Below are 114,078 nucleotides of genomic sequence, written 5' to 3' on the forward strand. Positions count from 1 at the left end.
TTCCATGAGCTCGTACGGTCTCGGACGACGCCAGTTCCTGGCCACCGCTGTCGGTGTCGCCGCCGCCTGGACCCAGGTTTCCGGGAACGCCGTTGCCGCCCCGCAGCTGAAGCAGGCCGCACGTGGCAATTTCGTGCGTGTCTGGCTGACGGACGTGTCGGCCGACAAATGGGTTGCTGGCCAAAGCGATGTGCTGTTCCAGGCGAAGAGAACAGCCAACCCGCTGACGATCAAGATCGACGACAGCGTCAAGTACCAAAAGGTCCAAGGCTTCGGGGCGGCTATGACCGATTCCTCCGCCTGGCTCATCGACAAGCTGTCCACTGCTGAGCGGACCAAGCTGATGAACAAGCTGTTTGATCCCTCGAAGGGCATCGGCCTCAGCCTGCTCCGCTCTCCGATGGGCGCCACGGATTTCAACGCGTCCGGGAACTACTCCTACAATGACATGCCGGCGGGACAAACGGATCCGACGCTGTCCAACTTCTCCATCCAGCATGATGCGCCGTACATCATTCCGGCATTGCGGCAGGCCCTCTCGCTCAATCCGTCCATCAAAATCATGGCCAACCCGTGGAGCCCGCCAGGCTGGATGAAGACCTCCGACTCCATGATAGGAGGCACTCTCAAGAGCGAGTACACGTCAGCGCTGGCCAACTACTTCGTAAAGTTCATCCAAGCCTACGGCGAAGCCGGCGTGCCCATCGCCTACATTTCGCCGCAAAATGAGCCCATGGGAACTCCCACCTGGCCCGGCATGTTCCTGTCCGCTTACCAGGAGTCCGAGTTGATCCAGGAGATCGGCAAGGCGTTCGAGGCCAACGGAATTTCTACGAAGATTCTGGCGTGGGACCACAACTGGGATGTGCCCTCGTACCCCGAGACCATTTTCAGCGACCCCGCTGCCGCCAAGTACACCGCGGGAACCGGATGGCACATCTACAGCGGCAACCCGAACTACCAGACTCTGGTCCACAACGACTACCCGAATAAAGAAACCTACATCACGGAAGCCACCGGAGGCATTTGGCAGGACAGCAAGCAGACAGCGTTCAGCGAAGCACTCGGTACGTGGATCATCAAGGGCACGCGCAATTGGGCGAACGGGGTGATGCTGTGGAACATCGCACTCGACCCCGATATGGGTCCGCTCAACAGCGACACCGACGGTATACCCATGCTTCGGGGCTTGCTCACGATCGATCCGGCCGACGGAAGGGTTTCCTACAATGTGGACTACTACGCCCTCGCTCACGCCAGCAGGTTCGTCAAACCTGGAGCGCGTCGGATCTACTCGAACACCTTCGGGGAAGGAAGCATAGAGAACGTTGCGTTCCAGAACCCGGACGGATCGAAGGTCCTGATCGCGTACAACTCGGGAAGCGCAGCGAAAACCTTCAGCGTTGCCGACGGGACGCACTCTTTCGACTACACCCTGAACGCCGGCGACGCCGTCACCTTCACGTACTCCGGACCTGAGCAGAGCGGCCGTACCCCTGCAGCGACCAAGGTCTCGGATCCGACACACGACTTTACGTTCAAGTCGACGTCCGGTCCGGTTACTGTCACGTACGATCCGGCACTACTGCCCTATCAAAATGCAATCCGTAACGGAAACAAGCTGGTCACGTATTCCCTGCCGATCGGAGCTTCTGTAGAGGCGACAGGAAGGGCGCTGAGCCGTAGCAAGTGGACCGCCACGGCTTCGGCGCAGGCGGATTGGGGTGTGGCCGCGAACGCGATAGACGGTGACATCAATACACTGTGGAGTCTCGGGCATGGGACGACGAGTGGCGACTGGTTCCAGATCGATCTGGGAAGCCCTACGAGCTTCAATAAGATCGTCCTCGACACGGGCGTAAACAATTCGTTCGACTACGTCACTAAGTATCAGATATATGTGTCGAACGATGGTGCCGATTGGGGCAGCGCGATTGCAAACGGCAGCGGAGGCATAGGAAAGACAGCCGTCACATTGCCGACACGGACGGCCCGGTACATTCGCATCGTCAGTGCCGCGACATCCGGTTTCTGGTGGGCCATCGGTGACATCAACGTGTACGGGTCTTCGCGTGGAACCGGTTCGATCACAGCTCCGGCAGCGGTATCAAAGGGCCTCCAGGTGAAGACCTGGACCAGCAAGGAAGGGACGCAGGTTACCGTAGTATTCAACGGGACCGCTGGAAGTAAGAGTTTCAAGATATCCACCGACGGCTCGTATACTTATACGCTGCCGAGCGGGACCTCGGCGATGTTCACAACCAAGAAGTTGTCGAGCTTCCCGACGTCGGTCTTCAGCGGTTTGACGCCGAATCGAGGCATACCGCGCGCCGAGTTCACGATTCGCGGTTCTGGTTTCGGTGACGCGCAGGGATTGGGCACGGTGTATTTCGGATCAAGCTATGCCGAAATAGGTAGCTGGTCGGACACGAGCATCAGCGCTTACGTTCCCAAGGGGCTTCCGTCGGGGAAGGTTACGGTTTCTGTGAAGGGAACCAGTGGAGTGGATGCAGGTGGATCTTCGTTCGACGTCATCGATCTAGGTCCTGCGCTGCCGCGGACGGGCTGGACCGCAACGGCTTCGGACGCAAATCAGTGGGATGCGCCCGGAAGCATGCTCGATGGCGATTCTGGTACTCGGTACAGCTCCGGAACGGGGCAGTACGACGGCCTCTGGGTCCAAGTGGACATGGGGCAGACGCAGACGTTCAACAAGATTGTGCTGGACGTCGGCGGCAGTGTCAGCGACTATGCGCGGACCGCAGACGTATACGTATCCACGGAGGGAACCGACTGGACCAAGGTTTCTTCCGTAGCAGACGGCCAACGAGTCCACCTGGTCTCCTTCCCGACGCAGACAGCTCGCTACATCAAGGTCGTCAATACCGACAATGTTGCGCGTAGCTGGTGGTCAATCGCAGAATTCAACGTCTACAACTGACCTCGGGCTTTCATGTGGGGTGATCGTTGACCTTGCCCCGACACAGAGCCGGCGCCAGCGTTGCCGTAGGGCCGGATCCGACCCCGGTACCACACCCCCTGCACACAGGCACCACCCAACCCTCATCCTGCACAACACGAGGAGGCACCACTTGAGAGGCCCGCGCTCAGCCGTGGGCAAAGGACAACACCGCGCCAGGCGGGTGGGCGTTGTCCGCGATCGCTGCTGTCGGCCGACGGCAGTCGGCGGTTCAACGGCTAGCGATCAGTTCCGGAGGTCCTGATCATGACGGCGTACACCGGGGAGTCGGCGAACGGCTGCTGCTCGCCGACCTTCGTGTACCCCCATGATTCGTACAGTTCTTGCACCTTGGGCTGGGTCACGTCGACCAGGAGGACGGCGAGGTCTTCCGTGCGCTCCTTCAGCAGCGCTTCTTGGAGGCGTTCGGAGATGCCCTGTTTTGCCGGCGAGGGCGCACCTGGCGTTTTGTCGTTGCTTGACCGTAGTGGCCTGGTCAAGAGACTTCCGAAGCCAAGGCGCGGAGATTGGGGACGAGTTCGGGGTGATCACCGCGGGGACGAGGAGGGAGTACCCCAGCAGCATGGCGGCGTCGTAGCCGGCTGGTGTGCCGGGCATGTCGAGGTAGCGCGGGACGCTGCGGTCCACCCACTCCTGCCGTACGGCCACGACGCCTTCACGGAAGCGGAGGCCGAGGCGGAAGACGACGCTGACCCGCCCGCCGCCCAGGGCACATCAGTGCCCCCAGTGAAACCCCAGCTCAGGGCCACACAAGGCAATAAGGCTGATGCCCCGCCTCATGCAGCCGATGGCTGAAGTCCTGTCACTCATGCAGCGAATGGGAGCTGCAGGGGGTTGACCTGGGGTTTCTCCGTGAAGAGTGCGTTGTCGTCGTCCACGGCCGCGCCGATGAGCTCACGTGCGAGATGCCACCAACCTGCAGTCCGACTGCGGTACCTCGCTCACGGACGGATGCGTGCCACTCCCCGCCACGCCAGTGGCAGCAGTCCCGCCGCCACCGCTGTCTTGAGGGCGTCGGTGACCAGGAAGGGGGTGACGCCCTTCGCGATGGCGTCCTGGAGGCCGAGGTGCAGGTGCAGGGCCAGCCAGGTGGCTCCGGTCAGGTAGATGACGGTATTGCCGAGGGCCATCAGGCCGATGGTGCCGACGACGCTGCGGTCGTTGCCGCGGCGGGCGAGTTCGCCGACGAGCAGGGCGGCGAGGACGAAACCGACGATGTAGCCGAAGGCCGGGCCGCCTGCGCCATGGCTGTGGTCGGCGAACCAGGGGACTCCGGCGGCGCCCGCGGCGAGGTAGAGGACCATCGAAGCGGCCCCGCGTGCGGTGCCGAGTGCCGCGCCGGTGAGGAGGACGGCCAGGGTCTGGAGGGTGAAGGGGACCGGGCTGAGCGGGGTCTGGAGGGAGACCTGCGCGGCGAGGCCGGTGAGACCGGCGCCGCCGGTGACAAGGAGAGTGTCGCGGAGCAGGGCCGAACCCGGGATGCGGTCGGCGAGTACTCCCGGCCGGGTCAGAGGCTGGAGGGTGGCAGTGGCCATGGAAGTGGGTTCCGTTCTCGGGGACTTGGCGGGCTCGGGGGAGTGGAGGCAGGCGGGCTCAGGAGATCTCGGCGATCAGGGCGCCCTCTTCGAGGACGTCGCCCTCGCTGATGGCGAGCTTGGTGACGGTGCCCGCGGTGTCCGCCTCGACGGGGATCTCCATCTTCATCGATTCGAGGATCGCGAGCTGGTCGCCGACGGCGACGACGCTGCCCTCGGTGACCAGCACCTTCCATACGTTGGCGGCGAGGTCTGCGGTGATCTGCTGGGCCATCGGGGGTCTCCTAACGTTCCTGGCGGGGGGCGCGCATGCGGGTGACGAGGCCGGTGGTGTAGGTGCCGTCGGCGAAGGCGGGTTCGTCGAGGAGTTCGGTGAAGAACGGCAGGTTGTTCTTGGGCCCGCTGATGGCGAAGGACGCGAGCGCGTCACGTGCCCGGGCGAGTGCCTCCTCACGAGAGTCCGCGTGCACGATCAGCTTCGCCATGAGCGAGTCGTACGCCGGTGTCACCTTGGTGGCCTCGGCGTATCCGGAGTCGACGCGCACGCCCTCTCCGGTGGGCTCGACCCATGCGGCGACCGCGCCGGGGCCGGGCAGGAACCGGATCGGGTCCTCGGCGTTGACCCTGAACTCGACCGCGTGGCCTCGCGGTTGTACGGCCGTGAGGTCCACGGTCGGTGGCAGTCCGGACGCCACGCGCAGTTGCTCCTCGACCAGGTCGACGCCGAACACCGCCTCGGTGACGGGGTGTTCGACCTGGAGCCGGGTGTTCATCTCCAGGAAGACGAAGTCCTGGGCGCCCGTCTCGCCGTACACCAGACACTCCACGGTCCCGGCGTTGCGGTAGCCGACGGCCTTGCCGACCTCGGCGGCGGCGGTGAGCATGCGCTCGCGCAGCGAGGGGTCGAGTGCGGGTGAGGGGCTCTCCTCGACCAGTTTCTGGTTGCGGCGCTGCACGGAACAGTTGCGCTCGCCGAGGGCCACCACCGTGCCGTCGGCGAGTCCGAGGATCTGTACCTCGATGTGCCGGGCGTCGGGGTAGTAGCGCTCCAGGAGGATGCCGGGATCGCCGAACAGCCGGGCGGCGAAGCCGGACACGGCCGTGTACTGCTTGCGCAGCTCCGCCTCGTCGGTGGCGATGCCCATGCCCATGCCACCGCCACCCGCGGACGCCTTGACCATGATCGGGTAGCCGATGTCCGCCGCGGCGACCACGGCGGTGGCCTCGTCGGTCACCGGGTCGACGGTGCCGGGCGCGACGGGCATCCCGGTGGCGGCGACCGCGTTCCGGGCGTTGATCTTGTCGCCCATCAGGTCGATGACCTCGGGGTCCGGGCCGACCCAGACCAGGCCCGACTCCCGCACCCGGCGGGCGAACTCGGCGTTCTCGGAGAGGAATCCGTAGCCGGGGTGAATGGCCGCCGCGCCCGTCTTCAGGGCGGCTCGCAGGACCCGGTCGGCATTGCGATACGACTCCGCGGGCGCCGCCGGACCGATCTCCACCGCTTCGTCGGCCTCGGCCACGAACGGCAGTCCGGCGTCGACATCGCTGTGCACGGCGATCGTACGGATGCCGAGCCGGCGGGCGGTGCGGATGATGCGGCGGGCGATCTCGCCCCGGTTGGCGATCAGCAACGACTCGATCACGGCGTCACCACCAGGTCTGCCAGCGGCACTGTTTCGATGCCGTGTTCAACGAACGCCGTGTGTACGGCGGTTGCGGTCTCCACCGCGTTGGGCGCGTCCCCGTGCAGGCACAGGGAGAGGGCGTCGACATCGAGCTCCGTTCCCTCGTTCGCCTCGACCTTGCGCTCCAGCACCATGCGCACCGCACGGCGGGCGACGAGGTCCGGGTCCCAGGCGAGCTTGACCGGCTCGATGACGAGGTGTCCGGAGCCGTCGTAGTGCAGGTCGGGGAAGGCTTCCGGGACGAGCGTGATGCCCTCGGCGGCGACGGCGTCCGTGGTGCTGCGGTTGAGCAGCATCAGCGGCAGGGACGGGTCGGTCTTGGCGACGGCACGGGCGACGGCGGCGGCCAGTCGTGGGTCCTCGGAGGCCATGACGTACAGGGCGCCGTGCGGTTTCACGTGGGCGAGCCGCCCGTCCGCCGACCGTACGAAGGCGTCCAGCGCGCCGAGTTGGTAGAGGCAGTAGTCCTCCAGGTCCTCGGGCGCGACCGTCATGCGGCGTCGCCCGAAACCCATCAGGTCGGGGAAGGCCAGGTGGGCGCCGACGGCCAGGCCGTGCTCCACGGCCGCTGCGACGGTACGGCGGATGGTGGGCGGGTCGCCGGCGTGGTAGCCGGTGGCGATGTTGACCGAGGTGAGGTACGGCATCATGCCCAGGTCGTCGCCGAGGCTCCAGCGGCCGAAGCTCTCGCCCATGTCACAGTTGATGTCGATGCGGGGGGAGGTGCCGGCCATCAGAGTTCCTCGTAGTGCTGGGGGTCGGTGGTGTAGTCGGCGCGGGCGGCGAGCGAGAGTGCCTCGTCGAGGGAGACCTCGCGGAAGCGGATGGTGTCGCGGCCCGGCCGCAGCTGGCCGGTCTTCCACAGGCCGGCTTGCACGACCGTGCCGATGACGGTGAAGCCGCCGGCGGTCGGCCCGTCGGGGCCGAGGATGACGGGGACGTCGCCGTTGGTGTTGATGCCGCCGAACGGGTAGCTGCCGTCGAGCACGTTGGAGGGGTGGCCGCCGGCGACACCTCCCGACGGCCGGGCCCACTGGAAGCGGTGGGCCTGGAGGCGGGTGCCGACGCGGTTGGCGTTGAGGTCGACCTTCCACTCGCGACCCAGCAGGTCCTTCCAGTCCTGTTCAGTGAGGAAGTCGGGGTTGGCGTGCGGGCCGCGCATCACCTCGACCTCCCAGTCGTTGGCCAGAGCCGGGCGTAGGGCCGTGGGGACACGCAGCCGGGCGGGCTCGGGCGCGTGCAGGGCGTGCAGGACATCGCCCTTGGCCAGCGCGCGGCCTTCCACTCCGCCGATGCCGCCCATCGTGTAGGTGGCGCGGGAGCCGAGCACGGTGGGCACGTCGATGCCGCCGGCCACCGCCAGGTACAGGCGGAAACCCGGGCCCTTGACGATCGCGCACTTGATCTCGTCGCCCGGGACGACCCGGACGGTCTCCCACAGCGGCATCGGCTCACCGTTGAGGGTGATGCCCGAGCCCTCGGCGCCGGTGACGGCCACCGACGTCGCCGCGAGCACGTTCAGGGTCAGGCGGCCCATGGGGATCTCCAGGGCGGCGGCCCCGACGTCGTTGCCGACGAGGGAGTTGGCGACGCGGAAGGAGAGGTGGTCCATCGGCCCGGCCGGGAAGAAGCCCCTGGACTGCAGGCCCCGGCGGCCCGGGTAGTCCTGCACCAGGGTCTGCAGCCCGGGCGAGACCACGTCGAAGACGGCAGTCGACATTTACGGCACCTCCATACGGGCGGCCGCCGCCTCGCGGGCGGTGCGCAGCGTGTCGGCCTCGGCGCGCACCGCTTCGGCGCGCTCCAGGTAGTCGGCGACCGAGAACGGATCGTCCTCGATCATGTACTCGTAGCGGTTCTCCAGCACGTCCCGGCGGGCGGCGAGCAACTGGTCCTCGCTCACCCGCAGGAACCGCACGCGGTCGCCGGGGCGGATCAGCAGCGGGTCCTCGCGGAAGACGTCGTGCCGGGCGAGGATGTCGTAGACGGGCACGGTGCGGCCGAAGAGCTGGTAGCCGCCCGGGGACTCCACCGGGTAGATGGCCACGCAGGGGCCGCCGATGCCGACCGCGCCCTCGGCGGTCCAGGTGCGGGTCGGGTTGTATTTCGGCACGGTGATGGCGTTGCGGGGGTCGAGCGGGAACATGAACGGCAGGCCCGGGAAGAAGCCGGTGTAGGCGTTCCACCACTCGGTGCCGGTGACGGTCTCGTACAGCGCCTCGGGGCCGTCGAGCCCGTTGTACTCCACGATGTAGTCGATGTTGGAGTTGTCGCGAACGTTCGGGGCGTCCTGCCGGATGGTGGTGGCGTAGCGCCGTACGGCCTCCCGGCTCTCCGCGTCGGCGAAGGCGATCGGCAGCGTGATGAGCCGGCTCGGGATGGTCAGGGAGCGGACGGACTCCTGGGCGTCGTGCACCTCCTCCAGGGCTGCGATGAGATCCTTGCGGTCGATGGCAGCCGGCTCGTACTGCACGAGCAGGGAGCGGAAGCCGGGGGCGCCCTCCACCAGGCCGGGCACCGGGTGTGCGGCCAGGCGGGCGGAGACGGCGGTGACGAAGAAGTTCAGTTCCAGGTCGAGTGCCATCTCGCCGTACTCGACGAGCACGTACCGGTCGCCCGCGGCGCGGTAGGTGATGGCGGGCCGGTCGGTGTCGGCGGCCCGGCTGTGGATGATCGCGGTCACGGGTCCTCTTTCTTTCGGAGGCTGGGCGGCGGTCTCAGCGGCCGTCCGCCGCGCAGGCGGAGCAGACGACGGTGGCCTTGGCGGTCCGGTCCATCTCGACGGCGATGTAACTGCGGTCGCAGGCGTGGCAGCGCACCCGGGCCTCCCAGATGTCCTCGACCTCGTCGCGCGGGTCGTCCCCGGTGCGGCGGACGGCGTCGGGCGCGAACTTCAGGGCGAGCCAGTACAGTCCGGCGGCCAGGGCGACGGTGACCAGCGGCGCCAGCTGGGCGAGTACGGCGCTGCCCTTCTGCTCGGTGAGGACGATCCCGACGACGGAGGCGGCCACCCATGCCCCGGCCCCGGCAGTGACGGGGACGAGCCGCAGCGGGCGGAACTCGGGCAGTCCGTCGCGGTCGGCGCCGCGTACGGCGATGTGGACCAGGGCGATGGCGATCCAGGCGGTGACGAAGACGCCCTGCCAGGCCAGCGCACGCAGCAGGTAGCTGAGCACGTCGGTCAGCATCAGCAGGTAGGCGATGACCCCGGAGACCGCGACCCAGGCGGCGCGCGGCAGCCTCAGGCGCAGGACGCGGGCGGCGAAGGCTTCCAGGTTGGTGGAGGCGAGGTAGTAGTTGGCGGTGTTGATACGGGTCTGGGACACGACGATCACCAGGACCCCGGCGAACCCGAGGGTGTCGATGAAGGCGTCCACCACGCCGGTCTCGGATCCGGCGATGTTCCAGGCACGGAGCAGGTAGATGCCGATGAGCCCGTTGACGGCGAAGGTGAAGAAGTAGAACACCCAGCCGAAGGTGACCGTGCCGTGGAACTTCTGGTCCTCGGCCTTGCCGAAGCGGGCGAAGTCGATGGTGTACATCATCATGATCCACACGCCCATGTAGATCAGGTACGACGTCAGCCAGCCCGGCAGCGTTCCGGCGGAGGCCGCCGAGTGCAGCCAGTCGTGCGGGTAGCCCTGCTTGACGGTGGCCGTGACGACGACGGCGATCAGTCCGGCGACGTACAGCGGCAGCAGTACCCCGTTGAGCTTGTCCAGCCAGGTTCGCACTCCGCCGATCACCAGCGGCAGGGCGTACACCACCACGACCAGGTACCAGATCTTGATGTCGCCGCCGAAGTACTTCTGGAAGGCCACGGCGACGATCGAGCCCTCGAACACCCCGTAGTAGAGGGCGGTGGCGGCGAAGATCAGGGGCGCCAGCGCCGAGCCGAGCGTGCCGAACAGACGGCGCGAGAGCAGGGCGACGGTCAGACCGGTACGGGCCGCGTACCGCGACAGCACCAGGTTGACCATGCCGTACGTCACGACCGTCAGGGCTATGCCCGCGAGCGTGGCCGGGGTGCCGACGGCGTCCGCCGAGGCCACTGCGACGTAGAGCCAGAACATGGCCGAGAACATGGCCCACCAGGCCATCGTCAGCGACCAGCGGCCCGATCGCCAGGACAGCGGGACGACGTGGGTGGAGTAGTCCTCGGTGGCGGCCTCCTTGACGACTCTGGGGTCGTCGGTGAAGGAGACCTCCAGCACCGGGCGCTCTGAGGTCGTGGACATGAACGTCTCCTGAAGGGGGAGCGAGCGGGGAGGGGTGGGACCAAGGTGCGGTGCGGCCCCCCGGGCGCCCAATGCGCGATGTGCGTAATCGCGTATTACGTTTGCGCCATCTGCGGACTGGCCGGGGTGGGCCTTCAGCGGTCCCGCACGGTGAACGCCATCCACAGCTCCGCGCGCAGTCCGGGGTCGGAGAACCGCCGGCCCAGCAGCGTCTCGGCACGCCCGAGGCGATAGGTGAGGGTCCGGCGGTGGATGCTGAGGGCGGCCGAGGCGGCTTCGGTGTTGCCGTTGTGCGCGAGATAGGTCCGTACCGTCTGGAGAAGATCGATGCGCCGGGCGTCCTCGGACTCCAGGGGTGCGAGGGTGGCGTACGCCCATCCCTCGGCCTTCGCCGGGCTCACATGCGCCAGCAGGCCCTCGTGGGCGACGTCCTTGGTCGCCAGCAGGCGGCCGGTCGCGGAGGCGGGCAGGGTGTCGGCGAGTGCCGCGATCTTGGGCCAGACATCGGCCAGCCCGTTCAGATCGGCGGGTTCGCTGATGACGCCGAGACTCCCGCTCGTCCGGCTGAGCACGGTCTGTACGACGCCTGCGTCCCCCTCGACGGCGGGCAGCACGACCACGACGCGTCCCTGGGCGTCCCCGGCCACCAGCGCCGAGACGATCTGCAGGCTGCGTTCGTCCTCCAGCGCCTCCAGCAGATCGACCCGCCGGGCCGGGGAGGTGGTGAGGGCGGCGATCCGCACCGGCGGTTCCGGCAGCGGGATGCCCAGTGCCTCCGCGGCCTCCTCGGCCGCCGCGACACGGCCCGACATAAGCATGGACAGCACCGTGGCCCGCTCCCGGCGCTCACTGTCCATCAGCTCCGCGGCCTGGGCCACACCGAGCGACAGCAGATCCACGGCGACGTCGACCACGCCCCGCTCGTGCCCGCGCAGCGGGGCGGCCCGGCCGACGGCCAGCACTCCCGCCGGGCGGGCGCCCTGGCCCACCGGCAGCAGGGTCACCCGGGTACCGCCGTGGTCGAACGCCGCCGCGTGCCAGGACCGGGCACGGGCCACCTCCAGCCGGACCCGCTCGGCATGGCGCCGGGCGTTCTCCGGCGCCCCGGCCAGCAGATGCCCCTCCCGGGACAGCAGCAGCACCCACGCGTCGAGTTGTCCTGCCAGCCGGGTGACCACGGACCTGTGCGGCGGCGGGGTCAGTGCCGCCCGGACCAGCCCGCGGTAGCCCTCCATGGCGGCGGTCTGCTCGGCACGCTCCTCGGTCATCAGCCCGTCGGCCACCCTCCGGACCACCGCGCTGAACGGTGTCGCCTGCGGCACCTCGGCCACACTCAGCCCGCACCGGGCCGCTTCGGTGAGCAGCGCCTGCGGCACCTCGGCATGCCGCAGCCCCACCCCGAACCCGACCGCGGGCACGCCCGCCCGCACCAGCCGGTCGACGTACTCCGGCCAGCGGCGACTGGTCCGCCCCAGGCTCAGCCCGGTCGTCAGCAGCAGGCTGTCCCGGTCCAGATACGGCGTCGGATCGACGAGATCACTGACATGCGCCCACCGCACGACCACGTCGGCGCTTCCGGTGCGCAGCTTCAGGCCGAGGTCCTGGTGAGCGAGCAGACCCGCCAGAGTGAGGGGCACGCGGCCAGGCTAAGGGCTCCTTTCGGAATGCTGGGTGCTTGCGGGCGAGGGTCATGCAGTGGGCGAGCTGGAGGAAGGCGTCGTGCATGTCGTCTCGGGCTTCCCCAGCGGGTCCGTAAGCGGCGGGGACCGTGGAGCCGGGCGACGGCGGACTCGGCGACCCACCGCACCCGGCCCAGGCCATGTGGCTGACCGCGCCTGGCGATCTTCGGGACGATGCCGCGCTCGCGCAACCGGCGGCGATACAGGTCGTGGTCGTACCCGCGATCGGCATACAACGCCCGGGGCTTGCGCCGGGGCCGGTCCCGCTTGCCCCGCACCGGCGGTACGCCGTCGACCAGAGGCAGGAGCTGCGTGACGTCGTTGCGCTGTCCGCCGGTCAGCGACACTCGCAGCGGGGTGCCGTGCGCATCGGTCAGTATGTGGTGTTCCGGGCCCGGCCGCGCACGGTCAACCGGACTCGGACCGGCTTTTGGGCTGCTTCGCCCCCGCTTGGCCTGCACATGCGAGGCATCGACGGTGACGCGGTCGAAGTCCAAGCGGTCCGCCGCCCGCAACCGGTCCAGCAGCACCCGCTGGAGTTGCTCCCCCACCCCGGCCTCCTGCCATTCAGCCAGCCGCCGCCAACAGGCAGGACCGGAACCGAAGCCCAACACCCTGCAGCGTCTTGCGGTCATCGATCCGCTTACGCCCCGGGTGCCACGGGTCACCCCCACAAAGACGGAACCACTTCCATCTCCACCGTGCCACAGGAAGATCATTCTGCAAGGACCCCTAAAAAAGGCGAGGCCCGAAGACCCCGCCCGAATCCCAAGAAACCCCAGGTCAGGGCCACACAAGGCAATACGGCTGATGCCCCGCCTCATGCAACCGATGGCTGAAGTCCTGCCACTCGTGCAGCAGTTGATACACATTGAACGCATCCCGGGGCCCACCCCGGTCCGGCACAGTCGACCAGATGAACGCAGCCGCGCCCACCGCTTCCTCGCCGATCCCCCGCAGCGGGTCCACGACGGTCATGGGGAGTTTGACGACGGCGTAGTCGGGGTGGAGGACGACCAGTTCCAGGGGTGGCACCTTGTACAGGGGGACGCCCTCGATGCCCGTGAGTACCATCGCGGCCATCGTCTCGGGCTTGATCTTGGTGAACATGCCGTTCATGCCGAGCTCGTCGCCGCCGAGTTCCTCGGGGCGCATCGAGATCGGGACGCGGGCCGCGGTCGCGCCGTCAGGTGCGCCGAAGTACTTGTACGTCACCCCCACCCGACCACCATTCCTGCTCCCCGCCCGCAGCCGCTCGACCCGCTGGTCGTGCCGCTCGGGCTCCTGTCCACCCTGTGCCTGACGTGACTCAGCCGCTTCCTCCGCCTCGCGCCGGTGCCTGCCCCCTCGGGCACGTCGAGGACCCAGGTCGTCAGTCCCCTCGCCCAGTCCGCCACCGCGATGCATATCTCCACCCGACTGCTTTTCTAGGACGCGTGGCCCCCGCCGCGCAACCCGATCATCGTGTCAGTGACCTCCCCCACGGCCGCCCGCCGAAACGTGCGTTGAAACACCTGTCCGCAGGATCTTCGCAGCCCCTGAACAAGCCTCGCCACAGCATGGCCGGTGAGGGCTCCCGTATGACATACGTACGGGACCCCCGTTTGAGCTGTGTGTATCAGGTCTCAGTTTCGCAGACGGGGAGACGGGTGGGGGACCACGTCCGGTTCCTCCGCCGCCTACCCTGAGGAGGTCACCAGGAGAAGCCCAGGAAATCGGAGAAGGTCGGAGAAGTCGCCGGACATGAGTGAACTGCCTTATTCATACGATGCGCCTGTCTCGCAGGCTCTGTTCGACCGTGCGGCCGCCGTCACGCCCGGCGGCGTCAACTCGCCGGTGCGCGCCTTCCGGGCGGTGGGCGGGACACCCCGGTTCATGGTGTCCGGCCACGGGCCCTATCTCACCGACGCCGACGGGCGCGACTACGTCGACCTGGTCTGTTCCTGGGGACCCATGATCCTCGGGCACTCCCACCCCGAGGTCATCGCCGCCGTCCAGGACGCCGTCTCCCGCGGTACGTCCTTCGGCACGCCCGGCGAGGGCGAGGTCGCGCTCGCCGAGGAGATGGTCGCCCGGATCGAGCCGCTTGAGCAGGTGCGGCTCGTCTCCAGCGGTACCGAGGCCACCATGTCCGCTATCCGGCTCGCCCGCGGGTTCACCCGGCGCACCAAGGTGATCAAGTTCGCCGGGTGTTACCACGGTCACGTCGACTCGCTCCTCGCCGCCGCGGGCAGTGGCGTGGCCACCTTCGCCCTGCCCGACACCCCCGGCGTCACCGGTGCCCAGGCCGGCGACACCATCGTGCTGCCGTACAACGACCTCGAAGCCGTACAGGAGGCCTTCCACCGGCACCCCGGCGAGATCGCCTGCGTGATCACCGAGGCCTCGCCCGGGAACATGGGGGTGGTGCCTCCGGGGCCCGGGTTCAACCAGGGGCTGAAGGACGCCTGCCGGGAGAACGGCGCCCTCTACATCTCCGACGAGGTCATGACCGGCTTCAGGACCAGCAGGGCCGGCTGGTACGGCATCGACGGCGTCCGGCCCGACCTGATGACCTTCGGCAAGGTCATGGGCGGGGGCTTTCCCGCCGCCGCCTTCGGGGGACGGGAGGACGTCATGGCGCACCTCGCGCCCGCCGGTCCCGTCTACCAGGCCGGCACCCTCTCCGGGAACCCGGTCGCCACCGCCGCCGGCCTCGCCCAGCTGCGCCTCCTCGACGACGCCGCGTACGACACCGTCAACGCCGTCTCGACGCAGATCCAGGCCCTGGTCACCGAGGCGCTCACCAAGGAAGGCGTCGCGCACCGGCTGCAGACCGCCTCCAACATGTTCTCCGTCTTCTTCACGGACCGGGCGGTGCGTGACTACGAGGACGCCAGGAAGCAGGAGTCCTTCCGCTTCACCGCGTTCTTCCACGCGATGCTGGCGAACGGCGTCTATCTGCCGCCGTCGTCCTTCGAGTCCTGGTTCGTGTCCACGGCCCACGACGAGCGTGCCGTGCAGCGGATCGCCGACGCCCTCCCGGTGGCGGCCCGAGCGGCGGCGGAGGCCCAGGCATGAGCAACCCCGACATCACCGTCGTACACGTCATGCGGCACGGCGAGGTCGCCAACCCGGGCGGCGTGCTGTACGGGCGGCTGCCCGGGTACCACCTGTCGGAGCTGGGGCGGCGGATGGCCGACCGGGTCGCCGAGCACCTCGCGCCGCGCGACATCACGTACGTCTGCTCCTCCCCGCTGGAGCGCGCGCAGGAGACGGCCACGCCGATCGCCAAGGCGCACGGCCTGGATCTCGCGACCGACGAGCGGCTCATCGAGGCCGACAACGTCTTCCAGGGCAAGACCTTCGGTGTGGGCGACGGGGCGCTGCGGCGGCCCGAGAACTGGAAGCACCTCGTCAACCCGTTCAAGCCGTCCTGGGGTGAGCCCTACGTCGACCAGGTCGTACGGATGATGGGGGCGCTGGACGCCGCGAAGGACGCTGCGCGGGGGCATGAGGCGGTGCTGGTCAGTCATCAGCTGCCGATCTGGATCGTGCGGTCGTATGTCGAGCGGCGGCGGTTGTGGCACGACCCGCGCAAGCGGCAGTGCACGCTCGCGTCCCTGACGTCCTTCACGTATCAGGGGAACCGGATCGTGTCCGTGGGGTACTCCGAGCCGGCGCGGGATCTTGTGCCGGCGCATCTCCTTGCAGGGGCTAAGCCGGTCAAGGGGAAGGACAAGGCGTTCGGCGCGTAGCGCTTCGCTGTGATTGTGCGGCTTTTCAGGTAGTTCTTCGGCTGCCTCGCCGGTGGGGGTTGTTCGCGCAGTTCCCCGCGCCCCTTAAAGGCCTTTTGTTGCGCCGTTGTTGCATTTGTTCCGGAATGCTTGCGAACTTCCGGAACCTCCTCGTTCCTCGTGTCCTCTGACTGGGTGACCACCAGAGCACGTGATGATCGGGGATGTAATGCGCAATCTCACCCGAAGGGGAGCGATCGGTCTTGGGGCCGGTGCCGCTGCTGCTGCCGGGCTGGCCGGCTGTGGCACCTTCACCCCGTCAGAGGGGTCGTCGGGGGTCGGGGGTTCCGGAAAGAGGCCTTCCGTCAAGCCGAAGGCCACCGCCCGCCCGATCGGTGACGGGTCGACCTCGTTCACCGGGAAGCAGCCCCACCAGCCGTCGAAGCCCGTGCCGCTGGAGCCCGGTCAGGCGCCGCCGCAGTTCGTCATCTTCTCGTGGGACGGGGCAGGTGAGGTCGGCAACGGGCTCTTTCCGCGCTTCCTGGAACTCGCCAAACAGCACGACGCGCACATGACCTTCTTCCTCTCCGGGCTGTATCTGCTGCCCGAGAGCAAGAAGCGGCTGTACGACCCCCCGAACAACCCGCGTGGCGCCTCCGACATCGGCTACCTCACCGACGAGCACGTCAAGGCGACGCTGACGAACGTCCGGCAGGCCTGGCTCGACGGGCACGAGATAGGCACCCACTTCAACGGGCACTTCTGCGCCGGCACGGGCAGTGTCGGCAACTGGACGCCGCAGCAGTGGAAGAGCGAGATCCAGCAGGCGAAGGCCTTCGTGAAGGAGTGGCGGACCAACACCGGGTGGACCGACATGCCCGCCCTGCCCTTCGACTACGAGAAGGAACTCGTCGGCGGCCGCACGCCCTGCCTGCTCGGCCAGGACAACCTGCTGCCCGTCGCCCGTGAACTCGGCTGGCGCTACGACGCCTCCTCGCCCGGCGGCCGTCAGGTCTGGCCCACCAAGAAGAACGGCATATGGGATCTGCCGCTTCAGCAGATACCTTTCCCCGGACGTTCGTTCGAGGTCCTGTCCATGGACTACAACATGCTCGCCAACCAGTCGCTCAACACGACCAAGGCGCCGTCCTACAACTACCCGGGCTGGCGGAAGCAGTCGTCGGAGGCGTACATAGCGGGATTCCAGCGGGCATACGAGACAAATCGTGCACCTTTCTTCATCGGCAACCACTTCGAGCAGTGGAACGGCGGCATCTACATGGACGCCGTGGAAGCCGCGCTGAAGCACATCGCGCGCGAGAAGGAGAAGGGCGAGGACATCCGCCTCGTCTCCTTCCGGCAGTTCGTGGACTGGATGGACGTACAGAAGCCGGCGGTGCTCGACAAGCTGCGCACCCTCGACGTCGGGCAGGCGCCCGCGGCGGGGTGGAAGCAGCTCTGAAATGGGAGTTTCCGCCCGGAAGGGGGGTGCGCAAGATCCTCGGAACGGACATGCGAAACTTTTCACATGAGTGCCGCCAGCCGCGCCCCCCTGACCCTCGCCGGTGCCGTCGTAGCCGCGTTGCTGCTGTCCGCCTGCACCTCCGGAGGGACCTCGGGTGGAGGCGGTAACACCAACTTCGTCATGGGCGAGGACGGCATCGCGACCGTCAAGCAGGGCGAGCGGGTCGCCGCCCCCGACCTGTCCGGCGACACCATCGACGGCAAGCAGCTCGACGTCGCCTCGTACAAGGGCAAGGTCGTCGTGCTGAACGTCTGGGGCTCCTGGTGCGCCCCGTGCCGTGCCGAGGCACCCGGGTTCGAGAAGGTCTACAAGGACCTCAAGGGCCAGGGCGTGCAATTCGTCGGCATCAACACCCGTGACACCAGCACCAAGAACGCCGTCGCCTTCGAGAAGCAGCAGGGCGTCACCTATCCCAGCCTGTACGACCCCACCGGCAAGCTGATGCTCCGCTTCAAGAAGGGCACGCTCAACCCGCAGGCGATCCCCTCCACGCTCGTCCTCGACCGGGACGGCAAGATCGCCGCCCGCTCGCTCGCCGCACTCAGCGAGGACAAGCTGCGCACGATGCTCACCCCGGTCCTCGCGGAGAAGTGACGTGACCGGAGTGTCCACGCTGGCCGCCACCGGCTACAACGGCACCGTGCTCAACGGCGCCCTGCTGGTGGCCCTGCCGATCGCGCTGCTCGGCGGCCTTGTCTCCTTCTTCTCGCCGTGCGTCCTGCCGCTCGTCCCCGGCTATCTGTCCTACGTCACCGGAGTCGCCGGCACCGATCTGGCCGAGGCCCGGCGCGGGCGGATGGTCGCGGGCGCTTCGCTGTTCGTGCTGGGCTTCACCGCCGTGTTCGTCTCCAGCGGCGCGCTGTTCGGATACTTCGGCTCCAACCTCCAGGAACAGCACGGTGTGCTGAACAAGGTGCTCGGCGTGCTCATGATCGCCATGGGTGTCTTCTTCATGGGCCTGATGCCCTGGCTCACCCAACGCGAGTTCCGCTTCCACAAGCGACCGGTCACCGGGCTCGTCGGGGCCCCCTTCCTCGGCGCGCTGTTCGGCATCGGATGGACGCCCTGCATCGGCCCCACCCTCGCCTCGGTGATCGCGCTCTCCTCCCAGCAGGGCAGCGCGGGCCGCGGGGCGCTGCTGACCGTCGCGTACTGCCTGGGCCTCGGCGTGCCGTTCGTCCTCGCGGCGATCGCCTTCCGTAAGGCGCTCGGCGCCTTCGGCTGGGTCAAGCGCCACTATGTCTGGGTGATGCGGATCGGCGGCACCATGATGATCGCGACCGGGCTGCTGCTGCTGACCGGCACCTGGGACAGTCTCGTGTCGGAGATGCAGAACTGGTCCAACGGCTTCACTGTGGGGATCTGATCGATGAGCAAGACGACCGCCTCCGACGCGACTTCGGCCGCCGCCGAGGACCAGGACCAGGACCTGGGCGCCGCCGGCTCCCAGCTCTCCACCGCCCCCAAGGAGGAGCTGCCGGGCCTGCCCTCCATGGGCGTCGTCGGCTGGGCCCGCTGGTTCTGGCGTCAGCTCACCTCCATGCGGGTCGCCCTGCTGCTGCTCCTGCTGCTGGCGATCGGTGCGATCCCCGGCTCGCTGATCCCGCAGTCCGGAACCGACGCCACCAAGGTCGCCGACTTCCGCGACAAGCACGACATCCTCGCGCCGGTCTACGACAAGCTCGGCCTCTTCCACGTCTACAGCTCGGTGTGGTTCTCCGCGATCTACATCCTGCTGTTCGTCTCCCTCATCGGCTGCATCGTGCCCCGCACCTGGCAGTTCGTCGGTCAGCTGCGCAGCCGTCCGCCGGGCGCGCCCAGGCGGCTGACCCGGCTGCCCGCGTACACGACCTGGCGCACCGAGGCGGAGCCGGAGCAGGTCCGCGAGGCCGCGCTGACCCTGCTGAAGAAGCGGCACTTCCGCGCCCATCTCTCCGGTGACGCCGTCGCCGCCGAGAAGGGCTATCTGCGTGAGGTCGGAAACCTCGCCTTCCATATCGCGCTGATCGTGATGCTGGTCGCCTTCGCCGTCGGCCAGCTGTTCAAGATGGAGGGCAACAAGTTGGTCCTCGAGGGCGACGGCTTCTCCAACACCCTCACCCAGTACGACGACTTCAAGTCCGGCACCCTCTTCGACACCGACGACCTGGCGCCGTTCAGCTTCATCCTGAACGACTTCACCGGCACGTACGAGACCTCCGGCCCCAACAAGGGCACTCCGCGCACCTACAAGGCCGCCATCACCTACGCCGAGGGCGCCTACGGCAAGGACAAGAAGACCGTCGTCCAGGTCAACAAGCCCCTGGAGATCGGCGACTCGAAGGTCTACCTCACCGCCCACGGCTACGCCCCCCTCATCACCGTCCGGGACGGCAAGGGCAACGTCGTCTACAGCGACGCCGTGCCGCTGCTGCCGCTCGACTCCAACTCCACCTCCTCCGGCGTGATCAAGGTCTACGACGGCTACAAGAACGCCAAGGGCGTCAGTGAACAGCTCGGCTTCAAGGCCTTCTTCCTGCCGAGCTATGTGAAGGGCAACGAGATCTCCTCCGCCTTCCCGGCGCTGCTGAACCCGATCCTGAACCTGGAGCCCTACCACGGCGACCTCGGCGTCGACTCGGGCATCCCGCAGAGCGTGTACCAGCTCGACAAGTCGCATATGAAGGACTTCAAGGACTCCAAGGGCCAGCAGTTGAGGGAGAACCTCAAGCCCGGCGAGACCATGAAGCTCCCGGGCGGCGCCGGCACGGTCACCTACGAGGGCACCAAGGAGTGGGCGAACTTCCAGGTCACCCAGCAGCCCGCCAGCGGCTGGGCGCTCGGCGGTGCCATCACCGCGATCTTCGGCCTCGCCGCCTCCCTGTTCATCCAGCGCCGCCGGGTGTGGGTGCGGGCTACGCGCAGCGCCGATGGGGTGACGGTCGTTGAAATGGCCGGCCTCGGCCGAAGCGAGTCCGCCAAGGTGCCCGAGGAACTCGGTGAACTCGCGGGGATTCTTTACGACCGGACTCCCGGGGCCCCCGACCGGGATACCGGCACGGACACGGCGCAGGACGGCGTATCCGCCCCCGCCGTGCCGCCCACGACCGACGAGCCTGCCCCCGACAAGCCGGACTCCGCCACCGCGCAGCGCGCCGCCAAGTCACCGGTCGCCGACCCCGCTGCGGAGCCGAGCACCGAGCACATCAACCCCGATACCCAAGCCGTACCTGCCGAAGGGCTGGAGACGTGACTCTCGCCGCCGCAACCGATCTCGCCGCCGCGACCAACGAAAATCTCGCGAGCCTCAGCAACACGCTGATCTACTCGGCGATGGCCGTCTACACGCTGGCCTTCTTCGCCTACATCGCCGAGTGGCTTCTCGGCAGCCGCAGCAAGGTCGGCCGAACAGCCGCCGCGCTGACCGCGCAGAAGACCGCGGCGAAAGCGCCGGCCGTCACGGTGCAGACGGCGGGCGGGGCCGCCGTACTGGAGCGGCCGAAGGTCGTCGTGCGGGCCGCGGCGGGTGCGCGGGATGTGCCCGACGGGCCGGGGGCCCACGGCGGGGACGAGCAGGGGGACCTCTACGGGCGTATCGCCATCTCCCTCACCGTCCTCGCGTTTCTGATCGAGTTCGGTGGTGTGCTCGCTCGGGCCCTGTCGGTGCAGCGGGCGCCGTGGGGCAACATGTACGAGTTCAACATCACCTTCTCGACGGTCGCCGTCGCTGTGTACCTCACACTGCTCGCGCTGAAGAAGAACATCCGCTGGCTCGGACTCTTCCTGATCACCACGGTCCTCCTCGATCTCGGCCTCGCCGTCACTGTCTTGTACACCGCCAGCGACCAGTTGGTTCCCGCCCTTCACTCGTACTGGCTGTACATCCACGTCTCGACGGCGATCTTCTGCGGCGCGGTCTTCTACGTCGGTGCGGTCTCCACGATCCTGTACCTCTTCAAGGACTCGTACGAGAACAAGCTCGCCACCGGCGGCACGCCCGGCCGCTTCGCGAACTCCGTCCTCGACCGGCTGCCCGCGTCGGCCTCCCTCGACAAGTTCTCGTACCGCGTCAACGCGGCCGTCTTCCCGCTCTGGACGTTCACGATCATCGCGGGCGCGATCTGGGCGGGCGACGCGTGGGGCCGCTACTGGGGCTGGGACCCCAAGGAGACCTGGTCCTTCATCACCTGGGTCGCCTACGCCTGCTATCTGCACGCCCGCGCCACGGCCGGCTGGAAGGGCCGCAAGGCCGCCTACCTGGCCCTGCTCGCCTTCGGCTGCTGGCTGTTCAACTACTACGGCGTCAACATCTTCGTGTCGGGCAAGCACTCGTACGCGGGTGTGTAAGTCCCTTGCGGTGAAGGCCGGTTCCTGTGACGTGAGTCACGGAACCGGCCTTTGCCGTACGGACAGATAAAGAGGCGTGGATACGAATCTGCGCACACGCATCCGCGCGGGGGACCACAACGCCTTCGGTGACCTCTTCGACGCGTACGCACGCTCCGTCTACAGCCATGCCTTCCGGCTCACGGGGGAGTGGAGCACGGCCGAGGACGTCGTCTCGCTGACCTTCCTGGACGCGTGGCGGCTGCGTGAGCGGCTCGACGAGGAGGGCGGCTCGCTGCGGCCGTGGCTGCTCGGCATCGCCACCAACGTCACCCGCAACACCCGCCGCACCGCCCGACGACACGCGGCGGCCGTCGCCCGTCTGCCGCCCGCCGAGGACGTACGGGACTTCGCCGACGACGTCGCGGGCCGGCTGGACGACTCGGCGCAACTGGCCGTCGTACGGACCGCGTTGGCGAAGCTGCGGCGGGCCGAGCGTGAAGTGCTGGCGCTGTGCGTGTGGTCGGGGCTGGGCTACGAGGCGGCGGCCGAGGCGCTAGGGGTGCCCGTCGGGACCGTACGATCGCGGCTTTCGCGGGCGCGGACGAAACTCGCGAAATATATGGAACCGCCTCACCCGCACGGACAGATGAGAGGTGACCGCACCACCGCGGCCGGGCCCATCAGGGAGGGAAACCGATGAACCAGCTTCCCGAACTTCCGGAGAGGGATCTTCCACCGGGCCGTCACCGACTCCTCAAGGAGCATCTGATGACCGAGATCCGGCGCGAGGACCAGGCCGCCCGCACGCGTGCCAGGTGGCTGCTGCCCGCGCTGGGGGCCGGTGCCGTGGCAACCGTCGCGGCCGTAGCCTTCACCGTCCCCTTCGGATCTTCGTCGGCGCCGGCCGTGTCCAAGGAGGCCGTGGCCGTGCTGGAGGGCGCGGCGCGAGGAGCCGAGAGCGGGGTGCCGTACGGCAGGATCCGCGACGACCAGTTCGTCTACATCAAGAGCCGGGTCGCCTACATGCGCCAGGTGAACGGCGGTCCCGAAAAGCTCGATCCCGTCCACACCAGGGAGATCTGGAACTCGGTGAACGGCAGCACGAGCGGGCTCCTGGAGGAGGACATCGACAACAACCAGCACGTGGTGCTGGAGGGCTGGCAGGACATGACCTACCGCGACCTTGCCGAACTGCCCACCGACCCGGACGAGATGTACGACTGGCTGTGCGCGACGAGCGCCAAGAAGGTCGACGCCGAGCACCCGGACCAGGACGAGGAGGCCTTCGTCCTCTTCGGCGACCTGGTCCAGGAGTCGCTGATGCCGCCGGACGTGAGCGCGGCGCTCTACCGGGCCGCCGCCCGGATTCCGGGCGTCGAGGTGGTCCGGGGCGTCAAGGACGCGGTGGGCCGTGAAGGGGTCGCGATCACCCGGCAGAGCGGCCGGGTGCAGGTGCAGATGATCTTCGACGAGAAGACCTCCGTCTTCCTCGGCGAGCGGGAACTCGACGACGACGGCAAGGTCCGCGGCATCAGCGCGATCCTTGACCGGGCCATCGTGGACAAGGCAGGTCAGCGCCCTTAAGGCGTGCAGAACGCCCCGCCAGGAGTCACGCTGGTGTCATGACCGGTTCCATCGAGCAGGGCGCCAGCCGGATCCACGGGAGCACGCACATACTCCACTTCCTGGTGCGGCTCCCGAGGCCCATGGAGACGGTCTGGCCCGCCCTGGCCACCGCGGAAGGCCTGGCCGCCTGGTTCACTCCGGCCGATGTCCTCGAACCCCGTCTCGGCGGCGCGGTCACCCTGCGTGACGTCGGCTCCGGGAGAGTCACCGCCTGGGACGTGGAGCGGATCGCCGAGTACACGGTGGAGGGCGGTGGCCGGCTCAGGTTCCATCTCGAGCGCGCCGGCGACGAGGGCAGCACGCTCCGCTTCACCCATGAGTTCCGGGGCGAGCAGGAGTCGGAGGAGCGGTGGCGGGCGCGGTTCGAGCGGCTGATCGAGAACCTCAGTCGACGGTGATCGAGTCCAGCTTCTCCCGCAGATACACATGCGAGTCGACCGGCTCGTACGCCACCCGCCCCACCGGTGCCGGTACGGACTCCACGAGGGTGCCCGGGGTGCACTCGCCGAAGTAGACGAGGGACATCAGCTCCTCGGTGGGTGCGTCGGCGGGGGGTGGGAGGACGCGGTGGCGGCCGGAGCGCCAGCGGTCGCCGGTCCAACGGGCCATCAGGTCACCGATGTTGATGGTGAAGGCCTCCGCGTCGTACGGCGCGTCCTCCCAGCCGCCCTCGTCCGTGTAGACCTGCAGGCCGCCCTTGCCGGCCTGCCGGTCGAGGATCGTGACCGTCCCGAAGTCGGTGTGCGGGCCGATGCGGAACTGGCCCGGCTCGGGTGCGCCGATCACCTCGGTGCCCGGGTACCAGTTGATGTTGAAGCCGTATGTCGGATGGTCCATGTGCCGGGAGAAGAAGTCGGATTCGAGCCCGAGGGCCTCACCGAGGAGGGACAGGAGTGTCTTCTCCAGGTCGGCCATCCGCGCCAGATACTCCTCGCAGAGCCGCTGAAGCTCCGGCACCTGAGCGGGCCAGACGTTCGGCGCGTACCACTCCGCGTTGGTCTCCGGGTCCTCGAAGGGCTCGTGCGTGGCGAAGGTCAGCGACTCCTTCAGGTCCGGCGGGGTCTCGGTCCCCTCCGAGTACCCGTTGGCCTCCGCCCCCGGCCCGAGCCAGCCACGCCCGCCGACCTTCGCGGCGTAGGCCTGCTTGACCTCGACGGGCAGCGCGAAGAACGCCTTCGCGGCCTCGCGGATCCGGGAGCGCAGCGAAGGGTCCACACCGTGCCCGGTGACGAGCAGGAACCCGGCGGTCTGCAGCGCCTCGTCGACGGTACGGGCGATCCGCGCGCGGACCTCCGGGTCGCCGTCGAACCAGGGCTTCAGGTCGATCGTGGGGATACGGGGGTCAGTCACCGATGTCCTCATTCCACAGGGCCGGATTGTTCTTGATGAAGTCGCGCATCATCCCGACGCACTCGGGATCGTCCAGGAGCACGATCCCGACACCGTGCTCGGCGAGCCAGTCGTGACCGCCGTGGAAGGTGGCCGCCTCGCCGATCACCACCCGCGAGATGCCGAACTGCCGGACCAGTCCCGAGCAGTACCAGCACGGCGAGAGCGTCGTCACCATCGTCGTCCCGCGATACGACCGCTGCCGTCCCGCAGCACGGAACGCGGCCGTCTCCGCATGCATGGACGGGTCGCCGTCCTGGACCCGCCGGTTGTGGCCGCGGCCGAGGAGCGCGCCGTCGGCGCCGTAGAGCGCGGCGCCGATCGGGATGCCGCCCTCGGCGAGCCCGGCGCGGGCCTCCTCGATCGCGGTGGTGAGCCAGGTGCGTGCCTGTGCCTGATCCATACGTCCACTCTGCTGGCGCGGAAACACCGGGGCAACGTGCGGAAAGTACTCTCCGGGCAGCCCGTAGCCGGACGGAATGTCAGCGCCCTGGAGGTTCCTGTGCCCGCACTCACCCTCCGTGAAGTCCTGGCCCTCGACCCGGTGCGCGCGGCCGAGCCCGAGCTGCTGGCCGGCGCGGGCGCACTGGACCGCCCGGTGCGCTGGGTGCACTCGAGTGAGGTCTACGAGGGTGCGAACTTCCTCGACGGCGGCGAACTGCTGCTGACCAACGGCTTCGGACTCACGGACGCGGACGAGGAGGTCCGCCGGCGGTATGTGCGCGAACTGGCGGCCCGGGGCGCGACCGGGCTGGCGGTGGAGGTGGGCCGCTCGCTGCCGAGCATGCCCGCCGAGGTGATCGACGAGGCGGGCCGGGTGGGGCTGCCGCTGCTGGCCCTGCACCGGGTCGTGCCCTTCGTACGGATCACGGAGGCCGCGAACCGGGCGATCGTCGCGCGAGGTCTGTCCGGCCGGCATTCCGTCGTACGGCCCTGGGGCGACGACCACGCCGCCGCGCTGCTGGCCGACCTCGCCGACCGGGCGGCGCTGAACCAGCCGGAGGTGGAGGCGAGAGCCGCCCTCGCGGGATTCCACCCCGGCCCGGAAGCACGCCTGATCGGCGTCTCCCTGCACGGCACACGCGAGGTGGGCGCCGTGGACCGGGCGGCACGGCTGCTGGGCGGGGCGGGGCTGCGGGCCGCCTTCCCCGCGGACGTACTGGCTCTCCTGGCGCTTCCCGCACAGTCCCGCCAGGGCAGCGCGCGGGACCCGGTGCGGGCGGTCCAGGAAGCCTTCCGTACGGCGGCCGACCCCGGCCTGACGGTGGCGGTCGGCCACGCGGTCGGCCCTTCCGTCGCCGCCGGGAGCGGCTGGCTGCGCTGGAGCGACACGCTGCGGGCGGCCCGTACGACACTGGAACTCGCGCTGACGGTGCCGCCCCCGGAACCCGGGGCACCGGACGGTCCCCTCGTCACCTCCTCCCGCGCCCTCGCCCTGGAACGGGAGTTGACGAGGGGCGGCGTGGACGCCAACCGGGAACGGCTCACGGGCATGGTCCAGCACGCACTCGGCCCCCTGCTCGCCTGGGAAGCGGCCCACCCGAGCGACCTCGTCCGCACCCTGGAGGTCCACCTGCGGCACGGCTGCTCACCGACCCGGACGGCAGCGCTGCTGCACATCGGCCGACAGTCGCTGTACCAGCGGCTGGAGCGGATCGAGTCCCTGCTGGGCCTGGAGATCGACGACCCGGATCTGCTGGGGGAGTTGCTCGCGGCGGCCTGCGCGCATCGGGTGGTACGGGGGATGGGGGCGGCTGTCGGGGGTGGGCTGCGGACCGTGGCCTGAGATCTGGCGGTCAGGGGCGGGTGTGCATCAGACGGGGGGAGTTCTCGAAGCCGCTGCGGGCGTAGGCGGGGATCGCTCGGGGGCTGGAGTGCACGGTGACCCTTTCGAGGCCGAGCGTGCGGGCGCGGTTCAGCACCGCGTCGAGAAGCCGGGCACCCAGGCCGCTGTTCCGCTCCTCCGGTACGACGTACACGCATTGCAGATCGCCCGAGGCCCGGTTGAGTGCGCCCGGGGTCGGCACGCGGGGGAGGACGGCCAGCCAGGCCATGCCGATGACCGTGTGCTCGCGGACCAGAACGGTGCACGTGTGCGAGGCGGCGTTCTCGCGGGCCCAGGTGGTGAAGTGCCGTATGAAATCGGCGCGTTGGGTGTCGGCCACCGGGTCGTCTGGGTGCTCGTTCTCACGGATCCACTGCCATCGGAGCTCGGCGACGGCTTCCAGGTCCTGAAGGCCGGCCGGGCGGATCGTGATGTTGCTGCTCCTCTGCATGTGCGCATTGTGCTTGGATCTGCCCGAACGCTTGCGCCCTTTCCCCCGTCTCAGTACCAACCGAAAGGGACGGAGGGGGACATGAAGCACCGTACGTGGATCGCGGCCGCCATCGGTACTGCCGCCGTGACACTGGCCGTCGGCCTGTGGATCGACACGCTGGGCACCGGCCACACCGACGGCGGTCTACGGGCCGACCCCCGCACGAGCGTCTCCGCCCCGGCCGAGGACATGTGCGTCGGCACCCTCCCGAGCCCCACGGGGAGCGGGGACCCGGCTCGCGACACCCCGCTGTTCAGGACCCTTGCCCGTATCGACGAGCTGGGCGCGGACGCCTACTCCGACGTCTACACCGGCCTCTCCGTCGACCAGGACGACAACGCCGCCGACGTCTGGCCCATCCCCCCGCCGACGCCATGCGTGTAGTCGGCGTGGACGAGCGGGGATACGTCGACGTCGGCGTCGACGACCCCCGCAAGGCCGAGCCCATCCTCAAGGAGGAGTTCGGGCCCCGGCACATCAAGGTGACGTACGTGGGTCAGACCGAAGAGGCGGACGTCGGCTGATCCTTCCGCCGCAGCGCCCAGTACAGCCCCGCGCTCACCACGAACCCGACCAGGCATGTCACGTCCCCGAAGGACGGCCAGCGCTCAGGCACCCAGCCGACGAACTTCTCCTGGTTGGAGAACAGCGGCACGGACACCACTATGCCGGTCAACAGGGCGGCGACACCGGGCCAGTTGGCGAAGGTCCGGTCGCCGAGCCGTGTCGCCAGTTCCTCGACCGGCGTCCGCGCCCGGAGCCACCGCTCCACCAGGACCACCCCCAGCCACGGGCCCACCCAGTACGCGATCACCAGCAGGAACGCCTCGTACGCGTGCCCCGCGTCCGCGAGCGACGCCCACGCCGCCGCCGTACCCGCGAGACCGCACAGCACGACGATCGCGCTGCGCCCGAGCCACGCGGGCAGCTTCAGGCCGAGAGAGGTGATCGACATGGCGGAGGAGTAGACGTTCAGGGCGTTCGCGGAGACCGCGCCGAGGATGATGGCGAGCAGCACCAAGTCGCTGAGCCAGCCCGGGAGATGGCCTGTGAAGGCGGCCGTAGGGCTGGCGCCCTCGGGGGCGACGATCGTCGCCGATGCCGCGCCGATCACCGACACCACCGCGATGGAGACGAAGAGGCCGACGGCCGGGTACAGGGCCGTCCGGAGGCGGTTCGCCGTGCGCGGGAGATAGCGGGAGTAGTCGGAGGCGCCCGGGTTCCAGCCCGCCGCGTAGCCCCAGGCCGCGCTGAAGGCGAGCAGGAAGCCGCCGATGCCGCCGCCCGTGCCGAGGGCGGCGAGGTTCGCCTCCTTGAAGGTCCACACCCCGGCCAGCAGGAAGATCACCGCGAGGGCCGGGAACGCGTACTTCTCGAAGGCGTGGACGAAGTTGTGGCCGATGAAGCCGATCACGATCTCGGCGGCCACCACCAGCAGGAGGGAGGGGAGCGGACGTAGACCGGTCAGGGTGTTGAGCGCGAAGGCGGCGCTCACACTGTTCACGGCGAACCAGCCGACCCCGGCGACCAGCGCATTCACCCCGGAGGGCAGCAGATTCCCCTTGTACCCGAAGGAGAGGCGCCCGATCGCCATCTGCGGGACCCCGAACCGCGGGCCGTCCAGGGACAGGATCCCGTGCGACAGCGCCCCGAGCGCCGTGCCCAGCAGCAGCGCCGCGGTCGCCTGCCAGAAGGTCAGCCCGAAGAAGAGGACCGAGATCACGCCGATGTAGACGGTCGCGAACTCGATGTTCGGAGACGCCCACGTCCACAGCAACTGCAGTGGACCGCCGTGCCGTTCGGCGTCGGGGATGGGTTCCGAGCCCGCCGTCTCGACGGCGATGACCTTGTCACCGTACTCGGGGGCGATCGTGCCGGAGGAGTCGGCGGGAGCTGTCGTCATGCGAGACAAGTGTCCGGCCCGCGTGCACTACGGCCCAGGGGCGCATTGCCCGCTTCGGAGGGCTCGGCGGCGTACAGCTTGTCAGTCGTCCTTGGGGTCGTCGCCGCGCTTCTTGTCCTCCTCCTCGTCCTTGAGGGACTTGAGGAAGTCGGGGTTGTCGTCGGGAGCGACGAATTTCGTACGGCTGCCCGGGGAGAAAGGGGTGATGCCGCTCGCCGGGGTCTTGCGGACCTTGCCCGCCACGAACCAGGCGACCGGGCCGACCAGCACCTGGCCGAAGAGCAGGATGATGAACACCCACGCCACCTTCGGCAGCCTCTTCACCTCGTCCTCCGGGGTGTTCAGGCAGTCGATGAAGGCGTAGATCCACAGGGCGAGGACCAGCAGGAGGGGCAGATACCTGAGCATGAAGGCGGTGAACCCCCAGAAGACGGCGAGGGGCTTGGACGGCCCCGGTGACGGGGCCAGGGTAGCCCTTGGCCGATACTGGACACATGGCTTACGACGATCTTCGCTCCCTGCTCAGGGCGCTGGAGCGCGAGGGTGAACTCAAGCGCATCAAGGCCGAGGTCGACCCGTATCTGGAGGTCGGGGAGATCGTCGACCGGGTCCAGAAGGCGGGTGGCCCGGCGCTGCTCTTCGAGAGCGTGCGCGGCTCCAGCATGCCGCTCGCCATGAACGTCTTCGGGACCGACCGGCGCCTGCTGAAGGCGCTGGGCCTGAAGTCGTACGGCGAGATCTCCGAGAAGATCGGCGGCCTGCTCCGCCCCGAGCTGCCGCACGGCTTCGTCGGTGTACGCGAGGCCTTCGGGAAACTCGGCGCGATGACGCACGTACCGCCGAAGAAGGTGAAGGACGCACCCGTCCAGGAAGTCACGCTGTACGGCGACGAGGTCGACCTCGACGACCTGCCCGCGCTGTTCACCTGGCCCCAGGACGGCGGCTCCTTCTTCAACCTGGGCCTCACCCACACCAAGGACCCCGAGTCCGGCATCCGCAACCTCGGCCTGTACCGCCTCCAGCGCCACGACAAGCGCACCATCGGCATGCACTGGCAGATCCACAAGGACAGCCGGAACCACTACCAGGTCGCCGCCCGGCGCGGTGAGCGGCTGCCGGTCGCCATCGCCTTCGGGTGTCCGCCCGCCGTGACCTACGCCTCGACCGCGCCGCTCCCCGGTGACATCGACGAGTACCTGTTCGCCGGGTTCATCGCGGGCAGGCGGATCGAGATGGTCGACTGCAAGACCGTGCCGCTGCAGGTTCCGGCGCAGGCGGAGGTCGTCCTGGAGGGCTGGCTGGAGCCCGGCGAGATGCTGCCCGAAGGGCCCTTTGGCGATCACACCGGCTTCTACACCCCGCAGGAGCCCTTCCCGGCCCTGAAGATCGACTGCGTGACGATGCGGAAGCGGCCGCTCCTGCAGTCGATCGTCGTAGGCCGCCCCCCGACGGAGGACGGACCGCTTGGCCGTGCAACGGAGCGCTTCTTCCTCCCGCTGCTGAAGGTCATCGTCCCGGACATCGTGGACTACCACCTGCCGGAAGCGGGGGGCTTCCACAACTGTGCGATCGTCTCGATCGACAAGAAGTACCCCAAGCACGCCCAAAAGGTGATGCACGCTGTATGGGGTGCGCACATGATGTCCCTCACCAAGCTGATCGTCGTGGTCGACGCCGACTGTGACGTCCACGATCTGCACGAGGTCGCCTGGCGGGCCCTCGGCAACACGGACTACGCCCGCGACCTCTCGGTCGTGGAGGGTCCGGTCGACCATCTCGACCACGCCTCCTATCAGCAGTTCTGGGGCGGCAAGGCGGGTATCGACGCGACGAAGAAGTGGCCCGAGGAGGGCTATACGCGGGACGGCGGGTGGCCCGAGATGGTGCTGTCCGACCCGGAGACGGCGGCGAAGGTCGACCGCCGGTGGAAGGAGTACGGCCTTTGAGTTCCGCATCCGCCGCGATCCCGCAGCCGGGACGCACCAAGGCGTTCCTGCGTCTGGTGATGATCGAGCACTCGGTCTTCGCACTTCCCTTCGCCTATATCGCCGCGCTCACCGCGATGTTCCAGTGGGACCGGAACATCCACTGGGGCCGGCTGCTCCTGGTGACGATCTGCATGGTCGGGCTGCGCACCTTCGCGATGGCCGTGAACCGGATCATCGACCGTGAGATCGACGCCCGTAATCCCCGGACGGCGCAGCGTGAGCTGGTCACCGGTGCGATGTCGGTGAAGCATGCCTGGACCGGTGCGTTGATCGCCGTGGTGATCTTTCTCGGCTCGGCGGCGCTGCTCAATCCGCTGTGTCTGGCCCTCGCGCCCGTCGCGGTGATCCCGATGGTGGTCTATCCCTATGGCAAGCGGTTCACGAACTTTCCGCAGGCCATTCTTGGTCTCGCCCAGGCGATGGGGCCGGTCGGCGGGTGGCTGGCGATCACCGGTGAGTGGTCCTGGGACGCGGTGATCCTGGGGCTTGCCGTCGGTATCTGGATCGGTGGGTTCGATCTGATCTACGCCTGCCAGGATGTCGAGACCGATCGTGAGATCGGGGTGATGTCGGTTCCGGCTCGCTTCGGGATTCCGGCGGCGGTGCAGGGGGCGCGGGTGTGCCATGCCGTGACCACGGTCTTGTTCGTCTGGTATGCGGTGGTGACGGACGCCGGCTTCTTCTTCTGGTTCGGTCTGCTGATTGTCGCGAGCGCGTTCATTTACGAGCACTCGATTGTGCGGCCGCATGATCTGTCGCGGCTGAACAGGGCGTTCTTCAGTGTCAACGGGTTCATCGGGATCGCGTTGTTCGTGTGTGCGCTGCTGGATCTGATGGTGCGGGGGCTCACGGTCTGAGGGGCGGTCCGTTGTTGGTCGTCTGCGGCTGCGTCGTGGCTGGTCGCGCCCACGCGGCGGAGCCGCAAATTGACACAGCCCCGCGCCCCTGGCGGGGCGCTGCGGAACCGTGGGTGACTTTGCCGGCGCCGCTCAGACGCCGCGCGCGGGTATCGCGGGGCGGCGGAACAGGTAGGCCGCCACTACTCCCGACACCAGGCCGATCAAGTGGCCCTGCCAGCTGACGCTGGTCTGGGTGGGGGCCAGGCCGGCCAGGATGGAGCCGCCCCAGACGGCGGCTATCAGGAGGCCGACGAGGATGCCGAGTGGGCGGCGCTCCACGAAGCCGGTCACCAGGAGGAAGCCGAAGAGGCCGAAGATCAGGCCGGAGGCGCCCGCGGTGTTGCTGTGCGCCGGGGATATGAGCCATACGCCCAGTCCGTCCGCGACGATGATCACCGCGCAGACGAGGGCGAACCGGCGCAGGCCGCCGAGGGCCGCGAGGAAGCCGAGGACCAGCAGGGGCACGCTGTTGGCGGCGACATGGGCGAAGCCGAAGTGCAGGAAGGCGGCGGGCACGATGTCGATCAGCTCGGACGGTTCGCGCGGGGTGATGCCGAGGCCGTCCAGCGCATGGCCGCTGATCACGTCGACCACTTCCAGCAGCCACAACAGGGCCACCCAGCCCAGCATCAGCTTGGCCGCGGTCTTCGCCCGGTCACCACGCGTCAACGCGAGGCCCGCACCGGATCCGGCACCTGGACCCCAGCGCCGACCTTTGCCGGGCCGCCAACCCAAGCCCCCGTCCGGCCGCCGACCCGCGCCCGCACCCATTCCCACCATGGCATCCCCCAGCCAGCCGCGTCACCAACCTGTCCGGTCAGCACACCTAGCCCGTCACTCATAGCAACGGCCCGCACCCCTCGGCCGGTTCCCGGCTCGCGAAGCCGGATAGGCTCGGTGTCGTGAACCGAGTCAAGCCAGGAGAGACGGCGCGTACGCCTTGGATCGTAGGGGTGTCCGGCGCCTCCGGCACCCCGTATGCCGCCGCCGTGCTGCGCGCGCTGCTGGCCGCGGGCGAGAGCGTCGACCTGGTCGTCAGCCGCGCCTCCCGGCTCACCCTGCTCGATGAGACCGGCATCCCCTTCCGGGACGCCCACTGGCAGGACGACCTGCGGGAATGGCTGGCGCGAGGGGCCGACGGCAAGCCGGAGGCCTTCGGCGTGGACATCGCCGGCGTACGGCACTGGAGCGCCGGGGACCTGGCCGCGGGGCCGTCCTCGGGGTCGTACCCCGCCAAGGGCATGCTGATCGTCCCCGCCTCCACCGCCTGCGTCGCGGGCGTCGCGCTCGGGCTGTCGAAGGACCTGCTCCAGCGCGCGGCGAGCGTGACCCTCAAGGAGGGCCGGAGGCTCGTCGTCGCCGTACGCGAGGCACCGCTCAACGGGCAGACCCTGCGCCACCTGGTGACACTGGACGACGCCGGCGCGACCGTCGTACCCACCTCGCCCGCGTTCTACCAGGGGGCCACGCACATCCAGGACCTGGTGGACTTCGTGGCCGGCCGGATCCTGGACGCGGCCGGCGTCCAGCACGACCTCTACCGCCGCTGGAAGGGCGAACTCGGCGGAGGGTCCGGCCCGACCTGAACCACCGAGCCACTGAGTCATTTGGCAGCCACTTGGCAGTCACTTGGCAACACCCGAAAACTTGTCATCTCCATATCTCTGATCGTCATATCTCCAATCGTCGGAATCAGCGGAAGGCTTCGAATCGCATGGACGCGGTGGACAGGCAGCTCATCCAGGCCCTGAGAGAGAACGGCCGGGCCTCGTACGCGGAGCTGGGGCGCCTCGTCGGCCTGTCGGGACCCAGCGTCACCGACCGCATCAACCGGCTGGAGGCGGCCGGCGTCATCACCGGCTACCGCGCCACCGTCGACGCCGCCTCACTCGGCCTCGGCGTCACCGCCCTGATCGGCATCTCACTCTCCGACGCCACCGACCACGAGGACGTGGCCCGGCGACTGAGGGATCTCTCCGAGATCGAGGACTGCTGGTTCATCGCCGGCGAGGACTCCTACATGCTCAAGGTGCGCGCCGCCGACGTGGACGGCCTGGAGAAGATCATCCGCCGGCTCAGCGGCACCAAGGGCGTCTCCCGGACCCGTACCACGATCGTGCTCTCCACGAAGTGGGAGAACCGGGTCGGAGAACTGCCCGAAGAGGCGTAGGCGTACGGTTTACGGAGTCTGTCTCAGAAAGGTGTGACCCCATGGACGTCGGGCTCAAGCGCGAGCTGGAGCAGAAGGTCAGGGCCGGTGAGCGGCTGACCCGTGAGGACGGCATCGCGCTGTACGAGTCGGACGACCTGGCCTGGCTGGGCGGGCTGGCGCACGAGGTGCGGACGCGCAAGAACGGCGATGTCGTGCACTTCAACGTCAACCGGCATCTCAACATGACCAACGTCTGTACGGCCTCCTGCGCCTACTGCTCGTTCCAGCGCAAGCCGGGCGAGAAGGACGCGTACACGATGCGCATCGAGGAGGCCGTGAAGCTCGCCAAGGCGATGGAGGGCGAGAACCTCACCGAGCTGCACATCGTCAACGGACTGCATCCCAATCTTCCGTGGCGGTACTACCCCCGTTCCCTGCGCGAGCTGAAGGCGGCCCTGCCGGACGTGTCGCTCAAGGCGTTCACGGCGACGGAGATCCACCACTTCGAGACGATCTCCGGGCTGAGCGCGTCCGAGATCCTCGACGAGCTGATCGACGCCGGGCTGGAGTCCCTCACCGGCGGCGGCGCGGAGATCTTCGACTGGGAGGTGCGGCAGCACATCGTGGACCACCGCACCCACTGGGAGGACTGGTCCCGCATCCACCGGCTGGCGCACGAGAAGGGTCTGAAGACCCCGTGCACCATGCTGTACGGCCACATCGAGGAGCCGCGGCACCGCGTCGACCACGTTCTCCGGCTCCGTGAGCTCCAGGACGAGACGAACGGCTTCCAGGTCTTCATCCCGCTGCGCTACCAGCACGACTTCGTCGACATGAAGGACGGCAAGGTACGCAACCGCCTCCAGGCGCGCACCCAGATGGCGACGGGTGCGGAGGCTCTGAAGACCTTCGCTGTCTCCCGTCTCCTCTTCGACAACGTCCCGCACGTCAAGGTTTTCTGGGTCATGCACGGCGTTCAGACCGCGCAGCTGGCCCTCCAGCACGGCGCCGACGACATGGACGGGTCGGTGGTCGAGTACAAGATCACGCATGACGCGGACGACTTCGGTACGCCGAACAAGCTCACCCGTGAGGATCTGCTGGATCTGATCCGGGATGCGGGGTTCCGGCCGGTGGAGCGGAACACGCGGTACGAGATCATTCGGGAGTACGAGGGGCCGGATCCGTTGCGCAGGGAGTCGCCGCAGCCGATGCGGGTGTGATTTTTGGGGCCTCAGGTTGTGGCTCGGCTGCGGGTGAGTGGGGGCTTGTCGCGCAGTTCCCCGCGCCCCTTGGGTGGGTACTCGGGCCGGCATGGTTAGTACTGAGGCGCCTGAGGACGCCTATACCGCTGAACCCTTTCTTCCCGACCGTGGCGGTCTCTCCTCCCTCCGTCGCGCCGCTGCCGAGTGCAGGGGTTGCCCCCTGCACCGGGACGCCACCCAGACCGTCTTCGGTGCCGGGAACCCGGACGCTCGCGTCATGCTCGTCGGCGAGCAGCCCGGCGATCAGGAGGACCGTCAGGGCAAACCCTTCGTCGGGCCGGCCGGGCGCCTCCTGGACCGTGCGCTGGAGGAGGCCGGCATAGATCCGGCGGACGCCTATGTCACCAATGCCGTCAAGCACTTCAAGTTCACGCAGGCCGAGCCTCGTAAGCGCCGTATCCACAAGGCGCCGACCCTGCGTGAGATGACGGCGTGCGGGCCGTGGCTCGCGGCCGAGCTGGCGGTCGTGGAGCCGGAGTTGATCATTGTGCTCGGTGCCACCGCGGGCAAGGCGCTGCTCGGGTCGTCGTTCCGGGTGACGCAGGTGCGCGGGACGGTCCTGGAGGAGGAGATCCATGGACGTCAGGAGCGGCTGGTGCCGACCGTGCACCCGTCGTCGGTGCTGCGGGCACAGGACGACAAGGACCGGAGGGCGGCGTACGAGGGGCTGGTCTCGGATCTGAAGGTGGCGGCGCGAGCACTGTCGTAATGGTTACGATGCTGCCGTGTCCCTTACTTTCACCCTGGACCCCGCCGTCGATCCCACCCTCCGCGACGGCATCCTCGACCTGTGGACCGACGTCTCCAACGCGGGCGGTTCCGTCGGCTTCGTGCCCCCGGTGACGCGGGAGGCGATACGCCCGGAGCTGGTGAAGCACTTCGCGGCGATGGCGGAGGGCCGCACCCGGCTGCTCGTCGGGCACGACGAGTCCGGGCAGGTCGCGGCGACCGCCTTCCTCACGTTCAACACGCACCGGCTGATGACGCACTGGCTGTGGCTGTACACGGTGATGGTGCACCCGCGGCACCAGGGCCGGGGCTACGGCCGTGACCTGCTGTCCGCCGCCGAGGACGCGGCCCGCGGCTTCGACGGCATCGAGGCGATCCGGCTCACCTGCCGGGGCGGCAACGGCCTGGAGCGGTTCTACGGCTCCTGCGGCTACAAGGAGGTCGGCCGGGTCCCCGGCGCGATCCGTGTCGCTCCCGGAGACGACCGGGACGACGTCCACATGCTGCTGACGCTGAGCTGACCCTCGTGAGGAGCGGGGCGGCTGTCACAGACCGGGCTGCCGTCCGGTCTTAAGGGATGACTGAACGCTCTTCAAGAGGAGAACAACATGAGCCAGGTCAACATCGCACGCCCCGATGCACCGGGGTATGACGAATTGGTTCCGTCGCGCTACGCGCTGAAGGTCGGCGACATCGACGTGATGGTGATCAGCGACGGGGTGCTGCCGATCCCCGCCGTGACGATGGCCACCAACGCCGCCACGGCCGACCTGGCGGCGTGGCTTAGTGACATGTTCCTGCCACCGGAGATGCTCGACTGGCCACTGAATGTGGCCGTGGTGCGCAGCGGAGGCCGGACCATCCTCATCGATTCCGGGCTGGGGACAGAGTTTCCGGGCTTTCCGCGGGCCGGGCAGTTGGCCATGCGACTGCACGCCGCCGGGATCGATCCCGCATCCGTGACCGACGTGGTGCTCACCCACTTACACATGGACCACATCGGCGGGCTGCTCGTCGACGGGCTGAGGGGCCAACTGCGCCCGGACCTGCGGGTCCACCTGGCGGCCGCCGAGGCCGAGTTCTGGGAAGCGCCTGATTTCTCCCGCACCGTCATGCCGGCACCGGTGCCGGAAGTGCTTCGAACGACCGCCTCGCGGTTCCTGGACATGTACCGCAGCCAGTTGCGGCCGTTCGAGGCGGAGTACGAGGTGGCGCCAGGAGTAATGATCTGTCGCACCGGCGGTCACACCCCCGGCCACAGCATCGTCCGCCTGGAGTCCGGCGGCGACCGGCTGACGTTCGCCGGCGATGCCGTGTTCCAGTGCGGGTTCGACAAGCCCGAGTGGCACAACGGCTTCGAACACGACCCCGAGGAATCAGCCCGCGTCCGGATCCGTCTCTTGAAAGAGCTGGCGGCGAGCGGCGAGCAACTGGTGGCCACTCACCTCCCGTTCCCGTCCATCTGCAACGTGGCGGTCGCCGGCAACGCCTTCCGTTTCGTACCGGCCGTCTGGGATTACTGACCGTTGATATGTAGCCCTGGTTGTCCAGTGAGCAGGGTGGAGCGATGCCCACTTGCCATCGCTGTGGGCATCGCTCCGAAACCGGATGTGACGGCTGAGATCCGTCATCTGCACTCGCTCCAGCCAGTCCGAGAGGACGAGCCGCCGCTCAGCACACGGCGCGATGAGAATCCGACAGCTTCAGTGCGACAGGACACCCCCCTCCAAGATCGGGAGGTGTGCATGCTTCACTGGACGACGGACCTTTTTGGAATCGGAAGAGTGGATTGAGATGCTCCGCTACACACTGATGCGCCTCGGGATCTTCGCGGGCTGCCTCGTGGTCGTCTGGGGCCTCGTCTACTCCGGCCTGGCCCCGCGGGGCCTCGGCGCGTCCAACGGCATGTGGGTCGTCCTGCTCGCCCTGGTGATCTCCGCCCCGATCAGCTTCGTGGTGCTGCGCAAGGAGCGGGACCGGGCGTCGGTGCGGATCGTCCAGAAGGTGGACCGGGTGAAGGCCAACCTGGACGCCAACCGTTCCCAGGAGGACGTGGCGGACGACGCCTCCCGTGCACAGGGGCATGCCTCTTAAGGCTCTGCCGCGGCCTGCGAACCGTAGGCTGACCCCCATGGGTGCCGTGAAGACCAAGCGGATGCCGCGTGCCGTACGTGAGCAGCAGATGCTCGACGCCGCCGTGCAGACCTTCGGCCAGCGGGGATACATGGCCGCGTCGATGGACGAGATAGCCGAACTGGCGGGCGTTTCCAAGCCGTTGGTCTATCTGTACCTCAACTCGAAGGAAGACCTCTTCACGGCGTGCATCCGCCGGGAGGCCACCGCGCTCACCGAAGCGGTCCGCAAGGGCGTCGACCCGGGCCTGCCCGCCGACCGCCAACTCTGGGCAGGGCTGCGGGCGTTCTTCACGCACACCGCGCAGAACCCGGACGGCTGGTCGGTGTTGCACCTCCAGGCCCGCACGCACGGCGAGCCGTTCGCCGCCGAGGTCGCCGCGATGCGTGAGGAGATCGTCGCGTTCGTGACGCAGTTGATCCTGGCCGGCGCCCGCGAGGCGCACCACGACCCGGATCTGCCGGAGCGTGAGGTCGCCGGTCTCGCGGAGGCCCTGGTCGGCGCCGCCGAGTCGCTCGCCGCCTGGGCCAACGCGACCCCGGGCGTGACCGCCCGTCAGGCCGCCGCGACGCTGATGAACTTCGCCTGGGCGGGCCTGGGCGGCCTGATGGCGGGCCGTCCCTGGCCCCCGCCGCAGGAGCCGGACGCTCAGGCCGGGTAGACCGTGCCGCTCACCTGCGTCCGGTCGCCGCCCCGCAGCTCGAAGCGTTCGCCGTCCGCCGCGTACGTCACCGTTCCCGGCAAGAGCACCGGCGTCTTGAACTGCGCTTGCACCAGCGCCCGTTCAGGCACGCCGTGCGCCGCCAGGCATCGTGCCACGGTCCACATCCCGTGTGCGATGGCCCGCCGGAAGCCGAAGAGCCGGGCGGTCAGGGCATAGAGGTGGATCGGGTTGCGGTCCCCGGACGCGGTCGCGTACCGGCGCCCGATGTCCCCGGCCAGCCGCCACTCGGCGACGACGGGCAGTGGACCCGTCTCTTCCTTCGGAGCCTGTGGGGTACGGCCGTCCGTGCGATGGCGGGCGAGATACGTACTCCGCGACTCCCATACGACGTCCCCCGCCGCCCGCACCTCCGTGACGACGGCGGCCTCCGTGCCCCGCCGATGGGGTGCCAGGCCCTCGACGTGGACCGTGACTTCGTACTCCCCGGTCGCCGCGAGCGCCCGCCGCTGGGTGATCTCGATCGACGTATGGACGAGTCCCAGCAGCGGCAGCGGAAAGCCCCGGCCGCTCATCAGCCGCATGGCCAGCGGAAAGCCCAGCACATGCGGATACGTCACCGGCAACGCGTCGTCGCCGGTGGCGAAGCCGCAGACGCGTTCGTAGGCGGCCAGCCGGGCGAGGTCGATGCGTACGCCGGGCAGGACGAGCCGGGTGCGGGGGAAGTCGGCGTCCGGGCGGGGTCGTTTGAAGGGGGAGAGCAGGGCGCCGCGGGCGAGCAGGGGCGCGAGCGCGGGCGCGTCGGTCAGGTCGGCCATGGTCATCTCCCCACGCGAAAACTCTGCTTACTCAGGAGTAAAGTTACCTCAGGTAAGGCCAGGTCGGGAGGTGAGAATTCCTCACCTTAGGGGGGTTCCAACCCATCGGTAAAATAGGGAAGTTGACGTCCGGTCGGCAGGTGCCCGGGTGATCGCCGAGGTTGCACATCCCCGGCCCCTTACCACCTCGTAACCCGCACGAACTCCACACCTGGGCGCCGTACGATCTCCCACCTAACCAGCGGTAACACACGTGGCCGCACACAGCTGGTGAACGCCGCAGTACGCGCTGCGCGTACTTCATGCAGCAGAGCGGTACGAGCTGCACGCCTCAGGAGCTGCCCATGTCGATCCCGCAAGCGTCCCCTTCCGGCTCCACCCCCGACTTCGGCATCGACCTCGACTACGACGGCGAGCCGATCCTCAGGGCGCCGGAGATCCGTCGGCTGGACGGAATGGTGCGAGAGGTGTCCATTCCGCCGCTGGTCGCACCGGCCGTGCACGGCTCGCTCGCCGACCTGCCGTTCGACCGCGCGGAGACGCAGCCGGGACATGTGGTCCTCAGCCGCAAGACGGAGGACGGCAGCTGGACCGACGTGACGGCGGCCGAGTTCGCGGCGCAGGTGCACGCGGTGGCCAAAGGGCTGATCGCCGAGGGGCTGGTCCCCGGTGACCGGGTCGCCGTCATGGCGCGTACGAGGTACGAGTGGACGCTCCTCGACTTCGCCGCCTGGGCCGCCGGCCTGGTGACCGTCCCCGTCTACCCCACCTCGTCCGTCTTCCAGGTCCGCTGGATCCTCCAGGACTCCGGCGCGGTCGCCCTGGTCACCGAGACCGGGGCCCAGGCCGCCGCCCTCGGCCCGGAGCGCGAGCGCCTGCCCGACCTGCGCCATATGTGGGTCATCGAGAAGGGCCATGTGGACCGGCTGGCGGAGCTGGGCGAGCAGGTGCCGGACCAGGAGGTGGACATACGGCGCGGGATGCTGGTCCCCGACACCCTCGCCACCCTCATCTACACCTCGGGCACGACCGGCCGGCCCAAGGGCTGCGCGCTCACGCACGGCAACTTCTTCGCCGAGGTCGACAACGCGATCGAACTCCTGTACCCGATCTTCAAGGCGCGGACGAGCGAAGAGGCGTCGGTGCTGCTGTTCCTGCCGATGTCGCATGTCTTCGGCCGGATGGTGGCGATCGCATGCGTCCGGGCGGGAGTACGGCTGGGCCATGCGCCGAGCCTGAAACCGGACCACCTGCTGCCGGACCTGGCGAGCTTCAAACCGACGTGCCTGCTCGCCATCCCGTACATGCTGGAGAAGATCTTCAACAGCGCGCGGGCCCGTGCGGAGTCGGGCGGGCGGGTCTCGGCGTTCGACCGTGCGACGAACGTGGCCATCAAGTACGGCGAGGCGATGGAGGCGAAACAGACGGGGACGGGCTCAGGCCCGAACCGGGCGCTGAAAGCCGCGCGTACCTTCTACGACCCCCTGGTCTACCGCCGTATCCGCAACGCCATGGGCGGACGCGTGCGGTATGCGATCTGCGGCGGCTCACCGCTGGGCAGGCGGCTGGCCGCGTTCTACACCGGGGCGGGCATCGAGATCTACGAGGGCTACGGCCTGACCGAGGTCACCGGCGCGGCGACCATCACGCCCCCGCTCAAACCCCGCCTGGGCACGGTCGGTTGGCCGCTCCCCGGCACGAGGGTCCGCATCGCCGCGGACGGCGAGATCCTGCTGGCCGGCGATCAAGTACTGCGCGGCTACTGGGACCCGCAGGCGGGCGGAGTGGTTCCCGCGGCCCCCGACGGCTGGCTGGCGACGGGGGACATCGGTGCGCTGGACGACGAGGGCTACCTGACGATCACCGGCCGCAAGAAGGAGCTCCTGATCACCGCGGGCGGCAAGAGCGTGGCCCCGGCCCCCCTGGAGAACTGGCTCCGCTCCCACCCGCTGATCTCCCAGGCGATAGTCGTCGGCGACGGCCGCCCCTACGTCTCCGCGCTGATCACCCTCGACATGGACGGCATCACCCACTGGCGCCGTATGAACGGCAAACACCCGGTCCCCGCAGAACTCCTGGTCAGCGACGAGGAGTTGACCGCCATCCTGCAACGCGCCGTGGACGAGGCCAACAAGCTCGTCTCCCGCCCCGAGTCGATCCGCCGCTTCGCGATCCTGCCGCAGGACTTCACGGAGTTCTCCGGCCATCTGACGCCCTCCATGAAGCTGCGCCGCGAGGCGGTCATGCGGGACTTCGCGGCGCAGATCGAGGGGCTTTACTCGAAGTAGATTCCTGATGTTGGCCTCTGGGCACAACACCCTTCGTCCGGACAGGCGGCGGTGCGCCGTCCGGCCAAAGGGGGAATCTTCATGGCTGCGAGCCGTTCCACGCATGTCACTCTGGCCGCGTTAGCGGCATTGCTGCTCTTCGTCGGTGCATACGGAATCGTGCGGGTCGCTACCGGGGATTCTTCGGGTGTGAATTCGCAGGAGTCGAGCTCGGGTGATGTCTCCGGGGGAGGGGGAGCGGCGTCCGGGGGGACCGGGGCGTCGGGGTCCACGTCTGGGGCGTCTGGATCATCCGACGGGGGAACGGGTGACGGGGACAACGGCTCGGGGGAGACAGGTTCGGGAGAGGTCAAGAACCTCAGGCTTCCGGGGGCGACGCTGACCGACACGTATCCGGTCGTGAAGGAGGAGGGGGGCGTGACGTTCGACTCCTCCAAGGGCGGATGTGTTGTTCTGGCCAACAAGCTCGAATCGGCAGTGACGATCCGGTCCTTCCACATAGAGGGCTCGGCGAACGTAGAGAGCTTTGCCGGTCCTTGCCCTTACGCGGTGACTCCCTCGCCCGGTATCTGGGGCGACGGCCTGACCGGCCCGGTGACCCCGTGCGAACCGGGCACCGTGCTCGAGGGCACCGCGCAGTCCCCCCGGCACGGCTGTCACCTCCTGCTGTCGCGCCCGGGGGGCCTCGGCCGGGAGCAGGCCACCCTCGTCGTCGACGTCACGGGTACGTGCGCGGGGGCGACGCCACGGCCCTGCTCCGGGACAGCGACCCTGACCTACACCTTCAAGGCGGACGAGTCGGTCACCGGCGGAGGCGAAAGCACCCCGGAGACGCCGGAGCCACCCACGGACACAAGCCCGCCGCCGGGTGAAACGACCGGGGGCACGACACCGACGGAATCCACGGAATCCACGGAATCCCCGGTGCCCTCAGAGGCCGGGACGTGACCCCGGAGCCCGAACCGGAGCCACCGGCATCGCTGTTGGAGGGACAGGTCCGGGAACGTCTGTGGGCCGTGGCCAACGTCGTCGCGCCGACCACCGTGGTCACCACCCTGCTCTTCTACTTCGGCTACGTGGCGACGACAGCGCGATTTCGCTACTTCGGCGTGTACCTCGACATGGTCGACCTGTCCCTCCAGGAGATGCTGCTCTACGGGGTGGAGGTCGTCTACCCGCCGCTCACCATCGTCGCGATCGCCTTCCTCCTGATCACGGCAGCCCACACGGGGGTCCGCTGGATGATGGCGTCCCCGGACCGCGACGCCGTCACCGGCTGGGTCGGTCTCTTCGTGGTCATCGCCGGGCTTCTGGCGTTCACCCGCGGCATCGTCGGCCTACTGGTACCGGAGGTCGCCCGCACCGAGGGAATCGCGAGGACTCCCCTGTCCCTCGGATGCGGCGCCCTCGCCCTCGCGTACGGCCTCTGGTTGCTGCGAGTCGTCGCCGTCCGCTGGGACCGGCGCCGAGCCGAACGTGACGACAGCGGGGGCACGGGCGCCCCGGACGAGGAGCCGGCGGCCGCCCCTCCCACCGTCCCCGCGAACGCCGGTGAACTGGCCACGTGGCTGGAGTCTCCCGCCGTCACCCGCCTCAACAGACACGCCCTGGCCTGGGTGGCGGTCATCGTCGTAGCGGGCTCCTTCTGGACGGCCAACAGTTTCGCCGCCGCCTATGGGCGAGGCCGCGCCCTGGACGACGCCGAGTCCCTTCCGAACCGCCCGGAGGCCGTCCTCTACACCAAGGAACCGTTGCGGGATCTTCCGGCCGCAGTCCAGGAAACGGAGTTGCCAGATGCCGACGACAAGGAGTCCCTCCGTTTCCGTTACAGAGGCCTGCGCCTCCTCGTCGAGTCCAACGCCCGGCTCTTCCTGGTGCCCGCCCAGTGGGTCACCGGGGACAGCCGGACCTTTGTGATCCCGTACGACGACAGCGTTCGAGTCGACCTCGTCCCACGGCGACGGTAGATCAGCCCCGTTCGCCCACGAACTCGCCGGACAGGAAGGCCGACCAGGTGGTGGGGGAGAGGGTGAGGTGCGGGCCCGTGGGGTTCTTGGAGTCGCGGATGTGGATGGTGTGGGGGCAGGTGGCGACCTCTAGGCATTCGCCGCCCTCGCCGCTGCTGTACGTCGACTTGCGCCAGGTGTAGGCGACTTCTAGGCATTCGCCGCCCTCGCCGCCGCTGTAGCTGGACTTGAACCAGTCGAGCCTGTCGATGTTCACAGCTCCCCCAACTTCTTCTCGATCAAGGCGCGGGATTCCAAGGGACTGAGGGCCAGTGCCCGCATGATCCCATAGCGCTCGGCGAGCTTCCGCACCTCCTCCATGTCGGTGATGAGCCTCGGATAGCCCTGCGCCTCCGTATAGCCCACCTGGGCATGCTTCTTGGGCGTCAGCAGGTTGAACGCGCTGTCCAAGTTGGGGTGCTGCTCGACCTTGGTCGGCATGACCTGGAGCTCGACGTTCCGCAGGTGGCCGATCCGCAGCAGACGCTCCAACTGCTCCGCGAAGACCGCCTTCCCGCCGATCGGCCGGTCGAGGATGACCTCTTCGAGTACGTAGCTGATGACGGGCAGGGGATCGCGCTCGAAGACCTGCTGCCGGGACAGCCGGTCCGACACCCGCTTCTCGATGGCCTCCTCGCTCAGTAGCGGGCGCCGCTTGACGAACACGGCGTGCGCGTAGTCCAGCGTCTGGAGCAGCCCCGGCATGCCATGGTTGGCGTAGAAGTGCAGCTCGACGGCCTCCGCCTCCAGCGCCGCGTAACTCCGGTACCACTCTGGATGCCGGGTCCGCCGCTTGGACATCGCCTGCTCGACGTCCTCCATCGCCTCCTTCAACAGCCCGTCGGCGTTGAGGAGTTCATCCGCCTTCTGCAGGAACTCCGGCCGGGGTGCCCGCACCCCGCGCTCCATCGCCCCGATCTGGTCGGGCCCGTATCCGACCATTGCGCCGAACTGCTTCTGTGTCAGCCCAGCCCGCTCGCGCAGCAGCCGGAGCATCCTGCCCAGCGTGCGGAACAACTCGATGGTTCCATCCGCCTCCGCCGGCGTCTCCGGCCTCCGCTCCCGTTCGTCCGTCACGTGCGTCACCGCCCTTACGTCGTCGTTGGTCACGGCCGACTGCCCGACATCGCACGCCCCGCAGCCGTACTGCTACGCACAGTCGCGCCGTCGCCCCTGGTCAGCGTAGATACAACCGACCACGCTGAGTGACGTGAACGCCGAAATCTCCACCCAGCGCCTGAGCGCCACCCCCCGAGGTGCCCGGCTCGCCAGACGACTCACCGCGTTGCAACTCGCCGCGTGGGGGCACCCGTACGACAGCGAGGTGAACCGCACCGCGCAGCAGCTGGTCGCCGAGCTCGCCGCGAATGCCGTGACGCATGGGCGTCTTCCCGGGAGGGACTTCGAGTTGCGGCTGCTGCTCTTTCCTGAGGAGACCGTGCGTATTGAGGTGAGTGACCCGAGAGGTGACCGGCAACTCAGGTTCATCAACGAGCCGGAGGGAGAGCGCGGGCGGGGGCTGATTCTCGTCTCGCTGCTCGCTCTCACCTGGGGCGTTGCGGAGCGCGACGTCGGGAAGACGGTGTGGGTGGAACTCGCGCTCAAGGAGCCAGGGTTGTGATCAGGGAAAACGTTTGCCGTCCTGTTACGACAACCGCTTGACGTGACATGCCCTCGGGGCATTTGCTACCGCCACCCGGGTAGCACGCCGCTCATCGGCTCGGAAGGCTCCAGTAGTGAACCCTCGTTCCCCCCACACATCAGCCGTACGCCGTATCGGCATAGGCCTCGCCACCTCCGCCTCGGCCCTGTCGATCGCCGCGTGCGGTGTCGTCGGCGGAATCGGGGGCGGCGACAGCTCCGCGCCCCCGAAGAAGGGCGACGACATCACGGTGGGTCTCCTCCTGCCGGACAAGGACACGTCCCGTTTCGAGAAGTTCGACCATCCGCTGATCAAGAAGGAAGTCGCCACCCTCACCCACAACAGGGGCAAGGTCGTCTACGCCAACGCCGAGGCGAGCGTGGCCGAGCAGAGCCGACAGTTCCAGAAGATGATCGACGACAAGGTGGATGTCATCCTCGTCGACGCGCTGGATGCCAAGGCCATCGCCACGGACGTACGGAAGGCCAGGGACGCGAACATCCCGGTCATCGCCTACGACCGGCTCGCGCAGGGGCCCATCGACGCGTATGTCTCCCACGACAACGAGCTGGTCGGCGAGGTGCAGGGCCGCGCCATCATGGGCGAACTCGGCTCGCAGGCAGCGTCCGCCAAGGTAGTCATGATGAACGGCGATCCCGAGGACCCGAACACGGCACTGTTCAAGCAGGGCGCGCTCCACGAACTCGAAGGCAAGGTCAACATCGTCCAGCAGTACGACACGGACAAGTGGTCGCCCGGAGTCGCCGAAGCGAACATGAGGAAGGCGATCGAGGCCGTCGGGCTGGACAACATCGCCGCCGTGTATGCGGCGAGCGACGGCCTCGCGGGCCCTGTCATCAAGGCGCTGAAGGCGGCGGGCGCGAGCAAGATTCCACCGGTGACCGGGCAGGACGCGAATCTGGACGCGGTGCAGCGGATCGTGGCGGGCGACCAGTACATGACCGTGTACAAGCCGTTCGCGGAGGAGGCGACCGACGCCGCGAAGATGGCCGTGTACAAGGTCCAGGGGCGCTCGATCGAGTTCGACGCACTGACCCAGGACAAGGTCGACAGCCCGACGGACGACGACATTCCCGCACAGCTGGTGCCGGTGGTCGCCGTCACCAGGGACAACATCGAGGAGACGCTGATCCAGGACGGCGTCTACACCGTCAAGGAGATCTGCACCCCGGAGTATGCGGCGGACTGCGCGGCGATCGGCCTGAAGTAGGCCCGGAGCGGAGTGTCAGGCCCGCGCGCCGTCCCTCCGGTAGCTCTCCACCAGGTTCGCGGGCGGAGGGCTCCGTCGCCCGGGTGCGGGTTCGTTGTGGCTGGTCGCGCCCACGCGGCGGAGCCGCATATAGATACAGCCCCGCGCCCCTTACGGGGCGCTGCCCCTAGGCGGGTTTGCGGGCGATCAAGGACGCCTGTTGCGTCGGCTCGTTCGGGGCGGGCTCTCGCACCATCCTCATGACGGGCGCGAACCCGGCGGCTCGGAGCAGGCCGTCGATCTGGTCCGGCTGTCGCCGTTGGAAGTCCAGCGCCACATCATGTCCCCAGGGCCGGTCGTGGTGCCGGGGCTCGTCGCCGATCTGGAAGGCGATCAGGAGGTGGCCGCCCGGTGCCAGGACGCGCCGGAACTCGTCGAAGAGGGAGGGGAGTTCGTTCACAGGGGTGTGGATGGAGGAGTACCAGGACACGGCGCCCGCGAGCGAACCGTCGGGTAGGTCCAGCTCCAGCATCGAGCCCTGCTCGAACCGCAGCCCCGGATTCTCCCGCCGGGCGATCGTGAGCATCGACTCCGACAGGTCGAGCCCGAAGACGGACAGTCCGAGGGAGGCGAGGTGGGCCGTCACACGCCCCGGCCCGCAGCCCAGGTCGGCCACGCGACCGCCTGCCCCCACCAGTTCCGCGAACCCGGCGAACACCGCCCGGTCCAGTGGCTTGGCCAGTTCGGCACGGAAGAGGTCGGCGTAGTCCTCGGCGATGGCGTCGTAGAAGGTGCGTGTGGCGGTGAGGAAATCGGCTTCGGTCATGGCCGCGGACCCTACCGACCCCCACTGACACTCACCCCACACCCGCCGCCCGCAGCACCGCCGTCGTGGCCGCCGCCCCCAGCACGACCACCACGAACGGCGCCCGGCGCCACGCCAGTACGCCCGCCACCAGCACCCCACTCGGCCGCGCCCACCCCGCGAAGTCCCCGCTCTCGGTCAGCGCGCCGGTCGCCAGCAGCGCGGTGAGCAGGACGATCGCGCCGGCCGACATCAACTCCTGGACCTTCGAGGGGAGTTCGATACGTCCGTAAAGAACCGGTCCCACCAGCCGGAAGGCGTACGTCCCCACCGCCAGCGCCAGGATCATCGCGACCGTCGTGCTCATGCCGCTGCCCGCCTCCGTCCGTATACGAAGAGCCCGGCGAGCGCGAACAGCACCGGCACCCCGGCGGGGACGGCGGGGGTCACCGCCAGTGCCACGACCGCGCCGAGCACGGCGGCCCGTCGTACGCCCGCGTCCTTGCGCAGGGCGGGCAGTACCAGCGCCACCAGGACGGCGGGGAAGGCGGCGTCGAGGCCGTACGTCGCCGTGTCGCCGAGCGCGCTTCCGGCGAGCGCGCCCGCGAGGACGCCGGTGTTCCAGGCGGCGAACAGGCCGAGGCCGTTCACCCAGAATGCCGTCCGGTGTCGTACCGGATCGGGCTGGGCGAGCGTGAAGGCGACCGTCTCGTCGGTGACGAGGTGGGCGCCGAGGAAGCGGGCGAACCGGCTCCGGCTGCCGAGGACGTCCGCCACGGCCAGGCTGAAGGCCGCCGTCCGGGTGTTCAGGAGCAGCCCGGTCGCCGCCGCGGCGAACGGCCCGCCCCCGGCGAGCAGTACGCCGACCGCGCTGAACTGCGCCGAGCCCGCGTACACGACCAGCGACATCACCACCGGCACCCAGACGGGCAGCCCGCCGGCCACGGAGACCGCGCCGAAGGAGACGCCGACGACACCGCTCGCCAGCCAGACGAGGGCGCTGTCGCGCACCAGAGGTGCCATCATCGGTGTTCGGAGTAGCGAACGCATGTTTTCCAGGATGAACACCTGGACGTTCGTTCGTCAAGCCGAACGAACGTGCCTGTAGAGCGAACGATGGGAAGTGAGCCGTATGAGCGAGCCCCTTGCGTGGATCGCCGCCTCCCTGCGCCGCGAGCGCACCCGGGCCGGGCTGTCGCTGTCCGAGCTGGCCAAACGGGCGGGGATCGCGAAGTCCACGCTGTCCCAGCTGGAGACGGGCAGCGGAAACCCCAGCGTGGAGACGCTGTGGGCGCTGGGCGTCGCACTCGGGGTGCCGTTCAGCGCGCTGGTGGAGCCGCCGGCTTCGGCCGTTCAGGTGATCCGGGCGGGCGAGGGGCCCACGGTCGCCTCCGAACGGGCGGACTACGTGGCCACCCTGCTCTCCGCCAGCCCGCCCGGCGCCCGGCGGGACATCTACCACCTGCGCGCGGAACCGGGCCCGGCCCGGGATTCGGAGCCGCACATTCCGGGGAGCGTGGAGCACTTGATCGTCAGCACGGGCCGGGTGAAGGCGGGGCCCCGGGGTGAGGAGGTCGAGCTGGGGCCCGGCGACTACATGTCGTACCGCGGGGATGTGCCGCACTCGTACGAGGCGCTGGCAGTCGGGACGACGTTCGTGCTGGTCATGCAGCACGTGTGAGGTCCAGGGCAAAAGGCAGGAGCCCCGCTGCCTTGCGGCACGGGGCTCCTTGGGTACTGCTATCTGTTCCGGATCAAAGCACCAGGCTCCGAGGCCGAAGACTCAGACGGGGGTGACGTTCTCCGCCTGCGGGCCCTTCGGGCCCTGAGTGACGTCGAAGGAGACCTGCTGGTTCTCCTCCAGCGAGCGGAAGCCGCTCGCATTGATCGCGGAGTAGTGAACGAAGACGTCGGGGCCGCCGCCTTCTTGGGCGATGAAACCAAAGCCCTTTTCGGCGTTGAACCACTTCACGGTTCCGGTAGCCATAAGCCCTCCTTGGGCCCAAAGGGTTGCCCTGCTCCAGAACCTGCAAGTGTGAAAACTGTGCCGCACAACTGCATACGTCTGAAAACGACGAGAGCCCGCGGTTACATGCTCCGCAGGCTCTGTACTGCAAGGGAAACCAAACTGCAACTTGCGGCGAGCCTAGCACGCAGGCAGCCGAAAGCAATAGAGGCCAAGATCACGTCACTCGGAAGTTTGAAGATCCAGGCGGGGGGCTGACGGGGCCTATGAGGCGGTTCGCGGCACCCTGAAGAGTGCACCGTACCCCATGGGGTCTAGTCTCGCGATGTGGACATTTCTCGCACCCGGCCGCGCGTCGGCCACATTCAGTTCCTCAACTGCCTGCCCCTGTACTGGGGGCTCGCGAGAACCGGTACCCTCCTCGACTTCGAGCTGACCAAGGACACCCCGGAGAAGCTCAGCGAACAGCTGGTCCAAGGTGGCCTCGACATCGGGCCCATCACGCTCGTGGAGTTCCTGCGCAACGCCGACGACCTGGTCGCCTTCCCGGACATCGCCGTCGGCTGCGACGGCCCGGTGATGTCCTGCGTGATCGTCTCGCAGGTCCCGCTGGACCGGCTGGACGGCGCCCGGGTCGCCCTCGGCTCGACCTCGCGCACCTCCGTCCGCCTGGCCCAGCTGCTGCTCGCCGACCGCTACGGCGTACAGCCCGACTACTACACGTGCCCGCCCGACCTGAGCCTGATGATGCAGGAGGCCGAGGCGGCCGTACTGATCGGGGACGCCGCGCTGCGCGCCAACCTGCTCGACGGCCCGCGCTTCGGCCTCGAGGTGCACGACCTCGGCGCGCTGTGGAAGGAGTGGACCGGCCTGCCCTTCGTCTTCGCCGTCTGGGCCGCCCGCCGCGACTACCTGGAGCGCGAGCCCGTCATCACCCGCGCGGTGCACGAGGCCTTCCTCGCCTCCCGCAACCTCTCCCTCGACGAGGTCGGCAAGGTCGCCGAGCAGGCGGCCCGCTGGGAGGCCTTCGACGAACAGGTCCTGGAGCGGTACTTCACGACCCTCGACTTCCGCTTCGGGGGTCCCCAGTTGGAGGCGGTCGCCGAGTTCGCCCGCCGCGTCGGCCCCACGACCGGCTTCCCGGCCGACGTGAAGGTGGATCTGCTCCAGCCGTAGGTGCGTCCGGACCAATAGGCTGCCGGGGACTGCAGGCGTACACGGGGGAGAGGGGGCGCCATGCAACCGCTCGACGTCGACGAACCCACCGCCGTGGGTCCCTACCGGCTGCTCGGCCGGCTCGGCTCCGGCGGCATGGGGCGGGTCTATCTGGGCCGAAGCTCCGGCGGCCGCACGGTCGCGGTGAAGATCGTGCACCCGCACTTCGCCCTCGACGAGGAGTTCCGCGCCCGCTTCCGGCGCGAGGTCGATGCCGCGCGCCGGGTGGGCGGCGCCTGGACCGTGCCGGTACTGGACGCCGACCCCGACGCGCGGGTGCCATGGGTGGCCACCGCGTATGCGGCGGGCCCCTCGCTGAGTGCGGCGATCGCGGACGGAGGTCCGCTGCCGCTGCATTCGGTACGGGCCTTGGGTGCGGGTCTGGCCGAGGCGCTGGCGGCCGTGCACGAACTGGGGCTGGTCCACCGGGATGTGAAGCCGTCGAATGTGCTGCTCACCCTCGACGGACCGCTGCTGATCGACTTCGGCATCGCCCGGGCCACGGACGGCACGGCGTCCCTCACTTCCACCGGCGTCTCGATCGGCTCGCCCGGCTATATGTCGCCCGAGCAGATCCTCGGCAAGGGCGTCACGGGTGCGGCGGACGTCTTCTCGCTGGGAGCCGTGCTGGCGTACGCGGCGACGGGTGAGCCGCCGTTTCCCGGTGACTCGTCGGCGGCACTGCTCTACAAGGTCGTACACGAAGAGCCCGAACTCGGCTCCCTGACCGGTGACTTGCGGGAGCTGGTGGCGGCCTGTCTCGGGAAGGACCCGGGGGCGCGGCCCTCGCCGGGTGAGGTGGCCCGGCGACTGGCTCCGGAGGGCGCGGCCCGGCTGGTCGCGGGCGGGTGGCTGCCGGGAGCGCTCGTGGAGCAGGTGAGCCGGGGTGCCGTACAGCTGCTGAACCTTGAGGCGGCGGGGGATGTGGCGTCGGGGCCGGTGGGGTTCAGTAATCCGTCGGTGGGGGAGTTCGGGCCGCCGCCGGTCATGCCGTCCGTCGCTCCGCCGGCTTCCGTGCCCGAGCCGCGTGACGCCGAGCCGGCGGTGCCTCCGCAGCAGCCCGGCAAGCTCTCCGTCTCCGTGGCGGCGACCTCGGCGCCGGGTGACGGTGGGCGGGGTCGGAAGGTGAGCTGCACGGTGGCTCTTGCGGTCGCGGGGGCGCTGGCGGCGGTGACGGTGGGGTCGGTGTTCGTGTTCGACCTGTTGCCGGGTGACGACAACGGGTCGGACGCGGCGGGCGGTTCACCGTCCAGTTCGGCGTCCGGCGAGGCGCCGGGTGACAGTGACCCGACCGCCGTACCCGCCGCCTACATCGGCACCTGGGAAGGCCAGGCCACCGGACTCGGCGGCAGCCTCCCCATGGGCACCTTCCGTGTCACCATCCACAAGGCGGACGTGGGCGAGGAGTTGGGGACTCTTCGGCAGACCGATCCGGTAGGCCTCGTCTGTAATGACGTACTGACCCTGAAGAGTGTGTCCGCGAAGCAGATCGTGGCGACGTCGGTGGGGGCGAAGGGCAATCACGCGGGGTGCAGTCAGGCTGCCGCGACGGTGCGGATCACTCCGGTCGGGGACGATCTCACCTATCGGTCGGACAGCGCGGAGTCGGGGAATCCGACGGCCCGGATGTCGAAGATCAATTAGCGGTTCCCGCTTCAGGGCATCTTTTGTCTACCTTTTAGTAACGCCCTGTTCGGCAAACTCCGGTGCACGTATCCGAAATTCTTCCCCACAGTTCCTCATGTCACACAACCATTCCTGTGGAGCGCTCATCTAAGACGGCGAATCACCCGCAAATCTCCGGAGGCTTGCCGAGAATGGTTAGTCCGAGCCTGCCCTTGGCCGGTTCCCTGAGCGGAAGTGGCGCTGCTCACAGGAACACGGTCCGCCGACCGGACAGGGACAGGGTGTGAACCAGACCACCCGTCTCGAACGGACGGAACAGGCGACCCCGGCAACGCCGTCGACCGGAGCCACGCACGGAACCCCGACGCGGCTCCGCCTCCGCCTCCGTCTGCCCCGCCGCCCCGCCGGCCCGGCAGGCCCCGCCGCGCTGCTGGCGGCGGCCCTCACCATCGCCGTCCTGTGCGCCGGCGACATCATCGCCCGCAGCTACCCCTTCGGCTTCCGCACCCGCAACGTCAACGACCTCGGCAACCAGTACGTACCCTTCCACGCCCACCTGTGGGACCTGCTGCACGGGCGGGCCGACGGCGGCCTCTTCGTCAACTGGCAGTCCGGGTACGGCTCCAGCTTCCTGCCCGACCTCGGTACGTACGTCAGCAGCCCGTTCGCCCTGCTCGTGGGGGTGTTCCCGCGGGACGAGATCGACCTCGCGGTGTATGTGATCACCCTGCTGAAGGTGGCCTCGGCGGGGGCCGCGATGGCCTGGCTGCTGCTCAGGATGCGCCCCGGCCGCTGGTGGGCCGCGGGGCTGCTGGGAGCGTCGTACGCCCTGTGCGGCTGGACGCTGGCGACGTCCATCTACAACACGATGTGGCTCGACGGCCTTCTCGCCCTGCCGCTGCTGTGCCTGGTCGGCGAGTGGGCGCTGAACGACCGGCGCCGGGCGCTCGGCGTGGTCATCGTGGCGCTCGCCTGGATCGCCAACTTCTACACGGCGTACATGGCCACGCTCGCCGCCGGTCTGGTGGTGCTGCTGCGGCTGTGGCTCGCGGACCTCGACCGGCGGCAGCGGCTCGCGGCGGCGGGCCGCGCCGTCCTGACCATGGCGCTCGGCGTGGGACTGGCCGCGCCGCTCGTGGTCGTCGTCTACTTCGGCACCAAGCACGCCTACCCCGGTGTGGTCCGGACGTTCGTCCCCTCACCGACGGAAGACATGGTGGCCCGGCTGCTGCCGACGACGTACAGCTTCGGTACGCCCGCCATCTACGTCGGCACCACAGCGCTGCTGCTCGCCCTCGCCCTGCCCTTCCACCGGAAGGTCCCGCGCCGGGTGCGCTACGGCTGGACGCTGCTCGCCGTCGCCGTCGCGCTGTCGTTCCAGTGGGGCCCGACCCACCTCCTCTGGCACGCCTTCTCCACCCCGAACGGCAGCTCGTACCGCCAGACCTTCGTGCTCTGCGGGATGCTGGTGATCGCCGCGTGGCACGCGCTGGCGTACGGCCCTCCCGGCCGCCGCGCGTTGGCCGCGGCGGGCGGACTGCTGGCGCTGATCATCGCCGTCGCGAGCCGCAGCGCGCTGACGGACCGCTCCTTCGTCCTGCCGCTCACCCTGCTCGCCGCCGCGGGCGCCCTGTGCGGGCTGGTGCTGCTCGCCCGCCACGACAGTGGGCGCAAGACGGTACTCGCCGGACTGGCCGTGACCCTGCTCATCGGCACGCAGGTCGGTGAGGCCACCGCCACCTCCGCCGTCGCCACCCGGCTGCGCTTCGGGCACCTCGACGACTACGCGCCCTGGGGACCGCGGCAGCAGCAACAGGCGGACGCGATCGCCGAGGCCGACGGCTGGCCCAAGTACCGGACCGACCCGGGCCGGGAGCAGACCGTCGGCAACGACCCGCTGATGGTGGGCGGTCAGGGCGCCCAGTACTACAGCAGCCTGACCTCCGACGTCCTCAGCCGCACGCTCATCGCCCTCGGAGACGGCTACACCTCGCGCGGCCGCAACATCCAGAGCCTGGACAACGCCGTCACGGACGCGATCTTCTCCGTCGGCGCACGGGTGCACTCACCGCCGGACCCGCATCAGGGCTGGTTCCCGCAGGACGGCACCAAGGTGACCGTGTCCCGGGAGGACGTGCCGCCCCTGGTGACGGTGCGGCCGACCGCCGGCGCGAACGTCTCCGCCTTCGGGCCGTCGCCGTACCGCAACCAGGAACTGCTGCTGGGCGCCCGGGTCTACACCGTGCCGCCCATCACGGTCCGCACCCCCGCCGGGAAGCCGCCGCCGCGCAGCTCCGACAGCCGATCTGGCCTGCGGGTCAACGGTCCCGGCAGGTCGACGATCACCGCCACCTGCCAGGCCGGCAGCGAGGCGTACCTCTGGGCCCCGCACTTCTCGGGCACCGCGAGCATCACCGGGGCGCAGACCCCCGGGCGGTTCCGCTCCGACCCCGGCACCAAGATCGCTGCGATAGAGCCCCTTGGCACGGTCCCGGCGTCCGGACGGCTCCGCATCGAACTGTCCCCGAACCGGCCGGGCGTCGTCCCCGAGGGCGCGGTCGGCTGCCTGGACACCGGGCGCCTGCGCGCCGCCGTCGACCAGCTGAAAGCCACCGGCGCCACGAAGGTGTCCGTCTCCGACGGCACGATCCGCGCCGAACTGCCGCCCGGCAGCAAGGGAACCGCGGTCGTCGCGGCCCCGCGCATCGCCGGCTGGCGCTGTGCGGCGGGTGACGCCGACGCCGTACCCGCGAAGCAGTACTACGGCCTGATCGCCGTCCCCCTGGACGGCTCCTCGACCAGTCTCACCTGCACATTCCATACACCGGGCCTGCGCCTGGGCGGAGCCGTCGGCGCCGCCTCCCTGCTGACCCTCATCGCCCTCAGCGTCCTCGCCGCGGTCAGACGACGGCGCGCACACCACCACCCGAGCGCATGACCACCGCTCGCCGAACCTCACGGGGAGTACCCGAACCATGCTGATCTCGATCGTCGCACCCTGTTACAACGAAGAAGACGTCATAGGCCGGTTCCACGACGCGGTCCAGAAGATCGCGGAGGAACTCCTGCCGCTCGGCCACGACATGGAGTTCGTCTACGTCGACGACGGCAGCCGCGACAGGACTCTTGAGGAGTTGCAGCGGCTGGCCGAACTCGACGCGCGCGTACGCTATGTCTCCTTCAGCCGGAACTTCGGCAAGGAGGCAGCCCTGCTCGCCGGTCTGCGCCACGCCTCGGGAGACTCCGTGATCGTCATGGACGCGGACCTCCAGCACCCGCCGGAGCTGATCCACCGCATGGTGGAACTGCACGCACAGGGCTACGACCAGGTCATCGCCAAGCGGACCAGGACCGGCGACCGCATCACCCGCACGGTCACCGCCCGCCTCTACTACCGCCTCATCAACCGGCTCGTCGACGTCGAACTCGTCGACGGCGTGGGCGACTTCCGTCTGCTCTCCCGGCGTGTGGTGGACGCGATCGTGGACCTCACCGAGTACAACCGCTTCTCCAAGGGCCTGTTCGCCTGGGTGGGCTTCCCCAGCACCACCTTCGAGTACGAGAACGCCACCCGCGCCCACGGCAGCAGCTCCTGGAACTTCCGCAGCCTGCTCAACTACGGCCTCGACGGCCTGCTCTCCTTCAACAACCGCCCGCTGCGCGCCGCCCTCTACCTCGGCATGGCACTGCTCCTGTGCACGGGCCTCTACACGGCGTGGATCGTGGGCGCCGCGCTCATCAACGGAGTCGAGACCCCGGGCTATGTCACGATTATCACGGCCGTCACCGCTGCGGCGGCCATGCAAATGATCATGCTGGGGATCATCGGCGAATACACCGGGCGGATCTACTACGAGGTCAAGGGGCGCCCGCACTTCCTGGTGAAAGCGACGAACGTGGACCGAGCCCAGGACCCGGCACGGTGCGGCGGTAACCCGACCAAGGATCTCATTCCCTGATGAGCAATTCCCTGACGAGCACGCGAACCGGAACCGATTCGGAGCCGCGCCCGATATCGGGCCAGATCGTCGTCTTCGCCGTCGTCGGTGTCATCAACACCGGCACGTACTACGGCTTTTACCTGCTGCTCCTGCCGCACCTTCCGTACATGGTCGCGCATCTCATCGCCTCCGGCCTCAGCATGATCGGATCCTTCTTCCTCAATACCCGGTTCACTTACCGGACGAGGCCGACCTGGCGGAAATTCCTGCTGTTCCCCCTGACGAACGCGACGAGCTTCGTCATCACGACGGCAGGGGTGTACGTCATCGTCGACATCCTGCATGCCGGAAGCCGCTTCGCTCCGCTGATCGCGTCGATGGTGGCGATCCCGGCGACGTTCGTGGTGTCCCGGACGATCATGCTGCCGAAGGGCAGGCAGAGCTGAGGGTCCGGTAGAAGTGCCGCTGCCATACTGACTCCTTGTGATTGGCCTCCTCGTGATCGTCGCCGCGTTGTGGGGCGCGGTGACGGGTGCGCTGCTGCCCCGCGCGGCCTACCGCTTCGCCGTCCCGTCCGGGCAGGAGTGGCGCGAGCAGTGCCCCGGCGGGCATCCGATCCGGGGATGGGCCGGGCGGGCGCGATGCGCTCAGTGCCCGGATCCGACGTACGGCCCTGCCACCACCACCCCCCTCCTCCCGCTCGCCACGGCCCTCGTCTGCGCCGCCCTCGCCGCCGCGACCGACACCCGCCCCGAAATCGCCGTCTGGCTCCTCCTCGCCCCCGTCGGCGTGCTCCTCGCGGTCGTCGACTTCCGGGTGCGGCGCCTGCCGGACGCGCTGACCCTCCCGCTCGCGGCGGCGGTACTGGTCCTCCTCGGGCTGGTCGCGCTCGTCCCCGAACACACCGGGGACTGGCTCACCGCCCTGTTCGGCGCGCTGACGCTCGGCTGCGGCTACTTCGTCCTGTTCCTGATCAACCCCGGCGGCATGGGCTTCGGCGACGTCAAGCTGGCCCTCGGCATGGGCGCCGCGCTCGGCTGGTACGGCTGGCCGACCGTGATGCTCGGCACGCTCGCGGGGTTCGTGCTGGGGGCGCTCTACGGCGGTGCGCTCGTCGTCGCACGGAAGGCGGGCCGGAAGACGGCGATCCCGTTCGGGCCGTTCCTGATCGCGGGGGCGTATGCCGGGTTGCTGATCGGGGCGTACACGGCCTGAGGTCGGACGGACAAAGGCCCTGACGTAGGCTGGCCGGGTCCGTCCACAACCCTTGACGAAAGGGACGCTCCGGTGACCGAGAAGGCCGACCTTCAGTCCGTCCTCGACCGTGCCGCCGAGGGTGGGCGGATCACCCCGGAGGAGGCGCTCGACCTCTACCGCGACGCCCCGCTCCACGCGCTCGGCGCCGCCGCCGACGCCGTACGCAAGCGCAGGTACACCGGGACCGAGCACATCGCGACGTACATCATCGAGCGCAACATCAACTACACGAACGTCTGCGTCACGGCCTGCAAGTTCTGCGCCTTCTACGCACCTCCCAAGGACACGGCCAAGGGCTGGACCCGCGACCTCGACGACATCCTGCGGCGGTGTGCCGAGACGGTCGAGCTCGGTGGGACGCAGATCATGTTCCAGGGCGGCCACCACCCGGACTTCGGCGTCGAGTACTACGAGCAGCACTTCTCGGCGATCAAGCAGGCCTTTCCGCAGCTCGTCATCCACAGCCTGGGGGCGAGCGAGGTCGAGCACATGGCCCGGCTCTCCAAGGTGAGCGTCGAGGAGGCGATCCAGCGCATTCACGCCGCCGGCCTCGACTCCTTCGCCGGTGCCGGCGCGGAACTCCTCCCCGCGCGCCCCCGCAAGGCCATCGCGCCCCTCAAGGAGTCCGGCGAGCGCTGGCTGGAGATCATGGAAGCCGCGCACAAGCTGGGCGTGGAGTCGACGTCCACGATGCTCATGGGCACGGGCGAGACCAACGCCGAGCGCATCGAGCATCTGCGGATGATCCGTGAGGTACAGGACCGCACGGGCGGCTTCCGGGCCTTCATCCCGTACACCTACCAGCCCGAGAACAACCACCTGAAGGGCCGCACCCAGGCCACGCTCTTCGAGTACCTGCGGATGATCGCCATCGCGCGCCTCTTCATGGACAACATCGCCCACATCCAGGGCTCTTGGCTGACCACGGGCAAGGAGGTCGGCCAGCTCTCCCTCCACTACGGCGCCGACGACCTCGGCTCGATCATGCTGGAGGAGAACGTCGTCTCCAGCGCGGGAGCCAAGCACCGCTCCAACCGCCTGGAGATCATCGACCTGATCCGCAAGGCGGGACGCGTTCCGGCCCAGCGCTCGACCACGTACGAGCACCTCGTCGTCCACGACGACCCGGCCAACGACCCCGTCGACGAGCGCGTCATGTCCCACATCTCGTCCACCGCGATCGAGGGCGGTACCGCACACCCCGAGCTGAAGCTCCTCGCCTCCAACTGACGTACGCGTGCTGACGATTCATGCGGCGGACGAGGTGCGCCTCGTCTGGGGGAGCGGGGACTCCGTCAAGGGCGGTGCCGTCGCGGTGGAGGGGGCGCGCGTCGCCGCGGTGGGGTCGCTCGCCGAGCTGACGGAGCGGTTTCCGGGTGCGCGGGTGCGGCAGTGGCCCGGCGGTGTGCTCGGGCCCGCGCGTGTCCACGACGGCCCCCTCCCGGACGCGCCGACACCGCGCGAACGGATTCACGCGGTGCTGAAGTCGGGGGCGGTGGCGGTGCTGGAGGAGCACGCCGACACCGCTGAACTTCGGGCGGCGGCGGCCCGGAACGACGTGGCCGTGCTGCCGCGCACGCGCCCGACGGCGATCACCGAGAACGGCCGGGCGGATTTGGCCGTGTTCGACGAGAAGGGCGAGTGCATGGCGACGGTGTGCGCGGGGCGTTTGGTGCACAGACGCCGTTAGGCCACCTCGACGACATCCCGCTCGCCCAGGCCTTCTGGTCGGCCGTAGAAGAAGCCGAGGCTCCTCCCCCGGGCGGGTGCTGGGAGTCGTACTGCAAGAATGGGCCCGTGACCCGCGCCTCCCTGAACAAGCAGCCGCACGAAGTCGCCTCGATGTTCGACGACGTCGCGGAACGGTACGACCTGACGAACGACGTGCTGTCGCTCGGCCAGGACCGGGTGTGGCGCAAGGAGGTCGCCAGGGCCGTCGACGCCCGCCCCGCCCAGAAGGTGCTGGACCTGGCGGCCGGTACGGCGACGTCCTCGCTGCCCTTCGCCCGCACCGGCGCGTATGTCGTCCCCTGCGACTTCTCCCTCGGCATGCTCCAGGTCGGCAAGCGGAACCACCCGTGGCTGCCGCTGACCGCGGGCGACGCGACGAAGCTGCCCTTCAGGGACGACGTGTTCGACGCCGTCACGATCTCCTTCGGGCTGCGCAACGTCCAGGACACGGATGGAGCGCTGCGCGAGATGTACCGGGTGACCAAGCCCGGCGGCCGGGTCGTGATCTGCGAGTTCTCGCACCCGACCTGGGCGCCCTTCCGCACGGTCTACACCGAGTACCTGATGCGCGCCCTGCCGCCGATCGCCCGCACGGTCTCCTCCAACCCGGACGCCTACGTCTACCTCGCCGAGTCCATCCGCGCCTGGCCCGACCAGCCCGCGCTGGCCGAGCGGCTGCGCAAGGCCGGCTGGTCGAGGGTGGCCTGGCGGAACCTGACCGGCGGGGTGGTCGCCCTGCACCGGGGCTTCAAGGAGAGCTGAGCTTCTTCATTTCCGGAGTGCCTCTCACCGGAGCATCTCTCACCGGATCACCTCGAAGGCGTCCCCCGGCGCGTCCAGTTCGCGTTGCATTCCGCCCGTCGGCGGATTCGGGATCCGCGGCTCACGCACGCCCGCGCCTCCGCCGCCTTCGCCCTCACCCAGGTCGAACCACACGGTGACCACGGACCCGCGCGGCACCTCGACGCCGGGCAGCGGGTATTGCCGTACGACATAGTCGACGACAGTGAGATGGAAGTCGGGCCGGTCGGGTGCGGTCAGCAGCACTCCGTGTGCCTCTGCCGCCTCGCGCGCGTCCATGGCCATCAGACCGACCAGCTTTGGTACGCGCACTTCGCGCGTCTTGGGTGTTATGCGCACAGATGTCACCCCCAGCGGTACAGGCAGGGTAACCGCCCGGGGGTGTCATCCGGAAGCATCAAGTGGCTTTCTGTAGCAGCCAGTTACTCAGAGTTGCAAGTCGAGTCGGTAGCGGTGTCCCCGCTGCTTCGACACCGGTGTCGTGTAGACCTCGGCGAGCTGCATGCCGAGCCGCTGCGTCACCGCGATCGACCGTGCGTTGTCGGCGTGCACCATCGCCACGACGCTCGGTACCCCGGCCGCCCGCACCCGCTCCAGCGTCATCTGCGCGGCGGCGGTGACGTAACCCCTGCCCCAGTACGCCCGCCCGAGCCGCCAGCCGATCTCGATCTCGCCCGTGGGGCCCCACTCCCGCTCCCACGGCTGGGCGCCGGTGAAGCCGATGACCTCGCCGGACTCGTCGACCATGGTCCACAGGCAGAAGCCGCGTTTGGCGTCGTGTCTGCGCTGGCGGGCGGTGAGTTCCTCGTACACCGACAGCTCGGCCGATCTGCCGCCGTGGAACTCCATGACGTCCGGGTCGTCGAAGATCCGGTGCCAGGCGAGGGCGTCCTCGTCGGTGGGGACACGGAGCCGTACCACGGGGAGTGCTCGGTTCACGGGGCAGCCCTTCAGCCGGGTGATCAGTAACGCTGAATAGACTGCCCATGTCCAGTGCCCGTCGGCACGCAGATTGCGAACTTGGGGAGATCCCGCCGTGACCGAGCCCCTCTCCGAAAACACCGCCGATGTGATCGTCGTCGGCGCGGGGCCATCCGGCTCCACGACCGCGTACTACCTGGCGAAGGCCGGACTCGACGTACTGCTGCTGGAGAAGACCAGCTTCCCCCGCGAAAAGGTGTGCGGTGACGGGCTGACCCCGCGCGCCACCAAGCAGCTCGTCTCGATGGGCATCGACATCTCGGAAGAGGCCGGCTGGCTCCGTAACAAGGGGCTCCGGATCATCGGCGGAGGTGTGCGACTGCAGCTGGACTGGCCGGATCTCGCCTCCTTCCCCGACTACGGCCTCGTCCGCAAGCGCGACGACTTCGACGAGCAGCTCGCCCGCCAGGCCCAGAAGGCGGGCGCCCGTCTGTACGAGCGCTGCAACGTCGGCGCCCCGATCATCGACGACCGCACGGGCCGGATCACGGGCGTGCACGCCAAGCTCGGCGACGCCGGGGAGAAGCGCGAGGTGACCTTCCACGCGCCGCTGGTGGTGGCCGCCGACGGCAACTCCACCCGCCTCTCCCTGGCGATGGGCCTGCACCGCCGCGAGGACCGTCCGATGGGCGTCGCGGTCCGCACGTATTTCGAGAGCCCACGCCACGACGACGACTACCTGGAGTCCTGGCTGGAGCTGTGGGACCGCCGGGGCCCGGGCGAGGACCGGCTGCTGCCGGGCTACGGCTGGATCTTCGGCATGGGCGACGGCACGTCCAACGTCGGGCTGGGCGTCCTCAACACCTCCGACTCCTTCAAGGAACTGGACTGGCGCGAGGTGCTGAAGGCATGGTGCGCGTCCATGCCGGAGGACTGGGGCTACACGCCGGAGAACATGACCGGACCCATTCGCGGAGCCGCGCTGCCCATGGCCTTCAACCGCCAGCCCCACTACACACGCGGGCTGCTCCTCGTCGGCGACGCCGGCGGTCTGGTGAACCCCTTCAACGGCGAGGGCATCGCCTACGCCATGGAGTCCGGCCAGATCGCCGCCGACGTCATCGTGCAGGCGCACGCGCGTGCCACCCCGGCCCAGCGCGAGATCGCCCTCCAGCGCTACCCGCGCGTCCTCAAGGACACCTACGGCGGCTACTACACGCTGGGCCGCGCCTTCGTGAAGCTCATCGGCAACCCGAAGGTCATGAAGATCGCGACCCAGCGCGGCCTGACCCACCCGCTCCTGATGAAGTTCACCCTGAAGATGCTGGCCAACCTCACCGACCCGACCGGCGGCGACGCGATGGACCGGATCATCAACGGGCTGAGCAAGGTGGCGCCCAAGGCGTGATCAGCGCGCCTCGGCGTCCGATCGGGCGCTGAGTGCCTGGATGTTGGCGGCCCGGCGGGCGAACACCTCGTCCCGCCGGTCCGCCACCTGCCGCAGCGCCTCCTTTCGGTCCCGCCGGGAGAGCCGGTCCAGATACACCTGCCCGCCCACGTGATCGGTCTCGTGCGCCAGGCACCGCGCGAAGTACCCCGTCCCCTCGATCACGAGCGGCTCGCCGTCCTTGTCGACCCCGCGCACGACGGCCCGGTCCGGACGCGGTACGTCCATGACCGCGCCCGGCACCGACAGGCACCCCTCGCCCGCGTCGACCAGCCGTCGGTCCCCGGCGTCGAGCGCCTCCAGCACCGGGTTGACGACATGCCCGACATGCCGGACTCCGTCGTCGTCCGGGCAGTCGTACACGAACAGGCGCAAACCGACCCCCACTTGATTCGCCGCCAGTCCCGCTCCGTCGGCGATGTACATCGTGAGGAACATGTCGTCGATGAGCGCGGCGAGATCGGGCCCGAACTCGGTCACGTCCCGGCACGGCTTGTGCAGCACCTCCTCGCCGACCTCGGTGATCCGCCGGACCGTGCCGCGCCGGGCCTCGGGCGCGAGCGGGGGGCAGGAGTCGACCGGCCTTCCCTGGAGGAAAACGCTCGGCATCGTGAACTCTCCTTCTGCTGCTGTCTGTTGTGAGGATGCTGTGGGTGGCCGGGATTCGGGGTTCCGGCCTCCGGCACCCCTCCCTACCCTCCCGTATTCATGACAACAGAACACACGCAGCAGCCCGGCCCCACCCGCAGACGCTTCCTCGCCGGCGCGAGCGCGGGCGTCGCCGGGGGAGTCGGTCTCTCCTTAGGAGCTGCCGGGGGCGCGTCCGCCGCCGCGCCCGGCAAGCGCGTCGCCGTCCTCGGTGGCGGGGTCTCCGGACTCAGCGCCGCCCACGAACTCGCCGAGCGCGGCTACGCGGTGACCGTCTACGAGTACTACGACGCCCTCGGCGGCAAGGCCCGCTCGATGCCGTTTCCCGGCACGGCGGCCGGAGGACGGCAGGACCTCCCCGCCGAACACGGCTTCCGCTTCTTCCCCGGCTTCTACCGCAACCTGCCGGACACGATGCGCCGCATCCCCTTCCCCGGCAACGCGAACGGCGTCCACGACAACCTCCGCAGCGGCACCGAGGCCCTCTTCGCCCGCGAGGCCGGCCGCCCCGACCTGCACTTCCCGCTGCGCCGCCTCACCACCCCGCCCGCCCTCGGCGACCTCACCCCGTCCTGGATCCGGGACCAGATCCTCTCCGTCCTCGACCTCGGCACCCGCCTGCCCGCCCATGAGGCCGCCTACTACGCCGACCGGCTCCTCGTCCACCTCACCAGCTGCGAGGCCCGCCGCCAGGACCAGTGGGAGAAGACCTCCTGGTGGGACTTCATCCGCGCGGAGGAGATGAGCGAGGAGTACCAGACCGTCCTCGGCGTCGGCCAGACCCGCAACCTGGTGGCCACGCGCGCGGAAGTCGCCTCCACCCGCACCGTCGGCCGCGTCATCATCGAGGCCCTGCTGCTGTGGGGCCTCCTCGGCCGCGGCATGGACGGCGACGCCGACATCGACCGCGTCCTCAACGCCCCCACCAGCGAGGCCTGGATCGACCCCTGGGAGACATATCTGCGCTCCCTCGGCGTCGAATTCGTGCTGGGGACACAGGTCGAGGAGATCGTGTACGAGGCCGGCCGGGTGACCGGCGTACGGGTCTCCGCGCGCGACGGCGGCCAGGACCGCACCGTCACCGCCGACCACTACATCTCCGCCCTGCCCGTCGAGCACGCCCGCCGCACCTGGGGTTCCGCCCTGCGCGCGGCCGACCCGCAGCTCGCGCGCTGCGATGCGCTGCAGACGGACTGGATGGTCGGCGTGATGTTCTATCTGCGCACCCCGACGCCCGTCGTCAACGGGCACATCAACTGCCTCGACTCACCCTGGTCGGTGACGGCCGTCGGCCAGGCCCAGTTCTGGGACGGACGGGACTTTTCGGCCGACTACGGAGACGGCTGCGCGCACGACTGCCTGTCGGCCATCATCTCCGAGTGGGACAAGCCGGGCATCCTGTACGGCAAGACGGCCCGCGAGTGCACGCGCGAGGAGGTCGTCGCCGAGCTCTGGGCCCAACTGAAGGACGGCCTGAACGACTCCGGCAAGACGACGCTCACCGACGAGGACCGCCTCGGCTGGTTCATGGACCCGGCGGTGACGGGCCTGGGCGGCGGGAACCCGCAGAACCGCGAGCAACTCCTCATCCACCCCACGGGCACCCTCTACAACCGCCCCACGGCCCGCACGAAGGTGCCCGGCTTCTATCTCGCCGGCGACTACGTCCGTACGGACGTGGACCTGGCGACCATGGAGGGCGCCAACGAATCCGCGCGGCTGGCCGTCAACGCACTTCTCGACGCGGACAATTCGGACGCCGATCGCTGTGAGATCCAGGAGCTGTTCCGCCCGCCGGAGATGGAACCGCTCAAACGCGTCGACGAGGTCCGCTACCGGCTGGGCCTGCCCAACACCTTCGACCTCGGCTGAACGGGCCGCAGAACACCACCAGGAGGGCCGCTGCCCCGAGCGGCTGCGGCCCTTCCGGTCGTACGTTTCCCTGTACGCGGCTCAGAGCACGCGCACCGCACCCGACGCCGGGTAGCCGGACAGGTCCTGGATCACCACGCCCTTGGAGGGGTTGGCCGCGTCCAGGTACTGGCCGTTTCCGATGTAGACGCCCACGTGGTACGCGGAGCCCTTGCCGCCCCAGTACAGGATGTCGCCCACCTGAAGGTTGGACAGGGAGACATCGGTGCCGGCCATCGACTGGTCCTGCGAAACCCGCGGAAGGTCCACGCCGACCTGCTTGAACGCGGCCTGCACCAGGCTGGAGCAGTCCCAGGCGTCGGGGCCGGAGGCCCCCATGACGTAGGCGTCGCCCACCTGTGCCTGGAGGAAGGAGATGACCGTCGCGACACTGCCGCTGGCCGGGGCGGACACCGAGGTGGAGGTGTCGGCCTCGGCGGAGAGCGTGGTCCGCTCGGCGGCGCGGGAGGCGGCGGCCTCGGCGGCAGCCCTGCGGGCCTCCTCCGCCTTCTGCTTGGCCTCGGCCTTCTTCTTCGCCTCGGCGAGGTCCTTCTTGGCCTCCTGGGCCGCCTCGGCGGCGGCCGCGTCACGCTCGGCCTGCAGCTCATAGGTGGCCGCGGCCAGCTGGGTGGCCTGTGCGGACTGCTCGACCTGAGCGGTCAGGTCGGCGGTGAGCGTGGGCAGTTCGAGCGTCTGTGTCACCGGCTCGGCCGCGTTCGCCGAAGCGGACGCGCCGGCCACTGCCACGGTGCTGAGGATGCCACCGGCAACTCCGGCTCGCATCGCGACTGTCGACGTCGCGGTGCGGCGGGGCTTCCGGTGGCTGCGTATGTGAGCGGTGTGGGACATGGGACTAACCGGTATCAGGGGCTCCTCCATACCTTCAAGAAACGTGTGGTGCGCCACAGTTGTTCAATCGGCGACTCGAATCCCGGGCGCGTCGCTCCTTATTGACGCCGTAACGGACATTGCGGACGGCCTCCATCCGGCCGGTGATCACGCCCTTTCTTCGTTACGTCCGAATTGCCCCCCACTTACCACTGGTTGGGACAGGTGGCCAACCCCGGTTCTCATCCGCCTCTCGTGGATGTGGCAGAGGTCACGCAACGGTTACGGAGTCGGGTGCGTCCTGCGCGCACACCTCCACCGAATCCGCTCGTGAATGCGCGCACGCATCCACACCTCGCACCACCCCTCCCTCTGATGTGTGAACGCGGCCCTCTACCAAGGCCTCGCGTCCAGCGCGAATTTGCATGCAAGGGAAGTCTCTTGATATGGAGACGCCACCTCTCAACTGCGTCGACGAGCGGAAATATCACCTCTGGTGATCACTCGGACGCTTCTCGTGTGAAGATCACCGCTCATCCGACTTCATGATCCTTCGTCAGGTGGTGGAGATCACAAAGCTTGTGCAATACCCCGTGTCGCAGATCACAGAGCCCCGGGCATAAGATGCGAGGCAGTTGGGCTTGTGACCTGCTTCACATGTTCTCGATCTTCGCCGGGACGAGCGGGGTTCGTGGGACAGGTGAGGCGGGTGTGAACCCGACCAACCGCCAGCAGTCAGTGCCGACTGAGAGGAGCGAGGAGCGGTGAACGCGTATGCGCCCATCCTCGTACTGGGAGCCCTCGGGGCAGGCTTTGCGATCTTCTCCGTGGTCATGGCCACGCTGATCGGTCCGAAGCGTTACAACCGGGCCAAGCTCGAGGCCTACGAGTGCGGTATCGAGCCGACCCCCACGCCGGCCGGCGGCGGGCGCTTCCCGATCAAGTACTACCTGACGGCGATGCTCTTCATCATCTTCGATATCGAGATCGTCTTCCTCTACCCCTGGGCCGTCACCTTCGACGCCCTGGGTGTTTTCGGGCTCGTGGAGATGCTGCTCTTCGTGCTCACCGTCTTCGTCGCCTACGCGTACGTATGGCGACGCGGCGGCCTGGAATGGGACTGAGGGGCCTTAACTCATGGGACTCGAAGAAAAGCTGCCGAGCGGCTTCCTGCTGACCACCGTCGAGCAGGCCGCGGGCTGGGTGCGCAAGTCGTCCGTCTTCCCCGCCACCTTCGGCCTTGCCTGCTGCGCCATCGAGATGATGACCACCGGCGCCGGCCGCTACGACCTGGCGCGCTTCGGCATGGAGGTCTTCCGCGGCTCACCGCGCCAGGCGGACCTGATGATCGTCGCGGGCAGGGTCAGCCAGAAGATGGCGCCGGTGCTCAGGCAGGTCTATGACCAGATGCCGAACCCCAAGTGGGTGATCTCGATGGGGGTGTGCGCCTCCTCCGGCGGCATGTTCAACAACTACGCCATCGTCCAGGGCGTCGACCACATCGTCCCGGTCGACATCTATCTGCCCGGCTGCCCGCCACGGCCGGAGATGCTGATCGACGCGATCCTCAAGCTCCACCAGAAGATCCAGACCTCCAAGCTCGGTGTGAACGCCGAGGAGGCGGCTCGTGAAGCGGAGGAAGCGGCGCTCAAGGCCCTGCCGACGATCGAGATGAAGGGGCTGCTGCGATGAGCGACGCCAACGGCACCCACGGGGCGTCGAACGGGGTGAACCCGGAGAAGGACCTCGGTGCGGACAACCTCCCCGGCCAGCGCGGCGAGGGCGGTGAGGAGATCCGCGTCCAGCGCGGCATGTTCGGCGCCAACAACGGCGGCGACACCTCCGGGTACGGCGGCCTGGTCCGCTCGGTCCGGCTCCCGGGACCGGCGAGCCGCCCCTACGGCGGCTGGTTCGACGAGGTCGCCGACGAACTCGAGGGCGCGCTGGAGGAACAGGGCCTCCTCCCCGAGAACGCGATCGAGAAGACGGTCGTCGACCGCGGCGAACTCACCTTCCACATCGAACGCGAGCACCTGCTCCGCGTCGCCCGCACCCTGCGCGACGACCCCGCCCTGCGCTTCGAGCTCTGCACCGGCGTGAGCGGTGTCCACTATCTCCACGACAAGGGCCGCGAGCTGCACGCCGTCTACCACCTGCGCTCGATCACCCGCAACCGGCTGATCCGCCTGGAAGTCAGCGCCCCGGACGCCGACCCGCACATCCCGTCCCTGGTCTCCGTCTATCCGACCAACGACTGGCACGAGCGCGAGACCTACGACTTCTACGGCATCGTCTTCGACGGTCACCCGGCCCTGACGCGGATCATGATGCCGGACGACTGGCAGGGCCACCCGCAGCGCAAGGACTACCCCCTCGGCGGCATCCCCGTCGAGTACAAGGGCGCCCAGATCCCGGCTCCGGACCAGCGGAGGTCGTACTCATGAGCACGCAGCACGCAACTCCGCGGGAGACCACCGAGGGCACCGTATATACGGTCACCGGTGGCGACTGGGACGAGGTCGTCCAGTCCGCGGCCCGCGCCGACGACGAACGCATCGTCGTCAACATGGGCCCCCAGCACCCCTCCACCCACGGAGTGCTCCGCCTGATCCTGGAGATCGACGGCGAAACGGTCACCGAGGCCCGCTGCGGCATCGGCTACCTCCACACCGGCATCGAGAAGAACCTCGAGTTCCGCACGTGGACGCAGGGCACCACCTTCGTCACGCGCATGGATTACCTGACGTCCTTCTTCAACGAGACCGCCTACTGTCTCGCCGTCGAGAAACTCCTCGGCATCGAGGACCAGATCCCCGACCGGGCCACGATCATCCGGGTGCTCCTGATGGAGCTGAACCGGCTCTCCTCGCACCTGGTGTGCATCGCCACCGGTGGCATGGAACTCGGCGCCACCACGATCATGATCTACGGATTCCGTGATCGTGAAATGATTCTCGACATCTACGAGCTCATCACGGGCCTGAGGATGAACCACGCGTACATCCGCCCCGGCGGACTCGCGCAGGACCTGCCGCCCGGCGCGGTGGACCACATCCGCGAGTTCGTGAAGAAGATGAAGAAGAACCTCCCCGAGTACGACAAGCTCGCCACCGGGAACCCCATCTTCAAGGCCCGTATGCAGGACGTCGGCTATCTCGACCTCTCCGGCTGTATGGCCCTCGGTGCCACCGGCCCGATCCTGCGCTCCACCGGCCTGCCGCACGACCTGCGCAAGACGCAGCCGTACTGCGACTACGACACCTACGACTTCGACGTCCCGACCACCGACACCTGCGACTCCTACGGCCGCTTCCTGATCCGCCTGGAAGAGATGCGCCAGTCGCTCCGGATCGTCGAGCAGTGCCTGGACCGGCTGCAGCCCGGACCGGTCATGGTCACCGACAAGAAGATCGCCTGGCCGGCCCAGCTCGCCCTGGGACCGGACGGGCTCGGCAACTCCCTCGACCACATCAAGAAGATCATGGGCACCTCCATGGAGGCCCTGATCCACCACTTCAAGCTGGTGACCGAGGGCTTCCGCGTCCCGCCGGGACAGACATACGCGGCAGTCGAGTCACCCAAGGGCGAACTCGGGGTGCACGCCGTCTCCGACGGAGGCACCCGCCCCTACCGGGTCCACTTCCGCGACCCGTCCTTCACCAACCTGCAGGCCATGGCGGCGATGTGCGAAGGCGGCCAGGTCGCCGACGTCATCGTCGCCGTCGCGTCCATCGACCCCGTGATGGGAGGCGTCGACCGGTGACCACCTCTTCTTCGGAGCGGGGCGTCAGCCTGGGCATGCCCGAACTGCCCGCGCCCGCCTACCCGGACGACGTTCGAGCCCGGCTGGAGACCGACGCGCGCGAGATCATCGCCCGCTACCCGGACTCCCGGTCCGCGCTGCTGCCGTTGCTGCACCTCGTCCAGTCGGAGGAGGGCCATGTCACGCGCACCGGGATGCAGTTCTGCGCGGACATGCTCGACCTGACCACGGCCGAGGTCACCGCGGTCGCCACCTTCTACACCATGTACCGGCGCAGGCCGAGCGGTGACTACCAGGTCGGCGTCTGCACCAACACGCTCTGCGCGGTGATGGGCGGGGACGCGATCTTCGAGGAGCTCCAGGAGCACCTCGGCGTCGGCAACGGCGAGACCACCGACGACGGCAAGGTCACCCTGGAGCACATCGAGTGCAACGCGGCCTGCGACTTCGCGCCGGTCGTGATGGTCAACTGGGAGTTCTTCGACAACCAGACCCCGGCCAGTGCCAGGCGTCTCGTCGACGACCTCCGCGCGGGACGCCCGGTCGAGCCCACGCGCGGGGCGCCGCTGTGCACCTTCAAGGAGACCGCCCGGATCCTCGCCGGCTTCCCCGACGAGCGGCCAGGAGCCGTCGAGGCAAGCGGGGGAGCGGGACCCGCTTCGCTGGTGGGCCTCCGCCTGGCCAGGGGAGAGACCGCACCCGCGCGCGTGGTCCATCCGCGGGAGGGCGGCCCGCACACCGAGCCGCAGGACGGTGCCGTACACGAGCCGTCACCCGCAGAACACCTGAGCTCGCACGACGCGCCGCAGGACACATCGGCATCCGACCCAGCCCACCCGGCCGGGCCTACCGCCGAGGAGGGGGAGTGATGACCTTGGCACCGGAGATCAAGGACACAAGTCCGGAGAAGCTGCTCGCACCCGTGCTGTCGGCCTTCTGGGACGAGGACAGGTCCTGGACGCTGGACGTCTACCGAAGGCACGAAGGATACGAGGGGCTGCGCAAGGCACTCGCCATGTCGCCGGACGACCTCATCGCGTATGTGAAGGAGTCCGGGCTGCGGGGCCGCGGCGGCGCGGGATTCCCGACGGGAATGAAATGGCAGTTCATTCCCCAGGGTGATGGAAAACCGCACTATCTAGTTGTCAACGCCGACGAGTCGGAGCCCGGAACCTGCAAGGACATCCCGCTCCTCTTCGCGAACCCGCATAGCCTCATCGAGGGCATTGTGATCGCGTGTTATGCCATCAGGTCGTCGCATGCCTTCATCTATCTGCGTGGTGAAGTCGTCCCTGTTCTGCGGCGGTTGCACGAGGCCGTGCGCGAGGCCTACGAGGCCGGCTACCTCGGCGAGAACATCCTGGGCAGTGGCCTCGATCTCCAACTCACCGTGCACGCGGGCGCGGGCGCGTACATCTGCGGTGAAGAGACCGCACTGCTCGACTCGCTCGAAGGCCGCCGGGGTCAACCGCGGCTCCGTCCCCCCTTCCCTGCCGTCGCGGGCCTCTATGCGTGCCCGACTGTGGTGAATAACGTCGAGTCGATCGCGTCGGTTCCCGCCATCCTGAAAAACGGCAAGGACTGGTTCAGGTCGATGGGCAGCGAGAAGTCCCCGGGCTTCACGCTCTACTCGCTCAGTGGCCATGTCGCCAATCCCGGCCAGTTCGAGGGGCCGCTCGGCATCACGCTCCGCCAGCTCCTCGAAATGAGCGGCGGCATGCGGCCCGGGCACCGCCTCAAGTTCTGGACGCCGGGCGGGTCCTCGACGCCGATGTTCACCGACGAGCACCTCGACGTCCCTCTCGACTACGAGGGAGTGGGCGCCGCCGGTTCCATGCTCGGCACCAAAGCCCTGCAGTGCTTCGACGAGACGACCTGCGTGGTGCGGGCCGTCACCCGCTGGACCGAGTTCTACGCCCACGAGTCCTGCGGCAAGTGCACGCCGTGCCGCGAAGGGACGTACTGGCTCGTGCAGTTGCTGCGCGACATCGAGGCCGGCAAGGGCGTGATGAGTGACCTCGACAAGCTGAACGACATCGCCGACAACATCAACGGCAAGTCCTTCTGCGCCCTCGGCGACGGTGCCGCCGCGCCGATCTTCTCCTCGCTGAAGTACTTCCGCGAGGAGTACGAGCAGCACATCACGGGCCGCGGCTGTCCCTTCGACCCGGCCAAGTCGACGGCCTGGGCCGACCGCACGGAGGTGAACGCATGACCGTGACCACCAACGCTCCCTCCGGAGGGGGAGAGGCGGCGGTCCCGCCGGAAGATCTCGTCTCGCTGACGATCGACGGCGTCGAGATCAGCGTGCCCAAGGGCACCCTGGTCATCCGGGCCGCCGAACAACTCGGCATCGAGATCCCCCGGTTCTGCGACCATCCCCTCCTCGACCCGGCCGGCGCCTGCCGCCAGTGCATCGTCGAGGTCGAGGGCCAGCGCAAGCCGATGGCGTCCTGCACGATCACCTGCACCGACGGGATGGTGGTCAAGACCCACCTCACCTCGCCGGTCGCCGAGAAGGCCCAGCACGGTGTGATGGAGCTGCTGCTCATCAACCATCCGCTGGACTGCCCGGTCTGCGACAAGGGCGGCGAGTGCCCGCTGCAGAACCAGGCGATGTCGCACGGCAACGCGGAGTCCCGCTTCGAAGGAAAGAAGCGGACCTTCGAGAAGCCCGTCCCGATCTCCACGCAGGTGCTGCTGGACCGGGAGCGGTGCGTGCTGTGCGCCCGCTGCACCCGGTTCTCCAACCAGATCGCGGGCGACCCGATGATCGAGCTGCTGGAGCGGGGCGCGCTGCAGCAGGTCGGTACCGGCGAGGGCGACCCCTTCGAGTCGTACTTCTCCGGCAACACCATCCAGATCTGCCCGGTCGGTGCGCTCACCTCAGCGGCGTACCGCTTCCGCTCCCGCCCGTTCGACCTCGTCTCCTCGCCGAGCGTGTGCGAGCACTGCTCCGGCGGCTGCGCGACCCGCACCGACCACCGGCGCGGCAAGGTCATGCGGCGCCTCGCCGCCAACGACCCCGAGGTCAACGAGGAGTGGATCTGCGACAAGGGGCGCTTCGCCTTCCGGTACGCGCAACAGCGGGACCGGATCGACACGCCGCTGGTGCGCAACGCCGAGGGGGACCTGGTCCCCGCGTCGTGGCCGGAGGCCCTGCAGATCGCGGCTCAGGGGCTGCTCGCATCGCGCGGGCGCACCGGAGTCCTGACCGGCGGTCGTCTCACCGTCGAGGACGCCTACGCCTACAGCAAGTTCGCGCGCGTGGCGCTCGACACGAACGACATCGACTTCCGCGCGCGTGTGCACAGCGGCGAGGAGGCCGACTTCCTGGCCGCCCGGGTCGCCGGGCGCGGACGGGATCTCGACGGTACGGGCGTCACGTACACCGCTCTGGAGAAGGCGCCCGCGGTCCTGCTGGTCGGGTTCGAGGCGGAGGAGGAGGCGCCCGGCGTCTTCCTGCGGCTGCGCAAGGCCTGGCGAGGACATGGCCAGAAGGTGTTCGCGCTGGCCACGCATGCCACGCGCGGCCTGGAGAAGGCGGGCGGCACGCTGCTGCCCGCCGCTCCCGGCACCGAGACCGAGTGGCTGGACGCGCTGGCGAGCGGGGTCGGCCTGGAGGACGACGGTGCCAAGGCCGCCGAGGCGCTGCGCACCGAGGGTGCGGTGATCGTCGTCGGCGAGCGGCTGGCCGCCGTGGCGGGTGGACTCACCGCCGCCGCACGGTTCGCCACCGCGACCGGCGCCCACCTTGTGTGGATTCCGCGCCGGGCCGGCGAGCGGGGCGCGATCGAGGCGGGCGCGCTGCCGTCGCTGCTGCCGGGCGGGCGTCCGGCCACCGACCCGCGCGCGCGTGAGGAGGTCGCCGCGGCCTGGGGCGTCGCCGAACTCCCGCTCCGCTACGGCCGGGACACCGGCCAGATCGTCGAGGCCGCCGCCGGAGGCGAACTGCAGGCGCTGCTCGTCGCCGGCGTCGAGATCGCCGACCTGCCCGACCCGGCACGCGCGCGTGAAGCACTTCACGAGGTGGGCTTCGTGGTGTCACTGGAGATTCGGCCCAGCGAGGTCACCGAGCTCGCCGACGTCGTGCTCCCCGTCGCCGCGGTGGCCGAGAAGGCGGGCACCTTCCTCAACTGGGAAGGCCGGGCTCGCCTGTTCGAGGCCGCGCTCAAGCCCGACCACATGACCCGCACCCTCGCGCCCGCCGACGCGCGTGCGCTGCAGATGCTGGCCGACGCCATGGACGTACACCTGGGGCTGCCGGATCTGCGCACCGCGCGCGCGGAGCTGGACCGGCTCGGCGCCTGGGAAGGGCCGCGGGCCACCGAATCGCTGGAGGCCCGCCCGTCGCCCGACCACCACCCCTCATCGACAGGCTCCGCCTGGCACCTATCGACTGGCGTGTTGCCACGGCCGGCCGCCGGGGAGGCCGTGCTCGCAGGGCACCGGCTGCTGCTCGACCAGGGCCGTCTGCAGGAGGGCGACGAAGCGCTCGCCGGGACCCGGCACGCCGCCCACGCGCGCGTGTCGGCCGCGACGGCTGCCGAAGCGGGCGTCAAGGAAGGCGACCTCCTCGCCGTGACCGGTACCGCGGGAACGGTCGAACTACCTCTCAGGGTCACCGAGATGCCCGACCGAGTGGTCTGGCTCCCGCTGAACTCCACCGGCGGGGGCGTCGCCTCCGACACCGGGGCGCTGCCCGGCTCCCTGGTCCGCATCGGCCCGGCGACGCAACCGACCGAGGCCCCCAAGGAGGTGGAGGCATGAGCCGGTACCTCGCCGCTGAAGACCTCTCGATGTTCGGCCTCGACCCCTGGTGGCTGGTCGGCATCAAGGCGGTGTTCTGCTTCGCCTTCCTGATGGTGACCGTGCTGTTCTCCATCGTCTGGGAGCGCAAGGTCGTCGCCTGGATGCAGCTGCGCATCGGCCCCAACCGGCACGGTCCCTGGGGCATGCTCCAGTCGCTCGCCGACGGCATCAAGCTGATGCTCAAGGAAGACCTCGTCGTCAAACGCGCGGACAAGGCGGTCTACGTCCTCGCGCCGATCGTCGCGGCCATCCCGGCCTTCATGGCGATCGCGGTGATCCCCTTCGGACCGGCCGGCAACGAGATCTCGATCTTCGGCCACCGCACCACGATGCAGCTCACCGACCTGCCCATCGCGATGCTCTACATCCTCGCGGTTGCCTCGGTCGGCATCTACGGCATCGTCCTTGCGGGCTGGAGTTCTGGATCCACCTATCCGCTGCTCGGCGGTCTGCGCGCCTGCGCGCAGATGATCTCGTACGAGATCGCCATGGGCGCCGCGTTCGCCTCGGTGTTCCTCTACTCCGGGTCGATGTCGACCTCGGCGATCGTCGAGGCGCAGCAGGACCGCTGGTACATCGTCCTGCTGCCGGTCTCCTTCGTGATCTACATCGTGACGATGGTCGGCGAGACCAACCGCGCCCCCCTCGACATGCCGGAGTCCGAGGGTGACCTGGTCGGCGGCTTCAACACCGAGTACTCGTCGATCAAGTTCGCGATGTTCATGCTCGCCGAGTACGTGAACATGGTGACGGTCTCCGCCGTGTCGGTGACGCTCTTCCTGGGCGGCTGGCGGGCTCCATGGCCGGTCTCCACCTTCTGGGAGGGTGCGAACCACGGCTGGTGGCCGATGCTCTGGTTCGTCGTCAAGGTCCAGTTGCTGTTGTTCTTCTTCATCTGGCTGCGCGGCACGCTTCCGCGGGTCCGCTACGACCAGCTGATGAAGCTCGGCTGGAAGGTCCTCATCCCGGTCTCCGTGGCCTGGCTGATGCTCGTCGCCACGGTGCGGACGCTGCGGAACGAGAACTACGACTTCGCCGACATCGCCCTGTACGTCGCCGGAGGCGTCCTAACGCTGCTGCTGCTTTCCTTCGTCGTCGACATGTTCCGCGAGAAGGCGAAGGCGGCCGAGCGGCCCACCGAAGAGCCCCCGGGCTTCGACCCGATGGCGGGCGGATTCCCCGTGCCGCCACTGCCGGGACAGGAGCTGCCGCCGGTGCCCCGGCGCCGTTCGCGCCGCGAGCGGGAGTTGATTGTCAGTGGTGGGTCGGATACTGCCAGTGACAGATCTCTGGATGGAAAGGAGGCGTCCGATGGCTGAGGAGCCCAAGGAGACCAAACCCGGTTTCCAGAACCCGGTGGCCGGCTTCGGCGTGACCTTCAAGGCCATGTTCAAGAAGCGGCTGACCGAGCAGTACCCGGAGCAGCAGAAGACCACCGCCCCCCGGTTCCACGGACGGCACCAGCTCAACCGCCATCCGGACGGCCTGGAGAAGTGCATCGGCTGCGAGCTGTGCGCCTGGGCCTGCCCCGCCGACGCGATCTACGTCGAGGGCGCGGACAACACGGACGAGGAGCGCTACTCGCCCGGCGAGCGGTACGGCCGCGTCTACCAGATCAACTACGCCCGCTGCATCCTGTGCGGCCTGTGCATCGAGGCGTGCCCCACACGCGCGCTCACGATGACGAACGAGTTCGAGCTCGCCGACTCCAGCCGCGCCAACCTGATCTACACCAAGGAACAGCTGCTGGCCGGCCTCGACGACTCCATGGTCGACACCCCGCACGCCATCTACCCGGGGACGGACGAGCAGGACTACTACCGGGGCCTGGTGACGGAGGCCGCGCCCGGCACGGAGCGCCAAGTCGCCGTCTCCAAGGGAGAGAAGCCCAAGGACGAGGGGGTGGACGCGTGAGCGCGCAGCTCGCCGCCTACTCCACCTCCACCGGAGAGGCCTTCCAGTTCTGGGTCCTCGGCACCGTCGCGGTGCTCGGCGCCCTGTGCACCGTCTTCATGAAGAAGGCCGTGCACAGTGCGCTCTGCCTCGCCGGGACCATGATCATTCTGGCGGTGTTCTACCTCGCCAACGGCGCCTACTTCCTGGGCGTCGTGCAGATCATCGTCTACACCGGCGCGATCATGATGCTGTTCCTGTTCGTGGTGATGCTCGTCGGCGTGACGGCGGCGGACTCCCTGAAGGAGACCATCAAGGGCCAGCGCTGGCTGGCCCTTCTCTGCGGCCTCGGCTTCGGCATCCTGCTGGTCGCGGGCATCGGGAACGCCTCCCTGACGGAGTTCAACGGCCTGGCCCAGGCCAACGCGAACGGCAATGTGGAGGGCCTGGCAGCCCTCCTTTTCACCAAGTACGTCTTCGCCTTCGAAATCACCGGCGCCCTGCTGATCACGGCCGCCGTCGGCGCCATGGTGCTCACCCACCGCGAGCGCACCGAACGGGCCAAGACCCAGCGCGAGATGTCCGAGCAGCGCGTGCGCGAGGGCAAGCACCTGCCGCCGCTGCCCGCGCCCGGCGTCTACGCCCGGCACAACGCGGTGGACATCGCGGGCCTGCTGCCCGATGGCACGCCGTCCGAGCTCACCGTCAGCAAGACGCTGCGCGAACGCGGCCAGATCCGTGACGTGTCCACCGAGGCGATCAACGACCTCAAGGCCCTGGAACAGCGCGCCGAGGACCGTCTGGAGCGCACGAACAGCGGGGAGGCGTCGAAGTGAACCCGGTCAACTACATCTACCTCGCTGCCCTGTTGTTCACGATCGGCGCCACCGGAGTGCTGATCCGGCGGAACGCGATCGTGGTCTTCATGTGCGTCGAGCTGATGCTCAACGCCTGCAACCTCGCGCTCGTCGCCTTCTCCCGGATGCACGGCAATCTCGACGGCCAGATCATCGCGTTCTTCACGATGGTCGTCGCCGCCGCGGAGGTCGTGGTCGGGCTCGCGATCATCGTGTCGCTGTTCCGTTCCCGCCACTCGGCCTCGGTCGACGACGCCAGCCTGATGAAGCTCTAAGGGGTCGCTGAATCGTGGAGAACCTGATTGCGCTGCTGGTGGCGGCGCCTCTGCTCGGAGCGGCCGTACTGCTGTGCGGCGGCCGGCGGCTCGATGCCGTCGGCCACTGGATCGGGACGGTCCTCGCGGCCGTCTCCTTCGTGATCGGCGTGGTCCTCTTCGTCGACATGCTGGGGAAGGGCGCCGAGGAACGCGAACTCGGCCAGCACCTGTTCAGCTGGGTGCCGGTCGAGGGCTTCCAGGCCGACGTCGCCTTCCAGCTCGACCAGTTGTCGATGACGTTCGTCCTGCTGATCACCGGCGTCGGCTCGCTGATCCACCTGTACTCGGTCGGGTACATGGAGCACGACGAGCGGCGCCGCCGCTTCTTCGGTTATCTGAACCTGTTCCTCGCGGCGATGCTGCTGCTCGTCCTCGCCGACAACTACCTGCTGCTGTACGTCGGCTGGGAAGGCGTCGGTCTGGCGTCCTACCTGCTGATCGGCTTCTGGCAGCACAAGCCCAGCGCGGCGACCGCCGCGAAGAAGGCCTTCCTGGTCAACCGGGTCGGCGACATGGGCCTGTCGATCGCGATCATGATCATGTTCACGACGTTCGGGACCTTCGCCTTCGGCCCGGTGCTCGGCAGCCACGAAGAAGAGGGCCTCGTCGGCGGCACCAGCGAGGCCACCCTCACCGGCATCGGGCTGATGCTGCTCCTGGCCGCCTGCGGCAAGTCCGCCCAGGTGCCGCTGCAGTCCTGGCTCGGGGACGCGATGGAGGGCCCGACCCCGGTCTCGGCCCTCATCCACGCCGCGACGATGGTGACCGCGGGCGTCTATCTGATCGTCCGCTCCGGAGCGATCTTCAACGCCGCGCCGGACGCGCAGTTGGCGGTCACCGTGGTCGGCGCCGTCACGCTCCTGTTCGGTGCGATCGTCGGTTGCGCGAAGGACGACATCAAGAAGGCGCTGGCCGGTTCGACCATGTCGCAGATCGGCTACATGATCCTCGCCGCGGGCCTCGGCCCCATCGGCTACGTCTTCGCGATCATGCACCTGGTGACGCACGGCTTCTTCAAGGCCGGGCTGTTCCTCGGCGCCGGCTCGGTCATGCACGGCATGAACGACGAGGTCGACATGAGGAAGTACGGCGGCCTCAGGAAGTACATGCCGGTCACCTTCGTCACCTTCGGCCTCGGCTACCTCGCCATCATCGGCTTCCCGGGCCTGTCCGGCTTCTTCTCCAAGGACAAGATCATCGAGGCGGCGTTCGCCAAGGGCGGCACCGAGGGCTGGATCCTCGGCGGCGCGGCCCTGCTCGGCGCGGCCATCACGGCGTTCTACATGACGCGCGTGATGCTGATGACGTTCTTCGGAGAAGAACGCTGGCGGCACGCCAAGACGGCTTCCCCCGCCGAGCCGAGTGTGGAGCCCGCCGCCGAAACCCACGGCGAGCACGCGGAACCGCATCCGCACGAGTCGCCGAGGTCCATGACGATCCCGATGATCCTGCTGGCCGTCGGATCGGTGGCAGGCGGTGCCTTCTTCAGCATCGGCGACCGCTTCCTGCACTGGCTGGAGCCCATCACCGGGCACGACCACGGCCACTCGCCGATCAGCGCGGGAGCGGTCACGGGAGCGACCGTGGCGTGCATGGTCATCGGTGTCGCCCTCGCCTACGCGCAGTACGGCCGCCGCCCGGTCCCGGTCGCCGCCCCGCGCGGGTCGCTGCTCACCCGGGCCGCCCGGCGCGATCTGCTCCAGGACGACTTCAACCACGTCGTCCTGGTCCGCGGCGGCGAGCACCTGACGCGGTCCCTGGTGTACGTCGACCACACCCTGGTCGACGGAGTCGTCAACGGCACGGCGGCCTCGGTCGGCGGCCTCTCCGGACGGATGCGCAGGCTGCAGAACGGCTTCGCGCGGTCGTACGCGGTCTCGATGTTCGGCGGCGCGGCGATCCTCGTCGCCGCGACCCTGCTGATGAGGGCGGTCTGATACCGATGTCCTTTCCACTGCTGACAGCGACGGCGGCGCTCCCGGCGATCGGGGCGATCGCCACGGCCGCCGTACCGGCCGCCCAGCGCACCGCCGCCAAGTGGCTGGCGCTGCTGGTCTCGTTGGCCACCCTCGGGCTGGCCATCACAACACTGGTGCGCTTCGATCCCGACGGTGACCGCTACCAGCTCACCGAATCCCACGCCTGGATCGCGGAGTTCGGGGTCCGGTACGAGCTGGGCGTGGACGGCATCGCGGTGGCGCTGATCGCGCTGACCGCTCTGCTGATCCCGTTCATCATTCTCGCGGGCTGGCACGACGCCGATCCGCTGGAGACCGGAAGCAGGCGCTGGCGGCCGACGCAGGGCTTCTTCGCCCTGATCCTGGCCGTCGAGGCGATGGTGATCCTCTCCTTCGAGGCCACCGACGTCTTCCTCTTCTACATCTTCTTCGAAGCCATGCTGATCCCGATGTACTTCCTCATCGGCGGCTTCGGGGACCGTGCCCACGAGCACGGCGAGAAGGTGGCATCGACGCAACGGTCGTACGCGGCCGTGAAGTTCCTGCTCTACAACCTGGTCGGCGGTCTGATCATGCTGGCCGCCGTGATCGGCCTGTATGTGGTCGCCGGGAACTTCTCGCTCCAGGAGATCGCCGAGGCGCGGGCCAACGGCTCGCTCGACATGGCGACCAACACCGAACGCTGGCTGTTCCTGGGCTTCTTCTTCGCGTTCGCGGTGAAGGCACCGCTGTGGCCGCTGCACACCTGGCTGCCCAACGCGATGGGGGAGGCCACCGCTCCGGTCGCCGTCCTCATCACCGCGGTCGTCGACAAGGTGGGCACCTTCGCGATGCTCCGCTTCTGCCTCCAACTGTTCCCGGAGGCGTCGAAGTGGGCGACGCCCGTCATCCTCGTACTGGCGCTGATCAGCATCATCTACGGGGCGCTGCTCGCCGTCGGGCAGCGGGACATCAAGCGCCTGGTGGCGTACGCGTCGATCTCGCACTTCGGGTTCATCATCATGGGCATCTTCGCGATGACCAGCCAGGGCCAGTCGGGCGCGACGCTGTACATGGTCAACCACGGGATCTCGACGGCCGCGTTGATGCTGGTGGCCGGCTTCCTGATCTCGCGGCGCGGCTCGCGGCTCATCGCGGACTACGGGGGCGTGCAGAAGGTCGCTCCGGTCCTCGCGGGCACGTTCCTGATCGGTGGCCTGGCGACTTTGTCGCTGCCCGGACTTGCCCCCTTTGTCAGTGAATTCCTGGTCCTGGTCGGCACGTTCGCGCGCTATCCGGTCATCGGGATCATCGCCACGTTCGGCATCGTGCTGGCCGCGCTCTACACCCTGGTCCTCTATCAGAGGACGATGACGGGCCCGGTGAAGGCGGAGGTCGCGGCGATGCCGGACCTCCGGGTGCGTGAACTCGTGGTCGTGGCCCCGCTGGTCGCGCTGCTGATCTTCCTGGGCGTCTACCCGAAGCCCGTCACGGACATCGTGAACCCGGCGGTCAAGCAGACCATGTCCGACGTAGAACAGAAGGATCCTCAGCCCGAGGTGGAGGCGGCCAAGTGAGTACAGCAGTCGTCCACAGCCTGTGGACAACCGCGGCCGATCCGATCTCGAAGATCGAGTCGCCGAAGATCGAATACGGACAACTGTCGCCGACCTTGATCGTCGTCGGGGCGGCGGTGGTCGGGGTGCTGGTCGAGGCGCTGGTACCGCGCAAGGCCCGCTACTACGTGCAGGTGTTCGTCTCCGTCGTGGCGCTGGTCGCCGCCTTCGCGGCGGTCGTCGCGCTCGCGGCGGACGGATACGGCACGACCCGCGCGGGCATCGCGGCGATGGGCGCCATCGCGGTCGACGGGCCGGCCCTGTTCTTGCAGGGCACGATCCTGCTCGCCGGTCTGGTTGGTCTGTTCACGTTCGCCGAACGGAGGCTGGACCCGGCGGCGCACGGCAACCGGGTCGACTCGTTCGCCGCGCAGGCCGCCTCCGTGCCGGGCAGCGACAGTGAAAAGGCCGCGGTCAAGGCGGGGTTCACCACCACCGAGGTGTTCCCCCTGCTGCTGTTCGCGATCGCGGGCATGCTGGTCTTCCCGGCGGCCAACGACCTGCTGACGCTGTTCATCGCCCTGGAAGTCTTCTCGCTGCCGCTGTATCTGCTGTGCGCGATCGCCCGCCGCAAGCGGCTGATGTCGCAGGAGGCCGCGGTCAAGTACTTCCTGCTCGGCGCGTTCGCCTCCGCGTTCACGCTGTTCGGCATCGCGCTGCTGTACGGCTACGCGGGCTCGGTGTCGTACGCGACGATCGCGCAGGTCGTCGACGGCACGGTCACGAACGTCACCCCGGCGCTCGCGGACACCATGGGCAACGACGCGCTGCTGCTCATCGGCGCCGCGATGCTCGTGATGGGCCTGCTGTTCAAGGTCGGCGCTGTGCCGTTCCACATGTGGACGCCGGACGTCTACCAGGGCGCACCGACCCCGGTCACCGGATTCATGGCGGCGGCGACCAAGGTGGCCGCGTTCGGCGCGCTGCTCAGGATCCTGTACGTCGTGCTGCCCGGCCTGCGCTGGGACTGGCGGCCGGTCATGTGGGCGGTAGCGATCGTCACCATGCTCGGCGGTGCGATCGTCGCGATCACGCAGACCGACATCAAGCGGCTGCTGGCGTACTCGTCGATCGCGCACGCGGGCTTCATCCTCGCGGGTGTCATCGCGACCACGCCGGACGGGGTGTCGTCCGTGCTCTTCTATCTGGGCGCCTACTCGTTCGTGACGATCGGCGCGTTCGCGGTGGTCACGCTGGTACGGGATGCCGGTGGGGAGGCGACGCACCTGTCCAAGTGGGCCGGTCTCGGGCGCCGTTCGCCGCTCGTGGCGGCCGTGTTCGCGGTGTTCCTGCTGGCCTTCGCGGGCATTCCGCTGACCTCCGGCTTCGCCGGGAAGTTCGCCGTGTTCAAGGCGGCGGCGGAGGGTGGCGCGGGCCCGCTGGTCGTGGTCGGTGTGATCTCGTCGGCGATCGCCGCGTTCTTCTACATCCGCGTCATCGTGCTGATGTTCTTCAGCGAGCCGACGCCCGAGGGCCCGACGGTCGCCGTGCCGTCGGTGCTGACGACGACGGCGATCGGCGTGGGAGTGGCAGTCACGCTGGTCCTCGGTGTGGCGCCGCAGTACTTCCTGGACCTGGCGAGCCAGGCGGGAGTGTTCGTGCGCTGAACCGATCCGGACGCATACAGCCGCCCGGCACCCCACGCTCTGGGGTGCCGGGCGGCTGTATGCGTGAGGTGGCTGCTGTTCCGTGGGTCTCGGGGCGGGTGAAGCCTGTGGATAACTCCGACGGTGTCAGAGCGGGCCCCTATCGTGGAGGCAGTGGTCGAGGTACGGCGTACGGGGGCACAGCGATGGGTGGGACGGGCGGGATCGGCGGGATGACAGCGGTAGCCGGGAGCGAGGCGCTTGCCACGCTCCACAGGGTCTTCGGGTACGACAGTTTCCGCGGCGAGCAGGAAGCCGTCATCGAGCATGTCGTGGCCGGCGAGGACGCCGTCGTGCTCATGCCGACCGGGGGCGGCAAGTCACTGTGCTACCAGATCCCGTCCCTGGTCAGACCCGGTACGGGCGTGGTCGTCTCGCCGCTCATCGCGCTGATGCAGGACCAGGTGGACGCGCTGCGGGCGCTCGGTGTGCGGGCCGGGTTCATGAACTCCACGCAGGACTTCGACGAGCGCAGGGTGGTGGAGGCCGAGTTCCTGGCGGGCGAGCTGGACCTGCTGTATCTGGCGCCGGAGCGCCTGCGGCTGGATGCCACCCTCGATCTGCTCTCGCGCGGCAAGATCGCCGTCTTCGCGATCGACGAGGCGCACTGTGTGTCCCAGTGGGGCCACGACTTCCGCCCTGACTATCTGGCCCTCTCCCTGCTCGGGGAGCGCTGGCCGGACGTCCCGCGGATCGCGCTCACGGCGACGGCCACACACGCGACACACCAGGAGATCACCCAGCGGCTGAACATGCCGACGGCCCGCCACTTCGTGGCGAGCTTCGACCGGCCCAACATCCAGTACCGGATCGTGCCGAAGGCCGACCCCAAGAAGCAGCTGCTGAGCTTCCTGCGCGAGGAGCACGCGGGCGACGCGGGCATCGTGTACTGCCTGTCCCGCAAGTCGGTGGAGTCGACGGCCGAGTTCCTGAGCCGCAACGGCATCGAGGCGGTGCCGTATCACGCCGGTCTGGACGCGGGCACGCGCGCGGCGCATCAGTCCCGGTTCCTGCGGGAGGACGGTCTGGTCGTGGTGGCGACCATCGCCTTCGGGATGGGGATCGACAAGCCGGACGTACGGTTCGTCGCGCACCTGGATCTGCCGAAGTCGGTGGAGGGCTACTACCAGGAGACAGGGCGTGCGGGGCGGGACGGGCTGCCGTCCACAGCCTGGATGGCGTACGGGCTCAACGACGTCATACAGCAGCGCAAGCTGATCCAGTCCGGCGAGGGGGGCGAGGCGTTCCGGCGACGGGCCGCCGCCCACCTGGACTCGATGCTGGCGCTGTGCGAGACGGCGCAGTGCCGCCGGGGCCAGCTCCTCGCCTACTTCGGTCAGGATCCCGATTTGGCGGGCTGCGGCAACTGCGACACCTGTCTGACCCCGCCGGAGACGTGGGACGGCACCGTCGCCGCGCAGAAGGTGCTGTCGACGGTGGTGCGGCTGCAGCGGGAGCGCGGGCAGAAGTTCGGCGCGGTGCAGATCGTCGACATCCTGCTGGGCAAGCGCACCGGCAAGGTGATCCAGTTCGACCACGACCAGCTGTCCGTGTTCGGCATCGGCGAGGAGCTGTCCGAGGGCGAATGGCGGGGCGTCGTACGGCAGTTGCTGGCGCAGGGGCTGCTCGCGGTCGAGGGGGAGTACGGCACGCTGGTGCTGACCGAGGCGAGCGGGGAGGTGCTGCGGCGGGAGCGGGAGGTGCCGCTGCGCAAGGAACCGAAGAAGCCGGTGTCCACGCGTACGACGTCGTCCTCGTCCGGCCGGGGCGACCGCAAGCCCAAGGCGGCGGTGGCCGAGCTGCCCGAGGAACTGCTGCCCGCCTTCGAGGCGCTGCGCGCGTGGCGCGCCGAGCAGGCCCGTGAGCAGGGTGTCCCGGCGTATGTGATCTTCCATGACGCCACCCTCCGGGAGATCGTCACGGTGTGGCCGACGTCGGTGCGAGGGCTCGGCGGTGTCAGCGGGGTGGGTGAGAAGAAACTCGCGACGTACGGGGAGGGCGTCATCGGGGTGCTGGCCTCGCTGGAGGGCGGGGCGCCCGGCTCCGCTCCCGCGGTCGCCGGTGCAACGGGAGACGACGACCACTGGCCCGAGATGGACGCGGAACCGGAGCCGGACGACTGGGGATAGGGGGCCTGTGACGCCGCAATGGCGTCACGTGGTGCCAGGTGGCGCCATCTGGTGCCTCGCGGTGCCATTCTGTGCGCCGAGGAGTGCATGAGGGCATGTGGTGCCGCGATTACTCAAGCGGGTGCCAGTGCGTTTCTGCAGGTCAGGGCGGATTCGGCAGGGCTCCGGGTCCAGGGTGTCATCTCACGGCTTGCATGTAGCGCCATTGTGGTGCCATGATGGCGTCATGGACCTCACGCCGTATGTCGACACCCTCCGCCGTGAACTCGCGGTGGCCGCCGAAGCCGGCGGTGACGAAGCCCGCGAGCTGGCCGAGCGGCTCACGGCTCCCCTGGAGTCGGCGACCCGTCTGACGCTGCTCAATGTGCTCTCCGCCGCGATGGACGAGATCACCCGTGAACTCGCTCCCGGCTCGGTCGACGTACGGCTGCGTGGGCTCGACCCCGACTTCGTGGTGACACTGCCGTCGACCGACGACGGCACCCCCGCGGAGCCTGTCGCGCCCGTCGAACACCTCAGGGCCCCGGCTCCCGCCGACGGTGACGAGGGTGGCACCGCTCGCGTCAATCTGCGGCTGCCGGCGCACCTCAAGGCGCGTGCCGAGGAGGCCGCGAGCCGTGAGGGGCTGTCGGTCAACGCGTGGCTGGTGCGGGCCGTGTCGGCCGCGGTCGACGGTGGCGCCCGGCCGCATACGACGGAGAAGGTCAGGACCGTCGGACAGAGCTTCACGGGCTGGGTGCGCTAGCCGGCCTCCGGCCCGCACTACCCAGCCCGCGCCACCAACACCCACACCACTTCACCCACACCACGTCCCACCAGCGGGGACACCCCAAAGACTCAAGAGGACGGGACAGCCATGCCTTCTTTTGACACACCCGAACCGATTTCGGTCACGGCGCACGTGGGGGCCGGTTCCATCCAGTTCACCGCGGGCGACCGCCTCGACACGGTCGTCGAAGTGCGGCCCGGCGACCCGAAGAGGGACAAGGACGTGCGGGCCGCCGAGCAGACCGAGGTGACGTACGTCGGCGGCGTCCTGACCGTCAGGACCAAGGAGCGCTACCTCATCGGGCCGTCCGGCTCCGTCAACGTGACGGTGGATCTGCCCACAGGATCGCGCGTCGACGTGACTGGCTCCTGGGTCCAGGCATTTGGCGAAGGCCGGCTCGGCGAGGTCCATATGAAGACCTCGACCGGCGACGCCCGCTTCGATGAGACCGGACCGGTGCAACTGACCGTGTCCCACGGCTCGATCACCGTGGACCGCATCGAGGGCGACGCCGAGATCACCACCAACTCCGGCAACATGCGCGTCGGCCTCGTCGATGGCTCCGCCGTCCTGAAGAACTCGCACGGCACCACGACCGTCGGCACCGTGACCGGCGATCTGCGGGTGAACGGCACCAATGGTGGCATCGATATCGCGCGCGCCGCGGCGTCGGTCACCGGCACCTCGACCAACGGCCACCTTCGCATCGCCGAAGTCGCTCGCGGCGAGGTCCAGTTGGAGACCTCCAACGGTGCCATCGAGGTCGGCATCCGCAAGGGCACCGCCGCCTGGCTCGACGTCAGCTCCAACCGTGGGCAGGTACGCAACACGCTCGCCGCGTCCGAGGCTCCGGAGCAGACCGAGGACACCGTCAAGGTCCGCGCACGGACCAACTGGGGCAACATCGACATCCGCCGCGCCAAGTCCTGAGCGCCCCATCCTCAACACGCCCCATCTCAACACGCCCCATCCCCACCCCACTCCAGCCTTCGAAAGGGAGGGCTCCATGCCTTCATCTGTCATGCCCACGTCCAGGCGTGGCGGCGACGGTCCGCAGTCGCCCGCCGCCGTCTCCACCGTCGGTCTGCGCAAGTCGTACGGCGACAAGACCGTTCTCGACGGCATCGACCTGCGCATCCCGGCCGGTTCCGTGTTCGCGCTGCTCGGGCCGAACGGCGCCGGGAAGACCACCGCTGTGAAGATCCTGTCCACGCTCATCACCGCCGACGGCGGACAGGCCCAGGTCGCGGGCCACGACATCGCCGCCGAACCGCAGGCCGTGCGCGGCGCGATCGGTGTCACCGGGCAGTTCTCGGCCGTGGACGGGCTGATCACCGGCGAGGAGAACATGCTCCTCATGGCGGACCTGCACCACCTGTCCAAGTCCGAGGGGCGACGGGTCGCCGCCGAGCTGCTGGAACGCTTCGATCTCGTCGAGGCCGCGAAGAAGCCCGCGCAGAGCTACTCCGGCGGTATGAAGCGGCGGCTCGACATCGCCATGACGCTGGTCGGCAGTCCACGGATCATCTTTCTCGACGAGCCGACCACCGGTCTCGACCCGCGCTCCCGCCACAACATGTGGAGCATCATCCGCGAACTCGTCTCCGACGGGGTCACGGTCTTCCTCACCACCCAGTACCTGGAGGAGGCCGACGAACTCGCCGACCGCATCGCGGTGCTGAACGACGGCAAGATCGCCGCCGAAGGCACGGCCGACGAGCTCAAGCGGCTCATCCCCGGCGGACACGTCCGACTCCGCTTCACCGACCCGGCCGCCTACCAGTCCGCCGCCACGGCGCTGCGCGAGGTCACCCGGGACGACGAATCCCTCGCCCTGCACATCCCCAGCGGCGGCAGCCAGCGCGAGCTGCGCTCCATCCTCGACTGGTTGGACTCCGCCGGCATCGAGGCGGACGAGCTGACCGTGCACACCCCCGACCTCGACGACGTCTTCTTCGCCCTCACCGGCTCGGCCGACGTCCCCAACCAGCCCAAGGAGAACGTCCGATGAGCGCCCTCCCCCTCGCCGTGCGCGACTCGTCCACGATGCTGCGGCGCAATCTCCTGCACGCGCGCCGCTACCCGTCCCTCACCCTGAACCTGCTGCTCACGCCGGTCATGCTCCTGCTGCTCTTCGTCTACATCTTCGGTGACGTGATGAGCGCGGGCATGGGGGGCGGCGGCGCGGACAGGTCCGAGTACATCGCCTACCTTGTGCCTGGCGTCCTGATGATGACCGTCGGCTCCACCGCGGTCGGCACTGCCGTGTCCGTCGCCATGGACATGAACGAGGGCGTCATCGCCCGCTTCCGCACGATGGCGATCCACCGCGGCTCCGTGCTCATCGGGCACGTTCTCGGCAGCGTGCTACAGGCGGTCATGAGCGTGGTCTTCGTCGGCGCCATCGCCGTGGCCATCGGCTTCCGCTCCACGGATGCCACGGCCCTGGAGTGGATCGCGGCATTCGCCCTGCTCACGCTGTTCACCCTGGCGCTCACCTGGCTCGCGGTCGGGATGGGACTGGTCAGCCCGAACGCCGAGGCGGCCAGCAACAACGCGCTGCCGCTGGTCTTCCTCCCGCTCATCTCCAGCACCTTCGTCCCGATCGACGCGATGCCGGGCTGGTTCCAGCCGATCGCCGAGTACCAGCCGTTCACCCCGGCCATCGAGACCCTGCGCGGTCTGCTGCTCGGCAGCGAGATCGGCCACAACGGGTGGCTCGCCATCGCCTGGTGCCTCGCCCTCACCGCACTCGGCTACTTCTGGTCCAAGTCGGTCTTCAACCGCGACCCGAAGTAGCGGGGCCATCCCCCTCCGGTCCCCTTACGCCAACGCCGTCAACCCCGGGCCGAAAAGGATCAGCAGGGGCAGCAACGGCACCAGCCCGGCCGTCGTCGTAGCGATGATCCTGCGACGGCGGCCCAGCCGTGGGCGGGGCTCAAGGAGCCGGTCCACGCGCTCGCCGAGCAGGCGGTGGCTGGATGCGCAGGAGAGGACGCCCCGGTGCTGGTTGAGCTCGATCAACGCCAGTGCGGTGGTCAGGTGGCCGCACCGGCGGGATGCCGTGTCATCGGCGGCGAGTTCGACCAGGCGGTGGGTCTGGTCGCAGAAGTGGGCGAAGAGCGGGATGCGGGGGAAACCGGTGGCGAGGGCGGTGGACAGGTGCAGCAGCCAGTCGTGGTGGGCGCGGGCGTGGTCGCGTTCGTGGGTGAGGACGGCGTCGAGCTGGTGGTCGGTCAGCCGGTGCAGGGCGCCGGTGGTGACGACCAGTTGGGGCGGGTTGCCGGGCATCCACCAGGCGTCGGGGTACTCGTCCTCGAGGACCAGAAGTGGACCGCGCGCGGCGGCACCCAGCCCGGCCGGAAGTTCGGGGGCGCGTTCCCGCAGATGCGCTCGGGTCTGGCCGCGGCGCCTGCGCGCCTCCACCAGCTCGCGGGCGAGCACAGCCGTCGTCCAGGCGGCTCCGCAGGCCAGCAGCAGGGTGAGGGCGGCGGCCCAGGCCGGGGCCGTGGACAGGTCGTACGCGGCGGTCACCGACGGTGGCGCGGGGGCGAAGACCCGGTCGCGGACGGTGTGGAAGACGGCGGCCGTGCCCAGCACGAGCGCCGTCAGGCAGCACAGCAGCACGGTGGCGACCAGGCACTGCCACACCCACAGCCCGACCACGGGTTCCCGCTCCGGCCACACCGCCCCGGTCAGCGCACGCGGGACCGGCACGGCGGCCGTGAGGGCGACGACGCTCAGCAGGAGCAGGCAGACGGTCATGCCAGGGTCTCCGGATCCTGGTCGGGAAGGCTGCGCTTCGGGAGGGGGTGCGGCTACTGGGCATCCCGCCCGCCGTAAGTATGACGGCGTTGGACGCCCGAGTCATGGCACAAGCACCACCCGATCCCCGCGCCTGCCCCCTCCGGCCCCCCCCCGCGTCAGCTCTCCGCCTCAGCTCCCCGCCACAACCCGCCCCACAACCTCCCCCAACCCGACCCGCACCCCGTCCGCCCCCGGCGCCCAAGCCGACAGCGTCACCACGTCCCCGTCCTCCAGGAACGTCCGCTTGCCGTCGGGGAGTTCCAGGGCGTCGCGGCCGTTCCAGGTCAGTTCCAGGAGGGAGCCGCGTTCGTGTTCGGCCGGGCCGCTGACCGTGCCGGAGCCGTAGAGGTCGCCGGTGCGCAGGGAGGCGCCGTTGACGGTCATGTGGGCCAGTTGCTGGGCGGCGGTCCAGTACATGGTGGAGAAGGGGGGCTCGGAGACCACATGGCCGTTGACGGCGACCGAGATGCGCAGGTCGTAGCCACCAGGCTCCTCCTGCGCATCGTCCAGATAGGGCAGCAACGCATGTGTCCGCTCCGGCGGCGCCACCCGCGCCTCCTCCAGCGCGTCCAGCGGCGTGATCCACGCCGACACCGACGTGGCGAAGGACTTGCCGAGGAACGGGCCGAGGGGGACGTACTCCCAGGCCTGGATGTCGCGTGCGGACCAGTCGTTGAGGAGGCAGAGGCCGAAGACGTGGTCCCGGAAGTCACCGAGCCCCACCGGTCGGCCCATCGGCGACGGCGTGCCCACCACGAAACCGACCTCCGCCTCGATGTCCAGGCGGACGGAAGGGCCGAAGACGGGCGCCGGATCGGCGGGGGACTTGCGCTGCCCGGACGGTCGTACGACATCCGTGCCCGACACGACCACCGTGCCGGAGCGGCCGTGGTAACCGATCGGCAGATGCTTCCAGTTGGGGGTCAGGGAGTCGGGGGCGTCGGGGCGGAAGATACGGCCGACGTTCCGGGCGTGGTTCTCGGAGGCGTAGAAGTCGACGTAGTCCGCGACCTCGAAGGGGAGGTGCAGGGTCACCGAGGACAGGGGGTGGAACATCGGCTCGACGGTCTCCCGGTGGGACGGCACCGTCAGCCACGCCGTCAGCGCGCGCCGTACGTCCGACCAGGTGGTGCGGCCCGCGGCGAGCAGCGGGTTGAGGGTGGGCCGGGCGAGCAGGGGGGCGTACGGGGAGCCGAGCGCGTGCGCCGCCGCGCCCGCGTCGAGGACGTGGTCGCCGAGCCGGACCCCGACCCTCCGCTCCGTGGTAACGGCGGGGGAGAAGACACCGTACGGAAGGTTGTGCGGGCCGAAGGGGTCGCCCTCGGGGACATCGAAGGGGGGCATGGGTGCTGCCTCGCTCTCGTGCGGTCCGTATGCCAGGTGTGTCATGTGGTCGCGGCACACGTTACGGGGGCGAGGCCTGCTGCGGCAGCCGCAGGTCAGCGACGTCACCGAAGCCGTTCCGGACGGCGGCGGTGGCCTGCTGGAGGTGCCTTCGGGAAGGAGACGTCACGGCGTCACGGTGTCAGCCGGTCCAGGGGCGTCCCGAGGGAGTGAAACGGGGGCGCTCCGGCCCAAGTCGCCGTAGGAGGCGTCCTGTTCGCGTCGAGTCGGTGGGGCTTTCTGTCCGTATTCTCTGATCATGGCCGCACCCATCGCATATTCACTCATCGCCACTGACCTGGACGGCACCCTGCTCCGGGGCGACGACACGCTCTCCGACCGGTCGCTCGCCGCGCTTGCGCAGGTGACGGCGTTCGGCGCCCGGCACTTGGTGGTGACGGGGCGGCCGGCCCCGAGGGTGCGGCCGTTGCTCGACATCCTCGGCTGCGGGGGGCTCGCGGTGTGCGGACAGGGCGCGCAGGTGTACGACGCCGGCGCGGACCGTCTGCTGTGGTCCGTCACGCTGGACCGGGAGCTGGCCGAGACCGCGCTCGGCAAGATCGAGGCGGAGATCGGGCAGGTGTACGCCGCCGTCGACCAGGATGGCGTCGACGGGCTCACACTCATCGAACCGGGGTACCTGATGCCCCACCCGACCCTGCCCGCCGTACGCGTGGGGCGCCGCGACGACCTGTGGTGCGCGCCCATCAGCAAGGTGCTGCTGCGTCATCCTGCCCTGTCCGACGACGAGTTGGCGGCGACGGCGCGCGCCGTGGTGGGTTCACTCGCGACGGTCACCATGTCGGGGCCCGGGACCGTCGAACTCCAGCCATGCGGGGTGACCAAGGCGACCGGGCTCGCGCTGGCCGCCGAGCATCTGGGACTGGGACCTGGGCAGACCGTCGCCTTCGGGGACATGCCCAACGACATCCCCATGTTCGACTGGGCGGCGCACGGCGTCGCCATGGCCAACGCCCATCCCGAACTCAAGGCGGTGGCCGACGAGATCACCCTCTCGAACGAGGACGACGGCATCGCCGTCGTCCTCGAACGTCTCTACCCGACGGGGTAGTTCTCAGTACGCGCCGAAGACGTTGTCGATCGAGCCGTACCGCTGGAACGCGTAGTTGCAGGCGGCGGTGATGTTCGCGACCGGGTCGTACGGGTTGAACGCGGTGCCGGCCACGTGGTACGCCTCGAAGGTCGGGTCGATGACCTGGAGGAGGCCCTTCGACGGGGTGCCCGCGGCGGCGTTGGAGTCCCAGTTGTTGATGGCGGCCGGGTTGCCCGAGGACTCCCGCATGATGTTGCGGTAGATGCCGTCGTACGACCCGGGGATGCCGTTCTGCGCCATCACCTGGAGGGACGCCCGGATCCAGCCGTCGAGGGTGTCGGCGTAGCCCAGCGAGGTGGCGGTGGCGACGGTCGGGGTGGCCGCCGAGGCGCTGGTCGCGCCGATGACCGGCAGCGCGAGGACGGCGACGCCGGTGCCGGCGACGGCGACGGCGCGGGTGATGCGAGCGGTTCTGGTACGACGGTGCTTACCGGCTGCAGCCATGGCGAAGTTCCTCTCCGGCGCCTGCGAGGTGAGCTGTCGGGTTCGGGCTGGGAGGTGCCCGGCCACACCCTGACGGACATGGCTTCACCCCGAGCCGTCCCGGCGCGGCGTCCGGTCCGGCGGCTTACCTGGGTCCCCCGCTCCTGCCGTGCGGTGAGTTGGTCAATGGGTCGCTCGGGCGGCGGCAGGATTCGGCGTCCGCCCGACAGGCCGGGAACGTATGCGAGAGCACATGTCCGAAACAAGCATCGGATTCACACATCGCACCTATTGACCTTGGTGTGGGGCGAATGTGCTGCTTGATCCTTTGCGGTTGCCAAGCTCAACTGGCCATGGCGGAAGGCGGATCGGCGGATGCCTGTGTGTTTTCTGTGCAGGCCGGGACGTGAGTCAAGTCACGTGCGTTCGAAAGAATGGCAAAACGGGCAATCGGGCCAAGAGGGTTTTATCGACCGGCCGTTCGCGGGATGCGCTTCTCCCAGGTCCGATGGAAGATGACTTGGTCGCCCTCCGTGCAGATCACCTCGTCGGAGGCGGTGAAGTGGTCCCCGTCACAGCCGATCTCCGAGCGGCTGCGGACCGTGGTGTTCCAGCCCTGTTCCGGGCGGTGCAGCCGGATCGACCAGTCGGAGCGGGCGCGGGCCGACAGTGGGTCCGTCTCGTCGATCGTGTACGTCTCCAGCGCGTCCTCGGTGCACTCCAGTCCGTCGGGGTACACGCGTGTGCCGCCGTACCGCGGGTCGACCTCAAGGCGCCACGCGCCCCGCGCGACGTCCCGCACCACCAGGCGCTCGGGGTGCGGCTCGTCGAGCGTGGCGGGGAAGTTGACGCCCAGCGGCTCGGCCTGCTCGGGCTCCTCGAAACGGATATTTCGGTCAAATTCCCGCTTTCGTACGGGCAGTTCGAGGAAGCTGCCCGCCGGGTCCAGGGTGAAGCCCGCCGCCGAGTCGGGCTGTGGCCAGATCCACGGCCAGTACGCGGAGGAGACGGCGAGCCGGATGCGGTGGCCGGGCGGGAAGGCGTGGCCGATGGCATTCAGCTCGATGGTCACCTCTTCGGTGGTGCCCGGCACCCACGGCACGGTTCGGTCGCGGCCCTGTCGTGCCGAGAGGTTCAGCGCTCCGCGCGTGACCAGGGTCGACGAGCCGTCCGGCGCCATGTCACATACCCTCGCCACGACCTGCCCCCGCGGCGCCTCCGCGGTCACCCGCAGCCCCACCCGCGCCCGCCCCAGTACCCACGTCTCCTCGGCCACCGCGAACTCGAAGCACACCGACCGCGCGTCCTCCTCCCGCTGGTCCGGCGGCAGGTCGGCATCGTTGCCGATGGGGAGGAAACGGCCGGCGTCCACCCCGGTGTGCATCGGCGACCGTACGAGGACGGGGGCGCCCTGACAGGCGTACGTCACCGTCGTCACGTTCGGGGAGGGCCACGCGGGCTCGCCGACCCAGCGGCCGGGCAGGGTGCCGTAGGCCGTGGCGGGGCGGTGGGAGTCGGTGACGTAGGCACGCAACAGGGTCTCGGGGAGCGCGCCCTTGCCCTTCAGCCAGTGGTCCCACCAGCGCAGCGTCTCCTGGAGGAACCCGATCGCCGGGCCGGGCGGCAGGTCGCGGTCGGGGTACTGGTGCGACCAGGGGCCGATCAGTCCTCGTACGCGATCGGACGGAAGGTGCTCGACGAGCCGCAGCACGCTGTCCCGGTACGGGTCGTGCCAGCCGCCCACCGCGAGGACGGCCGCCTTGATCGCGCCGTAGTCCTCGCAGACGCTGCCATGGCGCCAGTACCGGTCCCGGGTCTGGTGGGCGAGCCAGGTGTGGACGAGGGGCTGGACGGCCTCCATGCGCTCGACCCACATCTCGCGCCAGGCCTCGCCGACGTACCGCGGATCGGGCGGCCGGGAGGCGAAGGCGAGCATGGTGGCGGCCCGGGCGTGCATGTCCGCGAGGACGGAACCTCCCATGTAGTGCACGTCGTTGTCATAGCGATCGTCCGTCGAGCAGACAGTCACGATCGCCTTGAGCGGCTCGGGCGCGAGGGCCGCGATCTGGAGGGAGTTGAAGCCGCCCCAGGAGATGCCGAACATGCCCACCTTGCCGTCGCACCAGGGCTGCGCCGCCAGCCAGTTGACCACCTCGACCCCGTCGGCCAGTTCCGTCACCGCGTATTCGTCGCCCGGCACGCCCTCACTGTTGCCGTGCCCGCGCACGTCGACCCGGACGGAGGCGTAGCCGTGGCCCGCGTACCAGGGGTGGCGCTGGAAGTCGCGCGGGGCGGTCCAGTCGGTCAGGCGGTACGGGAGGTATTCGAGGAGCGCCGGTACGGGCTCGTCGGTGAGCGGGCGCCACATGCGCGCGTACAGCAGGGTCCCGTCCGACAGGGGGATGCGGAGGTCGTCGTGAGTCGTCTCGTAGGGGAAGGGTGTACGGATGTTCATGGACACACCTCCCTACTTCCGAGTAAGTCGATAGATTTCCATTCTTTTCAGATGATCGAAAACATACCGGTCGTGATCCGATACCGCCCGTGCTGCACGGGTGGGTGGGCATCGGTGATCGAAAGGTGACCGGATACGCTGACTTGAGTGATGGCAGCGACCTATCGACAAACCGTGTAAACGCCAGTGGACACCAGCAGACAGGAGACCCCTCGTGACCGTCGTCGGGCCGTTCGGGCTGAGCGTGCGGGACCAGGCTCTGGAAGCCGATGTCCAGGCCGGATTGACGGCTGTCGAGGAAGGGTTGCTCGAAGCCACCAAGAGTGAGGTCCCGTTCATCACCGAGGCCGCGCAGCATCTGGTGCGGGCTGGCGGCAAGCGGTTCCGGCCGCTGCTCGTGATGCTCTCCGCGCAGTTCGGGGACCCGTACGCACCGGGGGTCGTGCCGTCCGCCGTGGTCGTCGAGCTGACGCACCTCGCGACGCTGTACCACGACGACGTGATGGACGAGGCGGCCGTACGGCGCGGGGTGCCCAGCGCGAACGTCCGCTGGGGCAACTCGGTCGCCGTGCTCACCGGCGACTTCCTCTTCGCGCGCGCCTCGCACACCCTCGCCGATCTCGGTCCGGAGGCGGTGCGGGTGCAGGCGGAGGCGTTCGAGCGGCTGGTGACCGGACAGATCCTGGAGACGGCCGGCCCGACGGACGGCCGGGATCCCGTCGAGCACTACCTGGACGTGCTGAGCGGGAAGACCGGGTCGCTGGTCGCGGTGTCGTGCCGGTTCGGGGCGATGATGTCGGGCGCCGACGAGACGGTGATCGACGTGCTGACGCAGTACGGGGAGCGGCTCGGGGTCGCCTTCCAGCTCGCCGACGACGTACTGGACATCGCGTCCGACTCGCACGAGTCCGGGAAGACGCCGGGGACCGATCTGCGCGAGGGGATTCCGACGCTTCCGGTGCTGCGGCTGCGGGAGCGGGCGGCCCGGCTGGGGCTGGCCGAGGATGTCGCACTGTGCGAGCTGCTGGACTCCGACCTGAGTGACGACGCGCGGCTCGCGGAGGCGCTCGCCGGGTTGCGGGAGCATCCGGCGCTGGAGCAGGCGCGGCGGGACACGGTGCGGTATGCGGAGGATGCGCGGGCCGCGCTGGCTCCGTTGCCGGAGTGCGATGCCAAGGCGGCGCTGCTGGAGTTGTGTGACGCCGTGGTGCATCGGGCGGGCTAGTTCCGGCGCTGGGCGGCGAGGGCTGGCGGCGTGACACAGGTCACATTGCTGGATTGCATCCAGACTGAGATCGCCTCTGTATTCATGCCCAGAAGCTGACGCGGGGGGCCTCGGCTGCACTCCGGGGAGGCAAAAAGAATTATGGGCATGAACGCGACTACTCACTGCGCCGTAAGAGCCTGATCGTCATCGCTGTCGCGGTGGCCGCCGCCGGTGGTGTCGCCGCCGCGGTGATTCCCGCCTTCGCCGCCGGAGGCAACCGCGCCGACCATGCGGGGCACACCGGAGGCGGAGGCATCGTGAGCCAGAGCGGCACCGTGGCGCGCGGCAAGGGCGGAACCATTCTCGCCGCCAGTCTGCGGGGCGCGGGCGAGGTGCCCGTGCCTGAAGTTGGTAGGTTCAGCTTGCGCTGATTCGCCCTGAGTCGGCGTGTGAGCGGCTCACGCAGTTGCTCCAAGAGTGCAAGCCGGCCGAACCGACACCGGCTTGAGTTCAGGGTGACGGGTGGTCGCCGCTGGTGACCACCCCGCCCCTGTTCCCAACTCCGGTATGCCGCAGTGGATCGCGCCCGACCGCAGCGCCGTCACCGGATCGGTCATCAGCAGGACGCCCAACGGCGACAAGAACATCCCGGAGCTGGACCTCAAGGCCACCCGGTGCCATCGTCGGCGTGCCCTACCAGGCGGACCACGTGTTCATCCAGGGCTGATCCACGCACTGATCCACAACGAAGGGCGGCGTCTTCCCCGTGCGACCCCTACGGGTCGGGGGAGGCGCCGCCCTCGCATGTCATACCGCAGCAGTACGCGGAGTTGGCTCCGCAGGTTGACGTATACCTCCGGCGGATTTGGTCAACTGGAGACCACGGGAAAACACCACTCCTCACCGATTCGGGTGAGAATGGCGGCTCAGGGTGGGACGAGTGCGATCAAGCGACAGCCGCCGCTACGACGGAGGTAAGGCACACATGGCACCGTATGAATCCGACGACAGCACGACCGCCGGCGAGGTGGACGACCTCCGCGCCGGACGCCGCAAGGCCGCGCGGTACGTCGTTCCGGTCGCGGTGGTGGGCGTGGCGGCGGCGACGATCGGGCTCGTCCCGGCGATCGCCGACTCCGGCGACCCCGACCTGCCCAAGATCAGCGCACAGCAACTCATCGAGAAGATCGCCGCATCGGACGTGGAGCAGCTGTCCGGCACGGTGAAGATCAGCACGGACCTGGGGCTGCCGGACCTCGGCGGCCTGGAGAGCAGCCTGATGTCCGGGGCGACGCGGTCGGGCGAGGGCTCGTCCGCCGACCCGAGCTCCAAGCTCATGGAGCTGGCGTCCGGCACGCACACCGTACGCGTGGCCGCCGACGGCCCGGACAAGCAGAAGATCTCGCTGCTTCAGAACGCCGCCGAGTACAGCCTGATCCACAACGGCAAGGACATCTGGGGCTACGACAGCGCGTCCAACGAGGTCTACCACGGCACCGCATCCGAGAGCGCCGGCGGGAAGACGAAGGAAGACGTCCCGACCACGCCCCAGGAGCTCGCCGAGGAGGCCCTGAAGTCGGTCGACGACACGACGTCCGTGACCGTCGACGGCACCGCCCAGATCGCGGGCCGGGACGCCTACCGGCTGCTCATCAAGCCGAAGGACTCCGGCTCCACGGTCGGGGCGATCACCGTCGGGGTGGACGCGAAGACCGGTCTGCCGCTGAAGTTCACGCTGACCCCGGCGAGCGGCGGCGCCGCCGTGGTGGACGCGGGCTTCACCCAGGTCACCTTCGCCAAGCCGGCCGCCTCCACCTTCGACTTCACCCCGCCCAAGGGTGCGAAGGTCACTGAGGAGGGCGACGTCGCGGCCGGGAAGCATGGCCAGGCTCCGGACAACTTCCGGACCCCGGACAACTCCAAGGCTCCGGACAAGCGGTCGGCGCCCGAGGGCGAGCCGAAGATCATAGGCGAGGGCTGGAACTCCATCGCCGTCTTCGAGACCGGCGGCGAGGGCATGCCCTCCGGCTCCGAGGTCGGCGGCGAGGTCGGCAGCTTCCTCAACTCGCTCGGCGACAAGGTGACCGGCAAGTTCGGCGAGGGCACGGTCTTCAAGACCCGCCTGGTCAACGCCCTGATGACGGACGACGGCAAGGTCTACGTCGGCACGGTCACGAAGGACGCCCTGGTGAAGGCGGCCAACGCGGCCAAGTAACAGCCGTACGCAGAACACTCGTACGCGAAGTACCGTACGCGTACGACGAATCGAGGGAGCCGATGGACGAGCCACCCGCCACGGAGCCGGACACGGAGGGTGTTGGTGACGGGGTCATCCGGACCCGTGCGCTCACCAAGCGCTTCCGCGGCGGGCAGCTCGCCGTCGACGGTCTGGATCTGACCGTCCCGGCGGGCAGTGTCTTCGGCTTCCTCGGTCCGAACGGCTCCGGCAAGACCACCACCATCCGCATGCTGATGGGCCTCATCGAGCCGACCTCCGGCACGGCACGCGTGCTCGGGCAGCCCATGCCCCGGGGCACGCGCGCCGTACTGCCGCACGTCGGCGCGCTGATCGAGGGGCCCGCGCTGTACGGCTTCCTCTCCGGCCGCGACAACCTCATCCGGTACGACGCCGCCGACCCGACCGCCGACCCGCGCACCCGGCGTGCACGCGTCGCGGCGGCGCTGGACCGGGTGGGCCTGACCGCAGCAGGGGGCAAGAAGGCGAAGGCGTACTCGCTCGGCATGAAGCAGCGGCTGGGTCTCGCCGCCGCGCTGCTCCAGCCCCGCCGTCTCCTCGTCCTCGACGAGCCGACGAACGGGCTCGACCCGCAGGGCATGCGTGAGATCCGTTCCCTGATCAGGGAGTTGGCCTCCGACGGCACGACCGTCTTCCTCTCCTCCCATCTGCTGGACGAGATCGAGCAGGTCTGCAGCCATGCCGCCGTGATGGCGCAGGGGAGGCTGATCACACAGGGCGCGGTGGCGGACCTGGCGGCCGGGACACGGGGCCGGCTGGTCGTCACCACCCCGGACACGGGCGACGCGGCCTGGGTGCTGAAGGAGCAGGGCGCCTCGGACGTCATCGTCGAGGACGACCGAGTGACCGCGGAACCGCCCGAGCGTGATCTCGCCGAGGTGAACGCCGCGTTGGTGACGGCGGGGGTCCGGGTCCGCGGGTTCGGGGTCGAACGGGCTTCCCTGGAGGACGCGTTCGTGGCGCTGACGGGGGAGGGCTTCGATGTCGCAGGCTGAGCTGGTCGGGTCGGGCGAGCTCCAAGTTCCCCGGAAACAGAGCCCGTTGTGGACCTTCGGTCTCCTCCGCAGCGAGCTGGTGACGACGTTCCGGCGCTGGCGCACGCTCGCGCTCCTCGGTGTGCTGGCCGCCGTACCCATCCTGGTCGGGATCGCCGTCAAGATCGAGACGAGCGACGGCTCGGGGGTCGCCGGAGGCGGTGGCGGTGGCGAGGGGCCCGCGTTCGTCTCGCAGATCACCAACAACGGCCTCTTCCTGGTCTTCACCGCGCTGGCCGCGACGCTCCCCTTCTTCCTGCCCATGGCCATCGGCGTCATCGCGGGCGACGCGATCGCCGGTGAGGCCAATGCGGGAACGCTGCGCTATCTGCTCGTCGCCCCGGCCGGCCGCACCCGCCTGCTGCTCACCAAGTACGCGACCACGATGGTCTTCTGCCTGGTGGCCACCCTGGTGGTCGCGGCCTCGGCGCTCACGGTCGGCGCGCTGCTCTTCCCGCTCGGCGACCTCACGACGATCTCCGGAACCCAGATCGGCTTCACCGAGGGCCTGGGCCGAGCCCTGCTGATCGCGCTGGTCGTCGCCGCGTCACTGACGGGCGTGGCGGCCCTCGGCCTGTTCGTCTCCACGCTCACCAACAGCGGCATCGCGGCGATGGCGACGACGGTCGGTCTGCTGATCACCGTCCAGATCCTCGACCAGATCCCGCAACTGCACGCACTTCAGCCGTACTTCTTCTCCCACTACTGGCTGTCCTTCGCCGACGTCATGCGCGACCCGATCTACTGGGACGACCTGGTGAAGAACCTCGGACTGCAAGGCCTCTACGCCGCGGTGTTCGGCGCAGCCGCCTGGGCGCGGTTCACGGCGAAGGACATCACGGCGTAAGCGCTCCGCTGGAAGCGCAGTGATGCTGTATCGACGTGCGGCTCCGCCGCGGGCGCGGGCCGGTGGGGGCTGGTCGCGCCCACGCGGCGGCAGCCGCAAATCGACACAGCCCCGCGCCCCTTACGGGGCACGAGGAGTCAGCCGTCGTACGGGAAGCGGGCGAGCGGCGCCTCCTGGGCGAAGAACGTCTTGGCTTGGGCGAGCGCCTCGGCGTCCTTCAGCACGTCACCGGGCTTGCTGCCGTTGCCGAGCAGGACTCCGCCGAAGCGCATCCCCATGTAGGCGGCCGAGTGGTTGAGGGTTCCGATCAGCGGGTCGGCGACCTCCCGCTCCTCGTGCGCGAGCGCGGTGACGCCCCAGAGGGTGCGCCCGGCCAGCGTCGCCTTGAAGTCGAGGCCGGGGGTGCGCAGCCAGCCCGACCAGTAGTCGAGGTAGCGCTTGGTGGAGGCGGACACCGAGTACCAGTACAGCGGCGAGGCGATCACGATGTCCGTCGCCGAGAGCGTCGCGTCCAGCAGCAACCCCGTGTTGCCCTCCGTGGGGCGGACGTGGTCGCTGTCGTGCCGCAGATCCTCGAAGTCGGGCAGCGGCCGGGCGGCGAGGTCGATCCACTCCTGCTCGACGTCCGGGGGCAACTGCTCGGCGGCCTTGCGGGCCAGCAGTTCGGTGTTGCCCTCACTACGGCTGCTGCCCAGCAGGAACAGGAAACGGCGGCTCATGACATCCCCCACTTGGTCGGCGTACGACGGCTACTTGCGTACGCAGTATATGCGCATACATTTAAATGTCCATGGGTCACTTGTACGGCGTCGGCCTCACCCGCAACCCAGCTCGCCCCTCCGCCTCCCGCGCCACCCCCAGCAGCAACGCCTCCCGGCCGCGCGCCGCCACCAGCTGAAGCCCGACCGGACAGCCGTCGGCGCCGAAACCGGCCGGGAGGCTGAGCGCCGGGTGGCCGCTGAGGTTGAACGCCCAGGTGAGCGCCGTGGAGTAGCGGTCGCCCGGGCCGTCGTGGCTATGCGGCGGGTTCGGGGTCGTCGGGGTCAGCAGGAGGTCCGCGTCCGCGAAGAGGGCGTCGAGGCGGCGGTCGTTCTCCGCACGGAGGCGGTGGGCGGCGGTGGGGTCGGCGCCGGGGGTGCGGAGGGCGAGCCAGGCGGGAGCCGGGTCTTCGAGATGGAGGCAGGCTCCTGCGAGGCGTACGACGCCGGTCTTCGCGAGGTGCTGCGTCGCCGTACGGGCGATGGCGACGAGGTCCGGATCGGGGGCCGCGAAGCCGAGGTCGGGGGCCCAGACGGCGGTCGGTGCCGGTGCTTCGGAATCCGATGGCTGTTCCCCGGCCATGATCCGCCAGTACGCCGCCGCATCCTCCGCACACCGCGCCAGCACCCCGGCCGCCATGAGCCCCGTACGGTCGGTGTTCGTCGTCTTCAGGCCGACGACCCCGCACCAGGCGGCGGGGATCCGTACCGACCCCGCCCCGTCGCTGCCGGTCGCCAGCGGCACCAGGCCCGCGGCCACCGCGACGGCGGACCCGGCGGAGGAGCCACCTGGGGTGCGGTCGGCGCGCCAGGGATTCACGGTACGGCCGTATGCGCCAAGTCCCCAGGTCTGCCAGGGAGTTCCGGGCCCGGGAACCGACGTGGCGCCCACAGGGACGCACCCGGCATCGATCAGCGGAGCCGCCGTACGCAGCCCGTGCCGCCGCCCCTTCACGCCGATCGGCACCCCGGCCAGCGGCAGCCGCTCGCCCGCGGCGACCCGTGCGTCCACCTCGCCCGCCCGCCGCAGCGCCTCCTCGCCCCACACCTCGACGAAGGCGCACAGCTCGGGCTCGGCATGCCGGATGCGCTCCAGCGACTCCGCTACGGCATCGACGGCGTGCAGCGCCCCCGACCGTACGGCGGCGGCGATCTCGGTGGCGGTCAGCGAGTCCGTACCTCCGTGAGCCGCGCCAGGGCCGCGGTCTCGCGCGGTGGCGTCCCGCTCAGGTCGCCCAGGCGCCAGCTCTGCACCCACGGCACGCGGTACACGTCGATCACCGACTCGATCACCTTGACCTGCCGGGCGAGCGGGCGGGGCAGCCGGCCGGGGGCGTCCGCGACGAGGACGACGGCGTCGAGGTCGAGTCCCGGCGGGGCCTCCCCGCGTCGGAAGACCTCCACGACGTGCAGGGCGGACGCCAGGCCGGTCGCATGGGTGCGGGCGACGAGCAGCACCGACCGCGGATCATCGGGGCCGGGCCAGTCACGTCCGCAGTCCCGGCCTCCGTAGACGGTGGCCAGCGTGGAGACGCCCGCCCCGCCGTGCGTGCCGACCCAGGAGAAGCGCCGGGCCGCGGCACCGGGATGCGCGGGGCCCTCCGGCCCGGTCACGGCCACCGGGCCGCGGAGCCAGATCTCCGGTCCCTGCTGCACATCCGTCCGCATGCCCCACTCCGTCCTCCCGAGCCACCGATCCCACCCCGCCTGCGCCGGCTCCACGACGGGGCGTGAGCTCTGGGACGAGGCTGTGACGCCATGGTGACGCGGGAACCGGGGGCGAGCGGAGAGACTACTCAACAGTACGTGCACGACCGGATCTTGCTGTCGGGGGGCGCGGAAGCGGAGACCGCGGGGCGGGGGGCACCATGGAAACCGAACCCGTAGCCGAAGGCCCCGTCCGCGGACTACCCGGCACATCCGAGTGAGGGAACGATGTCTCGACTCAGCCGCGACAAGAAGCGGGACCAGAAGCACGCCGTCCAGCCGGCGGGCCCCGCGGTGCCCCCCATCGACGTCCACGTCCCCGTGGCGGGGCCGGGCGCGGGCACCGCATCGGTCGGCGGCGTCCCCGTCGTCCCCGCTCCCGGCGAGGAGATCCAGCACACCATCCTGAACCACCTCCACCGCATCGCCCTCGCCGGCGGCCACCCCGTCCACGCCACCATCCACGACGAGCGCATCGGCTACGTCGTCCCACTCCAGATGAACGGCGACGGCTCCACGCAGTTCACGGCGGAGCCGGTGCGGGTGGGAGTGGGGGCGGTGGCAGGTTCGGGGTCGGCAGGGGAGTCGCGGCCGATGGGGGAGGCCGTACCCGCAGCGGATGCCGTACGAGACGCCGTACCGCCGCCTCCCCCTCCCGGTCCGCCCGCGCCGCCCCGCGACAGGTCCACGCACGTGCTGCGGGCCATACCGGAAGCGCAGCCGCAGCCGCCCCGCGACGCTGCCCCCACCTTCCCCCTGCGCGCCATACCGGAGTCGGTCCAGGACACCCCGCCCGGCACGGTCGCACCACCGATGGGCGAATTCGGCCCGCCGCCGGCGATGGACGCGCCCCCGCCCCCGCCCCCGGCCCCGGACGCGCAGCCGCTCCCGCCCCAGGATGCGCAGCTCCTCCCGCCCCAAGACGCGCAGCCCCTCCCACCCCAAGCCCTCAAGGACCCCACGCCCCTCCCTTCCCCGGCCCCCCAACCCCTCCCGCCCCACCACCACAAACCGCAGCCACCGGTCGACGCGCCCTACACCTCCGCCTCCGACGTCGACCCGGAGGCCAAGCCGACCCCGCCCCGCGGGTTCGACGCGGTGGCTGAAGCGGTGCTGGGGGACGACCCGCTGGCCGGGGCGCATGGGGACGAGGGGGCTCAGCTGGCGGAGCCGGTCGCGCGGATCGGGGAGGCGGTCAGGGAGGGGCGGATCGAGTCGGCCGCGGAGTTGGCGGCGGAGACGGTGGCGGAGGCGTCGGGGACGCTGGGGCCGGAGCACCCGGAAGTGCTGCGGTTGCGTGAACTCACCGCCTATGTCGCCTACTTGGCGGGCGACCCGGTCCATGCCTTCGGTCTCTCCCTCGACCTGGCCAGGATCCGCAGCCGGGCCCGCGACGCGGAGGCCGCGTACGGCAACGTGCAGAGCGCGGCGACCGCCTGGCGGGCGGTACGCGACCCGGAGCAGGGCCTGCTGCTGGGCCGGGACCTGATCGGCCTGTGGAGCGAACTCACCGCCGAGGACGGGACCGCGGCCGAGGACATCGAGCAACTCGAGTCGGCCCGGGCGCGGATGGACCGTCTGGCCGAGCGCGCCCGGACCTTGAACTCCTAGGAGGACAGCTCCCACACCGCATGCGCGATGGCGTCGCTGTTCCGGTCCAGCGCGGTGTCGTTGATGTTGGACGTCGTGTCGCAGGACGAGTGGTAGCAGCGGTCGAACGCCCGCCCGGACGTCCCGCCCCACTTGGCCGCCTGGGCCGCCGTCTTGGCTCGGCTCGCGCCGGTGAACAGCCCGCCCACCGGCACGCCCGCGCTCTTGAACGGCGCGTGGTCGGAGCGGCCGTCGCCCTCGGTCTCGATCTCCGTGGGGACGCCGAGGCCGGTGAAGTAGTCCTTGAAGGTCTTCTCGATCGCCGGATCGTCGTCGTAGACGAAGTAGCCCGGGTTGGGCGAGCCGATCATGTCGAAGTTGAGATAGCCGCTGATCTTTGCCCGGTTCGCCGAGGACAGGTTGTTGACGTAGTGGCGGGAGCCGACGAGGCCCAGCTCCTCCGCGCCCCACCAGGCGAACCGCAGATGCTTGGTGGGCTGATGGTTCGCGCGGGACACGGCCAGCGCGGTCTCCAGGACCGCCGCCGAGCCCGAGCCGTTGTCGTTGATACCGGCCCCCGAGGTGACGCTGTCGAGGTGCGAGCCGGCCATGACGACCTGGTTGGTGTCGCCGCCCGGCCAGTCCGCGATCAGGTTGTAGCCGGTGCGGCCGGAGGACGTGAACTGCTGGATGGCCGTGGTGTAACCGGCCGCGTCCAGCTTGGCCTTCACATAGTCGAGCGAGGCCTTGTAGCCGGCCCGGCCGTGCGCCCGGTTGCCGCCGTTGGCGGTGGCGATGGACTGGAGCTGGGTGAGGTGCGCCTTGACGTCGGCCACGGGGATGTCGGGGGCGGCGGCCACCGCGGGTGCGGGTGCCGCCCCTGCTATGGATCCGCCGACCAGGAGCGATGCGGTCGCGACGACGGCGGTGGCCGTGACGCGTCCGGGAACCGAGAGCTTCATGTGGGGGGCTCCGAATTCCTTGGGAATCACAGGGATTCCACAGTGAATGGGGTGCCTGGATGGTGAAGCTCTGGCTGACGCTCCGTCAAGAGCAGTATCAGGACAGGCGTGTTCGTATATCGGGCGGTGGCGGGCAGATCACTGCACGCAGAACTCGTTGCCCTCGGGATCGGTCATCACCACCCACTCCCCGCCGGGCTCCTTCACCTCCCGCTGCACGCTCGCGCCCAGCCCTCGCAGCCGCTCGACCTCGTCCGCGCGCCGCCCCTTGCCGGGGTGCAGATCGAGGTGGAGCCGGTTCTTGACGGACTTGGCCTCGGGTACGCGCTGGAACAGCAGCCGCCGCCCAAGTCCGGCGCCGTTGTCCTCGTCGTAGGGATCGTCCTGATGCCGTACGCCGACCAGGTCCCGGAAGGCGAGCCGGGCGTGGAACTCGACGGTCGCCTCGCGCGGCAGGGCGCCGAGTTCGAGGAGGCGCTCGATGAAGGCGTTGTTGTCCTCGACCTCGTAGTGGAGCGCGGCGGCCCAGAAATCGGCCTGGGACTGCGGGTTGGTGCAGTCGATGACGAGCTTCCAGTGGACGGGTGTGGGAGTGCTCTCAGTCATGAGTCCACTTATAGCCGCGCATCCGGTCAGTGGCTGTCCTGAACGGCCTCGGCCTCCCGCCGGTCGTACGCCGCCCGCGCCGCCGCGATCTCCTGCTGATGCTGTTCCGTCCACGTCACCAGTGACCGGATCGTGGCGTGCAGCGTTCCGCCCAGCGGAGTGAGTTCGTACTCCACCCGTGGCGGGACGACCGGATGCACCGTCCGCTTCACCAGTCCGTCCCGCTCCAGCTGGCGCAGGGTCACGGTCAGCATGCGCTGGCTGATGCGGTCGATCTCGCGGCGCAGCTCGGTGAAGCGCAGCCGCCGGTTCTCCAGCAGGGCGATGACGAGCAGCGACCACTTGTCGGCCACTCGGTCGAGGATCTGCCGTACGTCGCAGCCCTCCCGGGTGTCCCACTGGAAGGGGTCGGTGTCGCCGTAGTCCACGGTGCTCTCGCAGTTACTCGGTGACTTTGAAGTGCCTTCTTCCATGTCTCCCGATGCTGCCGCAGGCTGGGGGCGGTTACAAGAGGGAACCGACCCTCAGTTGCGTAACCGTCTCACCTCTCCGTTCGCCTACCCGAGGAGACCCCATGGGCACCCGCGCCTGGGCCCTGCTCTTAGTCCTCTGCGGAACGATCTTCCTGGAGGGCATCGACGTCGCCATGATGGCCGTCGCGATCCCGTCGATCCGATCCGATCTCGGCCTGTCCACGGGCACCGCGGCCTGGGTGATGAGCGGTTACGTGCTCGGTTACGCGGGCTTCACGCTGCTCGGCGGACGGGCCGCCGACCTGCTCGGACGGCGCCGGATGTTCCTTCTCTGGCTGACCGTCTTCCTGGTCTTCTCGGGCCTCGGCGGGTTCGCGACCGAGGGCTGGATGCTGGTCGTCGCCCGGTTCGTCACCGGTGTGTCGGCCGCGTTCATGACCCCGGCGGCGCTGTCGCTGATCACGACGTCGTACGAGGAGGGCCCGCAGCGCAACAAGGCCCTGCTGGTCTTCGCCGGGACGGCCGCGGGCGGCTTCTCGCTCGGCCTTGTCATCGGCGGCCTGCTCACCCAGCTCGGCTGGCGCTGGGTGTTCTTCGCGCCGGTGCTGCTGGCGGGCGCGCTGCTGGTCCCGGCGGTACGGCTGATTCCGCGGCAGGAGACGCCTCAGCGGGACACGGCGGAGCAGGGCGCACAGCGTCAGGAAACGTCTCAGCAAGACCCGCCGTCGAAGACCCGCCGCGGCTTCGACCTGTTCGGCGCGCTCACCGCCGCCGGCGCGATGCTGCTGGCCGCCTACACCGTCGTACGACTGGAGCACGCTCCGCACGGCTGGCCGCTGACCGTCGTGTCCGGTGCCGCCGCGCTGCTGCTGGCCGCTGCTTTCGTCGCCGTCGAACGCCGTAGTCCGGATCCGCTGGTGCGGCTCGGCATCCTGCGCAGCGGGGCGCTCGTCCGTGCCGACCTCGGGGCGCTGCTGTTCGTCGGCGCCTTCTTCGGCTTCCAGTTCGTGGTGACGCTGTACTTGCAGGAGCTGCGGGGGTGGTCCTCGCTGCAGACCGCGATCGCCCTGGTGATCATGGGATGTGACATGGTCCTGGCCCCGACGCTCACCCCGAAGCTCGTTGCCCGCTACGGCAACGCCCGCGTGATCGTCGCCGGTTTCGCGCTCGCGGTCGTCGCGTACGGGCTGTTCCTGCCGGTCGGCATGGACTGGTCGTATGCGGCGATGTTCCCGACGCTGATCATCGCGGGCACGGCGTTCGCGCTGGCGTACGGGCCGTTGACCATCGCGGCGACGGACGGGGTCGCCGAGGAGGAGCAGGGGCTGGCGGGCGGGCTGCTGAACACGGCGACGCAGTTCGGCTCGGCGATCGGGATCTCGGCGGTGACCGCGGTCTACGGCTTGGCGTCGACCGGGTCGGGGCCGGAGGCCACGCTGTCCGCGTTCCGTACGGCGCTCTGGGTGCCCGTCGTGATGGTGGTGCTGGGCCTGTTGATCTCGGCCCTGACCCTGCGCGCCGCCCGCCAGGCGTCGGCGGTGAGCAGCGTCAGCGCCAGCCAGACCAGCGCGAACCCGGCCCAGCGCTCGGGCGGCATGGCCTCACGGAAGTAGGCGACGCCGAGCAGGAACTGGAAGACGGGGGCCAGGTACTGCAGCAGGCCCAGCGTCGACAGGGGCACGCGGATCGCCGCCGCGCCGAAGCAGACCAGCGGCAGCGCGGTGACCACGCCGGTCGCGGCGAGCAGCGCCGCGTGCCCCGGGTCCTCGGTGGTGAACGTCGAGTCGCCCTGCGCGGCCAGCCACAGCAGATAGCCGAGGGCGGGCAGGAACTGGATCGCGGTCTCGGCGGTCAGCGACTCCAGGCCGCTGAGGTTGACCTTCTTCTTCACCAGGCCGTAGGTGGCGAAGGAGAAGGCGAGGATCAGGGAGATCCACGGCGGCTGCCCGTATCCGACGGTCAGGACGAGGACGGCGGCGAATCCGATGCCGACCGCCGCCCACTGCACGGGCCGCAGCCGTTCCTTCAGGAGCAGCACGCCCATCGCGATGGTGACCAGCGGGTTGATGAAGTATCCGAGGGAGGCCTCGACGACCCGGTCGTTGTTCACGGCCCAGATGTAGACGCCCCAGTTGACGGCGATGACGGCCGCGGCGACCGAGACGAGTGCGAGCCGCCGCGGCTGCCGCAGCAGCTCTCCGGCCCACTTCCAGCGTCGTACGACGAGAAGCACCGCGGCGACGACGACGAAGGACCACGCCATCCGATGGGCGAGGACCTCGAACGGATCGGCCGGCTTGAGCAGGGGGAAGTAGAGCGGGAACAGCCCCCACATCCCGTATGCCGCGAAGCCGTTCAGCAGTCCTATGCGCCGCTCACTCTTCGGCTCCCCGGTCACCGGCTCCTCCTTCATGCGTCGCTCGCCCGCACGAAGGTAGCGCCGAACGCCCCTGTGTGTCATGCCCGTATCGGTATACGGTCATGACGCACAGGGCGTCAGGGCTCAGCCCTTGAGCGCGGCGGCGATCGCCTCGGACAGCGGGGCGGTCGGGCGGCCGGCCAGCCGGGACAGCTCGCCGTTGACGAAGCCCAGCTCGCCCTTCTCGATGGACTGGTCCACGCCGGCCAGGATCGCGGCGAGCGGCTCGGGCAGCCCGGCGCCGGTCAGGATCCCGATGAGAGCGTCGGCGGGGACGGAGTTGTAGGCGATCTCCTTGCCGGACTGACGGCTCAGCTCGGCCGCGTACTCGGCGAAGCTCCAGGCCGCGTCGCCGCTCAGCTCGTACGTCTTGTTCTCGTGCCCCTCGCCGGTCAGCACCCCGACGGCGGCGGCCGCGTAGTCGGCGCGCGAGGCGGAGGCGACCTTGCCCTCGCCGGCGGCGGCGACGACCGCGTTGTGCTCCAGCACCGGGGCGAGGTTCTCGGTGTAGTTCTCGTGGTACCAGCCGTTGCGCAGCAGCGTGTAGGGCAGGCCGGAGGCGAGGAGTACGTCCTCGGTGGCGCGGTGGTCGTCGGCGAGCGCGGCGGTCAGGCTGCCGGGGGCGCTGGTGTAGGCGAGGAGCGCGACACCGACGGCCTTGGCGGCATCGATGACGACCTGGTGCTGGCCGACGCGGCCCTTGTCGAACTCGTTGCCCGAGATGAGCAGCACCTTGTCGCCGGCGGCGAACAGGCCGTCGAAGGTCTCCGGAGCGTTGTAGTCGGCGACCGCGATCTTCACGCCGCGGGCTGCGAAGTCGGCCGCCTTCTCCGGGGTGCGGACGACGGCGGTGATCTGGTCGGCCGGGACCTTCTCCAGCAGCTGCTCGACGACGTGGCGGCCGAGGTGTCCGGTGGCTCCGGTGACAACGATGCTCATGATGAAGAACTCCTTGTGGGGTGCGTTGGCACTAACCCTAGGGGATGCACTAACTCTCCATAAGTACCCACTTTGAAGTAAGGTACCGGCATGGCAGTAACCGAATGGCACCCCGACGGCGCGACGATGTGCCCGTACCGCCTGGTCCTGGAGCACGTCACCAGCAAGTGGGGCGTCCTGGTCCTGATCCAGCTCCTCGACGGCCCGCACCGCTTCAGCGAACTGCGCCGCGCGATCAGCCAGGTCCGCCAGGTCAGCGAGAAAATGCTCACGCAGACCCTGCAGACCCTGGAGCGCGACGGCATGGTCCACCGCGAGGCCCGGCCGGTGATCCCCCCACGCGTCGACTACTCCCTCACCGGCCTCGGCCGCGAGGCCGCGGAACAGGTGCGCGACCTCGCGCTGTGGACGCAGAAGCGGATGGACGCGGTGCAGGAGGCGCGGGATGCGTATGACGCGGCGAAAAGGCAGGCCTGAGCAGGGATGATGCATACGGTCGTGGCCGGCTGACGCGCATGCGGGCGGCGCTCGAAGGGCACACATATGTCGGGGCGTTGGTCGACATGCGAGACACGTCCTTCGATGCGCCCCCTCTCCGCCTCCCGCGCTTGCTTGTGCCGCCGGGCACGCTGGGAAGGGGTGTCACGCCCACTGTGTGCCGACCCGCGCCCCACCCGTCGGTGCACGGACACCAGATCCAGAGGGATGTCTTGACATGGCCACACAGACACCGGTCGCGATAGGGCGAAGTATCGGTTCTGCAGTAGCTGCGGGGTTCGGCCTCTTACGGGAATCGCTCACCCGTGGGACCCGCCGCCGACGCCAGGAGGAAATCCTGCTGGACTTGCTCCGGCAGCTCGCGTTGATGACCGAGGAGGTCCATCGGGCGAACCTGATCCAGGAACACCGCATCACCATGGAGCAGATGAACCGGACCATCGACGATCCCTCCCTGGCTGACGCCCGCAGCACGCTGGCCGGGGTCTCCGAGGCCAGACGCCGACAGATGATCTTCGCCAACGGGCAGTACGCGTCGCTCCTGCTGGCCTATCGCGTCGGAACGTTCGAGTGGAGTGAACTTCTGGGCCACTTGAGGATTCTGTGCCGCAACGACATCTTCGCCGAGTACTGGGACCGCACGGCCGAGCATCGGCGCAGCCTGCCCGGCGACTCCCTGGAACGGCGGTTGGGCAAGGTGATCGACGGCATGCTGGAGGAACTGGCCGATGATCCGGACCGGTGGTGGGTCGTAGGGTCGGTCGATGCGGCACCCGAGTGAAAAATTTGTCAACACTGGCCCTCGCCGCACCACTTACGGGTGTGAAAATTGATCCGTGGGCATGAAGTTGTGAATGTGGCGAGTTTCCTGACCCGGCCGCCTACTCTTAACCGGACGTCCTTACGTCCGGATCATGAAGAGGCCTCCGAGTGTTCAGCGAAACCCGTGCCGTCACCGTCGTCCGTCGCCTCGGAGACCCCCCTCGCACAAGGGGCAGCCACACCAACGAAACCTGCCCCGACCTCTTCGAACTGAGTGACGGAAACTTCGCGGTGATCGGCACGGAGGCCACCGCCGATCTCGACCCGCACCTTCCCCCGGACGCCGCCCGAGCCGACTACGAGCGCATCGTCGTGATCGACCGGGACACCCTGATCCGCGCCAAGAAGGACATCCCCGACGAGTAGTGCACCCGTGCGCCCCCTGTCCGCCTCCCGCGCGGACTTGCGGGGCCGAACGCCGAACGCCGAGGGCCCGGGTGCTGTGTCGCACCCGGGCCCTCCATGCCGTACAGCCGTCAGCCGACTACGGTCCAGGTGTCGCCGCCGGCCAGCAGCGCCGCCAGGTCGCCCTTGCCGTTCTGTTCGATCGCCGTGTCGAGCTGGTCGGCCATCTGCGTGTCGTAGACGGGCCGGTCGACGGAGCGCAGGACGCCGATGGGGGTGTGGTGCAGGGTGTCCGGGTCGGCGAGGCGGGACAGGGCGAACGCCGTGGTCGGTGAGGCCGCGTGGGCGTCGTGGACCAGGACCTGCGCCTCGTTCTGCGGCGTGACGGTCACGACCTTGAGGTCGCCGGTGTGCTCGTCGCGTACGACGCCCTTCGAGCCGTCGCTGCCGAAGCGGATCGGCTGTCCGTGCTCCAGCCGGATCACCGCCTCCTCGGCCTGCTGCTTGTCCTTGATCGCGTCGAAGGCGCCGTCGTTGAAGATGTTGCAGTTCTGGTAGATCTCGATCAGTGCCGTGCCCGGGTGGGCGGCGGCCTGGCGCAGCACCTCGGTGAGGTGCTTGCGGTCGGAGTCCACCGTCCGGGCCACGAAGGACGCCTCGGCGCCGATGGCCAGCGAGACCGGGTTGAAGGGTGCGTCGAGGGAGCCCATAGGCGTCGACTTGGTGATCTTGCCGACTTCCGACGTCGGGCTGTACTGGCCCTTGGTGAGGCCGTAGATCCGGTTGTTGAAGAGCAGGATCTTCAGGTTCACATTGCGGCGCAGGGCGTGGATGAGGTGGTTGCCGCCGATGGACAGCGCGTCGCCGTCGCCGGTGACGACCCACACGCTCAGGTCGCGGCGGGAGGATGCCAGGCCGGTCGCGATGGCGGGCGCGCGGCCGTGGATGGAGTGCATGCCGTACGTGTTCATGTAGTACGGGAAGCGGGACGAGCAGCCGATGCCCGAGACGAAGACGATGTTCTCCTTGGCCAGACCCAGCTCCGGCATGAAGCCCTGCACAGCCGCGAGGATCGCGTAGTCACCGCAGCCGGGGCACCAGCGCACTTCCTGGTCGGACTTGAAGTCCTTCATGGACTGGCGGGCCTCGGCCTTGGGAACGAGCGAAAGCGACTCGATCGTGCCCGTGCCTTCCGTGGACGTCTCAGCCATCGAGGGCCTCCTTGAGAGCCGTGGCGAGCTGTTCGGCCTTGAACGGCATGCCGTTGACCTGGTTGTAGCTGTGGGCGTCGACCAGGTACTTCGCCCGGATCAGCGTGGCGAGCTGACCGAGGTTCATCTCGGGCACTACCACCTTCTCGTAACGCTCCAGCACCGCGCCGAGATTCCGCGGGAAGGGGTTGAGGTGCCGCAGATGGGCCTGCGCGATGGACTCCCCGGCCCGGCGCAGCCGCCGTACCGCCGCCGTGATCGGCCCGTACGTCGAGCCCCAGCCCAGGACCAGCGCCCGCGCGCCGTCCGGGTCGTCGACCTCCAGCTCCGGCACGTCGATGCCGTCGATCTTCGCCTGCCGGGTGCGGACCATGAAGTCGTGGTTGGCGGGGTCGTAGGAGATGTTGCCCGTGCCGTCCTGCTTCTCGATGCCGCCGATGCGGTGCTCCAGGCCCGGCGTGCCCGGGATCGCCCAGGGGCGGGCGAGGGTCTGCGGGTCGCGCTTGTACGGCCAGAAGACCTCGCTGCCGTCCTCCAGGGTGTGGTTCGGGCCCTGCGCGAACCGCACCCGCAGGTCCGGGAGGTCGTCGATGTCGGGGATGCGCCAGGGCTCCGAGCCGTTGGCCAGGTAGCCGTCGGACAGCAGCATCACCGGCGTGCGGTACGTCAGCGCGATACGGGCCGCCTCCAGCGCGGCGTCGAAGCAGTCGGCCGGCGTCTGCGGGGCGATGATCGGGACCGGGGCCTCGCCGTTGCGGCCGAACATGGCCTGCAGCAGGTCCGCCTGCTCGGTCTTGGTCGGCAGGCCGGTGGACGGCCCGCCGCGCTGGATGTCGATCACCAGCAGCGGCAGCTCCAGGGAGACCGCGAGCCCGACGGTCTCCGACTTCAGCGCCACACCGGGACCGGACGTGGTGGTGACGGCCAGCGAGCCGCCGAAGGCCGCGCCGAGGGCGGCGCCGATGCCGGCGATCTCGTCCTCGGCCTGGAAGGTCCGTACCCCGAAGTTCTTGTGCTTGCTCAGCTCGTGCAGGATGTCCGAGGCCGGGGTGATCGGGTACGAGCCCAGGAACAGCGGCAGGTCCGCCTGGCGGGACGCGGCGACCAGTCCGTAGGACAGGGCCAGGTTCCCGGAGATGTTGCGGTAGGTGCCCACCGGGAAGGCCTTCGCGGCCGGGGCCACCTCGTAGGAGACGGCGAAGTCCTCGGTCGTCTCGCCGAAGTTCCAGCCCGCCCGGAACGCGGCGATGTTGGCGGCCGCGATATCCGGCTTCTTGGCGAATTTGGCGGTCAGGAACTTCTCGGTGCCCTCGGTGGGCCGGTGGTACATCCAGCTCAGCAGACCGAGGGCGAACATGTTCTTGCTGCGCTCGGCCTCCTTGCGGGTGAGGTCGAACTCCTTGAGCGCCTCGACGGTGAGCGTCGTCAGCGGCACCGGATGGAGGCTGTAGCCGTCGAGCGAACCGTCCTCCAGCGGGCTCGCGGCATAGCCGACCTTCTGCATCGCCCGTTTGGTGAACTCGTCCGTGTTGACGATGATCTCCGCGCCGCGCGGCAGATCGGCGATGTTCGCCTTCAGGGCGGCCGGGTTCATCGCGACCAGCACGTTCGGCGCGTCGCCCGGGGTCAGGATGTCGTGGTCGGCGAAATGGAGCTGGAAAGACGAAACGCCCGGCAGGGTTCCTGCGG

Annotated in this window: 110 protein-coding genes, 3 pseudogenes and 1 riboswitch (1 of these 114 only partly in view); of the genes and pseudogenes, 71 read left to right on the forward strand and 42 right to left on the reverse strand. The window is 69.1% G+C overall.

Annotation, left to right across the window (positions count from 1 at the left end):
• Positions 1-4: 4 nt before the first annotated feature.
• Entirely contained in the window at positions 5-2,941 is a 2,937-nt protein-coding gene (locus QQY66_RS28595; protein WP_301983137.1) for a discoidin domain-containing protein, read from the forward strand.
• 257 nt (positions 2,942-3,198) lie between these two features.
• On the opposite strand, the pseudogene QQY66_RS28600 reads toward QQY66_RS28595, so the two are convergent.
• From QQY66_RS28600 to QQY66_RS28650, 11 genes and pseudogenes are all read right to left on the reverse strand, one after another.
• Positions 3,199-3,402: pseudogene (locus tag QQY66_RS28600) on the reverse strand (GNAT family N-acetyltransferase); the annotation flags it as partial.
• Between the two features lie 519 nt (positions 3,403-3,921).
• The gene (locus QQY66_RS28605; protein WP_301983138.1) at positions 3,922-4,515 is read right to left on the reverse strand and encodes a biotin transporter BioY; all 594 of its coding nucleotides are present in this window, start codon (positions 4,513-4,515) and stop codon (positions 3,922-3,924) included.
• Between the two features lie 58 nt (positions 4,516-4,573).
• Positions 4,574-4,789, reverse strand: a complete 216-nt coding sequence (locus tag QQY66_RS28610; RefSeq protein ID WP_301983139.1) for a biotin/lipoyl-binding carrier protein — start codon at positions 4,787-4,789, stop codon at positions 4,574-4,576.
• 10 nt (positions 4,790-4,799) lie between these two features.
• Complete coding sequence (locus QQY66_RS28615; protein ID WP_301983140.1) at positions 4,800-6,161, reverse strand: acetyl/propionyl/methylcrotonyl-CoA carboxylase subunit alpha; 1,362 nt, start codon at positions 6,159-6,161, stop codon at positions 4,800-4,802.
• Entirely contained in the window at positions 6,158-6,937 is a 780-nt protein-coding gene (locus QQY66_RS28620; RefSeq protein ID WP_301983141.1) for a LamB/YcsF family protein, read from the reverse strand. The genes QQY66_RS28615 and QQY66_RS28620 overlap by 4 nt, the downstream gene beginning before the upstream one ends.
• Positions 6,937-7,923 carry a 5-oxoprolinase/urea amidolyase family protein gene (locus QQY66_RS28625; protein WP_301983142.1) on the reverse strand — a complete coding sequence of 329 codons (987 nt, stop codon included), beginning with the start codon at positions 7,921-7,923 and terminating at the stop codon, positions 6,937-6,939. Before QQY66_RS28625 ends, QQY66_RS28620 begins: the two co-directional genes overlap by 1 nt.
• Entirely contained in the window at positions 7,924-8,886 is a 963-nt protein-coding gene (locus QQY66_RS28630; protein ID WP_301983143.1) for a carboxyltransferase domain-containing protein, read from the reverse strand.
• A 34-nt stretch (positions 8,887-8,920) separates the two neighbouring features.
• A complete protein-coding gene (locus tag QQY66_RS28635; RefSeq protein ID WP_301983144.1) occupies positions 8,921-10,441 on the reverse strand; it encodes a cytosine permease in 1,521 nt (506 codons plus the stop codon).
• Positions 10,442-10,575: 134 nt separating this feature from the next.
• Complete coding sequence (locus QQY66_RS28640) at positions 10,576-12,078, reverse strand: PucR family transcriptional regulator (protein WP_301983145.1); 1,503 nt, start codon at positions 12,076-12,078, stop codon at positions 10,576-10,578.
• A 25-nt stretch (positions 12,079-12,103) separates the two neighbouring features.
• A pseudogene (locus QQY66_RS28645) lies at positions 12,104-12,777 on the reverse strand (IS5 family transposase); the annotation flags it as partial.
• 126 nt (positions 12,778-12,903) lie between these two features.
• Complete coding sequence (locus tag QQY66_RS28650) at positions 12,904-13,341, reverse strand: hypothetical protein (protein ID WP_301983146.1); 438 nt, start codon at positions 13,339-13,341, stop codon at positions 12,904-12,906.
• Between the two features lie 522 nt (positions 13,342-13,863).
• On the opposite strand from QQY66_RS28650, the gene hemL reads away from it, so the two are divergent.
• The 10 genes from hemL (at position 13,864) to QQY66_RS28700 (ending at position 23,693) form a co-directional block, all read left to right on the forward strand.
• Entirely contained in the window at positions 13,864-15,180 is a 1,317-nt protein-coding gene (hemL, locus tag QQY66_RS28655) for a glutamate-1-semialdehyde 2,1-aminomutase (protein WP_301983147.1), read from the forward strand.
• Positions 15,177-15,857, forward strand: a complete 681-nt coding sequence (locus tag QQY66_RS28660) for a histidine phosphatase family protein (RefSeq protein WP_301983148.1) — start codon at positions 15,177-15,179, stop codon at positions 15,855-15,857. Before hemL ends, QQY66_RS28660 begins: the two co-directional genes overlap by 4 nt.
• A gap of 208 nt (positions 15,858-16,065) precedes the next feature.
• The gene (locus QQY66_RS28665; RefSeq protein WP_301983149.1) at positions 16,066-17,298 is read left to right on the forward strand and encodes a hypothetical protein; all 1,233 of its coding nucleotides are present in this window, start codon (positions 16,066-16,068) and stop codon (positions 17,296-17,298) included.
• Positions 17,299-17,364: 66 nt separating this feature from the next.
• On the forward strand, positions 17,365-17,955 hold the full coding sequence (locus tag QQY66_RS28670; RefSeq protein ID WP_301983150.1) for a TlpA disulfide reductase family protein: 591 nt from the start codon (positions 17,365-17,367) through the stop codon (positions 17,953-17,955).
• A gap of 1 nt (position 17,956) precedes the next feature.
• Positions 17,957-18,727: a cytochrome c biogenesis CcdA family protein gene (locus QQY66_RS28675; RefSeq protein ID WP_301983151.1), complete on the forward strand. Its 771-nt coding sequence runs from the start codon at positions 17,957-17,959 to the stop codon at positions 18,725-18,727.
• 3 nt (positions 18,728-18,730) lie between these two features.
• Positions 18,731-20,593, forward strand: a complete 1,863-nt coding sequence (locus QQY66_RS28680) for a cytochrome c biogenesis protein ResB (protein WP_301983152.1) — start codon at positions 18,731-18,733, stop codon at positions 20,591-20,593.
• Complete coding sequence (ccsB, locus tag QQY66_RS28685) at positions 20,590-21,687, forward strand: c-type cytochrome biogenesis protein CcsB (protein ID WP_301983153.1); 1,098 nt, start codon at positions 20,590-20,592, stop codon at positions 21,685-21,687. The genes QQY66_RS28680 and ccsB overlap by 4 nt, the downstream gene beginning before the upstream one ends.
• A gap of 76 nt (positions 21,688-21,763) precedes the next feature.
• The gene (locus tag QQY66_RS28690) at positions 21,764-22,369 is read left to right on the forward strand and encodes an RNA polymerase sigma factor (RefSeq protein ID WP_301983154.1); all 606 of its coding nucleotides are present in this window, start codon (positions 21,764-21,766) and stop codon (positions 22,367-22,369) included.
• Positions 22,366-23,253: a CU044_5270 family protein gene (locus QQY66_RS28695; RefSeq protein WP_301983155.1), complete on the forward strand. Its 888-nt coding sequence runs from the start codon at positions 22,366-22,368 to the stop codon at positions 23,251-23,253. The genes QQY66_RS28690 and QQY66_RS28695 overlap by 4 nt, the downstream gene beginning before the upstream one ends.
• A 38-nt stretch (positions 23,254-23,291) precedes the next feature.
• Positions 23,292-23,693: an SRPBCC family protein gene (locus QQY66_RS28700; protein ID WP_301983156.1), complete on the forward strand. Its 402-nt coding sequence runs from the start codon at positions 23,292-23,294 to the stop codon at positions 23,691-23,693.
• Here the strand turns inward: QQY66_RS28700 and QQY66_RS28705 are convergent.
• Positions 23,680-24,657: an isopenicillin N synthase family oxygenase gene (locus QQY66_RS28705; RefSeq protein WP_301983157.1), complete on the reverse strand. Its 978-nt coding sequence runs from the start codon at positions 24,655-24,657 to the stop codon at positions 23,680-23,682. The two genes, QQY66_RS28700 and QQY66_RS28705, sit on opposite strands and share 14 nt — an antisense overlap.
• Positions 24,638-25,087 (reverse strand): nucleoside deaminase, encoded by a 450-nt coding sequence (locus tag QQY66_RS28710; RefSeq protein WP_301983158.1) that lies wholly within the window; start codon positions 25,085-25,087, stop codon positions 24,638-24,640. Before QQY66_RS28710 ends, QQY66_RS28705 begins: the two co-directional genes overlap by 20 nt.
• A gap of 99 nt (positions 25,088-25,186) precedes the next feature.
• Between QQY66_RS28710 and QQY66_RS28715 the strand changes: the two genes are divergently transcribed.
• A complete protein-coding gene (locus tag QQY66_RS28715; protein ID WP_301983159.1) occupies positions 25,187-26,470 on the forward strand; it encodes a PucR family transcriptional regulator in 1,284 nt (427 codons plus the stop codon).
• 10 nt (positions 26,471-26,480) lie between these two features.
• On the opposite strand, the gene QQY66_RS28720 is transcribed toward QQY66_RS28715, so the two are convergent.
• Entirely contained in the window at positions 26,481-26,960 is a 480-nt protein-coding gene (locus QQY66_RS28720) for a GNAT family N-acetyltransferase (RefSeq protein WP_301983160.1), read from the reverse strand.
• An 81-nt stretch (positions 26,961-27,041) separates the two neighbouring features.
• On the opposite strand from QQY66_RS28720, the gene QQY66_RS28725 reads away from it, so the two are divergent.
• Together QQY66_RS28725 and QQY66_RS28730 are read left to right on the forward strand one after the other, a co-directional pair.
• Positions 27,042-27,386: a hypothetical protein gene (locus QQY66_RS28725; RefSeq protein ID WP_301983161.1), complete on the forward strand. Its 345-nt coding sequence runs from the start codon at positions 27,042-27,044 to the stop codon at positions 27,384-27,386.
• Positions 27,377-27,526: a hypothetical protein gene (locus tag QQY66_RS28730; RefSeq protein ID WP_301983162.1), complete on the forward strand. Its 150-nt coding sequence runs from the start codon at positions 27,377-27,379 to the stop codon at positions 27,524-27,526. The genes QQY66_RS28725 and QQY66_RS28730 overlap by 10 nt, the downstream gene beginning before the upstream one ends.
• Here QQY66_RS28730 and QQY66_RS28735 read toward each other — a convergent pair.
• Both QQY66_RS28735 and QQY66_RS28740 read right to left on the reverse strand, forming a co-directional pair.
• Positions 27,499-28,905 (reverse strand): cytosine permease, encoded by a 1,407-nt coding sequence (locus QQY66_RS28735; RefSeq protein ID WP_301983163.1) that lies wholly within the window; start codon positions 28,903-28,905, stop codon positions 27,499-27,501. The genes QQY66_RS28730 and QQY66_RS28735 overlap by 28 nt on opposite strands.
• Positions 28,906-28,986: 81 nt before the next feature.
• Positions 28,987-29,313, reverse strand: a complete 327-nt coding sequence (locus tag QQY66_RS28740) for a PLD nuclease N-terminal domain-containing protein (protein ID WP_301983164.1) — start codon at positions 29,311-29,313, stop codon at positions 28,987-28,989.
• An 86-nt stretch (positions 29,314-29,399) separates the two neighbouring features.
• On the opposite strand from QQY66_RS28740, the gene QQY66_RS28745 reads away from it, so the two are divergent.
• On the forward strand, positions 29,400-30,851 hold the full coding sequence (locus QQY66_RS28745; protein ID WP_301983165.1) for a menaquinone biosynthesis decarboxylase: 1,452 nt from the start codon (positions 29,400-29,402) through the stop codon (positions 30,849-30,851).
• Positions 30,848-31,750: a menaquinone biosynthesis prenyltransferase MqnP gene (gene mqnP / locus QQY66_RS28750; RefSeq protein ID WP_301983166.1), complete on the forward strand. Its 903-nt coding sequence runs from the start codon at positions 30,848-30,850 to the stop codon at positions 31,748-31,750. Before QQY66_RS28745 ends, mqnP begins: the two co-directional genes overlap by 4 nt.
• Before the next feature lie 132 nt (positions 31,751-31,882).
• Here mqnP and QQY66_RS28755 read toward each other — a convergent pair whose 3' ends face one another.
• Positions 31,883-32,422: a rhomboid family intramembrane serine protease gene (locus tag QQY66_RS28755; RefSeq protein ID WP_301987530.1), complete on the reverse strand. Its 540-nt coding sequence runs from the start codon at positions 32,420-32,422 to the stop codon at positions 31,883-31,885.
• Between the two features lie 272 nt (positions 32,423-32,694).
• On the opposite strand from QQY66_RS28755, the gene QQY66_RS28760 reads away from it, so the two are divergent.
• The 8 genes from QQY66_RS28760 to QQY66_RS28795 all read left to right on the forward strand — a co-directional run bounded on the left by QQY66_RS28760 (position 32,695) and on the right by QQY66_RS28795 (position 38,732).
• On the forward strand, positions 32,695-33,378 hold the full coding sequence (locus QQY66_RS28760) for a UbiX family flavin prenyltransferase (protein WP_301983167.1): 684 nt from the start codon (positions 32,695-32,697) through the stop codon (positions 33,376-33,378).
• A gap of 128 nt (positions 33,379-33,506) precedes the next feature.
• Positions 33,507-33,962: an Lrp/AsnC family transcriptional regulator gene (locus QQY66_RS28765; RefSeq protein WP_210581025.1), complete on the forward strand. Its 456-nt coding sequence runs from the start codon at positions 33,507-33,509 to the stop codon at positions 33,960-33,962.
• A gap of 41 nt (positions 33,963-34,003) precedes the next feature.
• Positions 34,004-35,167: an aminofutalosine synthase MqnE gene (gene mqnE, locus QQY66_RS28770; RefSeq protein ID WP_301983168.1), complete on the forward strand. Its 1,164-nt coding sequence runs from the start codon at positions 34,004-34,006 to the stop codon at positions 35,165-35,167.
• A 91-nt stretch (positions 35,168-35,258) separates the two neighbouring features.
• Positions 35,259-35,918 (forward strand): UdgX family uracil-DNA binding protein, encoded by a 660-nt coding sequence (locus QQY66_RS28775; protein ID WP_301983169.1) that lies wholly within the window; start codon positions 35,259-35,261, stop codon positions 35,916-35,918.
• Between the two features lie 16 nt (positions 35,919-35,934).
• On the forward strand, positions 35,935-36,459 hold the full coding sequence (locus tag QQY66_RS28780) for a GNAT family N-acetyltransferase (RefSeq protein WP_301983170.1): 525 nt from the start codon (positions 35,935-35,937) through the stop codon (positions 36,457-36,459).
• Positions 36,460-36,546: 87 nt separating this feature from the next.
• On the forward strand, positions 36,547-37,461 hold the full coding sequence (locus QQY66_RS28785) for an MBL fold metallo-hydrolase (protein WP_301983171.1): 915 nt from the start codon (positions 36,547-36,549) through the stop codon (positions 37,459-37,461).
• A gap of 271 nt (positions 37,462-37,732) precedes the next feature.
• The gene (locus QQY66_RS28790; protein WP_301983172.1) at positions 37,733-38,032 is read left to right on the forward strand and encodes a DUF4229 domain-containing protein; all 300 of its coding nucleotides are present in this window, start codon (positions 37,733-37,735) and stop codon (positions 38,030-38,032) included.
• Between the two features lie 37 nt (positions 38,033-38,069).
• On the forward strand, positions 38,070-38,732 hold the full coding sequence (locus QQY66_RS28795; protein ID WP_301983173.1) for a TetR/AcrR family transcriptional regulator: 663 nt from the start codon (positions 38,070-38,072) through the stop codon (positions 38,730-38,732).
• On the opposite strand, the gene QQY66_RS28800 is transcribed toward QQY66_RS28795, so the two are convergent.
• Positions 38,720-39,550, reverse strand: coding sequence for a MaoC/PaaZ C-terminal domain-containing protein (locus QQY66_RS28800; RefSeq protein ID WP_301983174.1), 831 nt, complete (start codon positions 39,548-39,550; stop codon positions 38,720-38,722). The two genes, QQY66_RS28795 and QQY66_RS28800, sit on opposite strands and share 13 nt — an antisense overlap.
• Before the next feature lie 344 nt (positions 39,551-39,894).
• Here QQY66_RS28800 and QQY66_RS28805 point away from each other — a divergent pair, with 344 nt between their 5' ends.
• The 3 genes from QQY66_RS28805 to QQY66_RS28815 all read left to right on the forward strand — a co-directional run bounded on the left by QQY66_RS28805 (position 39,895) and on the right by QQY66_RS28815 (position 43,805).
• Positions 39,895-41,838, forward strand: a complete 1,944-nt coding sequence (locus QQY66_RS28805) for a long-chain fatty acid--CoA ligase (RefSeq protein ID WP_301983175.1) — start codon at positions 39,895-39,897, stop codon at positions 41,836-41,838.
• Between the two features lie 417 nt (positions 41,839-42,255).
• Positions 42,256-42,786, forward strand: a complete 531-nt coding sequence (locus QQY66_RS28810; protein WP_301983176.1) for a hypothetical protein — start codon at positions 42,256-42,258, stop codon at positions 42,784-42,786.
• Positions 42,783-43,805 carry a hypothetical protein gene (locus QQY66_RS28815; RefSeq protein WP_301983177.1) on the forward strand — a complete coding sequence of 341 codons (1,023 nt, stop codon included), beginning with the start codon at positions 42,783-42,785 and terminating at the stop codon, positions 43,803-43,805. The genes QQY66_RS28810 and QQY66_RS28815 overlap by 4 nt, the downstream gene beginning before the upstream one ends.
• Position 43,806: 1 nt before the next feature.
• Here the strand turns inward: QQY66_RS28815 and QQY66_RS28820 are convergent, their stop codons facing one another.
• Positions 43,807-44,061, reverse strand: coding sequence for a DUF397 domain-containing protein (locus QQY66_RS28820; RefSeq protein ID WP_301983178.1), 255 nt, complete (start codon positions 44,059-44,061; stop codon positions 43,807-43,809).
• Positions 44,058-44,954 carry a helix-turn-helix transcriptional regulator gene (locus QQY66_RS28825; protein WP_301983179.1) on the reverse strand — a complete coding sequence of 299 codons (897 nt, stop codon included), beginning with the start codon at positions 44,952-44,954 and terminating at the stop codon, positions 44,058-44,060. Before QQY66_RS28825 ends, QQY66_RS28820 begins: the two co-directional genes overlap by 4 nt.
• Before the next feature lie 100 nt (positions 44,955-45,054).
• On the opposite strand from QQY66_RS28825, the gene QQY66_RS28830 reads away from it, so the two are divergent.
• A complete protein-coding gene (locus tag QQY66_RS28830; protein ID WP_301983180.1) occupies positions 45,055-45,465 on the forward strand; it encodes an ATP-binding protein in 411 nt (136 codons plus the stop codon).
• A gap of 115 nt (positions 45,466-45,580) precedes the next feature.
• Entirely contained in the window at positions 45,581-46,717 is a 1,137-nt protein-coding gene (locus tag QQY66_RS28835; protein ID WP_301983181.1) for a sugar ABC transporter substrate-binding protein, read from the forward strand.
• Positions 46,718-46,883: 166 nt separating this feature from the next.
• On the opposite strand, the gene QQY66_RS28840 is transcribed toward QQY66_RS28835, so the two are convergent.
• From QQY66_RS28840 to QQY66_RS28850, 3 genes are read right to left on the reverse strand one after another with little or no spacing between them, the layout of a single operon-like run.
• Positions 46,884-47,522: a class I SAM-dependent methyltransferase gene (locus QQY66_RS28840; protein WP_301983182.1), complete on the reverse strand. Its 639-nt coding sequence runs from the start codon at positions 47,520-47,522 to the stop codon at positions 46,884-46,886.
• 31 nt (positions 47,523-47,553) lie between these two features.
• Entirely contained in the window at positions 47,554-47,868 is a 315-nt protein-coding gene (locus tag QQY66_RS28845) for an AzlD domain-containing protein (RefSeq protein ID WP_301983183.1), read from the reverse strand.
• Positions 47,865-48,551 (reverse strand): AzlC family ABC transporter permease, encoded by a 687-nt coding sequence (locus tag QQY66_RS28850; protein ID WP_301983184.1) that lies wholly within the window; start codon positions 48,549-48,551, stop codon positions 47,865-47,867. Before QQY66_RS28850 ends, QQY66_RS28845 begins: the two co-directional genes overlap by 4 nt.
• Positions 48,552-48,633: 82 nt before the next feature.
• Between QQY66_RS28850 and QQY66_RS28855 the strand changes: the two genes are divergently transcribed.
• Complete coding sequence (locus QQY66_RS28855) at positions 48,634-49,182, forward strand: helix-turn-helix domain-containing protein (RefSeq protein WP_301983185.1); 549 nt, start codon at positions 48,634-48,636, stop codon at positions 49,180-49,182.
• A gap of 102 nt (positions 49,183-49,284) precedes the next feature.
• On the opposite strand, the gene QQY66_RS28860 is transcribed toward QQY66_RS28855, so the two are convergent.
• Entirely contained in the window at positions 49,285-49,488 is a 204-nt protein-coding gene (locus tag QQY66_RS28860; protein ID WP_003992177.1) for a cold-shock protein, read from the reverse strand.
• 306 nt (positions 49,489-49,794) lie between these two features.
• Here QQY66_RS28860 and QQY66_RS28865 point away from each other — a divergent pair, with 306 nt between their 5' ends.
• From QQY66_RS28865 to QQY66_RS28905, 9 genes are all read left to right on the forward strand, one after another.
• Positions 49,795-50,643 carry a menaquinone biosynthetic enzyme MqnA/MqnD family protein gene (locus tag QQY66_RS28865; RefSeq protein WP_301983186.1) on the forward strand — a complete coding sequence of 283 codons (849 nt, stop codon included), beginning with the start codon at positions 49,795-49,797 and terminating at the stop codon, positions 50,641-50,643.
• A gap of 60 nt (positions 50,644-50,703) precedes the next feature.
• On the forward strand, positions 50,704-52,326 hold the full coding sequence (locus tag QQY66_RS28870; protein ID WP_301983187.1) for a serine/threonine-protein kinase: 1,623 nt from the start codon (positions 50,704-50,706) through the stop codon (positions 52,324-52,326).
• A gap of 370 nt (positions 52,327-52,696) precedes the next feature.
• On the forward strand, positions 52,697-55,246 hold the full coding sequence (locus tag QQY66_RS28875; protein ID WP_301987531.1) for a YfhO family protein: 2,550 nt from the start codon (positions 52,697-52,699) through the stop codon (positions 55,244-55,246).
• Between the two features lie 37 nt (positions 55,247-55,283).
• Positions 55,284-56,267 (forward strand): glycosyltransferase family 2 protein, encoded by a 984-nt coding sequence (locus QQY66_RS28880; RefSeq protein WP_301983188.1) that lies wholly within the window; start codon positions 55,284-55,286, stop codon positions 56,265-56,267.
• Positions 56,267-56,695, forward strand: a complete 429-nt coding sequence (locus QQY66_RS28885; protein ID WP_301983189.1) for a GtrA family protein — start codon at positions 56,267-56,269, stop codon at positions 56,693-56,695. Before QQY66_RS28880 ends, QQY66_RS28885 begins: the two co-directional genes overlap by 1 nt.
• 37 nt (positions 56,696-56,732) lie before the next feature.
• Positions 56,733-57,464: an A24 family peptidase gene (locus QQY66_RS28890; protein WP_301983190.1), complete on the forward strand. Its 732-nt coding sequence runs from the start codon at positions 56,733-56,735 to the stop codon at positions 57,462-57,464.
• Between the two features lie 72 nt (positions 57,465-57,536).
• A complete protein-coding gene (gene mqnC, locus QQY66_RS28895) occupies positions 57,537-58,736 on the forward strand; it encodes a cyclic dehypoxanthinyl futalosine synthase (protein WP_301983191.1) in 1,200 nt (399 codons plus the stop codon).
• A 7-nt stretch (positions 58,737-58,743) separates the two neighbouring features.
• Positions 58,744-59,196, forward strand: coding sequence for a hypothetical protein (locus QQY66_RS28900; protein WP_301983192.1), 453 nt, complete (start codon positions 58,744-58,746; stop codon positions 59,194-59,196).
• Positions 59,197-59,303: 107 nt separating this feature from the next.
• Entirely contained in the window at positions 59,304-59,999 is a 696-nt protein-coding gene (locus QQY66_RS28905) for a demethylmenaquinone methyltransferase (RefSeq protein ID WP_301983193.1), read from the forward strand.
• Positions 60,000-60,038: 39 nt separating this feature from the next.
• On the opposite strand, the gene QQY66_RS28910 is transcribed toward QQY66_RS28905, so the two are convergent.
• Positions 60,039-60,350, reverse strand: a complete 312-nt coding sequence (locus tag QQY66_RS28910) for a PASTA domain-containing protein (RefSeq protein WP_301983194.1) — start codon at positions 60,348-60,350, stop codon at positions 60,039-60,041.
• A 114-nt stretch (positions 60,351-60,464) separates the two neighbouring features.
• A complete protein-coding gene (locus QQY66_RS28915; protein WP_301983195.1) occupies positions 60,465-60,977 on the reverse strand; it encodes a GNAT family N-acetyltransferase in 513 nt (170 codons plus the stop codon).
• 97 nt (positions 60,978-61,074) lie between these two features.
• Between QQY66_RS28915 and QQY66_RS28920 the strand changes: the two genes are divergently transcribed.
• A complete protein-coding gene (locus QQY66_RS28920; protein WP_301983196.1) occupies positions 61,075-62,367 on the forward strand; it encodes a geranylgeranyl reductase family protein in 1,293 nt (430 codons plus the stop codon).
• On the opposite strand, the gene def is transcribed toward QQY66_RS28920, so the two are convergent.
• On the reverse strand, positions 62,368-63,015 hold the full coding sequence (gene def, locus QQY66_RS28925; RefSeq protein WP_301983197.1) for a peptide deformylase: 648 nt from the start codon (positions 63,013-63,015) through the stop codon (positions 62,368-62,370). It abuts the gene before it with no gap.
• 99 nt (positions 63,016-63,114) lie between these two features.
• On the opposite strand from def, the gene QQY66_RS28930 reads away from it, so the two are divergent.
• Complete coding sequence (locus tag QQY66_RS28930; protein WP_301983198.1) at positions 63,115-64,926, forward strand: FAD-dependent oxidoreductase; 1,812 nt, start codon at positions 63,115-63,117, stop codon at positions 64,924-64,926.
• Positions 64,927-65,007: 81 nt separating this feature from the next.
• On the opposite strand, the gene QQY66_RS28935 is transcribed toward QQY66_RS28930, so the two are convergent.
• Positions 65,008-65,844 (reverse strand): C40 family peptidase, encoded by an 837-nt coding sequence (locus QQY66_RS28935; protein ID WP_301983199.1) that lies wholly within the window; start codon positions 65,842-65,844, stop codon positions 65,008-65,010.
• 713 nt (positions 65,845-66,557) lie between these two features.
• Here QQY66_RS28935 and QQY66_RS28940 point away from each other — a divergent pair.
• The 19 genes from QQY66_RS28940 to QQY66_RS29030 all read left to right on the forward strand — a co-directional run bounded on the left by QQY66_RS28940 (position 66,558) and on the right by QQY66_RS29030 (position 88,331).
• Positions 66,558-66,917 carry an NADH-quinone oxidoreductase subunit A gene (locus QQY66_RS28940; protein WP_033319564.1) on the forward strand — a complete coding sequence of 120 codons (360 nt, stop codon included), beginning with the start codon at positions 66,558-66,560 and terminating at the stop codon, positions 66,915-66,917.
• 13 nt (positions 66,918-66,930) lie between these two features.
• Positions 66,931-67,485, forward strand: a complete 555-nt coding sequence (locus QQY66_RS28945) for an NADH-quinone oxidoreductase subunit B family protein (RefSeq protein WP_301983200.1) — start codon at positions 66,931-66,933, stop codon at positions 67,483-67,485.
• On the forward strand, positions 67,482-68,237 hold the full coding sequence (locus tag QQY66_RS28950; RefSeq protein WP_301983201.1) for an NADH-quinone oxidoreductase subunit C: 756 nt from the start codon (positions 67,482-67,484) through the stop codon (positions 68,235-68,237). The genes QQY66_RS28945 and QQY66_RS28950 overlap by 4 nt, the downstream gene beginning before the upstream one ends.
• A complete protein-coding gene (locus QQY66_RS28955; protein ID WP_301983202.1) occupies positions 68,234-69,556 on the forward strand; it encodes an NADH-quinone oxidoreductase subunit D in 1,323 nt (440 codons plus the stop codon). The genes QQY66_RS28950 and QQY66_RS28955 overlap by 4 nt, the downstream gene beginning before the upstream one ends.
• Positions 69,553-70,425: an NADH-quinone oxidoreductase subunit NuoE gene (gene nuoE / locus QQY66_RS28960; RefSeq protein ID WP_301983203.1), complete on the forward strand. Its 873-nt coding sequence runs from the start codon at positions 69,553-69,555 to the stop codon at positions 70,423-70,425. The genes QQY66_RS28955 and nuoE overlap by 4 nt, the downstream gene beginning before the upstream one ends.
• Positions 70,422-71,771 carry an NADH-quinone oxidoreductase subunit NuoF gene (gene nuoF, locus QQY66_RS28965; protein ID WP_301983204.1) on the forward strand — a complete coding sequence of 450 codons (1,350 nt, stop codon included), beginning with the start codon at positions 70,422-70,424 and terminating at the stop codon, positions 71,769-71,771. Before nuoE ends, nuoF begins: the two co-directional genes overlap by 4 nt.
• Entirely contained in the window at positions 71,768-74,326 is a 2,559-nt protein-coding gene (locus QQY66_RS28970) for an NADH-quinone oxidoreductase subunit G (protein ID WP_301983205.1), read from the forward strand. Before nuoF ends, QQY66_RS28970 begins: the two co-directional genes overlap by 4 nt.
• Complete coding sequence (nuoH, locus tag QQY66_RS28975) at positions 74,323-75,687, forward strand: NADH-quinone oxidoreductase subunit NuoH (RefSeq protein ID WP_301983206.1); 1,365 nt, start codon at positions 74,323-74,325, stop codon at positions 75,685-75,687. The genes QQY66_RS28970 and nuoH overlap by 4 nt, the downstream gene beginning before the upstream one ends.
• A complete protein-coding gene (gene nuoI / locus QQY66_RS28980) occupies positions 75,680-76,282 on the forward strand; it encodes an NADH-quinone oxidoreductase subunit NuoI (RefSeq protein WP_301983207.1) in 603 nt (200 codons plus the stop codon). Before nuoH ends, nuoI begins: the two co-directional genes overlap by 8 nt.
• Entirely contained in the window at positions 76,279-77,097 is an 819-nt protein-coding gene (locus tag QQY66_RS28985) for an NADH-quinone oxidoreductase subunit J (RefSeq protein ID WP_301983208.1), read from the forward strand. Before nuoI ends, QQY66_RS28985 begins: the two co-directional genes overlap by 4 nt.
• A complete protein-coding gene (gene nuoK / locus QQY66_RS28990; protein ID WP_301983209.1) occupies positions 77,094-77,393 on the forward strand; it encodes an NADH-quinone oxidoreductase subunit NuoK in 300 nt (99 codons plus the stop codon). Before QQY66_RS28985 ends, nuoK begins: the two co-directional genes overlap by 4 nt.
• 14 nt (positions 77,394-77,407) lie before the next feature.
• Positions 77,408-79,372 carry an NADH-quinone oxidoreductase subunit L gene (nuoL, locus tag QQY66_RS28995; RefSeq protein ID WP_301983210.1) on the forward strand — a complete coding sequence of 655 codons (1,965 nt, stop codon included), beginning with the start codon at positions 77,408-77,410 and terminating at the stop codon, positions 79,370-79,372.
• A 5-nt stretch (positions 79,373-79,377) separates the two neighbouring features.
• Positions 79,378-80,949 carry an NADH-quinone oxidoreductase subunit M gene (locus QQY66_RS29000; RefSeq protein ID WP_301983211.1) on the forward strand — a complete coding sequence of 524 codons (1,572 nt, stop codon included), beginning with the start codon at positions 79,378-79,380 and terminating at the stop codon, positions 80,947-80,949.
• On the forward strand, positions 80,946-82,595 hold the full coding sequence (gene nuoN, locus QQY66_RS29005; RefSeq protein ID WP_301983212.1) for an NADH-quinone oxidoreductase subunit NuoN: 1,650 nt from the start codon (positions 80,946-80,948) through the stop codon (positions 82,593-82,595). The genes QQY66_RS29000 and nuoN overlap by 4 nt, the downstream gene beginning before the upstream one ends.
• 185 nt (positions 82,596-82,780) lie before the next feature.
• A complete protein-coding gene (gene recQ, locus QQY66_RS29010; protein WP_301983213.1) occupies positions 82,781-84,763 on the forward strand; it encodes a DNA helicase RecQ in 1,983 nt (660 codons plus the stop codon).
• A gap of 226 nt (positions 84,764-84,989) precedes the next feature.
• Positions 84,990-85,508, forward strand: coding sequence for a toxin-antitoxin system HicB family antitoxin (locus tag QQY66_RS29015; RefSeq protein WP_301983214.1), 519 nt, complete (start codon positions 84,990-84,992; stop codon positions 85,506-85,508).
• A 111-nt stretch (positions 85,509-85,619) separates the two neighbouring features.
• A complete protein-coding gene (locus tag QQY66_RS29020; RefSeq protein ID WP_301983215.1) occupies positions 85,620-86,462 on the forward strand; it encodes a DUF4097 family beta strand repeat-containing protein in 843 nt (280 codons plus the stop codon).
• 76 nt (positions 86,463-86,538) lie between these two features.
• Positions 86,539-87,543: an ATP-binding cassette domain-containing protein gene (locus QQY66_RS29025; RefSeq protein WP_301983216.1), complete on the forward strand. Its 1,005-nt coding sequence runs from the start codon at positions 86,539-86,541 to the stop codon at positions 87,541-87,543.
• On the forward strand, positions 87,540-88,331 hold the full coding sequence (locus tag QQY66_RS29030; RefSeq protein WP_301983217.1) for an ABC transporter permease: 792 nt from the start codon (positions 87,540-87,542) through the stop codon (positions 88,329-88,331). The genes QQY66_RS29025 and QQY66_RS29030 overlap by 4 nt, the downstream gene beginning before the upstream one ends.
• A 24-nt stretch (positions 88,332-88,355) precedes the next feature.
• On the opposite strand, the gene QQY66_RS29035 is transcribed toward QQY66_RS29030, so the two are convergent.
• On the reverse strand, positions 88,356-89,297 hold the full coding sequence (locus QQY66_RS29035; RefSeq protein ID WP_301983218.1) for a M56 family metallopeptidase: 942 nt from the start codon (positions 89,295-89,297) through the stop codon (positions 88,356-88,358).
• Between the two features lie 171 nt (positions 89,298-89,468).
• On the reverse strand, positions 89,469-90,683 hold the full coding sequence (fahA, locus tag QQY66_RS29040; protein WP_301983219.1) for a fumarylacetoacetase: 1,215 nt from the start codon (positions 90,681-90,683) through the stop codon (positions 89,469-89,471).
• Between the two features lie 298 nt (positions 90,684-90,981).
• Between fahA and QQY66_RS29045 the strand changes: the two genes are divergently transcribed.
• Positions 90,982-91,794 carry an HAD family hydrolase gene (locus QQY66_RS29045; RefSeq protein ID WP_301983220.1) on the forward strand — a complete coding sequence of 271 codons (813 nt, stop codon included), beginning with the start codon at positions 90,982-90,984 and terminating at the stop codon, positions 91,792-91,794.
• A 3-nt stretch (positions 91,795-91,797) separates the two neighbouring features.
• Here the strand turns inward: QQY66_RS29045 and QQY66_RS29050 are convergent, their stop codons facing one another.
• Together QQY66_RS29050 and QQY66_RS29055 are read right to left on the reverse strand one after the other, a co-directional pair.
• Positions 91,798-92,280 carry a transglycosylase SLT domain-containing protein gene (locus QQY66_RS29050; RefSeq protein WP_301983221.1) on the reverse strand — a complete coding sequence of 161 codons (483 nt, stop codon included), beginning with the start codon at positions 92,278-92,280 and terminating at the stop codon, positions 91,798-91,800.
• A 3-nt stretch (positions 92,281-92,283) separates the two neighbouring features.
• A riboswitch (cyclic di-AMP (ydaO/yuaA leader) is annotated at positions 92,284-92,446 on the reverse strand.
• A 279-nt stretch (positions 92,447-92,725) separates the two neighbouring features.
• Positions 92,726-94,714, reverse strand: coding sequence for a CocE/NonD family hydrolase (locus tag QQY66_RS29055; RefSeq protein ID WP_301983222.1), 1,989 nt, complete (start codon positions 94,712-94,714; stop codon positions 92,726-92,728).
• A gap of 214 nt (positions 94,715-94,928) precedes the next feature.
• Here QQY66_RS29055 and QQY66_RS29060 point away from each other — a divergent pair, with 214 nt between their 5' ends.
• From QQY66_RS29060 to QQY66_RS29080, 5 genes are all read left to right on the forward strand, one after another.
• On the forward strand, positions 94,929-95,939 hold the full coding sequence (locus QQY66_RS29060; protein ID WP_301983223.1) for a polyprenyl synthetase family protein: 1,011 nt from the start codon (positions 94,929-94,931) through the stop codon (positions 95,937-95,939).
• A gap of 200 nt (positions 95,940-96,139) precedes the next feature.
• Positions 96,140-96,352 (forward strand): hypothetical protein, encoded by a 213-nt coding sequence (locus QQY66_RS29065; protein ID WP_301983224.1) that lies wholly within the window; start codon positions 96,140-96,142, stop codon positions 96,350-96,352.
• A 554-nt stretch (positions 96,353-96,906) separates the two neighbouring features.
• Positions 96,907-98,136 (forward strand): sigma-E factor regulatory protein RseB domain-containing protein, encoded by a 1,230-nt coding sequence (locus tag QQY66_RS29070; protein WP_301983225.1) that lies wholly within the window; start codon positions 96,907-96,909, stop codon positions 98,134-98,136.
• Between the two features lie 62 nt (positions 98,137-98,198).
• Positions 98,199-99,173, forward strand: a complete 975-nt coding sequence (locus tag QQY66_RS29075) for an ABC transporter ATP-binding protein (RefSeq protein WP_301983226.1) — start codon at positions 98,199-98,201, stop codon at positions 99,171-99,173.
• Positions 99,160-100,059 (forward strand): ABC transporter permease, encoded by a 900-nt coding sequence (locus tag QQY66_RS29080; protein ID WP_301983227.1) that lies wholly within the window; start codon positions 99,160-99,162, stop codon positions 100,057-100,059. Before QQY66_RS29075 ends, QQY66_RS29080 begins: the two co-directional genes overlap by 14 nt.
• A gap of 137 nt (positions 100,060-100,196) precedes the next feature.
• Here QQY66_RS29080 and QQY66_RS29085 read toward each other — a convergent pair whose 3' ends face one another.
• From QQY66_RS29085 to QQY66_RS29095, 3 genes are all read right to left on the reverse strand, one after another.
• Entirely contained in the window at positions 100,197-100,778 is a 582-nt protein-coding gene (locus tag QQY66_RS29085) for a flavodoxin family protein (protein ID WP_301983228.1), read from the reverse strand.
• A gap of 76 nt (positions 100,779-100,854) precedes the next feature.
• Positions 100,855-101,943, reverse strand: a complete 1,089-nt coding sequence (locus QQY66_RS29090; protein ID WP_367667091.1) for an amidase — start codon at positions 101,941-101,943, stop codon at positions 100,855-100,857.
• A gap of 38 nt (positions 101,944-101,981) precedes the next feature.
• Complete coding sequence (locus tag QQY66_RS29095) at positions 101,982-102,485, reverse strand: DUF6668 family protein (RefSeq protein WP_301983229.1); 504 nt, start codon at positions 102,483-102,485, stop codon at positions 101,982-101,984.
• Between the two features lie 267 nt (positions 102,486-102,752).
• Between QQY66_RS29095 and QQY66_RS29100 the strand changes: the two genes are divergently transcribed.
• The gene (locus tag QQY66_RS29100; RefSeq protein ID WP_301983230.1) at positions 102,753-104,135 is read left to right on the forward strand and encodes a tetratricopeptide repeat protein; all 1,383 of its coding nucleotides are present in this window, start codon (positions 102,753-102,755) and stop codon (positions 104,133-104,135) included.
• Here the strand turns inward: QQY66_RS29100 and QQY66_RS29105 are convergent.
• From QQY66_RS29105 to QQY66_RS29115, 3 genes are all read right to left on the reverse strand, one after another.
• The gene (locus QQY66_RS29105) at positions 104,132-105,076 is read right to left on the reverse strand and encodes a M28 family metallopeptidase (protein ID WP_301983231.1); all 945 of its coding nucleotides are present in this window, start codon (positions 105,074-105,076) and stop codon (positions 104,132-104,134) included. The two genes, QQY66_RS29100 and QQY66_RS29105, sit on opposite strands and share 4 nt — an antisense overlap.
• A 138-nt stretch (positions 105,077-105,214) precedes the next feature.
• Positions 105,215-105,682 (reverse strand): VOC family protein, encoded by a 468-nt coding sequence (locus tag QQY66_RS29110; protein ID WP_301983232.1) that lies wholly within the window; start codon positions 105,680-105,682, stop codon positions 105,215-105,217.
• Between the two features lie 26 nt (positions 105,683-105,708).
• Positions 105,709-106,155 (reverse strand): helix-turn-helix domain-containing protein, encoded by a 447-nt coding sequence (locus QQY66_RS29115; RefSeq protein WP_301983233.1) that lies wholly within the window; start codon positions 106,153-106,155, stop codon positions 105,709-105,711.
• Positions 106,156-106,256: 101 nt separating this feature from the next.
• Between QQY66_RS29115 and QQY66_RS29120 the strand changes: the two are divergent.
• Positions 106,257-107,657 (forward strand): annotated as a pseudogene (locus tag QQY66_RS29120) (MFS transporter); the annotation flags it as partial.
• Here the strand turns inward: QQY66_RS29120 and rarD are convergent.
• Complete coding sequence (gene rarD, locus QQY66_RS29125) at positions 107,552-108,553, reverse strand: EamA family transporter RarD (protein ID WP_367667001.1); 1,002 nt, start codon at positions 108,551-108,553, stop codon at positions 107,552-107,554. The pseudogene QQY66_RS29120 and the gene rarD sit on opposite strands and share 106 nt — an antisense overlap.
• A 105-nt stretch (positions 108,554-108,658) precedes the next feature.
• Positions 108,659-109,513, reverse strand: a complete 855-nt coding sequence (locus QQY66_RS29130) for an SDR family oxidoreductase (RefSeq protein WP_301983235.1) — start codon at positions 109,511-109,513, stop codon at positions 108,659-108,661.
• 90 nt (positions 109,514-109,603) lie between these two features.
• On the opposite strand from QQY66_RS29130, the gene QQY66_RS29135 reads away from it, so the two are divergent.
• The 3 genes from QQY66_RS29135 to QQY66_RS29145 all read left to right on the forward strand — a co-directional run bounded on the left by QQY66_RS29135 (position 109,604) and on the right by QQY66_RS29145 (position 111,199).
• The gene (locus tag QQY66_RS29135; protein WP_301983236.1) at positions 109,604-109,990 is read left to right on the forward strand and encodes a helix-turn-helix domain-containing protein; all 387 of its coding nucleotides are present in this window, start codon (positions 109,604-109,606) and stop codon (positions 109,988-109,990) included.
• A 238-nt stretch (positions 109,991-110,228) separates the two neighbouring features.
• Positions 110,229-110,792 (forward strand): DUF6082 family protein, encoded by a 564-nt coding sequence (locus QQY66_RS29140; protein WP_301983237.1) that lies wholly within the window; start codon positions 110,229-110,231, stop codon positions 110,790-110,792.
• A gap of 149 nt (positions 110,793-110,941) precedes the next feature.
• Positions 110,942-111,199 carry a hypothetical protein gene (locus tag QQY66_RS29145; protein WP_301983238.1) on the forward strand — a complete coding sequence of 86 codons (258 nt, stop codon included), beginning with the start codon at positions 110,942-110,944 and terminating at the stop codon, positions 111,197-111,199.
• Between the two features lie 110 nt (positions 111,200-111,309).
• On the opposite strand, the gene QQY66_RS29150 is transcribed toward QQY66_RS29145, so the two are convergent.
• Together QQY66_RS29150 and QQY66_RS29155 are read right to left on the reverse strand one after the other, a co-directional pair.
• Positions 111,310-112,389 (reverse strand): 2-oxoacid:ferredoxin oxidoreductase subunit beta, encoded by a 1,080-nt coding sequence (locus QQY66_RS29150; protein ID WP_301983239.1) that lies wholly within the window; start codon positions 112,387-112,389, stop codon positions 111,310-111,312.
• Positions 112,382-114,078 carry the 3' portion of a 2-oxoacid:acceptor oxidoreductase subunit alpha gene (locus QQY66_RS29155; protein ID WP_301983240.1) on the reverse strand. 232 nt of this gene lie beyond the right edge of the window, so the window shows 1,697 of its 1,929 coding nt (coding positions 233-1,929); the start codon falls outside the window, past its right edge; it ends in the stop codon at positions 112,382-112,384. Before QQY66_RS29155 ends, QQY66_RS29150 begins: the two co-directional genes overlap by 8 nt.

This window comes from Streptomyces sp. DG2A-72 (genome assembly GCF_030499575.1).
Taxonomy (GTDB): domain Bacteria; phylum Actinomycetota; class Actinomycetes; order Streptomycetales; family Streptomycetaceae; genus Streptomyces.

Coding starts and splice junctions, on each gene's coding strand:
- QQY66_RS28595 (WP_301983137.1), top strand. CDS start 5: ATGAGCTCGTACGGTCTCGGACGACGCCAGTTCCTGGCCACCGCTGTC.
- QQY66_RS28605 (WP_301983138.1), bottom strand. CDS start 4,515: ATGGCCACTGCCACCCTCCAGCCTCTGACCCGGCCGGGAGTACTCGCC.
- QQY66_RS28610 (WP_301983139.1), bottom strand. CDS start 4,789: ATGGCCCAGCAGATCACCGCAGACCTCGCCGCCAACGTATGGAAGGTG.
- QQY66_RS28620 (WP_301983141.1), bottom strand. CDS start 6,937: ATGGCCGGCACCTCCCCCCGCATCGACATCAACTGTGACATGGGCGAG.
- QQY66_RS28625 (WP_301983142.1), bottom strand. CDS start 7,923: ATGTCGACTGCCGTCTTCGACGTGGTCTCGCCCGGGCTGCAGACCCTG.
- QQY66_RS28635 (WP_301983144.1), bottom strand. CDS start 10,441: ATGTCCACGACCTCAGAGCGCCCGGTGCTGGAGGTCTCCTTCACCGAC.
- hemL (WP_301983147.1), top strand. CDS start 13,864: ATGAGTGAACTGCCTTATTCATACGATGCGCCTGTCTCGCAGGCTCTG.
- QQY66_RS28660 (WP_301983148.1), top strand. CDS start 15,177: ATGAGCAACCCCGACATCACCGTCGTACACGTCATGCGGCACGGCGAG.
- QQY66_RS28665 (WP_301983149.1), top strand. CDS start 16,066: ATGCGCAATCTCACCCGAAGGGGAGCGATCGGTCTTGGGGCCGGTGCC.
- QQY66_RS28670 (WP_301983150.1), top strand. CDS start 17,365: ATGAGTGCCGCCAGCCGCGCCCCCCTGACCCTCGCCGGTGCCGTCGTA.
- QQY66_RS28680 (WP_301983152.1), top strand. CDS start 18,731: ATGAGCAAGACGACCGCCTCCGACGCGACTTCGGCCGCCGCCGAGGAC.
- QQY66_RS28695 (WP_301983155.1), top strand. CDS start 22,366: ATGAACCAGCTTCCCGAACTTCCGGAGAGGGATCTTCCACCGGGCCGT.
- QQY66_RS28700 (WP_301983156.1), top strand. CDS start 23,292: ATGACCGGTTCCATCGAGCAGGGCGCCAGCCGGATCCACGGGAGCACG.
- QQY66_RS28705 (WP_301983157.1), bottom strand. CDS start 24,657: ATGAGGACATCGGTGACTGACCCCCGTATCCCCACGATCGACCTGAAG.
- QQY66_RS28710 (WP_301983158.1), bottom strand. CDS start 25,087: ATGGATCAGGCACAGGCACGCACCTGGCTCACCACCGCGATCGAGGAG.
- QQY66_RS28720 (WP_301983160.1), bottom strand. CDS start 26,960: ATGCAGAGGAGCAGCAACATCACGATCCGCCCGGCCGGCCTTCAGGAC.
- QQY66_RS28725 (WP_301983161.1), top strand. CDS start 27,042: ATGAAGCACCGTACGTGGATCGCGGCCGCCATCGGTACTGCCGCCGTG.
- QQY66_RS28730 (WP_301983162.1), top strand. CDS start 27,377: ATGCGTGTAGTCGGCGTGGACGAGCGGGGATACGTCGACGTCGGCGTC.
- QQY66_RS28735 (WP_301983163.1), bottom strand. CDS start 28,905: ATGACGACAGCTCCCGCCGACTCCTCCGGCACGATCGCCCCCGAGTAC.
- QQY66_RS28740 (WP_301983164.1), bottom strand. CDS start 29,313: ATGCTCAGGTATCTGCCCCTCCTGCTGGTCCTCGCCCTGTGGATCTAC.
- QQY66_RS28745 (WP_301983165.1), top strand. CDS start 29,400: ATGGCTTACGACGATCTTCGCTCCCTGCTCAGGGCGCTGGAGCGCGAG.
- QQY66_RS28755 (WP_301987530.1), bottom strand. CDS start 32,422: ATGCTGGGCTGGGTGGCCCTGTTGTGGCTGCTGGAAGTGGTCGACGTG.
- QQY66_RS28765 (WP_210581025.1), top strand. CDS start 33,507: ATGGACGCGGTGGACAGGCAGCTCATCCAGGCCCTGAGAGAGAACGGC.
- mqnE (WP_301983168.1), top strand. CDS start 34,004: ATGGACGTCGGGCTCAAGCGCGAGCTGGAGCAGAAGGTCAGGGCCGGT.
- QQY66_RS28775 (WP_301983169.1), top strand. CDS start 35,259: ATGGTTAGTACTGAGGCGCCTGAGGACGCCTATACCGCTGAACCCTTT.
- QQY66_RS28785 (WP_301983171.1), top strand. CDS start 36,547: ATGAGCCAGGTCAACATCGCACGCCCCGATGCACCGGGGTATGACGAA.
- QQY66_RS28790 (WP_301983172.1), top strand. CDS start 37,733: ATGCTCCGCTACACACTGATGCGCCTCGGGATCTTCGCGGGCTGCCTC.
- QQY66_RS28795 (WP_301983173.1), top strand. CDS start 38,070: ATGGGTGCCGTGAAGACCAAGCGGATGCCGCGTGCCGTACGTGAGCAG.
- QQY66_RS28800 (WP_301983174.1), bottom strand. CDS start 39,550: ATGGCCGACCTGACCGACGCGCCCGCGCTCGCGCCCCTGCTCGCCCGC.
- QQY66_RS28805 (WP_301983175.1), top strand. CDS start 39,895: ATGTCGATCCCGCAAGCGTCCCCTTCCGGCTCCACCCCCGACTTCGGC.
- QQY66_RS28840 (WP_301983182.1), bottom strand. CDS start 47,522: ATGACCGAAGCCGATTTCCTCACCGCCACACGCACCTTCTACGACGCC.
- QQY66_RS28845 (WP_301983183.1), bottom strand. CDS start 47,868: ATGAGCACGACGGTCGCGATGATCCTGGCGCTGGCGGTGGGGACGTAC.
- QQY66_RS28850 (WP_301983184.1), bottom strand. CDS start 48,551: ATGCGTTCGCTACTCCGAACACCGATGATGGCACCTCTGGTGCGCGAC.
- QQY66_RS28855 (WP_301983185.1), top strand. CDS start 48,634: ATGAGCGAGCCCCTTGCGTGGATCGCCGCCTCCCTGCGCCGCGAGCGC.
- QQY66_RS28860 (WP_003992177.1), bottom strand. CDS start 49,488: ATGGCTACCGGAACCGTGAAGTGGTTCAACGCCGAAAAGGGCTTTGGT.
- QQY66_RS28870 (WP_301983187.1), top strand. CDS start 50,704: ATGCAACCGCTCGACGTCGACGAACCCACCGCCGTGGGTCCCTACCGG.
- QQY66_RS28880 (WP_301983188.1), top strand. CDS start 55,284: ATGCTGATCTCGATCGTCGCACCCTGTTACAACGAAGAAGACGTCATA.
- QQY66_RS28885 (WP_301983189.1), top strand. CDS start 56,267: ATGAGCAATTCCCTGACGAGCACGCGAACCGGAACCGATTCGGAGCCG.
- def (WP_301983197.1), bottom strand. CDS start 63,015: ATGCCGAGCGTTTTCCTCCAGGGAAGGCCGGTCGACTCCTGCCCCCCG.
- QQY66_RS28930 (WP_301983198.1), top strand. CDS start 63,115: ATGACAACAGAACACACGCAGCAGCCCGGCCCCACCCGCAGACGCTTC.
- QQY66_RS28935 (WP_301983199.1), bottom strand. CDS start 65,844: ATGGAGGAGCCCCTGATACCGGTTAGTCCCATGTCCCACACCGCTCAC.
- QQY66_RS28945 (WP_301983200.1), top strand. CDS start 66,931: ATGGGACTCGAAGAAAAGCTGCCGAGCGGCTTCCTGCTGACCACCGTC.
- QQY66_RS28950 (WP_301983201.1), top strand. CDS start 67,482: ATGAGCGACGCCAACGGCACCCACGGGGCGTCGAACGGGGTGAACCCG.
- QQY66_RS28955 (WP_301983202.1), top strand. CDS start 68,234: ATGAGCACGCAGCACGCAACTCCGCGGGAGACCACCGAGGGCACCGTA.
- QQY66_RS28970 (WP_301983205.1), top strand. CDS start 71,768: ATGACCGTGACCACCAACGCTCCCTCCGGAGGGGGAGAGGCGGCGGTC.
- nuoH (WP_301983206.1), top strand. CDS start 74,323: ATGAGCCGGTACCTCGCCGCTGAAGACCTCTCGATGTTCGGCCTCGAC.
- nuoI (WP_301983207.1), top strand. CDS start 75,680: ATGGCTGAGGAGCCCAAGGAGACCAAACCCGGTTTCCAGAACCCGGTG.
- QQY66_RS29000 (WP_301983211.1), top strand. CDS start 79,378: ATGTCCTTTCCACTGCTGACAGCGACGGCGGCGCTCCCGGCGATCGGG.
- recQ (WP_301983213.1), top strand. CDS start 82,781: ATGGGTGGGACGGGCGGGATCGGCGGGATGACAGCGGTAGCCGGGAGC.
- QQY66_RS29015 (WP_301983214.1), top strand. CDS start 84,990: ATGGACCTCACGCCGTATGTCGACACCCTCCGCCGTGAACTCGCGGTG.
- QQY66_RS29020 (WP_301983215.1), top strand. CDS start 85,620: ATGCCTTCTTTTGACACACCCGAACCGATTTCGGTCACGGCGCACGTG.
- QQY66_RS29025 (WP_301983216.1), top strand. CDS start 86,539: ATGCCTTCATCTGTCATGCCCACGTCCAGGCGTGGCGGCGACGGTCCG.
- QQY66_RS29030 (WP_301983217.1), top strand. CDS start 87,540: ATGAGCGCCCTCCCCCTCGCCGTGCGCGACTCGTCCACGATGCTGCGG.
- QQY66_RS29035 (WP_301983218.1), bottom strand. CDS start 89,297: ATGACCGTCTGCCTGCTCCTGCTGAGCGTCGTCGCCCTCACGGCCGCC.
- fahA (WP_301983219.1), bottom strand. CDS start 90,683: ATGCCCCCCTTCGATGTCCCCGAGGGCGACCCCTTCGGCCCGCACAAC.
- QQY66_RS29045 (WP_301983220.1), top strand. CDS start 90,982: ATGGCCGCACCCATCGCATATTCACTCATCGCCACTGACCTGGACGGC.
- QQY66_RS29050 (WP_301983221.1), bottom strand. CDS start 92,280: ATGGCTGCAGCCGGTAAGCACCGTCGTACCAGAACCGCTCGCATCACC.
- QQY66_RS29055 (WP_301983222.1), bottom strand. CDS start 94,714: ATGAACATCCGTACACCCTTCCCCTACGAGACGACTCACGACGACCTC.
- QQY66_RS29070 (WP_301983225.1), top strand. CDS start 96,907: ATGGCACCGTATGAATCCGACGACAGCACGACCGCCGGCGAGGTGGAC.
- QQY66_RS29075 (WP_301983226.1), top strand. CDS start 98,199: ATGGACGAGCCACCCGCCACGGAGCCGGACACGGAGGGTGTTGGTGAC.
- QQY66_RS29080 (WP_301983227.1), top strand. CDS start 99,160: ATGTCGCAGGCTGAGCTGGTCGGGTCGGGCGAGCTCCAAGTTCCCCGG.
- QQY66_RS29085 (WP_301983228.1), bottom strand. CDS start 100,778: ATGAGCCGCCGTTTCCTGTTCCTGCTGGGCAGCAGCCGTAGTGAGGGC.
- QQY66_RS29095 (WP_301983229.1), bottom strand. CDS start 102,485: ATGCGGACGGATGTGCAGCAGGGACCGGAGATCTGGCTCCGCGGCCCG.
- QQY66_RS29100 (WP_301983230.1), top strand. CDS start 102,753: ATGTCTCGACTCAGCCGCGACAAGAAGCGGGACCAGAAGCACGCCGTC.
- QQY66_RS29105 (WP_301983231.1), bottom strand. CDS start 105,076: ATGAAGCTCTCGGTTCCCGGACGCGTCACGGCCACCGCCGTCGTCGCG.
- QQY66_RS29110 (WP_301983232.1), bottom strand. CDS start 105,682: ATGACTGAGAGCACTCCCACACCCGTCCACTGGAAGCTCGTCATCGAC.
- QQY66_RS29115 (WP_301983233.1), bottom strand. CDS start 106,155: ATGGAAGAAGGCACTTCAAAGTCACCGAGTAACTGCGAGAGCACCGTG.
- QQY66_RS29130 (WP_301983235.1), bottom strand. CDS start 109,513: ATGAGCATCGTTGTCACCGGAGCCACCGGACACCTCGGCCGCCACGTC.
- QQY66_RS29135 (WP_301983236.1), top strand. CDS start 109,604: ATGGCAGTAACCGAATGGCACCCCGACGGCGCGACGATGTGCCCGTAC.
- QQY66_RS29140 (WP_301983237.1), top strand. CDS start 110,229: ATGGCCACACAGACACCGGTCGCGATAGGGCGAAGTATCGGTTCTGCA.
- QQY66_RS29150 (WP_301983239.1), bottom strand. CDS start 112,389: ATGGCTGAGACGTCCACGGAAGGCACGGGCACGATCGAGTCGCTTTCG.